Consider the following 113,941-nt stretch of genomic DNA (forward strand, 5'->3'; position numbering starts at 1 on the left):
ACGACTTCTCGACTGTCTCAACCATAGGCCCGGTGAAATTGCACTACGAGTAAAGATGCTCGTTTCGCGCAGCAGGACGGAAAGACCCCGGGACCTTTACTACAGTTTGATATTGGTGTTCGGTTCGGCTTGTGTAGGATAGCTGGGAGACTTTGAAGCAGCCACGCCAGTGGTTGTGGAGTCGTCGTTGAAATACCAGTCTGGTCGTGCTGGATGTCTAACCTGGGTCCGTGATCCGGATCAGGGACAGTGTCTGATGGGTAGTTTAACTGGGGCGGTTGCCTCCCAAAGGGTAACGGAGGCGCCCAAAGGTTCCCTCAGCCTGGTTGGCAATCAGGTGTTGAGTGTAAGTGCACAAGGGAGCTTGACTGTGAGACCGACGGGTCGAGCAGGGACGAAAGTCGGGACTAGTGATCCGGCGGTGGCTTGTGGAAGCGCCGTCGCTCAACGGATAAAAGGTACCCCGGGGATAACAGGCTGATCTTCCCCAAGAGTCCATATCGACGGGATGGTTTGGCACCTCGATGTCGGCTCGTCGCATCCTGGGGCTGGAGTCGGTCCCAAGGGTTGGGCTGTTCGCCCATTAAAGCGGTACGCGAGCTGGGTTTAGAACGTCGTGAGACAGTTCGGTCCCTATCCGCTGTGCGCGTAGGAATATTGAGAAGGGCTGTCCCTAGTACGAGAGGACCGGGACGGACGAACCTCTGGTGTGCCAGTTGTCCTGCCAAGGGCATGGCTGGTTGGCTACGTTCGGGAGGGATAACCGCTGAAAGCATCTAAGCGGGAAGCCTGCTTCGAGATGAGTATTCCCACCTCCTTGAGAGGGTAAGGCTCCCAGTAGACGACTGGGTTGATAGGCCAGATATGGAAGCCGGGCAACCGGTGGAGTTGACTGGTACTAATAGGCCGAGGGCTTGTCCATTGATGCTCGCGTTCACTGTGTTGGTTCTGAAACCACGACCAGGTCGCCCCCATGTGTGGGCGTTTCGGTTGAGAGTTTCATAGTGTTTCGGTGGTCATAGCGTGAGGGAAACGCCCGGTTACATTCCGAACCCGGAAGCTAAGCCTCACAGCGCCGATGGTACTGCAGGGGGGACCCTGTGGGAGAGTAGGACGCCGCCGAACAATCTTTGGGAAAACCCCCGCATCCACGGATGCGGGGGTTTTCTGCGTTGTTCAGAAACTTACTTCTGCCGTCTCCACCGTTCCGCCCTGCCGGCCGGGGGCGCTCTGCCACTGCCAGTAGAGGTTGGTATGGGCGATCACCTGTTCCGGTGCCGGAGCGCCGTACTTCGTCAGGTCCTCCGTGGTGTGGGCGTCGGAGACCAGCGTCGCGTCGTAGCCGCGCACGATCGCCCCGTGCAGCGTCGAGCGGATACAGGCGTCCGTCTGGGCACCCGAGACGAGGAGCCGGCCCACCTTGTGCTCGGCCAGCACGTCCTCCAGGTCGGTGTCCTCGAAGGAGTCCCCGTACTTCTTGTGGATGAGCGGCTCCGCGTCGAGGCGGGTCAGCTCGGGCACGTACCGCCAGCTCTCGCTGCCGTGCTCCAGCTCCTCGCTCGAGTGCTGCACCCAGACGACCGGTGCACCCGCCGTGCGGGCCTTGTCGATCAGGGTGTTGATGTTCGCGATGACGCCGTCGCGGTCGTGGGCGTCCGCCACCACGCCGTTCTGGACGTCGATGACGAGGACAGCGGTGTTCGGCCGATCGGGAAGTGTGGTCATGCGCCCAGCCTAGGAGCGGCCACTGACAGCGGGCACCGGTATTTGAGGTGAGAGATGCCGCGGGGCGTGACTACCGTTGGCTGCATGAACACCCCCACCAGCGGCTACACCGTCCGCGCGATACGACCCGAAGACTGGACGGCCGTACGGCAGCTGCGCCTCGACGCGCTGCGGGACCCGGTCGCCCACCTCGCCTTCCTGGAGACGTACGAGGAGGCCGCGGCCAAGACGGACGCCTTCTGGCAGGACCGGGCGATCGGCTCCGGAGAAGGTTCGTCCGCCGCCCGGCAGATCATCGCCGAGGCCCCGGACGGCACCTGGGCCGGCACCGTCACCGTGCTCGTCGAGGAGGCCGGCACGGAGGACTGGGCCGGCCACCCGGTCGAGCGGCGGCAGGGGCACGTCGTCGGCGTCTTCGTGCGCCCCGAGCACCGCGGGAACGGACTGATCAAGGCGCTGTTCGACGCCGGGGTGGAATGGGCGTGGCAGCGCGGCGCCGAGCGGGTACGGCTGTTCGTCCACGCCGACAACGCGCGGGCACAGAGCGCCTACCGCAAGGTGGGCTTCGTACCGAGCGGACTGGTCGTCGCGTTCACCAAGGACGAAGGGGAGAACGAGAGGGAGTTCGTCCTGGACCGCCGGCCCTAGGCCACCCCTGGACGCCCCCCGGACCGCTCCTGGGGCAGGAGCTCCTGCTGCGGCCAGCGGGAACGGGCCTGTTCCTGGGAGCGGAGCAGGACCAGCGTCGGCAGCCCCTGCCCCGGGCCGGCGGCGAGCAGCGCCGGCAGCTCGGGGAAGGGCGCGACGGCGGCGATGTCGTCCAGGACCACCGTGAGTGGTGGGTCGAGCCGACCGGAGGATGACCGTTCGGCCATGCGCCGGCCGCGCTCGACCACGCTGGAGACGAGGGCCGTCAGGAGCGGCATCGCGCCGGGGTTGCTCCGCGGGTCCTCGATGGATTCACCGACCACATAAAGCGTGCCCCCTTCGTGGACGAAGGAATCCAAGGCGAGCGCATCGGTTCGATGGGGAGTGCATGCCTCGCGAACGTTGACCGTGAAGAGGGCGGACAGAGCCCGGCTGGTCAACTCCTGGGCGATGTCCCGGCGTTCCGGATGCGCGGTCAGAGCCGCCTCCAGCTCGCCGGCGGCGCCCGGCGCGGCCTTGGGGTGGGTGCGCAGGGTGCGTACGGCGTCCTGCACCTGGGTGCCCTGGGACCAGCGGTGGACATGACGGACGGTGCGGTTCTCCAGGGCGGCGGCGTGGAGGTAGCTGCGCAGGAGGGTTATCGCCGTGTCGGCCACCGCCTGGTCGATCCTGGCCGTGGGCCGCACGGGACCGAGGAGGGCGGTGGCCCTGTTCAGCGCCGTCTGGCGGTCCTCGCAGCCGGCCGTGGGCGACCAGTGGAGACGGGCCGGGGTGTCGCAGAGGTGCGTGGGGTCGTAGAGGAGGGCGGGGCCGAGCTTGGCCCTGGCGTCCTTGGTGTCCTGCCACAGTGCCGGGTTCGAGGTGACGACCAGGGCCGGGCCCTCCGCGTCCCGTACGGCCCGGGCCGCGGCCGGCCGGCGGGTCTCCCGGGAGCCGTAGCGCACCGGGCCCTCGTCGCGGGGCGTTTCCGGCGCTTCCCACGCGCCCGCACGCTCCGCGTCCGCGGCGACGGCATCCAGGGCGGCCGGCGCGGACGCCCGTCGCGGTGCCTCCGCCGGTGCCGCGTCCACTGTCTCCACCGCGGCGGCCGGCCGCACCTCCGTCGGCCGTGACTCGGGGATCGGCTCCGGGCGCGGCTCGGGGACCTCATGGGGCTGCTCGGGAACCTCTGCGGGCCGCTGGGCCGCGGCGGGCGTCGGAGCAGTCGTGTGCGCCCTGTTGGTGGCCCGCCGCGTCTTCCCCGCGCGCCAGCGGGTCACCACGCCCAGCGCGAAGACGGTGAGGACGAGCAGGATCATCAGCTGCCCGATGAACAGGCCCCAGAACAGGCCCCAGCCGGACAGCTGGGAGGCCGGGGTGTCCGGCCAGGCACCGGGGACGTCGTGCGGGCGGCCGATGAGATGCCGCATGGCGAGCGGGGTGCGGGTGAACGTGACGCCGTCGGGCCAGGCGCCCTGGGCGAAGAGGGCCGCCAGTCCGGTGGCCGTCCAGACGAGCACGGTCATGCCGAGGAGGAACGCGAGTATGCCGACCAGCAGGCCGTCGGGGATGCCGCCCTGGCCGTCGCGGCGGTCGTCCGGTCTCACCCTGTTCTCTCCCTACGCCACCGTCGATTCCGAGTCGCCGAGGTGCTGCTCCACGAAGGCCGCCGCCCGCTGCTCGGCCTCCAGTTCGGCCGCGTGCAGGGCGTCGTCGTCCGTGAGGTCGCTGGCGGACTCGGTCATCGCGCGGTCGGTGAAGACCAGTGGCCGTTCCGTCTCCGTGACCAGGTGCTTGACCACCTGGACGTTTCCGTTGACGTCCCACACGGCGATGCCGGGCGTCAGCGTCGGAATGATTTCCACCGCCCATCTGGGCAAACCCAGCACCCGGCCGGTGGCCCGGGCCTCGTCCGCCTTCTGGGCGTAGATCGTCCTGGTCGACGCCATCTTGAGGATCGCCGCAGCCTCCTTCGCCGCGGCGCCGTCGACCACGTCGGACAGGTGGTGGACGACCGCCACGAAGGACAGGCCGAGCCGGCGGCCGAACTTCAGCAGGCGCTGGAACAGCTGGGCCACGAAGGGGCTGTTGATGATGTGCCAGGCCTCCTCGACCAGGAAGATGCGCTTCTTCCGGTCGGGGCGGATCCAGGTGTGCTCCAGCCACACGCCGACGATCGCCATGAGGATCGGCATGGCGATGGAGTTGCGGTCGATGTGGGAGAGGTCGAAGACGATCAGCGGCGCGTCCAGGTCGATGCCGACCGTGGTCGGGCCGTCGAACATGCCCCGCAGGTCACCGTCGACCAGCCGGTCCAGCACCAGGGCGACGTCGAGCCCCCAGGCCCGTACGTCGTCTATGGCGACGTTCATCGCCTCCGCCGACTCCGGTTCCGGGTGCCGCAGCTGCTCGACGATGTCGGTCAGGACGGGCTGGCGGTCCAGGATGGTCTCGTTGACGAAGCTGTGTGCGACCTTGAGGGCGAAGCCGGAGCGTTCGTCCAGGCCGTGGCCCATCGCCACCTCGATGATCGTCCGGAGCAGCGCGAGCTGGCCGGTCGTGGTGATCGAGGGGTCCAGGGGGTTGAGCCGGATCCCGTGGTTCAGGGCGGCCGTCGGGTCGAGCCGGATGGGGGTTATCCCCAGCTCCTGCGCGATGAGGTTCCACTCGCCGACCCCGTCCTCGCCCTGCGCGTCCAGGACGACGACCTGCCGGTCCCTGAAGCGCAGCTGGCGCAGTACGTACGTCTTCTCCAGCGCCGACTTGCCGTTGCCGGACTCGCCGAGGACGAGCCAGTGCGGGGCCGGCAGCTGCTGGCCGTAGAGCTGGAACGGGTCGTAGATGTAGCCCTTTCCGGAGTAGACCTCGCGGCCGATGATGACGCCGGAGTCGCCGAGGCCGGGCGCGGCGGTGGGCAGATAGACCGCCTGGGCCTGGCCCGTGGAGGTGCGCACCGGCAGCCGGGTCGTCTCGACCTTCCCGAAGAGGAAGGAGGTGAAGGCCTCGGTGAGGACGGACAGCGGATCCCGCATCGGCGAATCAGCCCCTACCTTCGGATGCCGGTGGCGAAGGGAAGTGTGTTCACGAACGCGCGGTGGTGCTCACGGTCGCACCACTCCAGCTTGAGGTACGACTTGCCCGCGGAGGCTCTTATCGTGCGCTTGTCGCGTGCCAGCGAGTCGGGGGTGCGGGAGGAGACGGTGATGTAGCCGACGAGGTTGACGCCCGCGGCGCCGCTGGCGAGGTCCTCGCCCCGCTGGTCGAGGCGGTTGTGCGCGGCGATGTCCCGGGGGTCCACGGTCCGGTTCATCTTGGCGGCGCGGGAGGCCTCGGCCTCGTCGTTGGTCTTCTCGGTCAGCATGCGTTCGATGGCCACCTCGGTGGGCTCGAGATCCATCGTCACGGCGACCGTCCGGATGACGTCCGGGGTGTGGACGAGGAGCGGGGCGAGGAAGTTGACGCCGACGGGCGTCATCGGCCACTCCTTCACCCAGGCGGTGGCGTGGCACCAGGGGGCGCGGGTGCTGGACTCCCGGGTCTTGGCCTGGAGGTAGGTGGGCTCCATGGCGTCAAGCTCGGCCGGCCAGGCGTTGCGCCGGGTCATCGCCTGGATGTGGTCGATGGGGTGGTCCGGGTCGTACATGGAGTGGATCAGCGAGGCGAGCCGGCCCTGGCCGAGCGGCTGCCGGACGCGGATGTCGGCCTCCTGGAGCCGCGAGCAGATGTCGGTCAGCTCGCGGGCCATGACCACGGCGAGGCCGGCGTCCCGGTCGACCTTGGCGCCGTGCGCGCGGACGGCACGGGCCATCGCGTTGGCCTCGGCGGCCAGGTCGCGGGTGAAGTGCATGCAGGCGACGAGGTAGGCGCGGTGCTGCTCGCTGCTGGTGGACACCATGGACTGGAGCTGCTCGTACGACCCCTGGAGCCAGTCGGGGGAGCGGCTGTCGCCGCGCAGGGCCACGTCCTTGGCGTGGGCGTCCGGGTCGGCGGGCAGCGTACGGGCGAGCATCTGGAGCCGGGTGACGAAGCCGTCGCCGTTGGCCACGTGCTTGAGCAGCGTGCCGAAGCGGTCGACCAGGGCCTCCTGGTCCTCGGAGTCGCGCAGGCCCACGCCGGGGCCCTCGATCTCGATGGCGGCCGTGACGGTCTTCCGGTCGGCGTGCAGCAGTACGGCGATCTCGTCCGGTCCGAAGGGGGCGGCGAGCCAGGTGATGCGCCCGATGCCGGGGGGCGGGCCGACCTCCACCTCCCGTCCGTCGATCCGGGTGCCGGCGTCCATCACACCGGAGCGGTACGTGGCGCCGCGCTTGACGGTGCGCTTGTAGCTGCGGTTGATCTCGAACCACCGGTAGAAGGTGCGGCGCTTGTACGGCACGTAGACCGCGGCGAGCGCGAGCAGGGGGAAGCCCATCAGCAGCACGATCCGCAGGGACAGGTACGGGACGAGGAGTCCGCACATCATGCCGAGGAACGCGCCGGCGATGATCAGCGCGATCTCGCCGGACTCGCGGTTCCGGCCGACGATCGCGTTCGGCCGGGCGCGGCCGATCAGATACGTACGGCGGGGCGTGACCGGATGGGACAGGTGGGACTCGGTCGTCAACGCCCTTCACCTCCCGAGCGGTTGTTGCGGGTGTTGCTTGCGTGCGGGGTGTTGACCGGGCTGGGCGCGCGGGGCGCGGGCGCGGCGGAGGGGACGGCTCCGCCGTTGCCCCCGGCGGGGGTACGGCTGCTGTGGGCGGCGACTCCGCCGCTGGCGGGGTTGGCCGGGCGCGGGGAGCCGGATCCGCCTGCTCCCGCGTTGCTGTCGGCGCGGGAGCTGTGGGTCTTGATGCCCTGGGCGACGAGGGTGGCGGGGGAGCTGATGACCGCCGCGGCCTTGCCCTCGGCGCCCTGCATGATGCGGTTGTTGCGGGAGCCGGCGAGCTCGTCGCCGAAGCCGGGGACGAAGCGGTAGATCATCGCGCTGGCGAAGATGGCGAGCAGGATGATGGCGAGGCCGGAGACGACGGCGGAGAAGGCGTCGGGGCCGTTGTCGCCGGAGAGGGCGCCGGCGAGTCCGAGCACGATCACGATGACCGGTTTGACGAGGATGACGGCGATCATGACGCCGGCCCAGCGGCGGACGTGGCCCCACAGGTTCTTGTCGACCAGGCCCGCGTAGACGACGGTGCCGAGGAGGGCGCCGACGTAGAGGAGGGCGGCGCGGATGACCAGCTCCAGCCAGAGGATGCCGGCGGCGAGGATGCTGACCAGGGAGACGACGATCAGCATGATCGGTCCGCCGCCGATGTCGTTGCCCTTGCCGAGGGCGCCGGAGAAGGTGCCGAAGAACGTGTCGGTCTGGTCGCCGGTGGCTTTCGCGAGGACGTCCGTGACGCCGTCGGTGGCCGAGACGACGGTGTAGAGGATCAGGGGGGTGAAGGCGGAGGCGAGCACGGTGAGCCACAGGAAGCCGACGGCCTCGGAGATGGCGGTGGTGAGGGGGACACCGCGGACGGCTCGCTTGGCGACGGCCAGCAGCCACAGCAGGAGCGTGAGGATCGTGGACGCGGCGAACACGACGGCGTACTGCTGAAGGAACTTGGCATTGGTGAAGTCGACGTTGGCGGTCTCCTTCACGGCCTTGCTGAGCTTTTCCACCGTCCACGCGGCGGCCTCGGCGCATCCCTTCGCCAGCGACGACAGAGGGTCGAGTGTGCCCGCGTCGGGCGTGGTGGCACCACCGGACCCGCTGGAGGTGTTGCCGCGCTCGCAGTACTTCTTGGCCTCCCCGGAGATGACGCCACAGTTGTACTTGCTCTTCGACGGCGAGGGGGACGGGCTGCCCGAAGGGGTGGGTGTGGGCGCGGCGACGGCGCGGGTGGCCAGCAGTACGGCCGTGGTCTGCACGGCTGTCACGACTCCGGCGAGCTTGAGCGCACGGTGCGAGCTACCGGGCATACGTGAACCCTCCGTACTCTTCGGTGGCCTTGCTGATCTCGGCGGAGGTGGCGGCCTTGTCGTCACCGGGCACCGGCGCTGGGCCGTTCTTCTGCGCGTCCGAGGCGATCTTCCAATCACCGTCGGACCACCGCAGATCGAACGTCCAGGTCTTCCAGGACGAGGTGACCGGGTCGGTCGAGGTGTTGCCGGCCATGCCGATGAGCCCCAGGTACCAGACCGCGACCTTGGCCTTGTCGTCCTGGTACTGCCGCACGCTCGTGCCGATCGGGACCACTCTCGATACGAACGTGCTGCCGTTGGGCGGATTGCCCGAGGGGTCGAGGCCCATTCTGGCGAGGAACTCCGCCGAATAGGCCTGGTCCATGGGGGTCTGCAGACGGGACGCCGCGTCGGAGGTGTACAGGAGGTCCAGCAGCGTGTGTCGGCTCTCTTTCCTGAACATGCCGGTGGAGCCCAGCGCTACGGCGTAGTTCGAGGCCGCCGACTGTGCACCCTGCTCGCTGTGGGCGAATCCCGTGGGCACGCCGGTGGACTTGGATTCCACCGGCCTGGTGCCGGTTGCGGTAGTCGCGGCCGCCGTCGGCCGGGTCTGTTTGTTCGTCGTGTTGTCGGACGACGAGTCGTCGCCGCGGTTCGCGAAGGCGATCGCCGCGATGAGGAGGACGACCACGCCGACCACCGTGACCAGGCTCCGGGAGGAGGAGCGGCGGCCGACGCGGCGTGGAGCGCCGCCGTAGGGGTCGCCCTCGGGCAGCCGGGTACGGGTGTGACCCGCGTCGCCGTAGTCGGTGTAGCCCTGCTCGTCTCCGAGACTCATGCCGCCTGCGCCCCCTCACCCTCGTAGGCATACGACGGTAGCCGTGCTGGTTCCCGCGCGGGCGCGGTGTGGTGACTCGACATCAGGGAAACGCAACCTCAGCCGGTGGGCACGACGGGTGGGTGGGGGTGGAGGGGACGGCCGGTTGCCGCGGATGAACGGGCGTCAGACCGCCATGCCGTACACGATGGTGAACAGTGTGCCGAGGGAACCGATGATGAAGACACCGGTGAGACCGGCGATGATGAGGCCCTTGCCCTGTTCCGCGCTGAACGTGTCGCGCAGGGCCGTCGCTCCGATCCGCTGCTTGGCGGCACCCCATACCGCGATGCCGAGGCAGAGGAGGATGGCCACGGCCATGACCACCTCGATCATCACCTTGGCCTCGTTGCCCAGGCTGCCGAAGGGGCCCCAGTCCGGAGCGATCCCGCCGATGATGGTGTTGATGTCTCCCTTGTCGGCCGCAAAGAGCATGTAAGTCACCGCCCCTGGTGGGTAGTTCCGCGAGCGCCCCTGCGGTGTGCAGAGGACAGGCCTCATTGTCGCCGACAACGCCGCCAACGTATGTCGACTTGACGTCATTGACTGGCGGGTTTCGTACGAATGGCGCGTATGGTCACTCTGTGTATCACGGCAGGTCACCGCGGGCAACGAGGTCCGACCGGAACCTGTCGTGTGGTTCTGTCGTTGACCCCCTCTACGGCCATGTCCGTTTTCTGACGGCTGGTCGGGTGAGGTGTCGAGACGATGTTCTCACGGCCCGTCAGGGGGGCGGGGTGCCGGGGCGACGCGGATCGGCCCGCCGTCAGCGGGGCGTGAGGCCGTGCAGGAGCAGGTGGACGTGGGCGTCCAGGCCGGCCAGGGTCTCCTCCGCGTCGAGCGCGCAGCCGGCGATGAGCGCGGCCAGCCCGTGCAGGCTCGCCGCGGCGACGGTGGTGATGCGCTCGGGGTCGCCCTGGACGATCTCGCCCCGCTCCTGGGCGTCCGCGATCATCCGGGTGAAGGAGCCGAGGGACTGGTCCACGGCGGCGGCGAGCTGGGCGGAGCTGTCGGGGTCGTGCTTGCGCGCGAACATCAGCTCCAGGAGCTCGGGGTTCTCGACGGCGAACCCCAGGTAGGCCCGGGCGAGCGCGGTCATCCGCTGCTCGAAGGACTGGTCCGGGCGGTCGGCGGCGCTGCTCAGGGCCTCGTTCAGGCGCTCGTACCCGTCGAGCGCGAGGGCGTCGATCAGGGCCTGCTTGTCCTTGAAGTGCCGGCCCGGGGCGGCGTGGCTCACGCCGATGTCGCGCGCCATCTCGCGCAGCGAGAGGGCGCCCGCGCCCTTCTCGCGCAGCGTGCGCTCGGCGCTTTCGAGCAGGGCGGCGCGCAGGTCCCCGTGGTGGTAGGGGCGGTTCGCGGGTGACGGGGACATGCGGGACATGCGCGCCATCGTATCTCGATGTAGTCGGCGCCAATATAGTTGGCACTGCCACCATTGTTGTCATTGACAGCATTGTTGCCGCTGCCTACATTGGCGTCATGACTGAGACGAGCGAAGCGCGCGGCAAGCGCGCCAAGTGGAACGCGACCCACCTCCCCGACCTGAGCGGCCGCACGGCCGTGATCACCGGTGCCAACAGCGGTATCGGCCTCACCGCCGCCCAGGCGTTGGCCCGGGCCGGTGCGCACGTGGTGCTGGCCGTACGGGACCTCGGGCGGGGCGGCGCCGCGGCGGCGAAGGTGGGCGGCAGCACCGAGGTGCGCCGGCTGGACCTGGCCGACCTGGACTCGGTGCGCGAGTTCGCCGCCGGCTGGGACCGTCCGCTGGACGTACTGATCAACAACGCGGGCGTGATGCTCCTGCCGGAGCAGCGGACGAAGCAGGGCTTCGAGATGCAGTTCGGCACCAACCACCTCGGCCACTTCGCGCTGACCAACCTGCTGCTGCCCTACGTGACCGACCGGGTGGTGACCGTGGCGTCCGCCGCGCACCGCATGGGCGACGGGCGGATCGACTTCGAGGACGTCAATCTGACGCGCGGCTACGGCCCCCAGCGTGCCTACTCCCAGTCCAAGCTGGCGAACCTCCTGTTCACCCTGGAGCTGCAGCGGCGCCTCACCGAGGCCGGATCCGGGGTGCGCGCCCTGGCGGCCCACCCCGGCTGGTCCGCGACCAACCTCCAGGACCACGCCGCCAACCCGGTCGTCCGGGTGCTGATGCGGACCGGCAACCGGTTCCTCGCCCAGGACGACAGGGCCGGCGCCCTGCCCACCCTGTACGCGGCGAGCCAGGACCTGCCCGGAGCGGCCTACGTCGGCCCCGACGGGCTGGGCGAGATGCGCGGTGCCCCCACCCTGGTCGGCCGCAGCGCGGCGGCGAGCGACCCGGAGGCGGCCCGCCGACTGTGGACCCTCTCGGAGGAACTGACGGGCGTGAGGTGGGGACTGCCCACGTCCGTCCGATGACAACCCGTGCCCGGCCGACTCACCGTGCATGAGCCCCAGCGGTGGCGGGAAGGCGGGGATTCACTGGAAAATCTGGGTGAAGCCGGCGCGGGAATCTCACCTTCGTGGGACAGAGTGGGGCCTGATGAAGCGCATCTCACGCAGCTCGGTCACCTCGCGTCCCGCGTTGCTCGGTGCCGTGGTGCTGCTCGCCCTGACCTCGGCCTCCGTGGCCGCCGCCGACGACGGACCGGGGCCGCTCGGGGTCACCGCGGACGCCGCCGTGACCCGGCAGAGCGTCCGGGTGGGCGCGCTCTTCGCCGCGGACCGGGCGGACCGGCTCGCCGGGGGCCACTTCTGTACCGCGTCGGTGGTGCACAGCTCGCGCGGCGACCTGATCGTCACCGCCGCCCACTGCGTGGACGGACCCGACGTCGACCTGGTGTTCGTGCCGGGCTACCGGGACGGGCGGGCACCGTACGGGGTGTGGCGGGTGACGCGGCGCTTCCTTCCCGACGGCTGGGCCGAGGGCCGGGACGAGGACAGCGACCTCGCCTTCGCCACCGTCGCCGGACCGGACGGCCGGCACGTGGAGGACGTGGTCGGCGCCGACCGGTTCGCGACCGGGACGGCCACCGGCGCCACCGCCGTGACCGTCACCGGGTACCCGGACTCCCGGGAGGTGCCCGTCCGGTGCACCAACAAGCCGGCCCCGCACAGCCGTACGCAGCAGCGCATCGACTGCCCCGATCTCACCGGCGGCACCAGCGGCAGCCCCTGGGTCAACGGCGACGGCCAGGTCGTCGGCGTCCTCGGAGGCCACGAGAAGGGCGGCGCCACGGCGGACGTCTCCTACAGCGTGGTCCTCGGCGGCGAGGCGGCGGAGCTGTACCGGGACGCGTCGAACGCCTCCTGATCCGGGCGGCCGCCGGCGGCAGCGTGACTGAGAGAGCGTCACTCCCGGCCGCCCACCTGTGAAATGACGCCACTTCGCGTCCAAATGGCCGTGAACCGCGCGCGCATGGGGGAAAGTTGAAACGTGCGGAAGGTATGGGTGATCGGTGGGGCGGCCGTCGGGCTCGGCATGGGGTTCGTCATGCTGCTCGTCGTCGGGGTGTACATCGTCGCCGGGAACCTCGTCAACGGAGTGACCTCCGGGGGCCGGGGTCTGGCCAAGGGAGCCGTACCGGCCGCCTACAAGCAGCTCGTGCAGCAGTGGGGCAACCTGTGCCCGGCGCTCAGCCCGGCGCTGCTCGCCGCCCAGCTGTACCAGGAGAGCGGTTGGAACCCGACGGTCGTCAGTCCGGCCGACGCGCGCGGCATCGCCCAGTTCATCCCGAGCACCTGGGCGACGCACGGCATCGACGGCAACGGCGACGGCAAGCGCGACATCTGGGACCCGAATGACGCGATTCCGTCGGCCGCCTCGTACGACTGCGAGCTCGCCAAGTACGTGAAGGACGTGCCCGGGAACACCTCCGACAACATGCTCGCCGCCTACAACGCGGGGGCCTACCGCGTCATAAGGGCGGGCGGGGTGCCGGCCATCAGCGAGACGCGGAACTACGTCCAGCGGATCCGCAGCCTGGAGAAGAGCTTCGCCGCCCCGGTCACCCGGCTCGACCCGACCCGGCAGGCCGCCGGCGCCATCGCCTTCGCCCAGGGCAAGCTGGGCACGCCCTATCTGTGGGGCGGCAACGGCACCGCCGACCAGGGTGGACGCTTCGACTGCTCGGGCCTGACCAAGGCCGCCTACGACAAGGTCGGCATCACCCTGCCCCGGGTGGCCAACGACCAGTACAACGCGGGCGCGCACCCCTCACGGGACCAACTGCTCCCCGGTGACCTGGTGTTCTTCTCGGACGACCTCACCGACTCCCGGGCCATCCGGCACGTGGGTATCTACGTCGGCGGCGGGTACATGATCGACGCGCCCAGGTCGGGGGCGGTGATCCGGTTCGACCCGATCGACACCCCCGACTACTTCGGCGCCACACGGGTCACCGAAGATGGCGCAAAAGCGCTCCCCACGACGGTGTGAACCGAGCGTGAACCCACCCCCTGAGCTGCGGAGATGAGTCTCTCTTCGATAACGTCTGAGTGATCATTCAGTGGAGAGTGGAACGTATTGATGGTGGCTGTGCGTTCCTGTTGACGTAGCCGAGCGGACGTCAGTACGGCAGTGCAGCTGAAGCGGGTCTACGAACCACGGGGGCAGGACCGACGCACGCCCGGTGCGTCCGGAATGACGACGAAGGGGCCGCAGCACCATGGCTGTACTCGCCGAATCCGGATCGAACCCCGACGTCGACCTGCTCTACGACATCAATGGCCTGGCCAAGGATGCCCCGCCCTGGTTCGACCGGATCATGGAGTTCGTGGGCGAGTACGGCCTGCTGCTCGCGATGGTGCTGCTGATCATGTGGTGCTGGTGGTCCGTGCGGCGCCGCGGTGGCGAGGAGGCGGCGCCCTCGGTGGCCGCGCTCGTGTGGGCCCCGCTCGCGGCGGGCCTCGCGGTCCTGGTGAACGTGCCGATCCGCGGCTTCGTCGAACGCCCCCGCCCCTTCGTCGACCACCAGGGCCTGGACGTCCTCGTCTCCGGCAAGAGCGACTTCTCCTTCGTCAGCGACCACGCCACGATCACCATGGCCCTCGGCGTCGGACTCTTCGTCGCCAACCGGAGGTTCGGCCTCGCCGGCATCGGACTGGCCCTGCTGGAGGGCTTCTGCCGGGTCTACATGGGCGTGCACTACCCGACGGACGTCGTCGGCGGCTTCGCCCTCGGCACGGCGGTCGTCCTGCTGCTGTCGCCGCTCGCCACGGCACTGCTCACCCCGCTGATGCGGGCCGTGGAGCGTTCGCCGCGCGCCGGCTGGATCGTGCGGCGGCGGCCGGCGGAGCGGGCGCACCGGGACGCCCTGGTTTCTGGCACCCGCACGCCCCTGGAGTCGGAGGAGCGCGACCTCGCGGCGTAGCCGTAGGCTCCCGCGCCTGACCGAGTTCTCCGCCGCGGTGTGCCCGCCACCCACCGCGCCGCTCCAGGTGCCGGCGGCGACAGCGGTGGCCATGGCGCCGTACGACATGAACGCCGGCGACCACGGGCGGGCGGTGGCGCTACAGCCCCTGCGCGTAGGAGAAGAAGCGCTGCGGGTCGTAGCTCTTCTTCACCTTCGCCAGCCGGGTCGCCGCGTCGCCGTAGTACGCCTTGCGCCAGTCCTTGAGCGTCGGGTCCGTGTAGTTCTGGTACGCCGCACCGGAGGCGTACGGCTTCATCGCGCCGTGCGCCGCGGTCAGCCAGGACTGGGCGGTGCCGCCGGACGCGCCCGCGCCCCAGGAGGCGATGTACTGGGCCAGCATCCGGGAGCGGCGGTGGACGAACGCCGTCGCGGTGGGGGAGACCCGGTTGACCGCTCCGCCGAGGGCCGTGAACGCGATGCTTCCCGCGCCGCCGCGCACCGAGGCGATCTGCTTCAGCACGGTCTGGATGCCCGCGGCGGACAGCGAGCGGTCGAAGAAGTCGGAGCGGGCGGCGTAGGTCTCGCGGCCCAGCTTGCCCTGCGGGGAGCGGCCCGGGGTGGAGCCGGGCAGATGGCACTGGGCGTCGGTGGAGAAGGAGGAGCAGCCGGCGTAGATCTCCATCGCCTCCTCGTAGCCGCGGCGGCGCAGGGAGACGGAGGAGGCGTTCGCCCCGGCCTTGTGGGCCAGGCGGTCCACGGCGTTCTGCAGCTCGCCGTAGGTACCGAGGGAGAAGCAGGCCACCGAGACGGTCGGGGTCCGGCCCGGGGAGCAGGCCAGGTGCAGGGAGGACCAGATCTCGTCGGGCTGGGTCGGGCCCCACTCCTGCCAGGCCTTGAGCACCGCGGCCGCCTTCGACCACGGCCACGTCATGTAGGCGGTGACCGCCTGCGGTGCCGCGTGGGTCTTGAAGTGCAGCTCGGTGACGACGCCGAAGTTGCCGTTGCCCGCGCCGCGCAGCGCCCAGAAGAGATCGGAGTGGTGGGTGGCGTCGGCGGTGACCTGGGTGCCGTCGGCCGTGATCAGTGTGGCCTGGGTGAGGCTGTCGCAGGTCAGGCCGTAGGCGCGGGAGGCGACACCGTGGCCGCCGCCGAGCACCAGGCCGGAGACGCCGACGGTGGGGCAGGAGCCCGCGGGTATGGTCACGCCCTTCGCGGCCAGCGCGCGGTAGACGTCGATCAGCTTCGAGCCGGCGCCCACGACCGCCTGCCCGCCGCTGACCCGGATCCGGTTCAGCCTGGAGACGTCGAGGATCAGGCGGTTGTCGCCGGAGGAGTAGCCCGCGTAGGAGTGGCCGCCGTTGCGTATGGACACCCGGATGTCGTGCGCGCGGGCGTAGCTCAGGGTCGTACGGATGTCGGCGGCGTGCGCGACGTAGGCGACCGCGGCGGGCTTCAGGCCGTCGAAGCGGGTGTTGTACAGCTGGTGCGCCGTCTTCCAGGAGGCGTCGCCGGGCCGCAGCAGGGTGCCGTCGAGATCACGGGCGAGGGCCGCCCAGTTCGCGGCGGCGCCTGCGCTGGTGGTCTTCAGGGAGGTAAGAGACGATGAGCCGGGCGACGGCGTGCGGCTGTGCGCCGTCGCGGAGGCGGAGTGGCTCCCGTCCGCACCGCACGCGGTCAGTGCGGTCGTCGCGAGGGCGGCCGCACCGCTCGAGATGAATGTACGCCGTTCCATGTCCGTCGCCTTTCCTCGGCTCTCCTGGAACGAGACGACGGCGCGTGCGGCAGGGTTCCCCCGAACGAGCTAAGAACGTCGAATATGTGTGCGTGCAACCCAAAGGTTGGAACCTCCACGTGCCCTCCCCGTAAGCATTCCGTGACCTCACCGGGCTGACGGCAGGGGTTCACCCGCCGTTCACTTCCGGCCATCGGCGGCTTCACCTGTTCTGCCTAATTTCGGCCGTGCACGGTGCGGAGGGGCGGCAAGACATGCGCCCACCTCACCTCACGACCTCGCACGCCGCCGACAGCGGCGGCTTCAGGAAGGAACACCCGAAAGTGAAGCTTCAGCGCAAGAACCGGCTGCGCGCCCTCTCCCTCGGTGCTGTCGCCGTCTCCGGCGCCCTGGCCCTCACGGCGTGCGGCTCGGACGACAACGGTGACGGTGGCAAGGCGACGGGCAGCTCGAGCGCGGCCGCGAACGCCGGCTCGATCAAGTGTGACGACGCCAAGGGTCAGCTGCTCGCCGACGGCTCCTCCGCGCAGAAGAACGCGATCGACGCCTGGGTCAAGGAGTTCTCCAAGGCCTGTGGCGTCCAGATCAACTACAAGGGTGGCGGCTCCGGCGCCGGTGTGACCGCGTTCACGCAGGGCCAGGTCGCCTTCGCCGGTTCCGACTCCGCGCTGAAGCCGGAAGAGGTCACCGCTTCCAAGAAGGTCTGCAACGGCGGCCAGGGCATCGACCTCCCGATGGTCGGCGGCCCGATCGCCCTCGGTTACAACGTCCCGGGTGTCGACAACCTGGTCCTGGACGCCCCGACCCTTGCGAAGATCTTCGACAGCAAGATCACCAAGTGGAACGACCCGGCGATCGCCAAGCTGAACAAGGGCGTCAAGCTGCCCGACCTCAAGATCCAGGCGTTCCACCGCTCGGACGAGTCCGGCACCACGGACAACTTCACCAAGTACCTGATCGCCACCACCCCGAACAACTGGAAGTACTCCGGCGGCAAGGCCTGGCAGGCCAAGGGCGGCCAGTCCGCTCCGCAGTCCGCGGGTGTGGCCCAGCAGGTCAAGCAGACCTCCGGCGCCATCGGCTACTTCGAGCTGTCCTACGTCAAGGACGGCATCAAGGCCGTCTCCATCGACACCGGTGCCAGCAAGCCGGTCGCGCCGAGCTCCGACAGCGCCACCGCCGACATCGCGGCCGCCAAGGTCGTCGGCACCGGCAAGGACCTGACGCTGCAGCTCGACTACAAGACCAAGGCCGAGGGTGCCTACCCGATCACCCTGGTCACGTACGAGATCGTCTGCGACAAGGGCAACAAGGCGGACACCCTGCCCGCCACCAAGGCCTTCCTTCGCTACATCGCGAGCGAGGACGGTCAGAAGGTCCTCTCGGGCATCGACTACGCGCCCGTCCCCAACGAGATCATCGCCAAGGTCCGCACCACCATCGAGGGCCTGAGCTGACCTGATCCGAGAGTGCGGCCCGGTCCACACGGCCTCCCGAGGACCGGGTCGCACCGTCCGGTGCACCGCCGCCAAGAGTCGTCACCCCCTCAGGGGGCGCACGGCTCAGCAGACCGGAGAACCCGATGGACATATCGACGAAGACGACAGACGCATCTCCCCCCACCCCTCAGCCTTCCGTGGTCGAGCAGAAGCGCGCCGCCCGCGGCGCCACCCGGCCCGGTGACCGGATCTTCCTCGGCCTCACCCGCGGCTCGGGCATCCTGCTGCTTGTGATCATGGCCGCGATCGCGGTCTTCCTCACCTACCGTGCCTCCCTCGCGATCAGCAAGGACCACGGCAACTTCCTGACCACCTTCGAGTGGAACACCAACCTCATCCCGCCGACCTTCGGCATCGCGGTCCTGGCGTTCGGCACGATCGTCTCCTCGGTCGTCGCCATGCTGCTCGCGGTCCCGGTCGCGGTCGCCATCGCGCTGTTCATCACGCACTACGCGCCGCGCCGGCTCGCCGGTCCGGTCGCCTACGTGATCGACCTGCTCGCCGCCGTGCCGTCCATCGTGTACGGCCTGTGGGGCGCGCTGGTGCTCGTCCCGCACATGAACGGCCTCTTCGGCTGGCTCAACGACTTCTTCGGCTGGACCGGCCTGTTCTCCTGGGAGGAGGGCGCCCCGCGTTCGATGCTCACCGTGGGGATCCTGCTCGCGATCATGATCCTGCCGATCATCACCAACGTGAGCCGCGAGGTCTTCCGCCAGGTCCCGCAGATGCACGAGGAGGCGGCCCTGGCTCTCGGCGCCACGCGCTGGGAGGTCGTCCGCATGTCCGTGCTGCCCTTCGGCCGCTCCGGCGTGATCTCGGCCTCGATGCTGGGCCTCGGCCGCGCGCTGGGCGAGACGATGGCCGTGGCCACCGTGCTCTCCCCCTCCTTCGACATCCAGGCCAGCCTGCTCAACCCGGGCGGCGGCACCTTCGCGCAGAACATCGCCAGCAAGTTCAGTGAGGCGACGGAGTTCGGCCGGGACGCGCTCATCGCGTCCGGTCTGGTCCTGTTCGTCATCACCCTGCTGGTCAACGGCGCGGCCCGGCTGATCATCGCCCGCCGTGCGGAGTACTCGGGGGCCAACGCATGAGCACCGCAGCCGTCAGCCACAAGCGTCACAGCACCCTGCGCGGCGCCAGCCTGCCGAAGTGGTCGCCCTGGGCGATCGCCGCCGGCTCGCTCGCCCTCGGCATCGGCATCTCGCTGGCCGCCGGACTGCACAGCAGCGTCCAGTGGGTCCTGATCGCCGCCGTCCTGTTCGTCCTCGGTACGTACGTGATCGCCGCGCGCGTCGAGGGCCGCCGACAGGCCAAGGACCGCATCGCGACCAGCCTCGTCTGGGTGGCCTTCGTGGTCGCCGTGGTGCCGCTGGTCTCCCTGATCTGGGTGACCGTCGCACGCGGTGTGAAGGTCCTCGACGTCTACTTCCTGACCCACTCGATGGGTGTCGTCGCCGACACCGAGCCCGGCGGCGGCATCTACCACGCCATCATCGGCAGCCTGGAGCAGGTCGGCCTCGCCACCCTGATCGGCGCCCCGATCGGCGTGCTCACCGCGATCTACCTGGTGGAGTACGGGCGGGGCAAGCTCGCCAAGGCGGTCACCTTCTTCGTCGACGTCATGACGGGCATCCCGTCGATCGTCGCGGGTCTGTTCATCCTCAGCCTGATGCTCATCTTCCAGATGCAGCCGTTCGGCTTCGCCGGTTCGCTGGCCCTGGCCATCCTGATGATGCCGGTCGTCGTCCGCTCCACCGAGGAGATGCTCAAGCTCGTCCCGAACGAGCTGCGCGAGGCCTCCCTGGCCCTCGGTGTGCCGAAGTGGCGCACGATCCTGAAGGTGGTCCTGCCGACCTCCATCGGCGGCATCACCACCGGCATCATGCTGGCGGTCGCCCGTATCGCCGGTGAGACCGCGCCCGTGCTGCTGCTGGTCTTCGGCAACCCGTTCATCAACAACAACCCCTTCGAGGGTGCGCAGGCGTCGCTGCCGCTGTACATCTACCAGCAGTTCGCGAACAGCGCGGGTAGCGGTGCGGCGTACGACCGTGCGTGGGCGGCCTCGCTCGCGCTGATCGCCTTCGTGATGATCCTCAACCTGCTGGCCCGCGGAATCGCCCGCTGGAAGGCCCCGAAGACCGGTCGCTGACGCGGCCACACAGCGACCGAGCCTGAATTTCTGGAAGTGAAGTAGACATGGCCAAGCGAATCGACGTAAGCGGACTCACCGCCTACTACGGATCCCACAAGGCGATCGAAGACATCTCGATGACTGTCGAGCCGCGTTCGGTGACGGCGTTCATCGGCCCCTCCGGCTGCGGCAAGTCGACGTTCCTGCGCACGCTGAACCGCATGCACGAGGTCACCCCGGGCGGCCGCGTCGAGGGCAAGGTGCTCCTCGACGACGAGGACCTGTACGGCACGGGCATCGACCCGGTGTCGGTGCGCCGCGAGGTCGGCATGGTCTTCCAGCGCCCGAACCCCTTCCCCACGATGTCGATCTTCGACAACGTGGCGGCGGGTCTGCGCCTGAACGGCAACTACAAGAAGAGCGAGCTGAGCGACATCGTCGAGAAGTCGCTCAAGGGCGCGAACCTCTGGAACGAGGTCAAGGACCGCCTGAACAAGCCGGGCTCCGGGCTCTCCGGTGGCCAGCAGCAGCGTCTGTGCATCGCCCGGGCGATCGCGGTCGAGCCGAAGGTGCTGCTGATGGACGAGCCGTGCTCCGCGCTGGACCCGATCTCCACCCTCGCCATCGAGGACCTGATCGGTGAGCTGAAGGAGCGCTTCACGATCGTCATCGTGACGCACAACATGCAGCAGGCGGCGCGTGTCTCGGACCGTACGGCGTTCTTCAACCTGGCCGCCGTCGGGCAGCCGGGCCGGCTGATCGAGATCGACGACACCGAGCGGATCTTCTCCAACCCGTCCGTGCAGGCCACGGAGGACTACATCTCCGGCCGCTTCGGCTGACGGACACCGCGGTCCCGGCCGGTCCGAGGACGCGCGCACGAACCCCTCGCGGTGCTGCATGGCGGTGCCACCGCGAGGACGCAAAAGGGCCCGCCCCCGGTCAACGGGGGCGGGCCCCTGCGTTTCGCCTCCGGCGGGTGCCGCTGCCCTTGCCTTTACGCTCCCCCGTCCGCGCCTCCCGGCCGACCGGTCCTGCCGTGGGCCGGAAGCCGAGCGCCCACCCCCTGTCCCGGTTCCGGCCGGGGGTGGAGGTGGGCGGGGCTGTGCGGAGAGGAGGAGGCGCTACAGGACCGTCAGGTTGATCAGGCCGAAGGCCGCCGCGGCCACCAGGGCCGCCGCCGGCATCGTGATGAACCAGCCGAGGACGATGTTCTTGGCCACGCCCCACCGGACGGCGTTGACCCGCTTCGTCGCGCCGACACCCATGATCGCCGAGGTGATGACATGGGTCGTGGAGATCGGCGCCTTGAAGATGAACGCCGTGGTGAACATGATCGACGCACCGGTCGTCTCCGCGGCGAAACCCTGCGGCGGGTCGAGCTCGATGATCTTGCGGCCGAGGGTCCGCATGATGCGCCAGCCACCCGCGTAGGTGCCCAGCGACAGCATGATCGCGCAGACGATCTTCACCCACACCGGGATCGGGTCGCCGTACGTCTCGTGGCCGGAGATCACCAGCGCCATCACCACGACACCCATCGTCTTCTGGGCGTCCTGGAGGCCGTGGCCGAGCGCCATGCCGGCGGCCGACACGGTCTGCGCGATGCGGAAGCCCCGCTTCGCCTTGTGCGGGTTGGACCGGCGGAACAGCCACATGATCGCCGTCATCACCAGATAGCCGACGATCAGACCGACGACCGGCGACAGGAACATCGGGATGATGACCTTGTCGACGACGCCGTTCCACAGCACCTCCGTGCCGCCCGCGAGGGCCGCGCCCACCAGGCCGCCGAACAGGGCGTGGGAGGACGAGGAGGGCAGGCCGAAGTACCAGGTGATCAGGTTCCAGACGATCGCGCCGACCAGGGCCGCGAAGAGGATGCCCAACCCCGTGGAGCCCTTGGGCGTCTCGATCAGGCCCTCGCTGACGGTCTTGGCGACCCCGGAGCCCAGGAAGGCGCCGGCGAGGTTCATGACGGCGGCCATGGCGAGCGCCGCCCGCGGGGTCAGCGCCCGCGTCGACACCGACGTGGCGATCGCGTTCGCGGAGTCGTGGAAGCCGTTCGTGTACGTGAAGAAGAGCGCGACCGCGATGGTCACGATCAGGGCGAAGGTGTCCATCGACGCCTCAGGACTCCTTGACGGCGATGGTCTCCACCGTGTTCGCCACGTGCTCGAACGCGTCCGCCGCCTCCTCAAGGACGTCCACGATCTGCTTGAGCTTCAGCACCTCGATCGCGTCGTACTTGCCGTTGAAGAGCTGGGCGAGCAGCTTGCGGTGGATCTGGTCCGCCTGGTTCTCCAGCCGGTTGACCTCGATCCAGTACTCGGTGAGGTTGTCCATCGTGCGGAGGTTCGGCATGGCCTCCGCCGTCAGCTCGGCCGCTCGGGCCAGCACCTCGATCTGCTGCTCGACGCCCTTCGGCAGCTCCTCCACGTTGTAGAGGACGACCAGGTCGACGGCCTCCTCCATGAAGTCCATGATGTCGTCGAGCGACCCGGCGAGGGTGTAGATGTCCTCCCGGTCGAACGGCGTGATGAAGGAGGAGTTCAGCTGGTGGAAGATCGCGTGCGTGGCGTCGTCACCTGCGTGTTCCGCTGCCCGCATACGCTCCGCGATCTCGGCCCGGGCGGAGGAGTCCGCCCCGAGCAGTTCCATCAGGAGCTTCGAGCCGGTGACGATGTTGTCCGCGGATGCGGCGAACATGTCGTAGAAGCTCGTCTCCCTGGGGGTCAGACGAAAGCGCACGTGGGGTCCTCGGGGTGCTTCGGTTTCGGTCAGGCTGATGCTAGGCGCATCATCCGGCCACGGCTATCGGGCCGCATCCCAGTGTCGCCCATCGGGCAGAGTGATCAGCACGGGGGCGTACCAAGGGCTCTGTACCCCGCAAAGTTGGTTACCATATACCCACCTGGGGTATGTATCCCGGATTGTGTCCACACCTCGTCCCGAGACGGAGGCCCGCGATGACGACGACCGAGGCCGGCGCCACGCACGGCTACCACAAGCAGAAGGACGAGCACCTCAAGCGGCTGCGCCGGATCGAGGGCCAGATCCGCGGGCTGCAGCGGATGGTCGAGGAGGACACGTACTGCATCGACATACTCACGCAGGTCTCCGCCTCCACCAAGGCCCTGCAGTCCTTCGCGCTGCAACTGCTGGAGGAGCACCTGCGGCACTGCGTGGCCGACGCGGCCCTCAAGGGCGGTGACGAGATCGACGCGAAGGTCGACGAGGCGACGAAGGCGATCGGCCGCCTGCTGCGCACCTGAGCCGGGCGACTCGGGGCCGGCGCCCGGGGGCGGATCCGCTCCGGCGGCTCAGGCCTGCCGCTCCTCGGCCACCCGCAGCACCTCGTCGATGCTCTCCAGGCTGAGCCGGTCCTCGGCCGCCGAGGCCGCGATGATCAGCTCTCCGCACAGCTCGATCTCGGCGAGGGCCACGTGGTCCTGTACCGCCGTACCGCCGACCGGGGCCACCCGCCTCACCTCTCCTCCGCCGTCACCGACTTCCTAGAGTAGGCAGGGCTCCACACACCGCGCATGGCACGGACGGGCTACTTACGGGGTGGTGTCCCGGACTAGTGCGCCGGTTCGTCTCCGGCCGTGCCGCCCGCCGGGCGGTCCGGTCCGCCCGGGGCCCCGTCCGCCGTCCCGTCCCCCGCGATCCGGCCGGCGTAGATGTCCGACCGGCGTGGCAGGCGTACGTCCGCGGGGACGCCGAAGGCGTACAGCAGCGTCGTCGAGGCGACCGCCACGGCGTTCTTCTCCCGGCCGTTGACGAAGCTGAAGCGCTGCCGGAGCTTGCGGATGCGGCCCTGGTCGTCCAGGTAGGCGTCGAACGGCACCCGGGCGGTGGCGAACCCTTTTGCCGCCGCCGCGAGGGCCGCCCTGCCCTCGGCGGAGGCGTACCGCGCCGCCACACCCAGGTCGGCCGTCCCCCGGTAGTGCCGCACCGGTGTGCCGGCGACCTCGGTCCTGCCGAGGTAGGCCGCCGTACGCGTGCCGCGCAGCACCTCGGCCGCCGCGTACGGGTCGGTCGCGCCGCCGGTGACCAGGTTGCCGTCGGACAGGGTCGTCGTCTCCACCCGCACCCACTTGTCGGCCGGTACTCCGGCGCCCCGGTTCTTCATGAACAGGGCGCCCGGGGCCAGGAGCTCGGTGATGGGCCGGTGCTCCGCGGCGCCGGTGGGGTCCTCCGGGAGGACCACGGTGAGCCGGCCGAGCCGGCGCCGGTAGTCGTAGACCCCTCTGCCGCGGATGGTGACGCGGGTGCCGCCGGTCGCCATCTCCATCGAGGTGGTGGCCTTGGAGCTGCCCGCGCCGCGCAGGGTGTCGGCCGCCCGGTGCAGCACGGCCACCGGGTCGTTGCCGCCCTTGACGTCCTCGGCGGCGGCTCCGCTGGGGGAGCAGCCCGTGGCGGCCGTGCCCAGGCCGAGCATGATGCCCACCGCGACGACCGTCCTGCCCGCGTGCCTGTGCTGCCGCCGATCCATGGCCTGCCTACCCCCAGCCGGTACGTCCGTCACGGGCCCCCTGTCGACCGGTTAACGACCGGTAGGGGGTGCCGTCACGCACGGGGCGGGGGCGCGGGGGGAAGGCGTGGGGAGCCCGCGGTGGCGCGAGAGCCGGGCGAGGAGCGGTTGTAGGCCGTGCGCCTCCCCGGTCACGTCCTCGGTAACGTTGTCACCGTGGCAGTCGAAGCGGCACAGGAGGACGGGCCGGAGCCCGCCCGCTCGGGGGAGCAGCACCTCACCACGACGTCGGAGCAGGGCCGCTTCTGTGTCGCCAGATGCAGCTGTGGCTGGCGCGGTCCCGCCCGCCGGGCCCGGAGCCAGGCCCGCACGGACGCCGAGGGGCACGCGGCGGCGCCGTGACGGGGCTCAGCCGCCCCGTCCCAGGTGCTCGGACGGCCGGAGCAGGGCGTCCACCAGGTCCCGGTCGCGGGGCTGGGTGAGCCGGCCGCGGGCCGCCGCCGGGGAGAGCCACAGGATCCGGTCCACCTCGTCGTTCGGGGTGAAGTGGCCGGAAACCGCCTCCGCCGCCCAGTACCGCACCTGTTTCGGGCGGCCGCTGGCCCGGTAGTGCACGGTCGGCAGCTCGCCGCCGGGCTCCGCCGTGTACCCGGTCTCCTCCGCGACCTCGCGCAGGGCGCCCGCGAGCGCATCCTCACCCCGTCTGAGCTTGCCCTTGGGGTGGGACCAGTCGTCGTACTTCGGCCGGTGGACCAGGCAGATCTCCAGGTCGCCGGCGACCGGGGAGCGGCGCCACAGCACGCAGCCCGCCGCCCGGACCAGGGTCTCGTCCACACCGCCTCCTCGGGAGCTCAGGGCACCTTGGCGGTCTGCTTCTGCCAGGCCTGCTGGAACGCGAACCGGGCCGCCTCCACCTCGTGCCGCTGGTCGGCGTGGAGCACACCGAGCGCGTAGGCCGTCGCGGGCGCGATGCGGGGGGTGCGGGCCGCCTGCGCGGCCGCCGCGGCCGCCTCCGAGGCGTCCCGGTGCCGGTTCAGGGCCTGGCCCGCCGTCAGCAGCCGCACCTCGACCGGGAGTTTGCCGCCGTGCAGCACCTCACGGGCGTACCGGTGCAGGCGCAGCAGCAGGCGGACCTGGTGCCAGGGGCCGTCCTGGGGGTGCGGGGCCGGGTCCGGGGACAGCCCGTGGACCAGCGCCTCCGCGTTGTAGGGGTGGCCCGCGGTGACCAGGGGGAGGGCGGTGACGGCGTCCGTGAGGCGTTCCTCCGCGGCGGCGGCGGGCGGCCGCAGGTCCGTGGTGGCCGCGGCGGGGGTGAGAGGCACCTCGCTGGCGAGTACGGCGACCTTGTCGGCGACGGCGTGGAAGCGGCTCGAACCCAGGGCCTGGAGGGCGGTGGAGTGGGCCCGGGTCCGGGCGAGGGTCAGCTGGCGTTCGAGCAGCGCGCCCGCTTTCGCCGCGCCCACCGTGAGGTTGCCGCGCTCCTGGGCCGCGGCCGGGTGGGCCGGGCCGGCGGAGTTCGCCGGCGCCGACGTGGTGGCGACGGTTTGCGCGGGGAACACCGCGGCCCCCGACAGGCGGTGCAGCGCCAGCAGCAGCCGCTCCAGCCGGCCCTCGTAGGCGTGCTCCAGGCCCAGCGTGCCGGACAGCCACGCCAGTTCGGGCCGCATCTCCTCGGACCAGTCGGGGTCGAGGAGCGGGCGGAAGGTGTGCAGGCTGCCGCTGATGCGGCGGGCCGAGCGGCGCAGGGCGCGTGCCGCGTCGACGGACTCCCCCGCGCCGGCCGCGGAGCCGCCGTTCTCCCGGTGCAGGCGCAGCGCGCGGAGGAACTCCGTGGCCTGGGCGCGCAGGTAGCCCGCCAGGGACTCTCCCGTCACCACGCCGGCCGTGGGGTCCGTCGGGTCAAGGTGTTGCTGTGCCACGCCGGCGCCTCCGGGCGTCTATGAGCATCTCCTGGACGTTGCGCAGGGGTTGGCCGTCCGCGTCGGTCGCGTGTCGCGTCCACTCGCCGTCCGGGCCGAGGTGCCAGGAGGCGGTGCCGTCGGACATGCCGGTGTCCAGCAGCCGGTTGAGGGCTGCGCGGTGGCCGGGGTCGACGACCCGGACCAGGGCCTCTATCCGGCGGTCGAGGTTGCGGTGCATCATGTCGGCGCTGCCGATCCACACCTCCGGCTCGCCGCCGTTGCCGAAGGCGAAGACCCGGGAGTGCTCCAGGAAGCGGCCGAGGATCGAGCGGACCCGGATGTTCTCCGACAGGCCGGCGACGCCGGGGCGGACGGCGCAGATGCCGCGCACCCAGACGTCGACCGGGACGCCCGCCTGGGACGCGCGGTAGAGGGCGTCGATGACCGCCTCGTCGACCATCGAGTTGACCTTGATGCGGACGAAGGCCGGGCGGCCCGCACGGTGGTGCTGGGCCTCCTTGTCGATCCGCGCGACCAGCCCGTCCCGCAGGGACTTGGGGGCCACCAGGAGCCTGCGGTACGTCTCGCGGCGCGAGTAGCCGGACAGGCGGTTGAAGAGGTCGGAGAGGTCCGCGCCGACCTGGGGGTCGGCGGTGAGCAGGCCGAGGTCCTCGTACAGACGGGCCGTCTTCGGGTGGTAGTTGCCCGTGCCGACGTGGCTGTAACGGCGCAGGGTCTCGCCCTCCTGGCGGACCACCAGGGAGAGCTTGCAGTGCGTCTTCAGGCCGACCAGGCCGTAGACGACGTGGCAGCCGGCCTCCTCCAGCTTGCGGGCCCACTTGATGTTGGCGTGCTCGTCGAACCGGGCCTTGATCTCGACCAGGACCAGGACCTGCTTGCCGGACTCGGCGGCGTCGATGAGCGCGTCGACTATCGGGGAGTCGCCGGAGGTGCGGTACAGGGTCTGCTTGATCGCGAGGACGTCCGGGTCGGCCGCCGCCTGCTCCAGGAAGGCCTGCACGGAGGTGGAGAAGCTGTCGTACGGGTGGTGCAGCAGCACGTCCCGCGCGCGCAGGGCGGCGAAGATGTCCGGCGCGGACGCCGACTCGACCTCGGCGAGGTCGCGGTGGGTGCCGGCGATGAACTTCGGGTACTTCAGCTCCTGCCGGTCGAGGCTGTGGATGCGGAAGAGGCCGGTGAGGTCCAGCGGGCCGGGCAGCGGGTAGACCTCCGCCTCGGAGATCTTCAGTTCGCGGACCAGCAGGTCCAGCACCTCGCGGTCGACGGACTCCTCGACCTCCAGGCGCACCGGCGGGCCGAAGCGGCGCCGCATGAGCTCCTTCTCCAGGGCCTGCAGGAGGTTCTCGGCGTCGTCCTCCTCGACCTCGAGGTCCTCGTTGCGGGTGAGGCGGAAGGCGTGGTGCTCCAGCACCTCCATGCCCGGGAACAGCTCTTCCAGGTGCGCGGCGATGACGTCCTCGATGGGGACGTAGCGGCCGGGGCTGCTCTCCAGGAAGCGGGACAGCAGCGGCGGCACCTTCACGCGCGCGAAGTGCTTGTGACCGCTCACCGGGTTGCGTACGACGACGGCCAGGTTCAGCGACAGGCCGGAGATGTACGGGAACGGGTGCGCCGGGTCCACCGCCAGGGGGGTCAGGACCGGGAAGATCTGGTGCCGGAAGAGCGTGAAGAGCCGTGCCTGCTCCTTCTCGGTCAGCTCGCTCCAGCGGACCAGGTGGATGCCCTCCTCCGCGAGTGCGGGGGCGACGTCCTCGTGGTAGCAGGCGGCGTGCCGGGCCATCAGCTCGCGGGAGCGGGCCCAGATCATCTCCAGCACCTCGCGCGGCTGGAGGCCGGAGGCGGAGCGGGTGGCGACCCCCGTGGCGATCCGGCGCTTCAGACCGGCCACCCGGACCATGAAGAACTCGTCCAGGTTGCTGGCGAAGATCGCGAGGAAGTTGGCGCGCTCCAGCAGGGGGGTGTCGGGGTCCTCGGCCAGTTCCAGAACGCGCTCGTTGAAGGCGAGCCAGCTGCGCTCCCGGTCGAGGAAGCGCCCCTGCGGCAGGGGCGTGCCGTCGGCCCGCGACTCCTCGTAGGCGTCGAGGTCGGCGTCGAGGTCGGGCTCGAGGTCGGAGACCGCCGCGGACACGGCGTGCTGACGGTGCGCGGCGATGGAGCCCACGGAGGGCTGCGGCTGAACCTCTGCCTGGGTGTCTTGCTGACTCATGAACCCATTCTTCCGCGCGAGGGGCGACACAGGCGCGTCGGAACGTGCGGGCGGGAGCGTCACGGCCCCGTTCGGCGCGGACCCCTCGGGGGGCGGCGAAGGCTCTGGCACGGCGGGCTTCATTGGCCGAGCGTCGCAAGCCTGGCTGAATCGATGGTTACGGAGACATGACGTGCGGGATAGCGCGGGGCGGCTCCCGGGGGTCTTCGTCGCGAAAGCGACGGATTTCGCACCGGAAACGACGATCCCGTACGTCCCTCCCCCCGCGGAGAGACGTACGGGCTCGGGTCGCGGCCGTCTCAGACGGCCCGGCGGCGCAGTACGGCGTACGCCGCGACGGTCGCGAGCACGGCCAGGGCGAGGACCATGCCGGTGGCGGCCAGGTTCAGGGACCGGAATCCGTGCAGCGTGCCGCGCAACGGCTGCCACAGGTCGCGCAGGAAGGACCGCAGGAGCAGGGTGGCGGCCAGGGCGACGCCCAGGGCGGGCAGCGTGCGGCCCAGGGCCAGCCCGGCGAGGACACCGGCGGCGAGGGCGAACAGCACCAGCGCGGGCAGCAGCGGGCCGCGCGGGACGAAGACGCGGTCCCAGCTCCAGTTCGTGACCAGGACGTCCCGGTCGGTGCTCCACACCCGGTCGAAGACCACGGCGAGGACGGCGCTGCCGGTCAGCAGCGGTACGGCGGCCGCGGTGAGCTTCGCCGTGAGCCAGCGGGCCGGGGAGGCGGCCTGGGTCCAGGCCAGCTTCGCGGTGCCGGACTCCAGTTCGCGGGCGATCAGGGCGCCGCCCGCCCAGGCGGCGACCGCGCACGGGGCGTAGGTGAGGACGGTCCCGATCAGGTTCATGACGTTGTTGACGTCGGTGAGGGCGGTGTAGCTGCACCAGCCGCCCGGCCGCCGGCAGGCCCGGTCCCGGGGCGCCCCGGAGAGGTGGACCCAGAGCAGTTCCCCGACGACGAGGACGACGAAGGCGGCCCAGACGAGCAGGGCGGGGTGGTGCAGTCGCAGCAGGGTGCGGCGGACGGCCGGGCGGGTGGGGGCGAGGGCGGTCACGCGGCGGCTCCTACGAGGGTGTCGGTCGACGGGGTCCCGGCCGCCCCGGCCGTCCGCAGGGGGCCGGTCAGCCGGCGCAGCGCCAGGAAGGAGCCGGCCGCCAGCAGCCCCGTGACGGCCAGCAGCAGCGCGGTGGTGGTGAGCTGGAGCGGCCAGTAGTGGGAGACGGGGTGATAGGTGGTGAAGTAGCCGGCCGCCCGGTCGTAGGCGGCACCGCATGCGGCGCTGGTGTCGCAGTCGGGGATCGGCAGATGGGCGCCCGTGGCGGACACCAGGCCCTGGTCGACGACGACGCCGTCCACGTTCGGGTAGCCCCGGTCCAGAGCGCTGGTCAGGGTGACCGCCGGCCACAGGTGGGGCATGAGCAGCGCGGCCGCCCCGGCGATGCCCAGGGTGGCCACCGCGCCGGCGATCAGCGCGGGCAGCGTACGGCGGAGCAGCAGCGCCGCCAGCGTGCCGGCCGCGAGTCCGGCGAGGGCCAGGGCGGCGAGGGTGGGACCGCCGGCGTTGAAGGTGAAGAGGTCGTACCAGCGCTTGGCGGTGTCGACGCGGCCGTCGCTCGCGGCCCAGGCGAGGCGGTGCAGTCGGCACAGCAGGCCGGTGCCGACGGCGACGGCGGCCGCGGGCCATGCCAGCCGGAGCGTCAGCCAGCGGGCCGGTGAGGTGCTCTGCGTCCAGGCCAGCCGGGCCGTGCCGGACTCCAGCTCGCGCCCGATCAGGGCGGCGCCCGCCCAGGCGGCGACCAGGAGGGGCAGTGCGTTCAGGGCGAGGGTGGCGTAGCCGGCGAAGTCCTTGTAGCGCAGGATCGCGTCCTGGTCGTACGCGCAACGGCCGGCGTCGCGGCAGGCGTCGTACTGCCGCCAGCCCTCGGCGGCGGCGTCGGCGAGCGGGCCGCGCAGGGCGAGCAGCAGGGCGGCCAGGGCGATCACCAGGCACGCCCAGACGATCAGGGCGGGGCGGTGCAGGCGCAGCAGCCAGCGGGCCGTGCGGGGCCGGCGGGCGGGGGTGGCCGTCACGCGGCACTCTCCCCGGCCGGGGCCGTGGCCGCGGTCAGCGCGGGGGCCTGGGGGTTGCGCAGGTGGGCGAGGACCAGTTCCTCCAGGGACGGCGTGGAGCGGCGCCAGTCGGCGGGGAGCGGCCCGGCGGGGCGGACCAGCGCGGTGAGCTGGCGGCCGGTCACCCGGGATTCGACCACGGTGTGGTCGTCGAGGCCGGCGGAGTCGGCGGCGCCGCTCACCCGCACATGGGCGGCGAGCAGGTCGTCGATCTCCCCGGCCAGCCGTATCCGGCCGCCGCCGACCAGCAGCAGGTGGTCGCAGGAGTCCTCCAGCTCGGCGACGACGTGCGAGGACATCACGATCGTGGTCCCGTGCCGGGCGGCCTCGGCCATCAGCGTCCCCATCAGCTCGTGCCGGGCCAGCGGGTCGAGGTCGGCCATCGGCTCGTCCAGGAGCAGCAGTTCGGGCCGCTTGCCGAGGGCCAGGGCGAGGGCGACCCGGGTGCGCTGGCCGCCGGAGAGGGCGCGGACGCGGGACCCGGGGTCCAGGTCACCGCCCGCGACGACCTGCTCCGCGAGGGCCGCGTCCCAGCGGCCGGGGTTGAGGTCGGCGCCCATGCGCAGCGTCTCGGCAACGGTGAGCTGCGGGTACAGCGGCTTGTCCTGGGCGATGAAGCCGACCCGGGGGCGGGCCTCGGCCGGGCCGGTGCCGAGCACTCGTACGCGGCCCTCCGTGGGGGGCAGCAGTCCGGCGGCGAGGGCGAGCAGCGTCGACTTGCCGGCGCCGTTGGGCCCGACGACGGCACACACCCGGCCCGCGGGCAGCCGGAAGGCGCAGTCGCGCAGCGCCCAGCCGCCCCGGCGCCCGAAGCGCCTGCCGAGGCCGATGGCCTCGATCGCCGTGTCGCTCATGAAGGTTCTCCCTGGAAGTGCTGTTCGGGTGCCTGACGGAGGGGCGCCGGCGGATGCGGGGCGGGCTCCGCGAAGTGCTGGTCGAGTACGGCGGTGAAGAGTGCGGCCACGTCGTCCCGGTCCAGGCCCGCCGTGGCGGCCCGCGCCGCCCATTCCTCCAGCTCCGCGCGGAGGGGGGAGTCGGCCGCAGCGGCGCCCAGTGAGCGCCGGACGAAGGTGCCGAGCCCGCGCCGCGCCTCCACCAGGCCCTCGCGTTCGAGTTCGCGGTAGGCCTTGAGGACGGTGTTGGGGTTGATCGCGGTGGCCTCGACCACCTCGCGGGCCGTCGGCAGCTTGTCGCCCGGTCGCAGCAGGCCCAGGCGGAGCGCCTGTTTGGTCTGCTGGACGATCTGGACGTACGTGGCGACCCCGCTGTGCCGGTCGATGCGGTACTCGACCACCCGTAGAACCACCCTTTCACTAATTGAGTAGTGAAAGGGTGGTGCAAAAGAGGGGCGGCCGTCAAGCCGGCCGCCCCTGGCCCTCCGGAGGAGGGGGTGTTCGTCAGGTTTCGGTGCGGTACATCAGGTCGGTCTCGTGCACCGTGAACCCCAGCCGCTCGTACACCGACACCGCCGCGGTGTTGTCGGCGTCGACGTAGAGCATCGCGGTCGGCAGCTGCTGGGCCGCCAGATGGCGCAGGCCGATGGTCGTGAGGGCCTTGCCGAGACCGCCGCCCTGCTCGCCGGGCCGCACCCCGAGGACGTACACCTCGCCCAGCCCCTCCTCGGCGTGCACCTTGGTCCAGTGGAAGCCGACCAGCTCCCCGCGCCGCTCGGCGAGGAAGAACCCGGACGGGTCGAACCACGCCTGGCCCTTGCGGTCGTCGAGGTCCCGCTGGGTCAGTGAGCCCTGCTCGGGGTGGTGGGCGAAGGCGGCCGCGTTGACCGCCAGCCAGCCCGCGTCGTCCTTGCCGGGCACGAAGGCGCGCACGGTCACGCCCTCGGGGAGCACCGGGTCGGGCAGCGTCAGGCCGGTCAACGGGCGCCTCATCTGCCGCAGTTCACGGAACAGGGTCAGGCCCAGCACCTGGGCGAGGTGCCGGGCGGCCGCGTGCCCGCCGTGCGCCCACACCCGCAGCCGCTTGCCGGAGGCCGCGAGCAGTGCCGCGCCGAGCGCCCGCCCGTGCCCGTGACCCCGGTGGGCGGGGTGCACGACCAGTTCGGCGGCGGGTGCCTCCACCGGGTCGGTGTCCTCCATCTGTGCGTAGCCGACGAGTTCGCCGTCCACGTCCAGCAGCAGATGCGTGACACCCTCGCGGGCACCGCCGTGCAGCTGGAGCCGGCCCTGCTCGGACACCGGCTGCTGGCCGTCGACCCGGGCGGCCTCGGCGAGCAGGTCGAGCACGGCCTCGGCCCGGTCGGGTGCGAGTGCGTCGCAGGTCTCGATGGAGCGGGAGGGGAAGGCCCGTACGGTGTCGTCGCTGCTCATGCGTACGAGGGTACGGCGCGGCCGGGGCGAAGTCCCGGCACCGCAGCCGGTGCGGGAACAGGCAAAGAATCCGGCAAAGGGAAACCAGGATGTAACCACGAACCCCCTGTCGCGCTACGCGCGTTGACCTTAGGCTGCGCTGCCGGTCCACTCATCACCGCGACCCACAGGGGGGTCCCATGCCAGCCGCACTCCGGCGCAGACGCCGTACCTCGGCGCTCCTCGCGACGACCGCCGCACTCGCCACGGCCGCAGCCCTGGCCGCCGCGATGCCCGCGCAGGCGCACGCCGACAAGGGCGGCCACGGCCACGGCCGTCCGAGCCGCTACCAGGACGTGCAGCTGCTGTCCTTCAACGACCTGCACGGCAACCTCGAGCCCCCGTCGGGCTCCTCCGGCCGGGTCACCGAACTCCAGCCGGACGGCACGACGAAGACCGTCGACGCCGGTGGTGTCGAGTACCTCGCGACGCACCTGCGCACGGCCCGGCAGGGTCACCCGTACTCGATCACCGCGGCCGGCGGCGACATGGTCGGCGCCTCCCCGCTGCTGTCGGGCCTGTTCCACGACGAGCCCACCGTCGAGGCGCTCAACAAGCTGAAGCTGGACGTCACCTCGGTCGGCAACCACGAGTTCGACGAGGGCGCCCGGGAACTGGCCCGCCTGCAGAACGGCGGCTGCCACCCGACGGACGGCTGCTACACGGACCAGCGGTTCGAGGGCGCCGACTACCCGTACCTGGCGGCGAACGTCCTCGACGAGAAGACGAAGCAGCCGATCCTGAAGCCGTACTGGGTCTGGAAGAAGAAGGACGTCAAGATCGGCTTCATCGGCGTCACCCTCGAGGGCACGCCGGACATCGTCTCCGCCGACGGCGTCAAGGGCCTGGCCTTCAAGGACGAGGTCGAGACGATCAACAAGTACGCCAAGGTGCTCCAGCGCCAGGGCGTGCAGTCGATCGTGGCCCTGATCCACGAGGGCGGCTTCCCGGCCTCCGGCGCCTACAACTACGACTGCGACGCCGCGGGCGCGGGCTCCGGCATCTCCGGTCCGATCGTGGACATCGCGAAGAACGTCACGCCGGCCGTCGACGCCCTCGTCACCGGCCACACCCACAACGCCTACGTCTGCGACATCCCGGACCCGTCCGGCCGCCCCCGCATGGTCACGTCGGCCGCCTCCTTCGGCCGCCTCTACACGGACACCACGCTGACCTACGACCGCCGCACCGGGGACATCGCCCGCACGGCCGTGAAGTCCGCGAACCGCGTGGTCACCCGGGACGTCCCCAAGGCGCAGGACATGACGGACCTGATCGCCCGCTGGAACACCCTGGCCGCCCCGATCGGCAACCGCCCCATCGGCTGGATCTCCGGCGACATCGGCAACACCGGAACCGAGTCGCCGATGGGTGACCTGATCGCCGACGCGCAGCTCGCCCACGGCAAGGAGCTGGACCCGAGGACCAGCCTCGCGCTGATGAACCCGGGCGGCGTGCGGGCCGGGCTGACCTATGCGGCCAAGGGCGCCGAGGGCGACGGGGTCGTCACCTACGCCGAGGGCTTCACCGTGCAGCCGTTCGCCAACACCGTGAACCTCCAGGACTTCACCGGCGCGCAGCTCGTCCAGGTCCTCAAGGAGCAGGTCAGCGGGCCCAACGCGGCCGCTCCGAAGATCCTCCAGCCGTCCGCCGGGCTCACCTACACCCTGGACATGACCAAGTCCGGCGCCGACCGCGTGGTCACCGACTCCATCCGCCTGAACGGCGCCCCGGTCGACCCCGCGGCCACCTACCGCGTCGCCACCAACAGCTTCCTCGCGGGCGGCGGCGACGGCTTCCCGACGCTGGGCCACGGCACGAACGACGTGGTCGGCTCCGACGACCTGTCGGCGCTGGAGAAGTACCTGACGGCGAACTCCTCGGCCGGCAGCCCGATCGCTCCTCCCGCCACCGGCCGGATCACCATCGTCCAGTGAGCATCACGCGGTAAAACCTGTGTGAATACCTCCACGGTTCCGAAATACCCCTGAGAATTCTTCTCAGGGGTATTTCATTGAGGTCTCCGCGGAATCGCCCTTTCGCCCATGAGCTTCCACAAGGTCGCCCCGGTGCGGAAGACCCGCAAGCCCGCCCCGGCCCAGGCTGCCGCGCACAAGAAGCACGCGCCTGAGAAGCCCCGGGTCGAGCGTCCGGTGGGCCGCAAGTAGAGGGCCCGGGCAAGGGCCCTTGTCATCCGGCGGTAAACGCAATCCGGGTCCCGGCGAAGAAAGCTGAGGCCTGACCTTGAATCAAGGAGGAGAATTCCATGTCTTTCCACCGGCTCGCCCCCGTGAAGAAGCACCGCAAGCCCGCTCCGGCCCCGAAGCGGCCGGCACCGAAGAAGGCCGCCCGGCCGTGTCCACAGCCGTGGAAAGGAACGACCGATGGTGAGGGAAGCCCGTGCGGCCTTCCGCCGGTTCTGGCCGCTGACCCGCGGCGACCGCCGATGGCTCGCGGTGATCACGGCCTGCGTGGTGGCCGCCGTACTCGCCGAGACCGTGGCGATCCTGCTGTTCGCCGAGCTGACCGACCACGCCCTCGCGGCCGGGTCTCCGTCCGCCTTCTGGGGGCCGGCCGGTGCCTGGCTCGGCGTGGCCGTCCTCGCCGCACTCGCCTCGTCACCGGCCCGAGCGGCGCCGGAGAATCCACCCTGGCCGGGCTCCTCACCCGCTTCTACGACCCCAGCGCCGGGGTGATCACCCTGGACGGCGTCCCGCTCCCGGGCCTCTCCCTGCACTTCCTGCGCGAACAGATCGCCCTGCTGCCCCAGCAGACGCTGATCCTGAACGGCACCATCCGCGAGAACATCGGCTGCGGCCGCCCCGGCGCGACCGACACCGAGATCGAGCAGGCGGCCCGGGACGCGGCGGCCCACGACTTCGTCACCGCGCTCCCCGAGGGCTACGACACCCCCATCGCCCCCGGCACCGCCGTCCTCTCCGGCGGCCAGCTCCAGCGCATCGCCATCGCCCGCGCGATGCTCCGCGGGGCCCCGGTCCTCGTCCTGGACGAGCCCACGGCCGGGCTGGACGCGGTGGCCGCCCGCCAGGTGGTCCGGCCGCTGCGCCGCCTGATGGCGGGCCGTACCACGATCATGATCACGCATGATCTGAGCCTCGCCCCCGACGCCGACCGGATCCTGGTCGTCGAGCACGGCAGGCTCGTGGAGAGCGGCACCCACGAGGAGCTGCTCGCGCGGGGCGGCGCCTACGCGCGGCTGGCTTCCCCCCTGCCGCGGGCCGCCGTCGTGCCGCCCGCCGCCACGCCCCCGGCGCCTCCGGCGCACGAGGACACGTCGATCCTCCGGTGGTGACCCGGGCGACCACCGGCGATCTCCGGCCGTCCGGTCCGTCGTCGCGGTGATCCACCACCGGTGCCCCCCACGTCGGCGTAGCCTTCGTGCATGGCAGTGAGCAAGGTGCGCAAGGCGGCCGCGTCGGTGACCGAGGCCGTGAAACCGTGGAAGCCGGAATCGCGGACGGCGCTCGTACGGCGGGCACGCAAGATCAACCGCGAACTCGCCGAGGTCTACCCCTACGCCCACCCCGAGCTGGACTTCACGAACCCCTTCCAGCTGCTGGTCGCCACCGTGCTGTCGGCGCAGACCACCGACCTGCGGGTCAACCAGACCACCCCGGCGCTGTTCGCGAAGTACCCGACCCCCGAGGACCTGGCCGCCGCCGACCCCGAGGAGGTCGAGGAGATCCTGCGCCCCTGCGGCTTCTTCCGGGCCAAGACCCGGTCGGTCATAGGACTGTCCAAGGCGCTCACCGAGGACTTCGGCGGCGAGGTGCCCGGAAAGCTGGAGGATCTCGTCAAGCTGCCCGGCGTGGGCCGCAAGACCGCCTTCGTCGTGCTCGGCAACGCCTTCGGACGGCCCGGGATCACCGTGGACACCCACTTCCAGCGGCTGGTACGGCGCTGGCGGTGGACCGAGGAGACCGACCCGGACCGGATCGAGAACGCCGTCGGCGCGCTCTTCCCGAAGAGCGACTGGACCGACCTGTCCCACCACGTGATCTGGCACGGCCGCCGCATCTGCCACGCCCGCAAGCCCGCCTGCGGTGCCTGCCCCATCGCCCCGCTCTGCCCCGCCTACGGCGAGGGCGAGACCGACCCGGAGAAGGCGACGAAGCTCCTGAAGTACGAGAAGGGCGGCTTCCCCGGCCAGCGGCTCAACCCCCCGCAGGCCTACCTCGACGCGGGCGGCAGGCCGGCCCCGCCTCTGGGGGCCGCGTGACGGAACGATCCCGGGACCCTCGGGCGTTGGACAGGCGAAGCGACGGGGGTGGCGATGACGAGGGCCAGTGAGACACGGGGCGACGCGGTGACGCTCAGCACGGAGGGACTGCCGGACTGGCTCGGCCCGGTCGCGCGGGCCGCCGAGACGGTCGAACCGCTCCAGCTCAGCCGCTTCCTGCCGCCGGAGAACGGCTCGGGCCGCCAGTCCGCGGTGCTCATCCTGTTCGGCGAGGGCGAGCGGGGTCCCGAGCTGCTGCTCATGGAGCGCGCCGGCTCCCTGCGCTCGCACGCCGGGCAGCCGTCCTTCCCGGGCGGCGCGCTCGACCCCGAGGACGGCGATCCGCACGGCGACGGTCCGCTGCGTGCCGCGCTGCGCGAGGCCGAGGAGGAGACCGGCCTCGACCCGTCCGGGGTGCAGCTCTTCGGCGTGCTGCCCCGGCTGTACATCCCGGTCAGCAGATTCGTCGTGACCTCCGTGCTCGGCTGGTGGCGCGAGCCGAGCCCGGTCGGCGTCGTCGACCCGAACGAGACCGCCCGGGTGTTCACGGTCCCCGTGGCGGATCTCACGGACCCCGCCAACCGCGCCACCACCGTCCACCCCAGCGGACACCGAGGTCCGGCATTCCTGGTCGAATCCGCCCTGGTCTGGGGGTTCACGGCCGGTGTGATCGACCGGCTGCTGCACTACGCGGGCTGGGAGCGCCCCTGGGACCGGGAGAAGCAGGTCCCACTCGACTGGCGCTCATGACAGGGTGTCGTTTGTGAACGTGCTGGACATCCTGTTGCTGGTCGCGGCCGTGTGGTTCGCGGTCGTGGGCTACCGCCAGGGCTTCGTCGTCGGCATCCTGTCGGTGATCGGATTCCTGGGCGGTGGTCTCGTCGCCGTGTACGCGCTGCCCGTCATCTGGGACGCCATGACCGAGAACTCGGAGGTCGGCACCACCGCGGCCGTCGTCGCCGTGATCGTCGTCATCGTCTGCGCCTCGGTCGGCCAGGCCCTGACCACCCACCTCGGCAACAAGCTCCGCCGGCACATCACCTGGTCACCGGCCCGCGCCCTCGACGCCACGGGCGGCGCGCTGGTCAACGTCGTCGCGATGCTGCTGGTCGCCTGGCTGATCGGCTCCGCCCTCGCCGGCACGACGCTGCCGACGCTCGGCAAGGAGGTCCGCGGCTCCAAGGTGCTCCTCGGTGTCTCCCGGGCGCTGCCCGCGCAGGCCGACACCTGGTTCGCGGACTTCTCCTCGGTCCTCGCGCAGAACGGCTTCCCGCAGGTCTTCAGCCCGTTCTCCAACGAGCCCATCAAGGACGTCCAGCCGCCCGACCCGGCCCTCGCGCACAGCGCCGTCCCCACGCGCGCCGAGCGTTCCATCGTCAAGGTCACCGGCACCGCGCAGAGCTGCGGAAAGGTCCTGGAGGGCACCGGGTTCGTCTTCGCCGACCGCCGGGTCATGACCAACGCCCACGTCGTGGGCGGTGTCGACGAGCCGACCGTGCAGATAGGCGGCGAGGGCCGCAAGTACGACGCCAAGGTCGTGCTGTACGACTGGAAGCGCGACATCGCCGTCCTCGACGTACCGGACCTGAAGGCGACCGCCCTGAAGTTCACCCCCCGGGACGCGACCGGCGGTGACGGCGCGATCGTCGCCGGCTTCCCGGAGAACGGCTCCTACGACGTCCGCGCCGCCCGCGTGCGCGGACGCATCACGGCCAACGGCCCGGACATCTACCACCGCGGCACCGTGCGCCGTGACGTCTACTCGCTGTACGCGACCGTCCGTCAGGGCAACTCCGGCGGACCGCTGCTCACGCCCGACGGCAAGGTCTACGGCGTGGTGTTCGCCAAGTCCCTGGACGACGCGGACACCGGGTACGCCCTCACCGCGGACGAGATCCGGGCCGACGCCGACCGGGGAAGGACGGCGAACGAGCAGGTGGGTACGGACAGCTGCGCCCTGTGAACGCCCCCGGAGTCAGGGGCGGGTGATCAGCCGCGGGGGTGACGCAGACGCATCGACACCCACCGCGCCCGGCGGCGCAGGATACGCGGGATCCCCACCCGGAGGTCCGCTTCCGTGAGTTGCGGGGTGCCTCGCTGAGGCGTGCTCAGCCCGCCGGCCGAGCGGCGGTTGCGGGGTGCGTCACTGTAGTCGTGCGTCCAGCCCATACCCCGACGTGTGCCCCCGCCCGAAGGTCGATAACCGCCTCGGCGGCCCCCAATTGGCCTATGCGGCAGGCATGTGGCCGTTCGAGGGACAAGTGTTCAGCAACCGGATGCTCCGCGCATCGATACCGTCACGGAACGGTCATCCGGCGGACCGTCCTGTCACCGGTCCGGCTCGGGATCCTTCAGCCAGTTGACCAGTTCCGTGGAGAACGCCGACGGGTCCTCCTCGTGCGGGAAGTGCCCGAGACCGTCGAACAGCCGCCAGCGGTACGGCGCTTCGACGTACTCGCCCGAACCGGCCGCGCTGCGCACCCGGCTGACGGGGTCCAGGGAGCCGTGCAGATGCAGCGTGGGCACCCGCACCGGCCGCTTCATCCTGCGGTAGAACTGGACGCCGTCCGGGCGCGCCAGGGAGCGCACCAGCCAGCGGTACGGCTCGATCGAGCAGTGGGCCGTGGACGGGATGCACATGGCCCGCCGGTACGTCTCCACCGCCTCGTCCTCCGGCGGCCGCGGCCCGGACCACTCCCGGATCAGACGGCCCACCAGCGCCCCGTCGTCCGCGATGAGTTGACGCTCCGGCAGCCACGGCCGCTGGAAACCCCAGATGTAGGAGTTGGCGGCCGTCTGCCGGGCGTCCCGCAGCATCGCCGCGCGCCAGCGCCGCGGATGCGGCATCGACACCACGGCGAGGCGGCGGACCAGCTTGGGCCGCATCGCGGCCGCCGTCCACGCCAGATATCCGCCGAGGTCGTGCCCGACCAGCGCGGCGTCCGGCTCGCCGAGCGACCGGATCACCCCCGTGACGTCGAGGGCCAGGTTCGCGGGGTCGTACCCGCGGGGCGTGCGGTCGCTGCCGCCGATGCCCCGCAGGTCCATCGCCACCGCCCGGTACCCGGCGTCGGCGAGCGCGACGAGCTGGTGCCGCCAGGTCCACCAGAACTGCGGGAAGCCGTGCAGCAGCAGCACCAGGGGGCCGTCGCCGAGTTCGGCGATGTGGAATCGGGCGCCGTTGGCGGCGACGTCCCGGTGCGTGACCTGCCGGCCGTGGGGCAGATCGATCCGGACGGCCGAGGGGGCGGGTTCGGTCATGACGACGAGCGTGCCACAGCCTCGATGGCGGCGGGGGTCCGCTCCTCGGGCAGCTCCGGGCGCGGGTGCGGCTTGGCGTTCTGCAGGACGCTCGCCGACTCCTTCATCGAGGCCGCCACCTTCTGCGGGCCCTGCTCCTTCTTCGCCTTCTTCGCGAACACCACACCCATGAGTGCGAGCAGGCCGGCGACCAGCACATTGGCCGCGAACGACAGGAGGAAGCAGACGGCCAGGTTCCAGCCGCTCCAGGTGCGGATGCCGTACGCCAGCGCGAAGTTGAGCATCGGCAGGGAGAACACCAGCACGGCGCCCGCCAGCGAGAAGGCTCCGCCGCTCGTCGCGCCGCGCTTCACGTCGCGTTTGAGCTGGGCCTTGGCCAGCGCGATCTCGTCGTGCACCAGCGCCGACAATTCGGTCGTCGCCGAGGCGAACAGCTGGCCGATGCTGCGTTCGGCGCCGACCGGGCTGCCGTCGGGTGCGCTCATCGCGTACTCCCTCTGAGGTCTCTCGTGCCGTCTTGTTTTGTACCGTCTCGTCAGATCATGCCGGACGGTCGCCCTCCTCGCCTGCCCCGCCCGCCACTTCCTGAAGCCCGTGGCGGGCCGCGGCGGCCCTCTCGGCGGCGATCCGCCGGTGCTCGGCGGCCTTGTTCTCGTGGATCTCGGCCATGCGCAGGTGGTACGCCGGGTCGTCCTGCTCGTACACGTCGGGGACGCCGTCGTGGTCGTCGTCGCGCTCCTCCTCCGCGCACAGCCGGCGGTACCGGGCGTTGCGGATCTTCAGCAGCGCCGTCGCGCACACCGCCGCGATCAGCGATCCGCTCAGGACCGCCGCCTTCACCTCGTCGGTGAGGACGGCGTTCGAGGCGAAGGCCAGCTCGCCGATGAGCAGCGAGACGGTGAAGCCGATCCCGGCGAGGGAGGCCACCGCGAACACGTCCGCCCACGCGAGGTCCTCGCTGAGGGAGGCACGGGTGAACCGGGCGGTCAGCCAGGTGCCGCCGAAGATGCCGAGGGTCTTGCCGACGACCAGGCCGAGGACCACGCCCAACGTCTCCGGCCGGATGAACACGTCCAGGAGCGCCCCGTCCGAGACCACCACCCCGGCGCTGAACAGCGCGAACAGCGGCACGCAGAGGCCGGCCGACAGCGGCCGCACCAGGTGCTCGACGTGCTCGCCCGGCGCGTGCTCCTCGCCGTCCCGGGTGGTGCACCGGAGCATCAGGCCCATCGCCACGCCGGCGATGGTCGCGTGCACGCCGCTGTTGTACATCAGCGCCCAGATCACCACGGCGAGCGGGACGTACACCCACCAGCCGCGCACGCCCTTGCGCAGCAGCAGCCAGAAGACCAGCAGGCCCGCGGCGGCCCCGCCGAGCGCGGCGAAGTCCAGCCGGTCGGTGAAGAAGACCGCGATGATCAGGATCGCGAAGAGGTCGTCGACCACCGCGAGGGTGAGCAGGAAGGCGCGCAGGGCGCTGGGCAGTGAGGTGCCGATGACCGCGAGGACGGCGAGCGCGAAGGCGATGTCGGTGGCGGTGGGCACGGCCCAGCCCTGGGTGGAGCCGTGCCCGGCGAGGTTGGTGAGGGTGTAGACGAGCGCGGGTACGGCCATGCCGCACAGCGCGGCCACCACGGGCAGCACCGCCGCCTTCGGGTCGCGCAGGTCCCCGGCGACCAGTTCCCGCTTGAGTTCGATGCCGGCGACGAAGAAGAACACGGCGAGGAGGCCGTCGGCGGCCCAGTGGGCGACGGAAAGGTTCAGGCCGAGCGCGGCGGGGCCGAAGTGGAAGTGACCGACCGCCTCGTAGCTGTGCCGGAGGGCGGGGACGTTCGCCCAGACCAGCGCCGCCACCGCGGCGAGGAGCAGCAGGACACCCCCGACGGTCTCGGTGCGCAGCGCGTCCGCGACGAAGGTCCGCTCGGGCAGCGACAGGCGCCCGAGGACCTTGCGGGGGGAAGCGGGGCTGCGGGGCGCGGTCACGGCGGGACCTCCGGTGGGTGGGCAGGACGGCTCGCATGCCGACCAGACTTCCCGGCGCACCCATGACTTTCTCGGACCTACGACGCTTTTCCCACTTTACCCAACGGGCGGGCGGGCCGCCGTGCCGGTGATCCGTCCGCCGGACGCCGAGGGGGCACCCGGCGCCTTCGCGTCCGGGTGCCCCCTCGGGTCCTCCTGTGCCGGTCAGTCCTCGCTGGACGCCGCCGGGAGCTTGGTCTGGATGAGGTCCATGACCGTGGAGTCGGTCAGCGTGGTGACGTCACCGAGCTGACGGTTCTCGGCCACGTCGCGCAGCAGACGGCGCATGATCTTGCCGGAGCGGGTCTTCGGCAGCTCCGCCACCGGAAGGATCCGCCTGGGCTTGGCGATCGGCCCGAGCGTCGCGCCCACGTGGTCGCGCAGCTCGCCGACGAGCGCCTTGGTCTCCGCGGCCGTGCCCCGCAGGATCACGAAGGCGACGATCGCCTGGCCGGTGGTCTCGTCGGCGGCGCCGACGACGGCCGCCTCGGCGACCGACGGGTGCGAGACGAGCGCCGACTCCACCTCGGTGGTGGAGATGTTGTGCCCGGAGACGAGCATGACGTCGTCGACCCGGCCCAGCAGCCAGATGTCCCCGTCGTCGTCCTTCTTCGCACCGTCACCGGCGAAGTACTTGCCCTCGAAGCGGGACCAGTAGGTGTCGAGGAAACGCTGGTCGTCGCCCCAGATGGTGCGAAGCATCGACGGCCACGGCTCGGTCAGCACCAGGTAGCCACCGCCGCCGTGGGGCACCTCGTGCGCCTCGTCGTCGACCACCGTCGCGCTGATGCCGGGCAGCGGGCGCTGCGCCGAACCGGGCTTGGCCTCGGTGACGCCGGGCAGCGGCGAGATCATCATCGCGCCGGTCTCGGTCTGCCACCAGGTGTCCACGACGGGCGTCCGGTCGGCGCCGATGTGCTTGCGGTACCAGATCCACGCCTCGGGGTTGATGGGCTCGCCGACCGATCCGAGCACCCGCAGGCTGCCGAGGTCGAACTTGGCGGGGATGTCGTCGCCCCACTTCATGAACGTCCGGATCGCGGTGGGCGCGGTGTAGAGGATCGTCACGCCGTACTTCTGCACGATCTCCCAGAACCGCCCCTGGTGCGGGGTGTCCGGCGTGCCCTCGTACATCACCTGCGTCGCGCCGTTGGCCAGCGGGCCGTAGACGATGTAGGAGTGCCCGGTCACCCAGCCGACGTCGGCCGTGCACCAGTACACGTCCGTCTCCGGCTTGAGGTCGAAGACCGCCCAGTGGGTGTACGCCGTCTGGGTGAGGTAGCCGCCGGAGGTGTGCAGGATGCCCTTGGGCTTCCCGGTGGTGCCGGAGGTGTAGAGGATGAACAGCGGGTGCTCCGCCTCGAACGCCTCCGGGGTGTGCTCGGCGGACTGCCGGCCGACGAGCTCGTGCCACCAGGTGTCGCGCTCGCCGTTCCAGGCCACGTCCTGCCCCGTACGGCGCACCACGAGCACGTGCTCGACGTTGCCCGCCTTCGCGACCGCCTCGTCGACGGCCGGCTTCAGCGCGGACGGCTTGCCGCGCCGGTAGCCGCCGTCGGACGTGATGACGACCTTGGCGTCCGCGTCCTGGATGCGGGTCGCGAGCGCGTCCGCCGAGAAGCCGCCGAAGACGACCGAGTGCGCGGCGCCGATGCGGGCCGAGGCCAGCATCGCGATCGCCGTCTCCGGGATCATCGGCATGTAGATGGCGACCCGGTCGCCCTTGCGGACGCCCAGCTCCAGAAGGGCGTTGGCGGCCTTGGAGACCTCGTCCTTCAGCTCCGCGTAGGTGATCGCGCGGCTGTCACCGGGCTCACCCTCGAAGTGGATGGCGACGCGGTCCCCGTGCCCGGCCTCCACATGCCGGTCCACGCAGTTGTACGCGACGTTCAGCTCGCCGTCCTTGAACCACTTGGCGAACGGCGGGTTCGACCAGTCCAGCGTCTCGGTCGGCTCCTTGGCCCAGGTCAGCCGGCGGGCCTGCTCGGCCCAGAAGCCGAGCCTGTCAGCCTTGGCCTGTTCGTACGCCTCCGCGGTGACATTGGCGTGCGCGGCCAGGTCGGCGGGCGGCGCGAACCTGCGTTCTTCCTTGAGCAGGTTGGCCAGGCTCTCGTTGCTCACGACATCTCCCTTTCCAAGGGTGTCCGTTGTGTCCCAGGCCACAGCTCATCAGACGCGGGGGTGCGATGACAAGGGTCGACCGAAAAATTGGTTTAGACCTGTCCGGCGGTGCACCGCTCACGCCGGACTGCGTGCCTCCTTCTCCTGCTCGGCGGCCCCTTCCACGATCCCCTCCACGCCGTGTTCGAAGCCCGCCCCCGCTCCCGGGGCGACCCCTGCCGGAGGGTCCTCCGTGACGCCCTCGAACACCCTGCCCCCTTCCGTTCCCGTCAGCAGATACGCCTGCGCCTCGCCCACGTGGAAGTACATCCCGTGCAGCTCCAGACCGCCGCCGGCCAGCGCCCGGGCGACCGTCGGGTGCGCCCGCAGATGATCCAGCTGCTGGACCACATTGGTCAGGCACAGCTCCTCCACCGCGTCCGCGGTCGCCCGCCCGGCCAGCCGGGGCCGGGCGCGGCGGTCTCCGGCCATCCGCGCGAGGCTCGGCACACCGTGCCGCAGCCAGCGCCGCAGCGGGGTGTCCCCACCGACGGCGCCCCCGCCCGCACTGTCCCCGCCGACAACGCCCTCGCCCGAGCGGACGCCGTCCGAGCCGACACCGCCCGTGCGGCCCGCGTCCGTAGCGCCGGTGCCGGCGCTGTCCCCGTCCGCGGTGCCCGCTCCCGTGGTGCCCGCGTCCGTGTCCCCGTCCGTGGTCTCCGCGGCCAGCAGCGCGTGCATCGCCCCGCAACCGGAGTGTCCGCACACGGTGATGGAGCGCACCCCCAGTACGTCCACCGCGTAATCGATGGCCGCCGCGACCGAGTCGTCGCCGTGCTCCTCGCCCGGCGGCGGCACCAGATTGCCGACGTTGCGGACGACGAACAGATCGCCGGGACCACTGGCGGTGATCATCGACGTGATGAGCCGGGAATCGGCGCAGGTGAGGAAGAGCTGGGAGGGCCGCTGGCCCTCCCGGGCGAGCCGCGCCAGCTCCTTGCGCACCAGCGGCGCGGTGTTCCGCTGGAACGAGCTGATGCCACGGGCCAGTTCCCCCCTCGCCGCGCGCCCTTCCGGCGCGCGGGCACTCTGCGCCCCGGCGACGCAGGACTGATGGTTGCGCCAGGGCGTCCAGGGGCCGCACCGGCAGCCGGCGTGCGTGGCCGGCTCGGCGGTCCGGATTCCCCCGCGCCGGCCCGACAGCTCGGCCGTGCCGCCCCGTGCGGTGTGGGTGTTGCGCCAGTCCTGCAGTGACTCGTACGCCGCGTGGTCCATGAACGACCCGCTCAGTTCCACGACGGCGTGGGCGCCTTGGGGTACGAGATGCAGGGCTCTGCTGAGCCGGGGAACGGCGAGGAACGTCAACTGGCCCCGGACGCGTACGTGATGGACTCCCTTCGTCTCTTCGTGGGTGATGCGGGTGCGGGTGAGTCGGTGCAGGGCGACGGCGACCGCCACGGCGACCCCGAGGAGCACGCCCTCCAGGACGCCGAAGGACACCACGCCGAGGGTGGTCACGACGTAGACCGGCACCTCACGGTGGCGCGTCACCGTGCGGATGTGGTGCAGGGACACCATCTGGATGCCGACGGCCATCACCAGGGCGGCGAGGGAGGCGAGCGGGATCGCCTCCAGGAGTGGGACCATCAGCAGCGCGGCTGCTACTACGAGAACGCCGTGCAGCATCGTGGAGTTCCGGCTGACGGCACCCGCGTTCACATTCGCCGTGCTGCGCACGGCCACCCCCGCGACCGGCAGTCCGCCGAGCGCCCCGGAGAGGATGTTGGCGGCACCCTGGCCCAGCAGTTCCCGGTCCAGGTCGGACCGGCCGACGCGGGACTGGGCGCCGGGCCGCGCCGCGACCAGCTTGTCCACGGCCACCGCGCCGAGCAGCGACTGCACGCTGCACACCAGGGTGGTGGTGAGCACGGCGGCCACGAGGCCGAGCACCGGGCCGTCGGGCAGCCCGGCCAGCGCGTGGCTGCTCCAGGACGGCAGGCCGACCCGGGGCAGGGACAGCCCGGTCAGGGCGGCGGTCCCGGTGGCCCCGGCGACCGCGACGAGTGCGGCCGGCACCTTGCGCAGCCCCCGTCCGACGCGGCCGGGCAGACGCGGCCAAGTCAGCAGCAGGGCCAGCGTCAGCACGCTCACGAACACGGCGGCCGGCTGTACACGGGCCAACTGGGTTGGCAGTGCGCGCAGGTTGGCGAGGACGGAGCTGTCCGGACTGCCGCCGAGGACGATGTGCAGCTGGGCCACGGCGATGGTGATGCCGATGCCGGCGAGCATGCCGTGCACCACGGCCGGGCTGACGGCGAGCGCGCCGCGTGCCACGCGCAGACAGCCGAGGCCGAGCTGGGCGAGACCGGCGAGGACGGTGATGCCGCAGGTGGCCCGCCAGCCGTACTGGAGGATCAGGTCCGCGGTGACGACGGTGAGTCCGGCGGCGGGCCCGCTGACCTGCAGCGGGCAGCCGCCGATCCGGCCGGCGACGATTCCGCCCACGGCGGCGGCGACCAGGCCGGCCTGGAGCGGGGCGCCGGTGGCGAGGGCGATACCGAGGGACAGCGGCAGGGCGATCAGGAAGACCGCGACGGCCGCGGACACGTCGGCGCCCTCGACCGCGAGGCGGTGGCGCCCCGGTGCGGGGTCGGGCGGTGGCGGGGAGTGCTCGGTGTGAGGGGGTGCGCAGGCTGATGACATGTTCCCGTCTCCTCCGGGGCGGCGCGGTCGCGGACTGGTTGGGGCCCCCGTCCATGGGTGGGGCTCGGTCGCGGCCGTGGGTCACGGCGTGCAGCGGCGGGATGGATCAACGCTCGGTAAATGAACCGTAATGCCACGTAAAGACAATGCATAACTTTCCGGGGCAAATGGCGCATTCAGTCACCCAGCCGAGCGAAGTAATCATTTGATCGGCTTGTCGTACTAATTCCTTCTCGGTCCCGTGCGACCTTGGCGGCGCTGTCGGTGCAAGCCCGGCACACGCGCACAAATGACCCATGGTCAGCGTGTGCCTGAGAGAAGGAAGAAGGTGGGCGGAACATGGCCGCCACCCAGAGGATCGCCGTCGGCGCCACGGTCGCCGCGGCCTGTGCCGCGTCGCTCGCCGGCTGCGCGACCGGCTCCAACGCGTCGAAGGAAGGGGTGTCAGGACCGAAGGGGGCGCCCGCGCCCCAGAGTGTGGTCCGGCTGATCGGCGACGGATCCACCGCCTACACCGGTACCCAGCCGCACCTGCCCAGACCCGAACGGCTGAAGCCCGGTCAGAAGCCCCCCCAGTTCGTCGTGTTCTCCTGGGACGGCGCCGGTGAGGACAGCCAGAAGCTGTTCTCGCACTTCCGCAAGGTCGCCAAGGAGAACCACGCGACCATGACGTACTTTCTCAGCGGCGTGTACATGCTCCCCAAGGAGAAGCGGAACCTGTACAAGCCGCCGCAGCACTCACCGGGCAGCTCCGACATCGGCTTCAACGACGAGCAGGGCATCGCCGACACCCTCAAGCAGGTACGACTGGCCTGGCTGGAGGGCAACGAGATCGGCACCCACTTCAACGGCCACTTCTGCGGGCCCGAGGGCGGCGTCGGCACCTGGTCGGTGGACGAGTGGAAGAGCGAGATCGCCCAGGCCAAGCAGTTCGTCAAGAACTGGAAGACCAACACCGGCATGACGCAGGCGGCGGCCCTGCCCTTCGACTACGACAAGGAGCTGATCGGCGCCCGCACCCCCTGCCTCGAAGGGCGGAAGAACTTCACCGAGGCCGCCCGCCGGCTCGGCTTCCGCTACGACTCCAGCGGTGTCGACGACCAGCTCTGGCCCAAGAAGAAGGAGGGGCTGTGGGATCTGTCCATGCAGCTGGTGCCCTTCCCCGGCCACACCTTCGAGCAGCTGACCATGGACTACAACTTCATGGCCAGCCAGTCCGGCACCGAGACCCAGGGCGACCCGGACATGTACGACTACTGGGGCGACCAGATGCGCGACGGCCTGATCAAGGGCTTCTACCGGGCCTATGACGGCAACCGCGCGCCCCTGGTCATCGGCAACCACTTCGAGTCCTGGAACGGCGGCACCTACATGCGCGCCGTCGAGGAGGTCGTACGGGAGGTGTGCAACAAGCCCGACGTGCGCTGCGTGTCCTTCCATCAGCTGGCCGACTGGCTGGACGCCCAGGACCCGGGGACCCTGCAGAAGATGCGCACCCTCAAGGTGGGCGAGGCGCCCCGGCAGGGCTGGGCGTCCTTCCTCTCCGGACGCCCGGCCCCGGCGCCCAAGGGCGTCCCCGGGGCGCCGGCCGTCAGGCAGTAGGCGTCAGACCGCGGCCGCCACGCCCTCGCGGAGCACGAACCCGGGGTCGACCTGCGCCGCCAGGTCGACCCCGGTGCGCTCGTTGCCCCACGCCTCGGCGTTGCGCAGGTGGAAGTGCACCATCTGGCGGGTGTACCGCTCCCAGTCGCGCAGGGCGTACGTGGCGTCGGCGGTGGCGCGCAGGGTCTGCAGGGCGCCGGCGTTGGCCTCCTCCAGGAGGTCGAAGCGGGGCGGGCGGCCCTTCTCCATGGCGCGCACCCAGTCCGAGCGCCCGACCGTCACCAGCAGGTCGTCCCCGACCTCCGCGCGCAGGAAGTCGACGTCGTCCTGCTCCTGGATCTTGTTGCCGACGACCTTCAGGGCGACGCCGAAGTCGCGGGCGTACTCCTTGTACTGGCGGTAGACGGAGACCCCCTTCCGCGTCGGCTCGGCGACGAGGAACGTCATGTCGAACCGGGTGAACATCCCGGAGGCGAAGGAGTCCGAACCCGCGGTCATGTCGACCACCACGTACTCGTCGGGGCCGTCGACGAGGTGGTTCAGGAACAGCTCCACCGCTCCCGTCTTGGAGTGGTAGCAGGCGACCCCCAGGTCGGCTTCGGTGAAGGGGCCGGTGACCATCAGGCGGACGGCCCCGCCGTCGAGCTCCACGGGGCGCGCGCAGGCGTCGTAGATCGGGTTGGGCTCCCGCACCCGGACGAGCCGCGAACCCTCGCCGGGCGGGGTGGTCTTGATCATCGCCGAGGGCGAGGTGATCCGCTGGTTGCTGCCGCGCAGATGCTCCTTGATCTGCGGCAGCCGTTCACCCATCGCGGGCAGCGCGGCCGCCTCCGTCTCGTCGAGACCGAGGGCGGGGCCGAGGTGCTGGTTGATGTCCGCGTCGATCGCGACGACCGGGGCGCCGGCGGCCACGAGATGCCGGACGAAGAGGGAGGAGAGCGTGGTCTTGCCGCTGCCGCCCTTCCCGACGAAAGCAATTTTCATGTTCACCAAGCGTAGTCGGGTGATAGCTCTCGGTCGCAAGGGGGGTGAAGAAGACCACTCCATCGTGGGGTCGGCCGTCGGGGTGCGTACTGTCGTACTCATGAGTACGACAGGCGCGACCGCCGATCCGCTCGCGGCCCTGGGCTCACTGCCCGGCGTGCCCGAATCCGTGGAGTCCGTGCGCAAGGCCGTGGACCGGGTCTACGGGCACCGGATCATGCGGCGCCGCAGCAACGCGATCACCTCCGAGGCGGCCCTGCGCGGGGCCCGCGGTTCGGCCGCCCTGTCCGGCGCCGACTGGGCCCTGGAGGAGGTGCGGCGGCGTACCGACTTCGGTGCCGACGACGAGGCCCGTGTCGTCGGCGCCGCCCTGCGCCTGGGTGCCGAGGCCGGCCAGCTGCTCTCGATCTGGCGGCAGTCCCCGCTCCGGGTCCTGGCCCGGCTGCACCTGGTGGCCGCGGCGGACGGCGACGAGCGGGTGGGCAGGCCCCGCCAGGCCGGCGAGGCGGTGGACGAGCCGCTGATCGAGCTGCCGCTCCCGGACGCCGCCGAGGTCTCCGGCCGCCTCGAGGGGCTCGCCGGCCTGATCATCGCCGGCACGTCCGCGCCCGCCCTGGTCACGGCCGCCGTCGTGCACGGCGAACTGCTCGCGCTGCGCCCCTTCACGTCCCACAACGGCCTGGTGGCGCGCGCGGCCGAGCGGATCGTGCTGATCGGCAGCGGTCTCGACCCGAAGGCCGTCTGCTCGGCCGAGGTGGGGCACGCCGAACTGGGCCGCGCCTCCTACCTGGCCGCACTGGACGGGTACGTCTCCGGCACCCCGGAGGGCATGGCTGCCTGGATCGCCCACTGCGGCAGGGCCGTGGAGCTGGGAGTGCGCGAGTCCACGGCGGTGTGCGAGGCGCTGCAGCGCGGCGCGGCCTGAGAGAACTCCCCGGAAAAGGGTTGCGGCGGTACGAGTCCTCGTACCGCCGCTGGCATGCTCACCGGGTTACCAAGCGTCCTCGATATGTGCCCATCAGGCCGGGGTGCTTTGCCCGTCCCTGGTGCGGCTGGCCCGTAATCGACGGGTCGACGTCGCGTGGGTGCTCGATGTTCATGCGGGGTCCGTGGGCCAAGTGCGTAGTGGTAGGTGATCCTCTCGGATGTCCTCTGGTCTCGCGGGCCTACCTTCTTTGTACCGCGAGCCCGGAGCAAGCGGAACCCCTGCCCGCACATCTTTACTTTCGGGTTCAAACAGGGGCGAAGCGGACGTCCCTCGCTGGGGTGCCCGGGCGTGCGCGGGAGGGGCGGGGGTCAGGCGGTGTTGCGCCGCCGGCTGGCGTACCAGACGAGACCCGCGGTGGCCGCCGCCGCTCCCACGGCCGCCATGGCGACCAGCGCCGGGCGGGGCGGGACCGAGAACCCGGGCAGCCGCTTCTTGAGCGGCACCGGGCGGCGGAACGCCAGCACCGGCCACCCGCGCGCGGTCGCCTCGCGGCGCAGAGACCGGTCCGGGTTCACGGCGTGCGGGTGCCCGACCGCCTGGAGCATCGGCAGGTCGGTCGCGGAGTCGCTGTAGGCGTAGCAGCGGTCCAGGTCGTAGCCCTCCGAGGCGGCCAGCTCCCTGATCGCCTCCGCCTTGGTCGGGCCGTAGGCGTAGTACTCCACCTCACCGGTGAAGCAGCCGTCCTCGCCGACGACCATGCGGGTGGCGACCACCCGGTCCGCACCCAGCAGCTCGCCGATCGGCTCGACGACCTCGGCGCCGGAGGTGGACACGATGACCACGTCCCGCCCGGCCATGTGGTGTTCCTCGATGAGGGAGGCGGCCTCGTCGTAGATGATCGGGTCGATCAGGTCGTGCAGGGTCTCGGCGACGATCTCCCGCACCTGCTGGACGTTCCAGCCGCGGCACAGGGTGGACAGATACTCACGCATACGCTCCATCCCGTCGTGGTCCAGGCCGCCGGCCAGGAAGACGAACTGGGCATATGCGGTACGCAGTGCGGCCCTGCGGTTGATCAGCCCTCCTTGGTAGAAGGACTTGCTGAAGGTGAGCGTGCTCGACTTCGCAATGACCGTCTTGTCCAGGTCAAAGAAGGCTGCGGCGCGGGGCAAGGAGTGGTTTTCCACGCCCCTGAGCATAGGCGCCCACCATTCGGCGTAAGGTGTGGCGCGTGGGTTTGCCTGAGAAGGCTCTCGGGTACACCATGGAAGTCACGGATCGTTCGCGACCGTGCTAACCCGGTCCGACTCCTCCCCCCCCGAGTCGGCCGTGGGGACGACCCCCGCTCTCCCCCCCGGCGGGGGTCGTCGCATGTCCGGGTGGGTTTTCTCGCCTCTCTCCGCTCTGTGCGGAACTCCGCGACCCACGCTGTGGCGCACCGGCCGCGGCTTCCGCATGCCCGTGTTTCGTTACTCACGGTAATCGATGCGCTGCGCTGCGGAACTCGCACAGCGACCCGCACAGGGCTCACCGGTATGGGTGACGGCGATATTCACAGCCCCCCGGTTGTCCACCGTATGGGACCAAGATCCACACGATTTCGCGGATCGCTGCACCGTGATTCCGGCGCACCCCGGCTGTGGCGAGTTCATGGCCGGTTCCGATTGCCGGAGTGCGTTTGGCCGGTTCCTATCGGCCGCTCATATGGAGGCCGCTCGCCGGTTCTTCACATCTTCGGGATTCCCGTGGCCGCAGGGGCTGCGCGGAGCACGCAGCGAAGGGGGAACACACGTGACCGGAATCGTCACCCACGACCCGCCGCCCACCGGCGCGGGCCGGCCGGGACGTCCGCTCATCGTCACCGAGGACGCCGACCTGCTGGACGATCTGCTGCGCCTGTGCGCGGCGGCCGGCGCCACGCCCGAGGTCCACCACGGCGTTCCGGAACACGGCGACGGCTGGGAGGCGGCCCCGCTGGTCCTGGTCGGCGACGACGCCGCCCGCCGCATCCGTGGGGCCGCCCGGCGGCGCGGAGTGGTGCTGGTCGGCCGCGACCAGGACGACTCGGAGGTGTGGAAGCGCGCCGTCGGGATCGGGGCCGACCACGTCCTGATGCTTCCCGACGGAGAGCAATGGCTGGTCGACCGCATCGCGGACGTCGCCGAGGGGGTCGGCCGCCCGGCCCTCACCGTCGGGGTGATCGGCGGGCGGGGCGGGGCCGGCGCGTCCACGCTGGCCTGCGCCCTCGCGGTCACCTCGGCGCGGGAGGGGTTGCGCACCCTGCTCGTGGACGCCGATCCGCTCGGCGGCGGACTCGATGTACTCCTCGGCGGCGAGAGCGCCGACGGGCTGCGCTGGCCCGCCTTCGCCGCCTCCCGGGGTCGGCTCGGCGGCGGCGCCCTGGAGGAATCGCTGCCGGAACTGCACGCCCTGCGCGTACTCAGCTGGGACCGCGGCGACTGCGTCGCCGTTCCGCCCCAGGCGGTGCGCGCGGTTCTCGCCGCCGCCCGGCGGCGCGGCGGGACCGTCGTGGTCGACCTGCCCCGCCGCCTCGACGACGGGGTCGCCGAAGCCCTCGCGCAGCTCGACCTGGCTCTGCTCGTCGTCCCCGCCGAGCTGCGGGGGATCGCGGCCGCCGGGCGGGTCGCGTCCGCCGTCGCCATGGTCGTGCGCGATGTGCGGGTGGCGGTCCGCGGACCGTACGCGCCCGGTCTGGACGACCACGGGGTGGCCCGGCTGCTCGACCTGCCCCTGGCCGGCGAGATCCCGGTCGAACCGGCCCTGTCGCGCCCCGAGGGCGGTGCGAAACCACCCGGTGCCACCGGACGGGGCCCGCTCGCCCGTTTCTGCCTGAACTTCTGGGAGCGGGCCCTGGCCGAGGCGGGAGGGGTCCGATGACGCTCCCCGGGCTCGACCGGGCCGACGGCGCGGCACTGCTCGACGGCGTCCGGCGCCGGCTGGCCGAGAGCGGTGCCGAACCCACCCCCGCGCGGGTGGCGCAGGCCCTCCGCGAGCAGGGCCGGGTGCTGGGCGATGCCGAGGTCCTCGGGGCGGCGAGGCAGCTGAGGAGCGAGCTGGTCGGCGCGGGCCCACTGGAACCGCTGCTCGCCGACCCGGGCGTCACCGACGTCCTGGTGTCCGCACCGGACCGGGTGTGGGTCGACCGCGGGGGCGGCCTGGAGCTGACCCCGGTGACCTTCCCCGATGCGGCGGCCGTACGACGCCTCGCGCAGCGGCTGGCCGCCGTGGCGGGACGCCGGCTGGACGACGCCCGGCCGTGGGCGGACGCCCGGCTTCCCGACGGGACCCGGCTGCACGCGGTGCTGCCGCCGGTCGCCGTCGGCTGCACCTGTCTGTCCCTGCGGGTGGTACGGCCCCGGGCGTTCACCCTGGCGGAGCTGGTGGAGGCGGGCACCGTGCCGCCGGGCGGCGAGGTGATCCTGCGGGCACTGCTGGACGCCCGCCTCTCCTTCCTCGTCAGCGGCGGCACCGGAAGCGGTAAGACGACGCTGCTCAGCGCCCTGCTGGGGCTGGTCGGCCCGGGTGAACGGATCGTGCTCGCCGAGGACTCCGCCGAACTCCGGCCGGATCACCGGCACGTCGTGCGGCTGGAGACCCGTCCCGCGAACCAGGAGGGCGCCGGCCTGGTCACCCTCGAGGACCTCGTCAGGCAGGCATTGCGGATGCGGCCCGACCGGCTGGTCGTCGGAGAGGTGCGCGGCCCGGAGGTCGTGCACCTGCTCGCGGCACTCAACACCGGCCATGAGGGCGGTTGCTGCACGATCCACGCCAACGCCGCCGGGGACGTACCGGCCCGCCTGGAAGCGCTGGCCACGGCCGCCGGGCTCGACCGGGCCGCACTGCACAGCCAGTTGTCGGCCGCCCTCTCCGTGGTGCTGCACCTCGTCCGGGACCGGTCCGGCCGGCGCCGGATCGCCGAGGTGCACGTGCTGGAGCGTGAGGCCGCGGGTCTGGTGCGGACGGTGCCGGCACTGCGCTGGGGCGAGCGGGCCTTCGCCCGGGAGCGCGGCTGGGAGCGGCTGGAGCATCTGCTGGGCATGTCCGGCGGGTTCACGAGCGAGTGAGGACGGGGACGGAAGTGACCGGTGAGATGTCGATGGCGGCGGCGCTGATCTGCCTGGGGACGCTGGCCTGGCTGCTGGGCGAACGGCACTACGGGATGCGGCGGGCGCGGCTGCTGCTGGCCGGCGGGGGGACGGTGGCCACCGGGCCGCCCTCCTGGAGGCGGGCTCTCGGTGAACTGCGGCGGCTGTCCTGCCGTTTCGGGCCCGAGTGGTGGGCGCTCGCGGCCGGGCTGCTGCTCGCGCTGCTCGGTGCGTCGGTGATTCCGGTCGTCGCGGGGGCGGCCGGGGTGCCGGTGCTGCGCCGAGTACGGCTGGGCCGCCGGGCCGCATCCGCCCGGGAGCGCCGGGCGGATGCGGTGATCGCCCTGTGCGGCGCCCTCGCCGGGGAGGTGCGGGCGGGACGGCAGCCCGGTGAGGCACTGCTGCGGTCCGCGCGGGACTCCGGCGGGCTCGGCGAAGCGCGGGCGGCCGTGGTCGCGGCAGCCCGGTTCGGTGGGGATGTGCCCGGGTCTCTGGCCGCGGCGGCCCGGCAGCCGGGCGCCGAGGGGCTTCGCGGGCTCGCCGCGTGCTGGCGGGTGGCCGTGGACCAGGGCGCGGGACTGGCGGCCGGTCTGGACCGGCTGGACGCGGCCCTGCGCGCCGAGCGGGACCAACGTGCCGACCTGCGCGCGCAGTTGTCCGGGGCCCGTGCGACCGCGGTGCTGCTGGCCGCCCTCCCCGCTCTGGGGCTGCTTCTGGGCACTGCCATGGGCGCCGACCCGCTGCACGTCCTCCTGCACACCGGCGCGGGCCTCGGCTGCCTGGTGACCGGCGCGGTGCTGGAGGCGGCCGGGACGTGGTGGGCGATGCGGATCGTGCGAGGAGCGGAAGCGGTGTGAGGGCTCACGCGTGGCGCGGAAGGGATCGGCCCGGTCCTCGCGTGGTGGAGGTGGCCGCGATGTCGGGAAGCGGGCGGGTCGTACGGAAAGGGAGGGTGGAATGAGCGGGGAATTCGTCCACAGGCTGGGGATGGCCGGGGCCGTGGTGCCGGCTGTCGGCTGGGGCCTCCGGCGCTTGGAGATCGCGCGACGGCGACGGCGGGTACGGCGCCGGGTGGCCGACCTGCTGGGCCTCGAAGCGCCGTCGCCCGGAGCGGCGTTCGCGGTGCCGGACAGGCTGCGAAGGTGCCTGCCACTCGTCGGTGCGGCGGGCGGTGCCTGGGTGCTGGTCGGCGGAGTCACCGGGGTGCTGCTGGGGCTCGTGGTGGGCGCGGTGCTGTGGCGGTGGCGCGAGCGCAGAACATCGGCCGGGCGGGCCCAGGAGATCGACACCACCGGGTCCGCGCGCCAACTTCCGCTCGCAGCCGACCTGCTGGCCGCCTGCATCGCGGCCGGTGCCGGTCCGGTGGTCGCCGCCCAGGCGGTGGGGGAGGCCCTCGGCGGCCCGGTCGGCGAAGCACTGGCGCGGGGCGCGGCGGAGGTACGGCTGGGCGGCGAACCAGGCCACTCCTGGCGCCGGTTGGCCGCGCTGCCCGGCGCCATGGCCCTGGCCCGGCTGCTGGAGCGGGCCGACGAGACCGGGCTGCCGGCGGCCGGCCCGGTCGCCCGTCTCGCCTCGGACGCACGCGCGGACTGGGCCCGCGCCGCAACGGTCCGGGCACGCAGGGCGGCCGTGCTGATCTCCGCGCCTGTCGGGCTGTGCTTCCTGCCGGCCTTCATCGCGATCGGCGTCGTGCCTGTCGTGATCGGCCTGGCCGGCGGGGTGATGGGAGGGAGGTAGGCGCACGACGACGAGCGAACGCATGCACATGGATCACCACAGGAAGGACAAAAACAATGCGCCTCACGGGGGTTGGGATGAGCGAGATCATCAGCAGGAAGTTCGGGCGAGCGGCGGCGCGGTTGCGCGGAGCGGGCGGCTGGTGCCGGCGGGACGCCGGGATGGTCACGTCCGAGTACGCGATGGGGATCATCGCGGCCGTCGGCTTCGCGTTGCTGCTCTACGAGGTCGTCACCAGCGGCCAGGTCAGGGCGGAGCTGCAGGCCATCGTGAAGAAGGCGCTCAGTGCGCGGATGTGAGCGGGGGCGGGACCGCGGGTTCGTGACCGCGGAGGCGGCCGTGGTGCTGTCCGTGCTGGTGGCGTTCACGATGGCGCTGGTCTGGGGGCTGCTCGTGGTGGCGGCGCGGATCCAGTGCGTGGACGCGGCTCGCGTGGGTGCCCGGGCCGCCGCCCGCCAGGATCCGGTCGACGTGGTGGTCACGGTGACCCGGGACGCGGCGCCGGACGGGGCGCGGGTCACGGTGGGCCGGGAGGGCGACCGGGTCCGGGTGACGGTGGTGGCCAGGCCGCCGTTGTTCGGCGGGCTGCCTGTCGAGTTGCGCGAGGAGGCCGTGGCACTTGCCGAGGAGACGGTGGGAGCGGCGCGGGAGGGGGAGCGGTGAGAGTTCCTGCGGGGCGCGAGGGCTGCGGGGTGCGCGAGGCTCATGAGGCGGGGCGGTCGGGTCGCCAGGTCTTCGGGCCGCGGCCTGCGAACCGTCGGCCCTCTGGGTATCCGCCCCCTGGGCATCCGCCTTCCGGATATCCGCCCTCGGGACGTGCGCCTTCCGGCCGACAGCCCGCTCAGCGGTGGCCCGCCGGGTTACAGGCCCCCGCTGGGGCGGCCGCCGACCGAGGGTCCGCGACCGTCTGGAGTCTCGGTGCCATCGCCGTGCTGTGCCTGGTGTTCGGTGCCGTGCTCGCCCTGGGACAGGCCGTCGTCGTCCGGCACCGGGCGGCCGGCGGCGCGGATCTGGCGGCGCTCGCGGCGGCGGACCACTGGGCCGAGGGAGGCGCGGAGGCCTGTGCCCGGGCCGAGCGGCTGGCGCTGGCCCAGCGGGTGCGGCTTCTGCGGTGCGCGATCGTGGGCGAGACCTCGGACGTGACGGCGGCCTCGGGAGGAGGACCGTTCACGGCGGAGGTACGGGCGAGAGCGGGGCCGGCGGGGCCCGTACCGGCAGCACTCGTACCGCCCGCGATCAGCGGTTCGGCACCTGCCGCGGATCCGGAGCCTCCAGATCCGGAGCCTCGTGATCGGGGGCCTCTCGGTCCGGGAACTCTCGTTCCGGGGCCTCTCGGTGCCGGGCTTCCCGGTCAGAAGCCCCCTGGTCATGAGCCCCCTGGTCATGAGCCCCCTGGTCAGGAGTTCCGTGAGCGGGAGCTCCGCGGCCCGGAGTTCCGCGGCCCGGGGTCCCCTGGTCCGGAGCGTCCTGAGACGCAGGATCTCGGCGGCCGGCCTCCCGGCTCTCAGCACCCTCACTCAGAGGGCCCTCGCGGCCCGCCCGGCCCTCCTGAGGGTCGTGACCCTCCTTCTCCTCGGGCGCCCCGCGGAGCAGCACCGTGAGGAGCCGGACCGCACCCCTCTTGTGCAGCGGATCGTTGCCGTTGCCGCACTTCGGGGACTGGATGCAGGACGGGCAGCCGGCCTCGCACTCGCAGGAGGCGATGGCCTCCCGGGTGGCGGCGAGCCAGGCACGGGCGGTGTGGAAGGCGCGCTCCGCGAAGCCCGCGCCGCCGGGATGGCCGTCGTAGACGAACACGGTGGGCAGGAGGGTGTCCGGGTGCAGCGGCACCGAGACACCGCCGATGTCCCAGCGGTCGCAGGTCGCGAAGAGGGGCAGCATGCCGATCGAGGCGTGCTCGGCGGCGTGCAGGGAGCCGCCGAGGATCTCCGGGATGATCCGGGCCTCGTCCAGCTGGTCCTCGGTGACCGTCCACCACACCGCGCGGGTGCGCAGCGTGCGGGGAGGGAGGTCGAGTTTGGTCTCGCCCAGCACTTCACCGGTGATGAGGCGCCTGCGCAGGTAGGAGACGACCTGGTTGGTGACCTCGACGGACCCGAAGCACAGGCGGCCGGAGCCCCAGGGGATCTCGGTGTCCGTCTCCAGGATCGAGATCGCGGTGGTGTCGCGGGCGACCGTCGAGTACGGCGGGTCGGCCTGTTCGACGAGGGCCACCGAGTCCTCCAGGTCCAAGGTGCGCACCAGATAGGTGCGGCCCTGGTGCAGGTGGACCGCGCCCTCGTGGACCGTGGAGTGCGCGGCGCCCGCGTCGACGGTGCCGAGCAGGCGGCCGGTGCCGGTCTCGACGACCTGCACCGGGCGGCCGCCGGCGCCGCGGATGTCGGTCAGGTCGGCGGCCCGCTCCCGGCGCGTCCAGTGCCAGGCCTTGGTCCGCCGGCGCAGCAGCTTCGCGGCCTCCAGCTGCGGCAGCACATCCGCGCAGGCGGGGCCGAAGAGGTCCAGGTCCTCCTCGGTCAGCGGGATCTCGGCGGCGGCCGCGCACAGGTGCGGGGCGAGGACGTAGGGGTTGTCGGGGTCGAGGACGGTGGATTCGACCGGCCGGTCGAACAACGCCTCGGGATGGTGGACCAGGAAGGTGTCCAGCGGGTCGTCCCGGGCCACCATGACGGCCAGGGCGCCCTGTCCGGAGCGGCCCGCGCGGCCCGCCTGCTGCCACAGGGAGGCGCGGGTGCCCGGATAACCGGCGATCACCACCGCGTCCAGGCCGGAGACGTCCACGCCCAGCTCCAGGGCGGTGGTGGCCGCGAGACCGAGGAGTTCCCCGGAGTGCAGGGCGCGTTCCAGGGCCCGGCGCTCCTCGGGGAGGTAGCCGCCCCGGTAGGCCGCGACACGCCGGACCAGGGACCGGTCGACCTCGGCCAGTTTCTCCTGGGCGATCACCGAGATCAGCTCGGCGCCGCGCCGGGAGCGGACGAAGGCGACCGAGCGCACGCCCTGCACGGTCAGGTCGGTCAGGAGGTCGGCGGTCTCGGCGGTGGCGGTCCGCCGTACGGGCGCGCCCTTCTCGCCGTGCAGCTCGGTGAGCGGGGGCTCCCAGAGGGCGAAGACGAGCTCACCGCGCGGGGAGGCGTCGTCGGCGACCTCGACCACCGGCAGGCCGGTCAGCCGCCGGGCGGCGACGGCGGGCTCGGCGGCGGTCGCCGAGGCCAGCAGGAAGACCGGCGAGGAGCCGTAGCGGGCGCACAGGCGGCGCAGCCGGCGCAGCACCTGGGCGACGTGCGAGCCGAAGACGCCCCGGTAGGTGTGGCACTCGTCGATGACGACGTACCGGAGCGACTTCAGGAAGGAGGACCAGCGCGGGTGGGACGGGAGTATCCCGCGGTGGAGCATGTCGGGGTTGGTCAGGACGTAGTTGGCGTACTGGCGGACCCACTCGCGTTCCTCGAACGGAGTGTCGCCGTCGTACACGGCTGGGCGAACGGCATTGCCCAAAGGTTGTGAAAGTTCCTTCACCGACCGGCACTGGTCAGCGGCGAGCGCCTTGGTGGGGGACAGGTACAGGGCCGTGGCGCCGCGTCCGTTCGGCGCCTCGGAACCGTCCAGAAGGGTGGAAAGGACGGGGACGAGGTAGGCGAGGGACTTGCCGGAGGCCGTGCCGGTGGCGACGACCACCGATTCGCCGTCCAGGGCGTGCTCGGCGGCCCGGGCCTGATGGGCCCACGGGTGCTCGATGCCGCACGCCTGCACGGCCGCGATCACTTCTGGGCGAATCCGGTCTGGCCAGACGGCATGGCGGCCCGCGCGCGGGGGCAAGTGCTCCGTATGAGTGATGCGCGCAGACCGGCTCGGCCCGGAGGCGAGGCGGTCCAGGACCGTGCCCGGAGACGGGCGGGACGCCGGGTCCGCCGGGGTTCGATCGGATCGGTGATTCTTGGCCATCGGCACCGAGTGTGTCACTGACGTGACGGACAATGGAGTCAAGGCGTCGTGCACGCCTGCCGGTAAGTGATTGAATGCCATCGCGGCTGGCGTTGCGTCCCGGGGGCCGCAAGCCGAGGTGCCCGAGGGGCGACCGCTCGATAGCAAGGTGCTGGAGGATCCGTGGACCTGTCCCTGTCGACCCGTACCGTCGGCGATCGTACGGTCGTCGAGGTCGGTGGCGAAATCGATGTATACACCGCGCCCAAGCTGCGCGAGCAGCTGGTCGAGCTGGTGAACGACGGCAATTTCCATCTTGTCGTCGACATGGAGGGCGTGGACTTCCTCGACTCCACCGGTCTCGGCGTGCTGGTCGGCGGCCTGAAGCGAGTGCGTGCCCACGAGGGCTCGCTGCGCCTGGTCTGCAACCAGGAGCGCATTCTCAAGATCTTCCGTATCACCGGCCTCACCAAGGTGTTCCCGATCCACACCTCGGTCGAGGAAGCGGTGGCGGCCACCGACTGACCCTGGGCCGTTCGCCGGCGTCGGGCTCCGTGAGGGGCCCGGGCGTCGGCCGGTCCCGTCCTGGGCCGCGCAAGACGTGGCGGCCCGGGACACCGAAGTACACAGGGGGTGCGGGTCCTCGGCGGCCCCACCCCCGACCGCACGCCCGTAGCCGCGAGGGGGATGCATGGCCACCGTCGAACTCCGCTTCAGCGCGCTGCCCGAGCACGTCAGGACCGCCCGTCTGGTGGCGGCGGCGGTGGCGCGCAGGGCCGGGGTGGACGAGGCGGTCCTGGACGAGGTCCGGCTCGCCGTCGGCGAGGCCTGCTCCCGTGCCGTGGGACTGCACCGGAGCCACGAGATCACGACTCCGGTGAAGGTGGCGCTGATCGAGGAGGAGAAACAGTTCTCCATCGAGGTCGGCGACGAGGCCCCGCACGCCTCCGCGGGCGGCGACACGCCCGGGGGCGCCCAGGAGAGTGACGTGGAGGCCGAGGAGGACGAGATGGGGCTCGCGGTCATCAGCGGCCTCGTCGACGACGTCGAGGTGACCACCGGGCGCAACGGCGGACTGATCCGTATGACCTGGCCGGCCACACCGCCGGCCGCGGCCGCGCTCTAGCCGCCAGGCACCTCACGACCCCCAGGGCCCTGCTGAGCAGGGCCCTTCGGTGTTTTTCGGCGACATCCGGGAATTCGTGAAGGAATTCACGATCAATAGACCGATAATTGGATCAAGAGCCAATGCGGTCGTCAATGCTTTTGGGGCATTACCGCTTTCGGGTTCCCCGGCGTGACCTCGATCATTTGCTGAAGGGCACGAGAAGGCCGATTCCGTTTACCGTCCCCTGTTTAGATCACTCGCGGGTACCTAGAATCCGTCCACATCTTGAGCTCAGCCCAAGCGTCAAGGAGGACGAATGGCGGGGCTTTCTACCCCTCATCAGTTGGGTCACCCGACAAATCTCGCTGCCGCGGTACTGACCGACGACAACAGGATCATCGTGGCGGTGATCGCGGCGGTCGCCCTGGCCGCGCTCGTGGTCGCGGGGATCCTGGTGCGCCAGGTGCTGGCCGCCGGCGAAGGCACCGACAGCATGAAGCGGATCGCGGAGGCGGTCCAGGAAGGTGCCAAGGCGTACCTCGCCCGGCAGCTGCGCACGCTCGGCGTATTCGCCGTCGTCGTCTTCTTCCTGCTCCTGCTGCTGCCCGCGGACGACTGGAATCAGCGTGCCGGACGGTCGGTGTTCTTCCTGATCGGAGCCGTTTTCTCGGCGGCCACCGGTTATATCGGCATGTGGCTCGCCGTGCGCAGCAATGTGCGTGTCGCCGCCGCGGCCCGGGAAGCCACTCCGGCTCCGGGCGAACCCCAGAAAGATCTCACCACCGTCTCGCACACCGCGATGAAGATCGCATTTCGCACGGGCGGCGTCGTCGGCATGTTCACGGTGGGCCTCGGCCTGCTGGGCGCCTCCTGCGTGGTGCTGGTCTACGCGGCCGACGCGCCGAAGGTGCTGGAGGGTTTCGGCCTCGGCGCCGCCCTGATCGCGATGTTCATGCGGGTGGGCGGCGGCATCTTCACCAAGGCCGCCGACGTCGGCGCCGACCTGGTCGGCAAGGTCGAGCAGGGCATTCCGGAGGACGACCCGCGCAATGCCGCGACCATCGCCGACAACGTGGGCGACAACGTCGGCGACTGCGCGGGCATGGCGGCCGACCTGTTCGAGTCGTACGCCGTCACCCTGGTGGCCGCGCTCATCCTCGGCAAGGCCGCCTTCGGCGACTCCGGTCTGGCCTTCCCGCTGCTGGTGCCCGCCATCGGCGTGATCACGGCGATGATCGGCATCTTCGCGGTGGCCCCCCGGCGCTCCGACCGCAGCGGCATGAGCGCGATCAACCGCGGGTTCTTCATCTCCGCGGTGATCTCCCTCGTGCTGGTGGCGGTCGCGGTCTTCGTCTACCTGCCGTCGTCGTACGCGGACCTCGGCGGCGTCACCGACGCGGCCATCAAGGCCAAGGACGGCGACCCGCGGATCCTCGCGCTGGTCGCGGTGGCCATCGGCATCCTGCTGGCCGCCGTCATCCAGCAGCTGACCGGCTACTTCACCGAGACCAACCGCCGCCCGGTCCGGGACATCGGCAAGACGTCCCTCACGGGCCCGGCGACCGTCATCCTCTCCGGCATCTCGCTGGGCCTGGAGTCGGCCGTCTACACCGCCCTGCTGATCGGGCTCGGGGTGTACGGCGCGTTCCTGCTCGGCGGCACGTCGATCATGCTGGCGCTGTTCGCGGTCGCCCTGGCCGGCACCGGTCTGCTCACCACGGTCGGCGTGATCGTCGCCATGGACACCTTCGGGCCGGTCTCCGACAACGCCCAGGGCATCGCCGAGATGTCCGGTGACGTCGAGGGTGCGGGCGCGCAGGTGCTCACGAACCTGGACGCGGTCGGCAACACGACCAAGGCCATCACCAAGGGCATCGCCATCGCCACCGCCGTACTCGCCGCGTCGGCGCTGTTCGGGTCGTACCGCGACGCGATCACCACCAACGTGCAGGACGTCGGGGTGAAACTGAGCGGACCCGGGGCGCCGCTGAGCCTGTCGCTGGACATCTCGCAGCCCAACAACCTCGTCGGCCTCATCGCGGGCGCCGCGGTCGTCTTCCTCTTCTCCGGACTGGCCATCAACGCCGTGTCCCGCTCGGCGGGTTCGGTGGTCTTCGAGGTGCGGCGGCAGTTCCGTGAGAAGCCCGGGATCATGGACTACAGCGAGACGCCCGAGTACGGCAAGGTCGTCGACATCTGCACCAAGGACGCCCTGCGGGAGCTGGCCACGCCAGGTCTGCTCGCCGTCATGGCACCGATCTTCGTCGGGTTCACGCTCGGCGTCGGCTCGCTGGGCTCCTACCTGGCCGGCGCCATCGGCGCGGGCACGCTGATGGCGGTGTTCCTCGCCAACTCCGGTGGCGCCTGGGACAACGCCAAGAAACTGGTGGAGGACGGCCACCACGGCGGCAAGGGCAGCGAGGCCCACGCCGCCACGGTGATCGGCGACACGGTCGGTGACCCCTTCAAGGACACCGCCGGACCGGCGATCAACCCGCTGCTGAAGGTCATGAACCTGGTGTCGCTGCTCATCGCGCCCGCGGTGATCAAGTTCTCCTACGGCGACGACAAGAACATCGGTGTCCGGATCGGGATCGCGGTCCTCGCGCTCCTGGTGATCGTGGTCTCCGTGTACATCTCCAAGCGGCGCGGCATCGCCGTCGGGGACGACGAGAGCGCCGAGCGGGTCGCCAACACGCCCGACACGGCGGTGGTTTCGTAGGCCGCGACGACACGGCCTGCTCAACGGACGGGCGGGTGGCGCGTACTGACGCGCCGCCCGCCCGTCTCCTTGGTGCGGCTCGTCCGTGGGGCCGCCCACGTGGTGAGCCTTCTCTCTCATGGTGCGAAGAGTCACAAAAGCTGACTTTTACTCCGTCCGGTGGGTGGAGGGTGTCGGTCTGCCGTGTAGATTCCGGGGGCCGAGAGCCATGGAAGGGACCGATCCGGTGAACAAGAAGCTCACGGCCGCGCTGTCCGGCGGTGCGGTACTCGTGGTGGCGCTGTCGGGATGCACCAGCAGCGAAGACAAGGGGCCCGACCCCAAGCTCGTGGCCTGGGCCAAGACGGTGTGCGACCCGCTGCCCGCTCAGCAGTCGAAGATCTCGGAGGCCTTCGACGCCCTCGCGGCGGTGGCCAAGGACGGTCCGCCGAAGGACGTCCAGAAGACCGACTCGAAGGCCTTCCAGGAACTGGCCGACGGCTTCAAGGCCCGTGCCGGCACCCTCATCGACGCCGGAGCGCCCCCCGGGATCGAGGACGGCAAGCGGAAGCAGCAGGACGCCGTCAAGAAGCTCACGGCCCTGTCCGCGGCCTACGCGGACCTGAAGAAGCGGGTCGATGGGCTCGACACCAAGAACCAGACGAAGTTCGCCTCCGGTCTGAGCGACCTCTCGGAGCGGATGAAGGCGGTGTCGGCGCAGTACGACGGCGCGATCACCGCCCTGCAGAGCCTGGAGAAGGGCGATGTCAACGAGGCGGTGACCCAGCAGCGGGGCTGCACGAAGACCTCCGCGTCGCCGTCGGCCGCCAAGGGCTGACCGGGCCGCCACGGGACACAATGGGGGCGTGACTGACTCCGGACTCGCACCCCTGCCCGCCTCCGACCGGCCCGGGGCCGCCGCGCGCCTGCGGGACGCGCTGCTGGCCGCCTCCTTCACCGCCGACGGGCTGCTGGACCTGCTCGGCGCCTCCGCCTACGCGGCGCTGGCCCGCAGCGAGACCGTGCCCGCCCTGCGGGCCACCCGCGGCGACACCCCGCTGGAGACCCTCGTCCGGCTGTTCCTCCTCCAGCAGCCGGTGCCCCACGCGCGCGTGGCGGCCGTGCTGCCCGTCGAGGAGGCCCTGGAGGCCGGCTGGCTGCGCCGAGTGGGCGGCGACGAGCTGGCCGCCACCGTGGACGTACGGCCGTTCGGCGGTCCCGGCGGCGAGGACTGGTTCATCGTCTCCGACCTCGGCTGCGCGGTCGGCGGCGCCGGCGGCATCGGCCAGCGCGACGAGGGTGTCGTCCTGGGCGTCGGCGGCGCGTCCACGACCCTCGCCGGCATCACGGTCCGCACGCCCGTCGGCTCCGCCCTCGACCTCGGCACCGGCTCCGGCATCCAGGCGCTGCACGCCGCCCAGCACGCCACGCGCGTGACGGCGACCGACCTCAACCCGCGCGCACTGCACATGACCGCGCTCACGCTCGCGCTCTCCGGCGCCCCCGCCGCGGAGCTGCGCGAGGGCTCCCTGTTCGAGCCCGTCGCCGGCGACGAGACGTTCGACCTCATCGTCTCCAACCCGCCCTTCGTCATCTCCCCGGGCGCCCGCCTGACCTACCGGGACGGGGGCATGGGCGGGGACGATCTGTGCCGCTCGCTCGTCCAGCAGGCGGGGGAACGGCTGAACGAGGGCGGGTTCGCGCAGTTCCTCGCCAACTGGCAGCACGTGGCGGGGGAGGACTGGCAGGACCGGCTCAGGTCGTGGGTGCCGCGCGGGTGCGACGCCTGGATCGTGCAGCGCGAGGTGCAGGACGTCACGCAGTACGCCGAGCTGTGGCTGCGGGACGCCGGTGACCACCGCGGGGACCCGGCGGAGTACCAGGCGCGCTACGACGCCTGGCTCGACGAGTTCGAGGCGCGCAAGGTGAAGGCGGTCGGCTTCGGCTGGATCACCCTGCGCAGGACCGGGGCCGCCGAACCGAGCATCACGGTGGAGGAGTGGCCGCACCCGGTCGAGCAGCCCCTCGGGGACGCCGTCCGGGCGCACTTCGAGCGGCTCGACTACCTCCGGGAGCACGACGACGCCGCGCTGCTGGCGAGCCACTTCAGCCTCACCGCCGAAGTGGTCCAGGAGCAGGTCGGGCTGCCCGGCGCCGAGGACCCGGAGCACGTGGTGCTCCGGCAGCACCGGGGCATGCGCCGGGCCACGAAGGTGGACACGGTCGGCGCCGGGTTCGCGGGCGTCTGCGACGGCTCGCTGAGCGCGGGCCGGATCCTCGACGCCATCGCCCAGCTCATGGGCGAGGACCCGGTGGTGCTCCGCGACCAGACGCCCGCCCAGATCCGCCTGCTGGTGGAGCAGGGCTTCCTGGAGCCGGTCCGCTGACACCGGGCGCCCCCTGGCGGCCCCGCCCGGATCACCGTCGTATGCCGGTGGCACGGGCCGGGGCGCGCGCCCGCCCGGAGCCCTGACGCGCGGGTGGCGGGAAAAAGGCCGGAAAAATATGTCCGCCGACGGGGCCCCTCCACTCCGGCCAGGCCACGGGTGCCGGTTCGATCTTCCGTTCACCTCGATGTCGCCCGCCGGTCTCCCTGGCGTGGCACCCTCCCCGCGCTGGGCAGAGCCGAGGCGGACGGAAGAGGTGGGCGGGGGATGGAGAGCGCACCGGCGATCTTCGCGGGACTGGTGTTCGCCCTGTTCGGAGGGGGTCTGCTGGCGTGGACCGGAGTTCGTCTGCGCCGCCGCGAGCCGGTGGCCCACGGTGTGAGCCCGGTCGCATCGGCGACCCTCGCGAGCCTGGCCGGCACGGTCACGCTGGCCCTGGGTGTGTACTGCCTGACCCGCCTCTGACGTCGGCGGTCCCGCGGCCGTGACGATGCCGCGGGAGTAAAGGGAGCATCACGCTCCGGACAGGCGCCGGCGGGGTACCCGGCAGTCCGGGCGGCAGGAATGCCGGTAGTCGGGTTACCGTTCGAGTGGCCGTTGTGGGCTTTTCCCGTTTGACACGGGAGCGGGATGTACCGTCACACTCCGCAGCGTCACACGAGCCAGAAGCACGCCGCGACCCCGGGACGAACGCCTGGGGAGGGCAAAGCGTCGACCGGAGAGAAGAGCCAAGTTGTCCCCGACCAGCGAGACCGCAGAGGGCGGCCGCCGACTCGTCATCGTCGAGTCGCCTGCCAAGGCGAAGACGATCAAGGGCTACCTCGGCCCCGGCTACATCGTCGAGGCGAGCGTCGGGCACATCCGGGACCTTCCCAACGGCGCCGCGGAGGTGCCGGAGAAGTACACCGGCGAGGTCCGCCGCCTCGGTGTGGACGTCGACCACGACTTCCAGCCGATCTACGTGGTCAACGCCGACAAGAAGGCCCAGGTCAAGAAGCTCAAGGACCTGCTGAAGGAGTCCGACGAGCTCTTCCTCGCCACCGATGAGGACCGGGAGGGCGAGGCGATCGCCTGGCACCTCCAGGAGGTCCTCAAGCCGAAGATCCCCGTCAAGCGGATGGTCTTCCACGAGATCACCAAGGACGCGATCCGCGAGGCCGTCGCCAATCCGCGCCAGCTCAACCAGAAGCTGGTCGACGCCCAGGAGACCCGCCGCATCCTCGACCGCCTGTACGGCTACGAGGTCTCGCCGGTCCTGTGGAAGAAGGTCATGCCGCGCCTGTCGGCCGGCCGCGTCCAGTCCGTCGCGACCCGGCTCGTCGTCGAGCGGGAGCGCGAGCGCATCGCCTTCCGCTCCGCCGAGTACTGGGACCTGACGGGCACCTTCGCGACCGGCCGCGCGGGCGATTCGTCCGACCCGTCGTCGCTGGTGGCCCGGCTGCAGGCCGTCGACGGCCGGCGCGTCGCGCAGGGCCGCGACTTCGACTCCCTCGGGCAGATCAAGAGCGCGAACACCCTCCACCTCGACGAGGCGAACGCCCGCGCCCTCGCCGCCGCGCTGGAGGACACCCGTTTCTCCGTGCGCGCGGTCGAGTCCAAGCCGTACCGCCGCTCGCCGTACGCCCCGTTCCGTACGACGACGCTCCAGCAGGAGGCGAGCCGCAAGCTCGGCTTCGGCGCGAAGGCGACCATGCAGGTCGCCCAGAAGCTGTACGAGAACGGCTACATCACGTACATGCGTACGGACTCCACGACGCTGAGCGACACCGCCGTGTCGGCCGCCCGCGCCCAGGTCACGCAGCTGTACGGCGCCGACTACCTGCCCCCGCAGCCGCGCACCTACGCCGGGAAGGTCAAGAACGCCCAGGAGGCGCACGAGGCGATCCGCCCCTCGGGTGATCGTTTCCGCACGCCCGCCGAGACCGGTCTGACCGGCGACCAGTTCAGGCTGTACGAGCTGATCTGGAAGCGGACCGTCGCCTCCCAGATGAAGGACGCCACGGGCAACTCCGTGACCGTGAAGATCGGTGGCACCGCCGCCGACGGCCGGGATGTCGAGTTCAGCGCCTCCGGCAAGACGATCACCTTCCACGGCTTCCTCAAGGCGTACGTCGAGGGCGCCGACGACCCGAACGCCGAGCTGGACGACCGCGAGCGCCGGCTGCCGCAGGTCTCCGAGGGTGATGCGCTGTCCGCCGAGCAGATCACGGTCGACGGCCACGCCACCAAGCCCCCGGCCCGCTACACCGAGGCCTCCCTGGTCAAGGAGCTGGAAGAGCGCGAGATCGGCCGCCCGTCGACGTACGCGTCGATCATCGGCACGATCCTCGACCGCGGCTACGTGTTCAAGAAGGGCACGGCCCTCGTGCCGTCCTTCCTGTCCTTCGCCGTCGTCAACCTCCTGGAGAAGCACTTCGGGCGGCTCGTCGACTACGACTTCACCGCCAAGATGGAGGACGACCTCGACCGCATCGCCCGCGGCGAGGCCCAGGCAGTGCCGTGGCTGAAGCGCTTCTACTTCGGCGAGGGGCACAACGGCGTGGGCAGCGCCGCCGAGGCCGGCAACGGCGACGGGGACCACCTGGGTGGCCTCAAGGAGCTGGTGACCGACCTGGGCGCGATCGACGCGCGCGAGGTGTCGTCGTTCCCGGTGGGCAACGACATCGTGCTCCGCGTCGGCCGCTACGGCCCCTACATCGAGCGCGGCGAGAAGGACACCGAGCAGCACCAGCGCGCCGACATCCCGGACGACCTGGCGCCCGACGAGCTGAGCATCGAGCTGGCCGAAGAACTGCTGGCCAAGCCCAGCGGCGACTTCGAGCTGGGCACCGACCCGGCCAGCGGTCACACGATCGTCGCCAAGGACGGCCGTTACGGCCCGTACGTCACCGAGGTGCTCCCCGAGGGCACCCCGAAGACCGGCAAGAACGCGGTCAAGCCGCGCACGGCCTCCCTCTTCAAGTCCATGTCGCTGGACACGGTCACCCTGGACGACGCGCTCAGGCTGATGTCCCTGCCGCGGGTCGTCGGCACGGACGCCGACGGCGTGGAGATCACCGCGCAGAACGGCCGCTACGGCCCGTACCTGAAGAAGGGCACGGACTCGCGCTCGCTGCAGACCGAGGACCAGCTCTTCACGATCACGCTGGAGGAGGCGCAGGCGATCTACGCCCAGCCGAAGCAGCGTGGCCGCGCGGCCGCCAAGCCGCCGCTGAAGGAACTGGGCGAGGACCCGGTCTCCGGAAAGCCGGTCGTGGTGAAGGACGGCCGCTTCGGTCCGTACGTCACCGACGGCGAGACCAACGCGACCCTGCGCTCCGGCGACAGCGTCGAGGAGATCACCCCGGAGCGCGGCTTCGAGCTGCTCGCCGAGAAGCGCGCCAAGGGTCCCGCCAAGAAGACCGCGAAGAAGGCGGCGGCCAAGAAGACCGCCCCGGCGAAGAAGACCGCGGCCAAGAAGACGGCGGCGAAGAAGACGACGACCGCCGCGAAGAAGGCGACCGCCAAGAAGACCACCGCGAAGAAGGCGACGGCTTCCGGCGCGGAGGGCTGACACTCCGTCGGCACCTCCCGCGGACCCGGCGGATCCCCTCCGCGGCTTCGCGAATCGAACGCCCCGGCATCACTTTGGTGTCGGGGCGTGCGCATGCCAGGAGAGGCGAGGTGTGGTGTCCGTGGCTGCGGATAGGCTGAACGCATGACGCGAGCCGAGCAGCCAACGGCCCCCACCACAGCACCGGACGACGCCCTCGTCGCGGACTCCCGCGAGCGCGCCGTCCGTTCCCTGCTGCGACGACCGCAGTTGAGGCGCCTGTGGAGCGCACAGCTGGTGAGTGGTGTCGGTGACACCCTCGCCCTCCTCGTGCTGGTCCTCCTCGCCCTCCAGGCGGCGATCGTCGAAGGCACCTTCGGCGGCGGCTACCGGGGCGTGGCGTTCGCAGTGGCGACGGTCTTCGGGGCGCGTGTCCTCGCCACGCTGCTCTTCGGCGCGGTCCTGCTCGGGCCCCTGACCTCGCTCACCGCCCAGGACGGCCCGCTCGACCGACGCTGGACCATGGTCGGCGCCGACGGCGTGCGCGCCGCGCTGCTGATCGTGGCGCCCCTGTGGATCGACTGGACCCCGGACAACGCGCTCGCGGTCCTGCTCGTCACCGCCTTCGTCGCCGGCATCGCCGAGCGGCTGTGGACGGTGTGCCGGGAGAGCGCGGCCCCCGCGCTGCTGCCCGCCCCGCCCCCGGAGGGCGCCACCGTCCGGCCGCTGCCCGACCACCTGGACGCCCTGCGCCGCCTCGCGCTGCGCACCAGCTTCCTCGCGGTCCCGCTGGCCGCCGCCGCACTGGTCGCCGCCGCCCTGCTGAACAACCTGCTGGGCACCGGCCTGGCCTGGTTCGACCAGCACCAGGCGGCCCTCGGCGCCTATGTGGCGGCCGGCCTGTTCGCCGCCTCCCTGTCCCTGCTGACCTTCCTCGAACTGCCCGGCACGCGCACCCCGCGCCCGCGCTCCCCGCTGGAGGGCCTGCGCCGCCCGCGCACCGGCACCGGCGTCGACAAGGGCCGCACGGGCGCCATCCCGCTGCTCATCCCGGCCTGCGCCGCGGTCGCCGGAGCCATCGCCGCCGCCGTCGCGGTGTGCGTCCTGCACACCAAGGACCTGGGCGGCGGCCCCGTCCTCTACGGCCTGCTGGTGCTGGGCCTGACCGGCGGTGTCGCCGTCGGCATCCGCATGGCCCCCGCCGTGCTGCCCTCGCTCTCTCGCCGCCGGCTGCTGGCCCTCGCGATCGCCTTCACCGGTATCGCGCTGCTCGCCGCCGGGCTGGTCCCGGACGTCACCACCGTGCTGCTCATCGTCACGCTGGCCGGCGTCGCCGCGGGCGTGGCCGCCAACACCGGGCACGCCCTGCTCGACCAGGAGACCGAGGAATACCGCCGGGCGCGCACCACCGAGCACCTGCACGCGGTGGTCCGGGTCTTCATAGCGCTCGGCGCCATCGTCGCGCCCCTGGTCGCGGCGCTGATCGGCCCGCACCGGCTGGAGAACGGCAAGTTCGTCTTCGCCCACGGCGGCGCGGCCTTCACGCTGATGCTGGTCGGCGCGCTGCTGCTGCCGGTGGCCGCGCTGGTGCTCGCCAAGGTCGACGACCGCTCCGGCGTACCGCTGCGCCAGGACCTCAAGGACGCGCTGCTCGGCGGCGACGACCCGGACCAGACACCGGCGACCAACGGTTTCTTCATCGCCCTCGAGGGCGGCGACGGCGCAGGCAAGTCCACCCAGGCCGAGGCGCTCGCCGAGTGGATCCGGGCCAAGGGCCACGAGGTCGTCCTCACCCGCGAGCCCGGGGCCACGCCGGTCGGCAAGCGGCTGCGCTCCATCCTGCTCGACGTGTCCTCGGCAGGCCTGTCGCACCGCGCGGAGGCACTGCTGTACGCGGCGGACCGCGCCGAGCACGTCGACACCGTCGTACGTCCCGCCCTGGAGCGCGGCGCGGTGGTCATCTCCGACCGCTACATCGACTCCTCCGTCGCCTACCAGGGCGCCGGCCGCGATCTGTCGCCGACCGAGATCGCCCGCATCAACCGCTGGGCGACCAACGGGCTCGTCCCGCACCTGACCGTCCTGCTCGACGTCTCCCCGGAGACCGCCCGCGAGCGGTTCACCGAGGCGCCGGACCGGCTGGAGTCGGAGCCCGCGGAGTTCCACGCGCGCGTACGGGCCGGTTTCCTCACGCTGGCCGCCTCGGACCCCGGCCGCTACCTCGTCGTGGACGCGGGCCAGGAACCCGAGTCCGTCACCACGGTGATCCGGCACCGCCTCGACACCGTCCTGCCCCTGTCCGAGGCCGAGATCCAGGCCCGGGAGGAAGCCCGCAGGAAGGCCGAGGAGGAGGCTCGCCGTAAGGCCGAGGAGGAGGCCGCCCGCAAGGCCGAGGAGGAGCGGCTGGAGCGCGAGCGCCAGGAGCAGCTCGCCAAGCTGCGCGCCGAGGAGGAGGAGCGCAAGCGGCGCGAGCTGGAGGAGGCGCAGCGCCGCGAGGCCGAACGGCAGGCGGAGGAGGCCCGGCAGCGGGCCGAGGAAGCACACCGGCGGGCGGAGGAGGAGCGGCAGCGGCTCCTCGCCGAGGAGAAGGCCCGCGCCGAGGAGGAGGCCCGACGCAAGGCGGAGGAGGAGCGCCGGCGCCGGCAGGCCGAGGAAGAGGCACGGCTGCGCGCCGAGGAGGAGGCCCACCAGGCCCGGCTGCGCGCCGAGGAGGACGCCCGGCGTCTGGAGGCGCAGCGCAAGGCCGAGGAGGCACTGCTGCGGGCCGAGGAGGCCCGGCGGCAGGCGGCCGAGGCCGCGGCGGCGGCCGACGTGGCGGCCCGCAGGCCCAGCACCCCCCGGCCGTCCGCGCCGGGCGTGGCCGCGGACGCGGCGACGGTCGCGACGCCGGCCGTGTCGCCGGGCGGGCGCGACGGGAACGGGCCGGAGCGCGCCGTGGACGAGACCACGGTGCTGCGCCCGGTGCGTGAGGAGCGCGACGGCGCCGCCGGCCGTGCCCGGGGTGCGCAGTCCGACGCCGAGGTGACCACCGAGCTGCCGCAGCCGACGGACGCCCCCGGCGCCGCGGACGAGACGGCGGTCCTGCCGCCGGTCCCCCCCGTGGGCGCCGCCGACGAGACGGCCGTGCTGCCGCCCGTCCGGGACGACCGTCCGGGGGGCCGGGTGCCGCCCGGCTACTTCCGGGACGAGCGCTCCGGCGCGGGCCTCGACGGCACCGAGGACCGCACGCGCGAGATGCCGCAGATCGACGCCGACGGCACGCCCCGCCGCCGGCCGCGTTCGGACTGGGCCGAGGAGACCCCGCTGGACGACCTGCCCACGCTGGCGGACGAGCTGCTGGGCTCGTACGGCGAAGGGGAGTACGGGGACGCCGGCGACGAGCAGGGCCGCAAGGGCCGTGGCCGGGGCCGCCGCGGCTGACGCCGGCCGCCGCCGGGCGGGCGCGCCGGGATGTGAGCGCCGAGCGGCGACCGTCGCAGCGGCGACGGTCGCCGCTCGTTCCGCGTCGGGGCCCGGCCGCCGCGCCGCACTGTCGGTGCCGACCCGCACAATGGAGTGCGGAACGCGCAGTGTGACGGAAGGGCGGCGTGACCCATGACCGTGTGGGACGACCTCGTCGGGCAGGAGAAGGTGAGCGCGGTGCTCGGTGCCGCCGCGCGGGACGCCGACGCCCTCGTCACCGCCGCCGCGGCCGGGCGGCCGCTGCCCGAGACGTCCGGGATGACCCACGCCTGGCTGTTCACGGGCCCGCCCGGCGCGGGCCGCAACCAGGCGGCGCGGGCGTTCGCCGCCGCCCTGCAGTGCGTGAGTCCCGACCGCGCCCTGGGTGGTGCCCCCGGCTGCGGCTTCTGCGACGGCTGCCACACCGCCCTGCTCGGCACGCACGCCGACGTCAACTCGGTCGCGGCGGTCGGCGCGGAGATCCTGGTCAAGGACATGCGGGACACGGTCCGCAAGTCGTTCACCGCCCCGGCGAACGGCCGCTGGCAGATCATCCTCGTCGAGGACGCCGAGCGGCTGAACGAGAAGTCGGCCAACGCGGTCCTCAAGGCCGTGGAGGAGCCCGCCCCCCGCACGGTGTGGCTGCTGTGCGCCCCCTCCGTCGAGGACGTCCTGCCGACCATCCGCTCCCGCTGCCGGCACCTGAACCTGCGTACGCCCTCGGTGGACGCGATCGCCGACATGCTCATCCGCCGCGACGGCATCGAACCGGCGGTCGCCACGGCCGCCGCGCGGGCCACCCAGGGCCATGCCGACCGGGCCCGCCGGCTGGCCACCGACCCGGCGGCCCGCGAACGCCGGGCCGCCGTGCTGAAGCTGCCGCTGCGCCTGGACGAGGTCGGCGCCTGTCTGCGGGCCGCGCAGGAGCTGGTCGACGCGGCCGCCGAGGACGCCAAGCAGCTCGCCGAGGAGATGGACGGCAAGGAGGCCGAGGAGCTGAAGACCGCGCTGGGCGCCGCGCAGGGCGGGCGGCTGCCGCGCGGCACGGCGGGCGTGATGAAGGACCTGGAGGACATGCAGAAGCGCCGCAGGACCCGTACGCAGCGCGACAGCCTCGACGTCGCCCTCGGTGACCTCACCGCCTTCTACCGCGATGTCCTCGCCCTCCAGCTCGGCTCCCGCGTGGCCATCGCCAACGCCGACGCCGAGGACGCCCTGGAGCGGCTGGCCCGCGGCAGCACGCCGGAGTCCACCCTCCGCCGTATCGAGGCGATCGCCGGCTGCCGGGACGCCCTCGACCGCAACGTGGCTCCGCTGCTGGCGGTGGAGGCGATGACGATGGCACTGCGGGCGGGCTGAGGGGCCCGGACGCGCGGACGGGACCCCGGGGCCGGGGTGACCGAGGGGGGTGACGGACCGGCGAAGATCTGGAGGATCGCATGGGTGATGGCAGGGGTGCCGGACACGCTCACCGGATCCCCGAGGGTGCCGGAGCTCCGGTCGCGCCCCCGGTGCCGTCCCCCGTGCGAGCCACAAAAAGCACGTACCGCACTCGATCGGTCGCTTAACGTTACGCTCGCCTGATGCACACCTGGCCTTCCGCCCACCGCCGACCACCCCGCCGTACCCGGGGCGCCCGCACCCGGACGACGGCCCGCCTCACCGCCTCCCTCCTCACCGCGGCCGCCCTGCTGATCTCCGCCTGCTCCGCCGGCGGTTCGACCACGTCGGCGGGCGGGACGGTGGAGGCGGCGCTGGCCGCGCTGCCACGTTCGACACCCTCGGCGCTGGCGCCGTACTACTCGCAGACCCTCAAATGGCGCGACTGCGGAGCACCCGGGTTCCAGTGCGCGACGCTCAAGGCCCCGCTGGACTACGACAAGCCCGGTGCGGGCGACATCCGGCTCGCGGTCGCCCGCAAGAAGGCCACCGGAAAGGCCAGACCGATCGGCTCGCTGCTGGTCAACCCCGGCGGCCCGGGCGGCTCGGCCGTCGACTACCTCCAGCAGTACGCGGGCATCGGCTACCCGGCGGACGTCCGCGCCCGCTACGACATGGTCGCGATGGACCCGCGGGGCGTCGCCCGCAGCGAGCCCGTCAAGTGCCTCGGCGGACGCCAGATGGACGCGTACACGCAGACGGACACGACACCCGACGACCAGAAGGAGCGGGACGCCGTCGTCACGGCGGACAAGAAGTTCGCGGAGAGCTGCGGCGCGCACTCGGCGCGGCTGCTCCGGCACGTCTCCACCGTCGAGGCGGCACGGGACATGGACATCCTGCGGGCGGTGCTGGGCGACCCGAAGCTGAACTACGTCGGGGCGTCGTACGGCACCTTCCTCGGGGCGACCTACGCCGGTCTGTTCCCGGAACGGGTCGGCCGCGTGGTCCTGGACGGCGCGATGGATCCGAGCCTCGACGCCCGCAGGCTCAACCTGGACCAGACGGCGGGCTTCGAGACGGCGTTCCAGGCGTTCGCGAAGGACTGCGTCCGGCACACCGACTGCCCGCTCGGCGGCAGGGGCACGACGCCCGCGCAGGTGGGCGAGCACCTCAAGGCGTTCTTCCACAAGCTGGACGCCCACCCCATCCCGGCGGGCGACAAGGACGGCCGCAAGCTCGGTGAGTCGCTGGCCACCAACGGGGTGATCGCGGCGATGTACGACGAGGCGACCTGGGAGCAGTTGCGCGAGGCGCTGAGCCAGGCGATGAGGGACAACGACGGCTCGGGTCTGCTCGCGCTCTCGGACAGCTACTACGAACGGGACGAGAACGGCGGCTACAGCAACCTGATGATGGCCAACGCGGCCGTGAACTGCCTCGACCTGCCGCCGGCCTTCACCGGCCCCGACCAGGTGAGGAAGGCGCTGCCCGCGTTCGACAAGGCGTCCCCGGTCTTCGGTGACGGCCTGGCCTGGGCCTCGCTGAACTGCGCGTACTGGCCGGTGAAGGCCACGGGCGAACCGCACCGGATCGAGGCGAAGGGCGCGGCGCCGATCGTCGTGGTCGGCACCACCCGGGACCCCGCGACCCCCTACCGCTGGGCACAGTCCCTGTCCCGCCAGCTCTCCTCGGCCCGCCTCCTGACCTACGTCGGGGACGGCCACACCGCCTACGGCCGCGGCAGCGCCTGCATCGACACCGCGATCAACACCTATCTGCTGCGCGGAACCCCGCCGGCCGCGGGAAAGCGCTGCTCATAGCCCTGCGGCCCGCCCCGGGGCCCTCCGCCCCGGGGCGGGTACGAAGCACCCCTCGAAACTGTGTAGACTTACCGACGTTGCTGATCGCACCATGGTGCGGACAGCGCGCCGCTTTAGCTCAGATGGCCAGAGCAACGCACTCGTAATGCGTAGGTCTCGGGTTCGAATCCCGAAAGCGGCTCCACTGGAACCCCAGCTCAGAACGATCTGAGCTGGGGTTTTTTGTTCAACGGATGCGACGGCGGCGAAGGGGAGCGCGCCGCGGGGGTGTCGATGGTCTCAGTGGGGCCTGGACTCAGGGGCCGACTACGGCGGCACGAAGAACTCGCCTCTACGCCGGTGGCTGATCTGCGTGTGCCGCAGGATCTCCATGATCGTAGGCATGTCGACGCCCAGTTCGTCACGACGTGCGAGGGGACGTGGCCGGCGTCGAGCATGGCCCGGGTGACGTCATGCGGACTTCCGCGCCCGCGTCGAGCCCGGCGGCGTGCCGCAAAACCGTCTGCGCGAGGAGGTCTCCTTCGATGACGTCGTCGTTGAGGTCGTCGAGGTGGCCCGGTAGGCGCTCACCGCGCCGAAGCCGGTAGCCGGTAGCCGGTAGCCGCATCGAGCTGCGCACAGGCGCGCGAAGTCAGCCATCCGCAGGTCCCGGGGGCGGCCTCGGCGGCCCGCACCTTCCCGTCAGGTCCAGCAGGGAGCCGAGAACGACCGGCAGGATCTCCGCTGTCTCAGACACTGCGGGCCTCGATCCCGCGACGGATTCCCGCTCGCCAGACCTCACCGGTGGTGGTGACGCGAGCTGCAAGTCGACGGTATTCCTGCAGGGCCTTTTCCTGTCCGGCAGGCGCTTCGTGGCGACGCCGAACGATCTGTGGATACCGGTCCCGCCAGTCGAGAAGGGCCTCGATGGCGTCGGCTGATGTGTACCAACACGCAGACCGGACCCGGTGTTCCAGATCAACCGGAAGTCGCAGCGACATCTTTTCGGGAAATCCTCCGTCCTGCGAACCGGGCCATCGACCCGGACCGCGGGCCTCCTCCGGGTAATCCGGCCAGGAGCGGTCCCATCCCCGCGATTGCAGTTCGCGCAGTACGCCCAGAGCTGCCAACCGATCCACAGAGTCCAGGAGTTCACCGCGTTCACGGGCCCTGAACAGTTGAAGACGTCGTGCCGCGCGTACAGCTGCGACCTCGCGGTGACTGAGGCCGGCCAGGTCCAACTGTCTGCTATCTGCAAGCTCCTTGGCCAATCTCCTTTCGTTCTTCAACAACTGATGTAGCTGCACCCGAGTGCCGTACGGCAGGCGCACCGTCACAGGCACAGTTCCCTTTGTGCGCACGACCCTCACTATGGCGTATTTAGCTTGCAACTTACGAGCAGTCAAAAAGCGAACCAGCAGCAGAATTGTTTCAGCGTGCGGGTCAACTCCGTCCGGTACATGATGTGAATGTCGCCGGGTGCTCGACCCTCTGGGTAGTCACCCAATCCGCGGGAAGAGAGGAGAAGGAGATGGGGAGCCCTAACGTCATCTGGGAGCAGGGGACAGTGCTGACCCAGGAGTCCGCGCAGAATCATTTCGATCTGCTGCGTGCCGACCAGGAGGTGAGGCTGCACGAACTGCAGCACGCCCTTTCCACGCAGTACGCGACTGGCTCGTCGGACGAGATCGCAAGCGCTGTTGGCCTGGAATACAGCGCCCAGTTCGAACGCGCGGTACGTGATCGGGAAACTGGTCTGAGTGTGGCGCGGTACACCGCCAGACTTGTGTTCGGCGAGGCGCCGAGCACGGACGATCAGCGGATAGGCCTCATGGCTGCCACCATCGCCACCTACCCGGCAGCAGGAGCCGCCGCTTCGACGGAGGAGACGGTGGCGAGGGCCCTCATTCAGAGGGCCGGGGACGGGGGCTGGCTCGGCGCCGATGAGTACGAGCTCGACCCGAGCGGGGACCTCATTGCTGTCCGCGGCCTCTGGGATGCCTTCAGGAACTGTCTCGGGAGCAGCTGCGGTGGCACCTGCCTAGGGGCGCTGGGAAGCTGCCTCCCGCTGGGTGCCTTGCCCGCGGTGGTCGCCTGCCTGGCAGCCACTTGTGGGCTCTGCGCAGCCAAGTGTGCCGCCTGTGTGGCGTGCGATTGCGGCTGGCTCTGCAGCGTCGTCACCGGATGCTGCCACACGTGACACGGGAGATTGCGACGTGAAAACCGTCATCCACTGGCTGACCGTGCCAGTCGAACAGCAAGCGGGAAGAAATGCGCTGCCGTCGCTGAAATACGATGTTCCCAACGCGATCATCGTCCGTGACAGCGAGATGGCGTACGTCGGGATCATTGACGGAGAGGCTGCCGAGAGGCTCCTCACATATCCGGACGTAGTGATCCTGAGCGAAAAGGAAAAAAAGCTCATCGAGATCGTTCCGGGTATACCCGTGAGCTGGGAAAGCCTCGAAAGGCAGGTCCCTGCACTCGGTGCAGACCACCAGCAAAAGAGCGCGGTCGGCCTGGGTGACGTGATCTCCGCCTTCACGCGCCGGGCGCGCATCCCTGAGTGCGGAAGCTGTGGCCGGCGTCGGAAAGGGCTTAACCGCATCACCGTATGGGGCTGGTGGCGCAACCGGAAGGTATTCCTCCAGCCCGAAGGGTGACCCACACTGAATGGCGCCTCGCTCAGCCAGGGGGAGGCGCCCCCTTACCGTTCGCACGGTAACGAGAAGGAGCGTTAGTGCCATGACCGGTAAAAACGAAGACCAGATCCCCGCTTTTCTGTCTCGAGAGGAAGGGATCGCGCTCAAGGAACAAACAGTAGGTCTCGCTGAGGAAAAGCGCTGGCGTTGGATGGGGTTTTATGCCACACCCCAGGACGCCGTCGTCGTCGCGAACCAAAATCCTCCCCAGCGGGCTGGAGAAGTCATATTTACCGCTGGTTGGGGCCTGGCTCTCTTCTACTAGAGTCCACCCACGGCCGTCCGGCCGGCTGCGGTCTCCGTCGTGGTCTCGATTGACGCCTGCCCCCGGAGCAAGATCGCACAACTCGCCATGCGCAGGTCTCGGGTTCGCATCCCGAAAGAGGCTCCACGAACCCCAGGTCAGGCATCAACTGACCTGGGGTTTCTGTCGTCGGTCCCGGAAGGCTTCGCGTGCGTGCGCGGCGCGTGGGAATGCGGCGGACAAAACCGGAGCAAAGCCACCGTAAAGTGAATCGGTATCAGCTGAACCCGCGGACCTGGGGCAACATCTTGGTGAACAGCGGGCGCCGCGCGGTCAGGTGCGGTGCCGCCGTCGGCCGGATGGAATGAGGGACGTGGTGGAGCCGAGGATCGCCGTCGCCGTGGTGACCATGGGCAACCGGCCCGCCGAGGTCGACGCCCTCCTGGAGTCCGTCGCCAAGCAGGACCTCCCCCCGGTCCGGATCGTGATCGTCGGCAACGGCTGCCGGCTGCCCGAGTTCGCCCGGCGGCTCGGCCTGCCCGGTGAGGTCACCACCATCGACGTGGACGAGAACCTGGGCTGTCCGGGTGGGCGGAACGTCGCCCTGGCCCGGCTGCGGGAGTGCGGGGACGTCGACGTCGTGGTGGAACTGGACGACGACGGGCTGCTCGTCGACCCCGATGTGCTGCGCCGCGTGGCCGAGCTGTACGACGCCGACCCCCGCCTCGGCATCGTCGGCTTCCGTATCGCCGACGAGCACGGCGAGACGCAGCAACGGCACGTGCCCCGGGTGGGGAAGTCCGACCCGCTGCGCGGCGGCCGGGTCACCGGGTTCCTCGGCGGCGGGCACGCCCTGCGCATGACGATGCTGGCCGAGACCGGGGACTGGCCCGCCGAGTTCTTCTTCGCGCACGAGGAGACGGACCTCGCCTGGCGGGCCGCCGACGCCGGCTGGACCATCCTCTACGCACCCGAGCTGCTGCTCCAGCACCCCAAGACCTCTCCGGCCCGGCACGCCATCTACTACCGGGTCAACGCCCGCAACCGCGTCTGGCTCGCCCGGCGTCGGCTGCCCCTGCCGCTCGTCCCCGTGCACCTCGGGGTCTGGACACTGCTCACCCTCGCCCGCACCCGTTCCACCGCGGGACTGAAGGCGTGGTTCGGCGGGTTCGTGGAAGGTCTGCGGGAGCCGGCCGGCGAGCGGCGGCCGATGCGCTGGCGTACGGTCTGGCGGCTGACGCGGCTCGGACGCCCGCCGGTGATCTGAGGCACGCGAGTCCCGCGAATCGGGAACGGGACGGAGCCCCGGTCGTTCACCTCCGCCGACCGGGGCCCCTCTGTGCCCCCGGATCCGGCCTGCGGCGACACTCCCCCGAGCTACGCGACTACGCGCGCGCCGTCGGGCCGGTTCCGATGGACATGATCACATCAGGGGACGCCAACGGATCGCTAACATGTGGCCAACGGTTCGACAGCAGGTCGCGGACCGGTTGGCCGGAAGTCGTCGGGCGGCAGCGGGAACGCGCCGCCGGACGGGCGGTTTTGGAGACCAGGTCGGCGATCGACGGTGGCGGGAAACCGTTGTGGGCAGGCGGAATTCCGCCAGGAACGGTGGGCGGAAGGCCGCCCCGGAGCGTGGCCGGTGCGGGCCGTGCGGGAAGGCAGTGGGCGGCGTGATGCGGCGGTACGAGCTGCGGTTCGGACTGCTGGGACCCCCGGTCCTCTACGACCGACCGCCGTACGAGATCTCGTACGACCCCTCCTCCGGCATGGCGGCGTCCGCCGACGCCCGCGACGAGGGTGTCCGTGCCATCGGCAGCCCCAAGGTGCGCGCCCTTCTCGCCGCCCTGCTGCTGGAGCCCGGACGGGTGGTGTCGGTCGAGTCCCTGAAGGACGCCCTGTGGGGCGGGGCGCCGCCCGTCTCCGCGCAGGCGTCCCTGCACAACCACGTCGCCCGGCTGCGCCGGCTCCTGGACGACCCCGACCGGCTCAGGGCCGTACCGCCGGGGTATCTGCTGCGCGTCGACCACGGCGAGTTGGACGTGCACGTGTTCGACGGCCAGGTCACCGAGGCGCGCGCCGCACACGCGCGGCGCGAGTGGCCGGGCGTGGTCCGGGCCTGCACCGCGGCACTCGCGCTCTGGCGCGGCACCCCGCTCGGCGGGCTCCCCGCCGACTTCGGCGGCTATGCCCTCGTGGAGCGTCTGGAAGAGGCGCGACGGCTCCTGCTGGAGTGGCGCTACGACGCCGAACTGGCCCTGGGCGGCGCCCGGCTGGCCGCACTCGTGCCCGAACTGACGGCCCTCGTCGCCGAGTACCCGCTGCGCGAGGCGTACCACCGGCAGCTGATGCTCGCCCTGCACCGCACCGGCCGGCAGGCCGAGGCCCTGGCCGTCCACCGCGACCTGCGCGCCCGGCTGGTCGAGGAGCTCGGCGTCGAGCCCGGACCGGCGGTCCGGGCGGCACACGCCGAGGTGCTGCGGGAAAGCGATGGGGAACCGCGGCCGGGGGCGGAGCACGGCGACGCCCCGGAGCGTGACCTCGGCACGGCGCCGCAGCAGCGGCCCGCCGCGGGCCGTCCGGACGGGGGCGCCGCGAGGACGTCCTCCGCGACCACGCATCCGGACGGCGCGGCGCGGCAGACCCCGCGTCCCGCCCAACTGCCCCCTACCCCCGCCCACTTCACGGGCCGTGCGGACGTGCGCGGACAACTGCGCCGGGTGCTGACCGAACCGCCCGCACCGGCCCCCGCCGTCGCGGTGATCAGTGGCATGGCGGGCGTCGGCAAGAGCGCGCTGGCCCTGCACGTCGCCCATGAACTGCGCGAACGCTTCACCGACGGCCAGCTCTACGTCAATCTGCACGGCGCCACGCCCGGCATGGCCCCCCTCACCGCCGCGCAGGCTCTCGCGGCCCTGCTGCGGGACGTCGGGACCGAACCCCGGAACATCCCGGAACACCCGGACGCGGCTGCCGCGTTGCTCCGCTCGCTGCTGGCGCCGGCCCGCGTCCTGCTGGTGCTGGACGACGCGGCCAGCGCGGCCCAGGTACGGCCCCTGCTGCCGGCCGGCCCCGGCTGCGCGGTGATCGTCACCAGCCGTTCGCCGCTGACCGCGCTCGACGGCGCCCGGCGCTTCCCGCTCGGCCCGCTCACCGGCGAGGACAGCGCGGCCCTGCTGCGCGCGGTCAGCGGACGCGCGGGGCTGGACGCCGGTCACGCCCTCGTCGAACTGACCGGCCGGCTGCCGCTGGCGCTGCGGGTGGTCGCCGCCCGCCTCGCCGCCCGCCGCGCCCTCACTCCGGACACTCTGGCCAACCAACTGGCCGCCACCGGAGGGCGGCTGCATCACCTGGAGTACGACGACCTGAGCGTCCGCCGCTCCCTGGCCGTCGCCCATGACGCGCTCGCCGCCGCCGACCGCGAGGCGGACCGGGACGCGGCCCTCACCCTGCGGCACATCGGCGCGCTCGACCTGCCGGCCTACGGCGCCCCGCTGATCGCCCGGCTCACCGGCACGGACGAGCGCCGCGCCGAAGCCGCCCTGGACCGCCTGGTCGACGTCGCCCTGCTGGAGGAGACGGCGTACGGCCGCTACGCACCCCACGACCTGGTCCGCGACTTCGCCCGTGAACTGGCGGACACGGAAGCGCGGTCCACCGTCCGGGCCTCCGGCCCCCCGGCATCCCCGGGCCCCCGCCGGACCGTCGGCGCGGTCGGCGGCACGCCCACCCCCGCGGGCCCCGGCTCGGACCCCGCCACGGCACCCGCGTCCCCCGAGCTGTCCGCCCTGCGCTGGTACGCCGCCGTTGCCGAGCGGGTGCTGACGGCGGTCGTGGAGCCGGGGCTCGACCAGGACGACCGGCGTCGGCCGACCTTCGCGCAGACGGCCGGGCACGCCGAGGACCTGGCCGCCGTACCGCCCTTCGAGTCGGCCGAACACGCTCTGGCCTGGGGCGAGGTGGAGCTGGAGAACATCGTCGCCCTGGTGGCGCGGAACGCGGACACGACCGACGTGCGCCGGGCCGCCCAGCTGTCGGCGCTCGTACGGCTGATCCATCCGTACGTGCAGCGCAGCGGACGGGTCGCCGAACTGGAGGTGCTGGGGCGGGCCGCGCTCGGGGCGGCGCGGCGGCTGGGTGACGCGGCCGCCGAGGCGTACGCGCTCGGCGACCTGGCGGGCCTGCACTTCCTGGCCGGCCGGCAGAACGACGCCCTCGCCCTCACCGACCAGGCCCTGGAGATCTGGCGGCGGCTGGGCAGGGCGTCCAGGATCCGGCGCTGTCTGAACAACCGCGGGCTGCTGCTGGAGGGCCTGGGCCGGTTCGCGGAGTCCGAGGAGGCGCTGCGGCAGAGCCTCGCGTACTCGCGGCAGCTGAACGACGCCTACGGCGAGGCCGTCACCCACAGCCATCTCGGCAACCTCCACGAGCACACCGACCCGCGCGCCGCCATCGAGCAGCACCGGCGCTCGCTGGCGATCGGAGACGCGATCGGCGCGGTCGTCGTGCGGCACTCGGCACACTGCAACATCGGCTACGCCCATCTCAGCCTCGGCGAACCGGCCGCGGCCGCCCGGCACTTCGAGGAGAGCCTGCGCATCCTCGGCGGCAACGGCGACTGGCACGGCGAGTCGCAGACCCGGCTCGGCCTGGTCCGCGCGCTGCGCGCACTCAAAGACACGGGGCGGGCGGGCCGCGAGTGCGCCGAGCTGCTGCACCGGGCCGACGCCCGCGCCGACCGCTACATCGGCGGTCTCGCCCGGCACCAGCACGGGCTGCTGCTGCGCGAGCAGGGGCGGCGGGCCGAGGCGCGCGACGTCTGGCGCGCGGCGCTCGCGGCGCTGGACGGGACGGACGAGGAGACGGTGTCGGCGGAACTGCGCACCCTGCTCGCCGACCGGCCGGCGAAGGGTGACGGGCCGACGTAGGGCGACCGGCCGGAGGGCGACGGGGCGGCGAACGGCGACCGGCCGGCGGACCGCCGTACCGTGCTCACTTGGCGTCGGCGTAGCACTCCACCACCGCCGTGGTGAACGGGAACCGCACCGGTGTCTCGCCGAAGGTCAGCCGTCCGGCGAGGTCGGCGGACTCGCGGATGACCCGGACGACCGCGTCGGCCTCCTCGGCCGGGCAGTGCACGATCACCTCGTCGTGCTGGAAGAAGACCAGTTCGGCCTTGAGCCCGGCGCAGGCCCGGCGCAGCGCGGCGAGCAGCAGCAGGGCCCAGTCGGCGGCGCTGCCCTGCACGACGAAGTTCCGCGCGAAGCGGCCCCGCGCGCGGGAGTTCGCGGAGGCGTAGCCGGGGACCCAGCCCTGGGCCTCGGTCTGCGTCTCGGTGTCGTCCTCGCCGACGGGGATGCCTGCCTCCTCCGCCGCGTCCCCGCCCGAGCCGGCCGCGGGCGGGCAGGTCCGGCCCAGCCAGGTGCGCACGAGCCGGCCCTCCTCGCCCGCGCGTGCCGCGTCGTCGACGTAGGCGACGGCTCTGGGGAAGCGGCGGCGCAGCGCGGCCAGGTTCTTCAGGCCGTCTCCGGAGGTCTGGCCGTAGACCGCCCCGAGGACGGCGAGCTTGGCCTGGTTCCGGTCGCCGGAGAAGGCGCGGTCGGAGACGGACTGGTACAGGTCGCTCTCGCGGCCGGCCACCTCCATCAGACCGGGGTCGCGGGAGATCGCGGCCAGGACCCGCGGCTCCATCTGGTCGGCGTCGGCCACCACGAGCCGCCAGCCGGGGTCGGCGACCACGGCCCGGCGGATCACCTTGGGGATCTGCAGGGCGCCGCCCCCGTTGGTCACCCAGCGGCCGGTGACCGTCCCGCCGGCGTGGAACTCGGGCCGGAACCGGCCGTCGCGGACCCAGTCCTGCAGCCAGGACCAGCCGTGCGCCACCCAGATGCGGTACAGCTTCTTGTACTCCAGCAGGGGTGCGACGGCCGGGTGGTCGACGGACTCGAGCTCCCAGCGGCGGGTGGATTTCACCTTGATCCCGGCCTGCGCGAAGGCCTTCGTCACGTCGGCCGGCAGGTCCGGCCGCACCCGGCGGCCGAACGCGGCGGACACCTCGTCCGCCAGCTCGGCCAGGCGGCGCGGTTCGCCCCCGCCCGTGTACCGGTCGCCGAGCAGGCCGTGGAGCAGCTCGCGGTGGACCGGGGCGCTCCACGGCAGACCCGTGTGGTTCAGCTCCGCGGCCACCAGCATCCCGGCGGACTCGGCGGCCGTCAGCAGGCGCATCCGGTCGGGGTGGGCGGCCTGCCCGTGCCGCCGCTGCTGTTCGGCGTAGACGGCGAGGAGGTCCTCGAGGGGCAGACGGGTGCCGGTGGGTTCGAACAGCGGGGACTGGGCGCCCGGTTCGGCCGCGCGCTGCGGCGGGTCGGGCGGTACGGGGCCGCCGCGGAGGCGGGCCAGGGCGGCGGCGGCCGAGCGTGGCTCGCCGTACCTGCCCTCGTGGCCCAGCAGCAGGGTCTCGGCGTCCTCGACGTCGTAGCACCGCTCCACTCGCACCCCCGTGGCGAGCAGACGCGGGTAGACCTCGGGGGTCGACCGCCACACCCAGCGCGACACCTCCGGGCGGCTCCGCACCGCCCCGGCGAGATCGCTCTCCCGCCGCACCGGTCCGGCGGGCAGCCCGTCCGGGCCGAGGGGGGCGACGTCCACGCCACCGTCCTCGGCCGGTGCGAGCGCCCACCGGTCGGTCATGACGCGAGTGTGGCACGCAGCTCTGACAATGAGGCTGACCTGCGGTTTCAGTCCTCCGTGGACGCGGTGGCGGCGGTCGCCGAACCGGCCGCCTCCGCCGCCTCCTTCTTCTGCTCCAGCAGCAGGGTCAGCACCTTGCCGACGTACTCCTCGGTCGCCGCCTTGGTGATGCCGAGGCCGCTGAGGACTCCCGCGCCGTTCTCGTGCTCCAGGAGGGCCAGCAGGATGTGCTCGGTGCCGATGTAGTTGTGACCCAGCCGCAGGGCCTCGCGGAAGGTGAGTTCCAGGACCTTCTTGGCCTCGGGGCCGTAGGGGATCAGGTCCGGGACGTCGTCCGCGGCCGGCGGGAGCGCGGCGGTGGCGGTCTGCCGTACGGCGTCCAGGAGGACGCCCTGCGCGGTGATCGCCTTCGCGGCGAGGCCGTCCGGCTCGGCCAGCAGCCCGAGGGCCAGGTGCTCGGGCCGGCCTTCCGGGGTGCGGGCGGCGACGGCCTCGCTGTGCGCGGCCATGACCACGTTTCGCGCGCGTGGGGTGTAGCGGCTGAAGCCCTGGCTGAGGTCGAGGTCGGCGGACTCCTTCGGTACGAACCGCTTCTGTGCCGCCTGCCGGGTCACGCCCATGCTCCGGCCGATGTCGGTCCAGGACGCGCCGGAGCGGCGGGCCTGGTCGACGAAGTGGCCGATGAGGTGGTCGGCCACGTCTCCGAGGTGATCGGCGGCGATCACCGCGTCCTGGAGCTGTTCGAGGGGCTCGTTGTGGGCCTTCTTGATGGCCTCGATCAGGTCGTCGAGGCGCACGGTCGCCGTGGTGTTCCGGTTGGTCGCCATGTGTCAACCGTAGGTTGCACCCTGCAGACTGTCAACCGATAGTTGACAGTCTGCAGGGTGGCCCGTCCGGCAGGGTGGCCGACCGCCGGCGCTCCGGGCCGCGCCCTGGAAACCGTCGCGGGTGCCCGCTGTGCCGAGAGGTTGTCCACAGCTTGTGGACGGACTCCGCGCACTGTCGGCGGGCCATGGCACGATCGACGGCGTGACCAGCACTGCCAGCACCGTCGAGCGGGCCTTCCGGGCCGCCCTGTACGACGACACCGACACCGGCCTCGACACGGGCGCCTCCCTGCTCGCCGCCGACCCCGCGGCGGACGCCGAACTCGCCCGGCGGGGCGAGGAGTTCACGGCTGCCGCCTGGCAGCGCGGCTGGCAGCCCGCCGACGTGGTCCGGCTGGTGCGGCGCGAGCTGGACGAGACGCACATCGGGCTGGCCGCCGCGCTGATCCGGACGCAGGCCGGCCGGGACCGGCCGCGCGGACGCCGCTGGGCCGCGCAGCTGGAGGCGCTGCCGGAAGGCCCCGCGCGCGGGGCGGACCGCTTCTCGCACGCCACGGCCGTCCTGGAGCTGTACCGCCTGCTGCTGCGCCTGCCCGCCCTGGAGCCGCTGGACGACGAGTCCCGCCGCGCACCCGGCCCCGGCGCCTCCCGCACGCTCACCCGCATCCGCGCGCTGCTCGCCAAGGCCGAGGCGACCGGCTACCCGGAGGAGGCCGAGGCGCTCAGCGCCAAGGCGCAGGAACTGATGGCCCGGCACAGCGTCGACGAGGCCCTGCTCGCCGCGGGGGCGCCCGAGCCGGACACGCCCGGTGCCTGCCGGATCGGTGTCGAGCCGCCGTACGAGCAGGCCAAGGCGGTCCTGCTGGACGCCGTGGCCACCGCGAACCACTGCCGCGCGGTGTGGAACGAACCGCTCGGCTTCTCCACGGTCGTCGGGTTCGAGGCCGACCTGGAGGCGGTCGAGCTGCTCCACACCTCGCTGCTGGTGCAGGCCACGCACGCGATGGCCAGGGCGGAGGCGGCCCAGAGAGCCGGCGGACGGAAGCGGACCAAGACCTTCCGGCAGTCGTTCCTGGCCGCCTACGCCCACCGCGTCGGCGACCGGCTCGCGACCGTCGCCGAGACCCAGGTGACCCGGGATCTGCTGCCGGTGCTGGCCACGCGCGAGGTGGCCGTCACCGGCCGCCTGGAGCGCATGTTCCCCGAGACCACCACGACGCGGATGCGGGGCGTGAGTGACGCGGCGGGCTGGACGGAGGGCACGGCCGCGGCCGACCGGGCCCAGGTCGAGCGCCGGCACCGGCTGCCCTGAGGCCCTCCGCCCGCCTCAGTCCCCGACCTGCTGGAAGGCGCTGACGGAGGCGTCCGGCCCGCTGCCCTTGAGGGCGACGGGGCCGTAGGACCAGGGGAAGCTCCGGGTCGTCGCGGAGCCGGGCAGGGCGATCGTCACCGTCTTGGCCGCCACGCCGTTCTTGTCGCCCTCCTTGCCGCGCACGTAGGCGATGGTGAAGGACGCCGAGTCGCCCTTGGCGAGCTTCAGCTTCTGCGCCTTGGCACCCGCGAGCACGGGCAGCTTCTCCTTGGCGGTGCCGGTTTCCAGCACGGCGCCCGGGAAGTCGTCGAGGGTGCACGGTGTGCTCTGGTTGGTGATGCTGACCGGCACCTCCCCGGCGTCACCGGCGGCCGGGGCGACGCTCGCCGACCCGATCTGCACCGACACCCCGCCGATCTCGCAGGCGGAGCTGTTCTTGTCGGTGCTCTTGCCGCCGCCGTCGTCGCAGGCGGTGAGCAGCAGGGCGGCGGCGAGAGCGGTGACGGTGAGCGGATAAGCGCGCATGAGCGGTCCTCAACGAGATCGTGACGGTGCCATGAGCATCATGGCGCCTGCGCTCGGCCTCCGATCGCGCGCCCCTCCCGAATCACCGCTTCCGGAGCCCCTGCGGCCCGCCGCCGCAGGGGGCTCCCCGGTCACCGGATCACCTTTTCGGGTGCACCGCCAAGGGCGCCGGACGTCACTGCGTGAACGCGGTCGGCAGCCCCGACGGCAGCTTGCCGCCCTCGGCCCTGCTGTACGTCTCCTGGCCGAGCTTGCCCGACCAGGTGACCTTCATGGTCTTGGCGCCGACCTGGTCGACCATGCCGGTGACCCGGTCCTTGCTGCCGTCGGCGCAGGTCAGGTGGATCATCCGCATGCCCGCCTCACTGCCCGCGGTCCCGCTGCACACGGTCCCGCCGGTCGCGAAGACGCCGGCCTGCTTCCCGGTGATCACCAGTGCCACGACCTTGCCGCCCGCCGTGGTGATCCAGCTGCCCTGCAGCTCGTCGGAGGCACCGGTCACGGCGGAGGAGCCCGACGGCGACGCAACCGCGGAGGCGCCGGACGAGGAGGGGGACGGTGAGCCGTTCCCCGAGTCGCCGCCGCTGCACGCCGTCAGCGTCAGCGCGCCCGCCACTGCCGCGGCCAGGGCCGCGCTCCGCACTCGCGCACTCGCAGAAGTCACCGGAAAGCTCCCATGCTGTAGCGGGCGGTCGCCCTCGGCCGGACGGCCCGCAGCAAGTTACCAGCAGCCGCCCGCGGGCCTCCGGGAGGCGGGTACCGGACCCGTTCCCCGCCGAGGTCCGAGCCGGAGCCCGCAGCCGCGCACATGGGTAGGGATTCTCCTACGCTTGACCGGTAGGGAATGGCCTACCTATCGTGGGTGCATGCACATCACCCACGCCTCCTTCGTCACCCTTCCCGTCGCCGACCAGGACCGGGCCCTGCGCTTCTACCGGGACGTCCTCGGCTTCGAGGTCACCGCCGACGTCCTGATGCCGCCGGGGCGGTGGCTTCAAGTCGCGCCCCGGGGTGCGCAGACCGTCTTCACGCTCTCGGGGCCGGGGATGGGGGATTTCGAGCCCGGCTCGGCCCGGGGGATCATGTTGGTGACGACCGATGTCGACGCCGCCTGCGCCCGGCTCGCCGAGGCGGGCACCGAGGTGCAGGGTCCGGACGACCACCCCTGGGGGCGGATGGCCGCCTTCCGGGACCCGGACGGCAACGGTCTGATGCTGCTCACGGAGGCTCACCAGTAGAAAGGCCGGACATGCCCGCAGCCGGGGTCCGAGAGGCCGCCGCGGAGGACCGCGTCTTCGCCGCGCTCGCGAACGCCACCCGCCGCGAGGTCCTGCGCCTGCTGCGCGAACGCGGACCGCAGCCCGTGCAGGCGCTGGCCGACCACTTCGACATGCGCCGCCCCAGCCTCTCGGAACACCTCAAAGTGCTCCGGGAGGCCGGCCTCGTCTCCGAACAGCGTTCCGGCAGGCAGCGCATCTACCGCCTGGAGGCGGCGCCGCTCGCCGAGGTGCAGGACTGGCTCCATCCGTACGAGCGGTTCTGGCGGGAGCGGCTGAAGGGCCTCGGCGATCTGCTGGACCGCATGCCCGACGATGACCAGCCATGAGCACACCGTTCGAGGGTGACGAGGACGACACGGGTGACGCGGGTGGCCTCACCACGATCCATGTCGACCAGTTCTTCCCGCACCCGCCCGCCAAGGTCTGGCGCGCCCTGACCGACCCCGGACTGCTCGCTCGCTGGCAGATGCCGGGCGCCGAGGGCTTCCGGCTCGAGGTGGGCCACGAGTACCGGATGACGTCCGTCCCGCGTCCCAACTCCCGCTTCTCCGGTGTCGTCCGGGTGCGGGTGCTCGCCTACGACACCGAGCGGATGCTGTCCCTCCGGTGGACCGACGCCGATCCGGCCAATCCCGCGGACTGGACCATCACCTGGACCCTGGAACAGGAAGGGCGCGGTACGCGTCTCTTCCTAGTGCACGAGGGGTTCGATCCGGACGACCCGGCGCAGCTGATGGCGCGGAAGATCATGAACGGGGGCTGGAGAGGGCATGTCATGCCTGCTCTTGGGCAGGTGCTGGGGCAGCCCGGGTAAAGCGCTCGTCAAAGCTGTAACCGCGGCACCACTGCGCGTGCACGTGCATCTGCTCATGCAACTGCACGTGAACGGGGTTATGATCCGGTTCAGTTGACTACAGCATCTATGGCCACAACAGCCAACGCACCACCGGGGAGCGACCTGTGGACCGCGACGTTGACGGCGTTTACGGGGGGTACGACGTGCACAACGGCATGGCTGCCACGCAGCTGGACGGAGTGGCCTGGCAGAAGAGCAGGCACAGCAACTCGCAAGGATCCTGTGTGGAGTTCGCGCGGCTGCCGGGTGGTGAGGTCGCCGTACGCAACTCGCGTTTCCCGGACGGACCGGCGCTCGTCTACACGCGTGCGGAGATCGAGGCCATGCTCCTCGGCGTCAAGGACGGCGAGTTCGATCATCTGATCGTGAGCTGACCGGCCGGTGCGCGCCGCTCCCCGGTGGCAACGATGTCGGTGCCGCCGGGAACCGGGTTTACGCGCGTAGAACCGGCACGTCGGAGCGCTCGGCGGGATGTCACCGGGCCGGCAGGAGCCGGAACATCGCCCAGACGACCTTGCCGTGGAGCGTGCCCGCGAGCGGGTGCCAGCCCCAGCCGTCGGCGAAGGAGTCGACCAGGAACAGTCCCCGTCCCGACTCGGCCGAGAAGTCGTCCGAGTCGCGCGGAACCGGGGTCTCGTGGCTCGGGTCGCGCACCGCGCACACCAGCCGCTCGGTCCAGCGCATCAGATGCAGCCGCACGGACGGGTTGCGCTCGTCCCCGCGGTCCTGTTCGGCCGGCGTCGCGTGGCGCAGCGCGTTGGTGACGAGTTCGGAGACGACGAGGCATATGTCGTCGAAGCGGTCGCCGACGTCCCACTGGTCGAGAGTGCCCCGGGTGAAGCGCCGGGCCTCGCGCACCGCCTCGTAACGGGCGGGCAGGGCGCAGGAGGCGGCATCGGACACGGCCGTGGGGTCCAGAGGCGGAAGGCCCTGCCGTAACGGCTTGAGCATGGTCGATCCATTCGTTCCCATGCGAGGCACTCCCGGGAATTCGCGGTCGTTGCGATGCAGCGGTGGCGCGGCACCATGGTTTCGGAAGCGCAGAGCAGATGCAAGGGCAGATGCACGTGCACGCGACCGAAATGGTCATGCCCGTACCGCTTCTTGGCCATTTTTTCTGCCATCTTCCCGCAGACCTCCGCCAGTGGTCCGGACCTCTTCCCGATAGCGAGGGGGCAGAAACGGCCGCACTCTCTCCGTTTCCGTAACCGGACGAGTACTGCTCGAAGTGTTTTAGTGGCAGACTGCGGCCCTTGAAGACGGTTGGGGAGGCTGGCGAACGTGAGCGCGGGAGAGCCCGGATCGGTGGTGCGGCGGATGCTGCTCGGCTCGCAACTCAGGCGACTGCGTGAAGCACGGGGGATCACGCGTGAGGCCGCGGGTTACTCGATCCGCGCGTCCGAGTCGAAGATCAGCCGGATGGAGCTGGGCCGGGTGAGCTTCAAGACCAGAGACGTGGAAGACCTGCTGACGCTGTACGGCATCACCGACGAGGCCGAGCGCGAGTCTCTGCTCTCCCTCGCCCGGGAGGCCAACGTGGCGGGCTGGTGGCACAGTTACACCGACGTCCTGCCCACCTGGTTCCCCACCTACGTGGGCCTGGAGGGCGCCGCCTCCCTGCTCCGCGCCTACGAGGTGCAGTTCGTGCACGGCCTGCTGCAGACCGAGGAGTACGCCCGCGCCGTGGTCCGGCGCGGCATGAAGGGCGCGAGCGCCGCCGACGTGGAGCGGCGGGTCGCACTGCGCCTGGAGCGGCAGAAGTACCTGCTCTCCGACAACGCCCCCGAGTTCCACATCGTCCTGGACGAGGCCGCCCTGCGCCGCCCCTACGGCGACCGCGAGGTGATGCGGGGCCAGCTCCAGCACCTGATCGACCTGTCCGAGCGGCCCAACGTACGGCTGCAGGTCATGCCGTTCGGCTTCGGCGGGCACTCCGGCGAGAGCGGCGCCTTCACCATCCTCAGCTTCCCCGACGCCGACCTGTCCGACGTGGTCTACGTGGAGCAGCTGACCAGCGCCCTCTACCTGGACAAGCGTGAGGACGTCGCCCAGTACGAGCAGGCGCTCAAGGAGCTGCAGCAGGACAGCCCGGGCCCGGACGAGAGCCGGGACCTGCTCCGGGGCCTGCGGCAGTTGTCCTGAGGGGCCGCTTGTCTTACGAGGTCACTCTCAACTCCCTTTGGTCACAAGTAGGATGACGTGTGATCAGACATGGCGTAGATCTGGTGTCCGCTAGCGATTGAGGGATCACATGTCGTCCTACTTCACCGACCTGGCCCAGCAGTACATCGACGGCGAGTGGCGTCCGGGCAGCGGGTCCTGGGACGTGATCGACTTCAACCCGTACGACGACGAGAAGCTGGCCTCGATCACGGTGGCCACCGTCGACGAGGTGGACCAGGCCTACCGGGCCGCCGCCCGCGCCCAGAAGCAGTGGGCCGCGACCAACCCCTACACGCGGCGCGCGGTCTTCGAGCGTGCGCTCAGACTGATCGAGGACCGCGAGCAGGAGATAGCCGACCTGATCATCGCGGAACTGGGCGGCACGCGTGTGAAGGCCGGCTTCGAACTGCACCTCGCCAAGGAGTTCCTGCGCGAGTCGATCCACCTCGCGCTGCGCCCCGAGGGCAGGCTCCTGCCCTCCCCGACGGACGGCAAGGAGAACCGTGTCTACCGGGTGCCGGTCGGCGTGGTGGGCGTGATCAGCCCCTTCAACTTCCCCTTCCTGCTGTCGCTGAAGTCGGTCGCCCCGGCCCTCGCGCTCGGCAACGGCGTGGTCCTCAAGCCGCACCAGAACACCCCGATCGCCGGCGGCACCCTGCTCGCGAAGATCTTCGAGGAGGCCGGGCTGCCCGGCGGCCTGCTCAACGTCGTCGTCACCGACATAGCCGAGATCGGCGACGCGTTCATCGAGCACCCCGTCCCGAAGGTCATCTCCTTCACCGGCTCCGACAAGGTCGGCCGGCACGTGGCCACCGTCTGCGCCCGGAACTTCAAGCGCGCGGTGCTCGAACTCGGCGGGAACAGCGCGCTGGTGGTGCTGGACGACGCCGACATCGACTACGCGGTGGACGCGGCGGTCTTCAGCCGCTTCGTGCACCAGGGCCAGGTCTGCATGGCCGCCAACCGGGTCCTCGTGGACGCCTCCGTGGCCGACGAGTTCACCGAGAAGTTCGTCGCCAAGGTCAGGACGCTCAAGGTCGGCGACCCGCGCGACCCGGAGACCGTCATCGGCCCGGTGATCAACTCGGCGCAGGCGAACGCCGTCTCGGGCACGGTCCGGCAGGCGATCGCCGAGGGTGCCACGGCCCTCGTGCACGGCTCCACGACCGACAACCTGGTCGAGCCCAGTGTGCTCACCGGTCTGCCCGCCGACTCCGCGCTGCTGCGGCAGGAGGTCTTCGGGCCGGTCGTCTTCCTCGTCCCGTTCGACGGCGAGGAGGAGGCGGTCCGGATCGTCAACGACACCCCGTACGGCCTGAGCGGTGCCGTCCACACGGGCGACATCGAACGCGGTGTCGCCTTCGCCAAGCAGATCGACACCGGCATGTTCCACGTGAACGACGGCACGGTCCACGACGAACCGCTCGTCCCCTTCGGCGGTGAGAAGCACTCGGGCATCGGCCGCCTCAACGGCGAGACCACGCTGGAGGCCTTCACCACCGTCAAGTGGATCTCCGTCCAGCACGGCCGCAGCGGCTTCCCGTTCTGACCCGCCCCTCCCGGCCTCCGGCCTTTTCGCGGACCCGGGCCATTGAGGACAGCAGCTGACCGCAATGGCCCGTAGCGTCGTCGGTGTCGGGGAGAACGGCCCCGGCGCACCGATTCCACGAAAGGCGGCGGGTCATGGTCACTCACGTGCCGGCGGAGGCGCAGGGCGACGAGCGGGGAGCGCTCCTCGCATTCATCGAGGAACAGCGCGGCGGCATCCGCCGGGCCCTGCTCGGGCTGACGGACGAGCAGGCCCGCACCCGCCCCAGCGCCAGCGAGCTCTCGCTCGGCGGCCTGCTCAAGCACGTCGCCGAGGTGGAGCAGAGCTGGCTCGCCCGGGCCAGGCAGGAGCCGCCCGCGGTACGCCGTGACGAGACGAACTGGCACGAGACGTTCCAGCTGGTCGGCGACGAGACGGTGGCCTCGCAACTGGCGTACTGGGAGCAGGTGGCCGCCGACACGGAGAAGTACATCCGCTCCGCGCCGAGCCTCGACGACACCTTCCCGCTGCCGCCGGACCCCTGGTTCCCGCCGGAGGGCCGTGTCTCGCTGCGCTGGCTCTGCCTGCACCTGATCCGCGAGACGGCCCGGCACGCCGGTCACGCCGACATCATCCGCGAGTCCCTGGACGGGAAGACCGCGTTCGAGCTGGTGGCCCTGGAGCAGGCCGGCTAGCCCCGCGGCCATAACCTGGACGGCATGTCAGCGATCCGTCTCCTCGTGCTCGGCGCGGTCCGGCAGCACGGGCGGGCCCACGGCTACCAGGTGCGGGGCGACCTGGAGTACTGGGGCGCGCACGAGTGGTCCAACGCCAAACCGGGCTCGATCTACCACGCGCTCAAGCAGCTGGCCAAGCAGGGACTGCTGCACGCGCACGAGATCGCGCCGTCCACGGCCGGCGGGCCGCCGCGCACGGAGTACGAGCTGACGGAGCGGGGCACCGAGGAGTACTTCGCCCTGCTGCGCGAGGCGCTGGTCTCCTACGACCAGCGCGGTGACGTCAAGACGGCGGCCCTCGGCTTCATGGTGGACCTGCCGAGGGCCGAGGCGGTGGCGCTGCTGAAGGAGCGCACCCGCCGGATCGAGGCGTGGCGCTCCTCGGTCACGGAGCACTACGTGCCCGCCGAGGGGCCCGAACGGCTCGGCCACATCGGCGAGATCATGAGCATGTGGGTCCACACGGCCGACTCCGAGGCCGAGTGGACCCGCGGCCTCGTCGACCGTCTGGAGAACGGTGCCCACACGTTCGCGGGCGAGGGCGAACCGTTCGTCGGCGTGCTGGCCGAGGGCCAGGAGAACCCGTACGCGACGGGCGAGCGGCACCCGGAGGACGACCGCTGATCCGGCGCGGCCGCCGGCTCCTAGTGGTGGAAGCTCGTGGCCGCCCCCTTGTCCCGGGTCTGCGGGTGCTGCTGCCGGCGCAGCTCCGGCAGCAGCCGGCTCAGGTCGTCCAGGAACATGTCGGCCAGGTCGTGGGAGAAACCGTTGCGGCACACGATCCGCAGCACGGACAGATCCTCGCGGTTGGCCGGGAAGGTGTACGCGGGCACCAGCCAGCCGCTCTCGCGCATGCGCCGGGACACGTCGAAGACGTCGTACGCCGAGACGTCGTCGGCCGTGGTGAGCGCGAACACCGGCAGCTCGTCGCCGCGGGTGAGGAGCCGGAAGTCGCCGAGCGCCGCGATCCGGTCGGCCAGCGAGGTCGCCACGTCCCGCGTCGACTGCTGGACCGCCCGGTAGCCCTCCCGCCCCAGCCGCAGGAACGTGTAGTACTGCGCCACCACCTGGGCGCCGGGCCGGGAGAAGTTCAGCGCGAAGGTCGGCATGTCCCCGCCCAGGTAGTTGACCCGGAAGACCAGCTCGTCGGGGAGCGCCTCCTTGTCCCGCCACAGCGCCCAGCCGACACCCGGGTACACCAGCCCGTACTTGTGCCCGGAGGTGTTGATCGACGCCACCCGCGGCAGGCGGAAGTCCCAGACCAGGTCCTCGTCGAGGAACGGAGCCACCATGCCGCCCGAGGCCCCGTCGACGTGCACGGGGACGTCCAGGCCGGTGCGCTCCTGAAGGGCGTCCAGGGCGGCGCACAGCTCGGCGATCGGCTCGTAGGAGCCGTCGAAGGTCGAGCCGAGGATGCCCACGACCCCGATGGTGTTCTCGTCGCACAGCTCCACGGCGGCCTGCGGGTCGAGGTGGTAGCGGTCGCCGTCCATCGGGACCAGCCGGGCCTCCACCTCCCAGAAGTTGCAGAACTTCTCCCAGCACACCTGGACGTTGATGCCCATGATCAGATTGGGCCGCGCCCCCGGGTACCGGTCGGCGTTCCGCTTCGCCCAGCGCCGCTTGAGGGCCATTCCGGCGAGCATGCACGCCTCGCTCGAACCGGTCGTGGAGCAGCCCACCGCCGCCGACGGGTCCGGCGCGTTCCACAGATCGGCGAGCATCGCCACGCAGCGCCGCTCCAGTTCGGCCGTGCGCGGGTACTCGTCCTTGTCGATCATGTTCTTGTCCCGGCACTCCGCCATCAGCACCCCGGCCTGCGGCTCCATCCAGGTGGTGACGAAGGTGGCCAGGTTCAGCCGGGAGTTGCCGTCCAGCATCAGCTCGTCGTGCACCAGCTGGTAGGCGGTGGACGGGGGGAGCGGGGTGTCCGGCAGCCGGTGCGTGGGCGGGGCCTCGGTCATGCCGGCGACGGGGTTGGCCTCCCCGAAGAACGGGTTGACCGACACCGTCCGCTGCTCGTGCTTCTCGGGACCTTTGTGCAGGGCCATGGACGTGCCTCCAGAAGAGATGGGAGTCAGCGGATCGAGGTGCCGTCCGCCCGCAGCTGCATCTGCGGGCGCCCCGTCACCAGCAGCCAGGCCGGCAGCGAGGCGATGCACAGCAGGGCGATGATGGCGGGCGAGGCGACCAGGACGGCCGCGGTGAACAGGCTCACCCAGCCCTGCCGGGTGATCGCCAGAAGGATGCCCAGGACGCCCGTCGCCACGCCCAGCGAGGGATGTACGGCGGGGACGAGCGCGTGGGCGCACAGGCCCAGGGCGGTGCCGATGAAGACGGCCGGGAAGATCCGGCCGCCGCGGAAGCCGCAGGACGCGGCGACCAGCAGGGCGGCCAGCTTCACCACCGTCATGGTGGCGAACTGGCCCGCCGACCAGCCGTCCGGGTTCGCCGCGAGCACCCCGACCTCCGACAGCCCCTTGAACAGGGTCAGATGACCGCCCACGGCCGCCAGGGCGCCGAGGACCACCCCGCCCGCCGGGAGCATGAGCATCGGATGCCGCAACCGCTGGAAGGCCGCGTGGACGTACGGGAAGGCGCGGACGGCGCACATGCCGAGCAGCGCGGCCACCGGGGCGATCACCAGCGCGGCCAGCACGTCCTTGGCGTTCGGGTGGCCCAGGGGCGGGAGCCCCAGGTCGAAGGTCGGATGGGCCACCAGGGTGGTCGTGATCGCCCCGAACGCGCCGGCCGTCAGCGGCGCGAACAGGTTGTCCCACAGCAGGCCGGGCATCGGTTTCCCGGCCAGCGCCTCGGAGATCACCAGCGCCGCCGCCACCGGTGTGCCGAACAGCGCCCCGATCGTCGCGGCCTCGGCGAGCACCGGCCACAGGGCGCCCGGTCTCCGTGGCAGGAAGCGCGTCCCGAGCCAGGCCACGAGTCCCACGTTGACGGCGATGATCGGGTTCTCCGGGCCCAGGCTCGGTCCGCCGGCCAGCATCAGCCCGGCCGCCAGCACCAGGCCCGGCAGCACGTACAGCGGCAGGACCGGGGCGTTCAGACCGGTCGTGGCCGGGTCCGGACCGGCGTGACCGGGCACCTTCCAGACCACCAGACCGACGGCGGCGCCGGTCGCCACCAGCATGACGAACATCCACAGCACCGAGTACGGACCCACGCCCAGCGCCTTCGGCAGCGGCCCCCACAGCACGCGCTGCAACTGCTCGGCGGCCGAGCTGACGCCGACGAAGGTGAGACTGGCGAGCACGCCGACGACGGCGGCGGGCAGGATGGACGGCAGCAGCGCCCGCGCCGGTGCCGCCGGGCGGGTCGAGGGAGCCTGCTTCTCGGTCTCCTGAGCCACGGGCTCACCATAAGCGGACATAACACACCCAACATCCCGAGCGGAATCCGGCTTGCACCTCACGTGACGTCAGGCCTCAGCGTGGAGGCGTACCGACGACAAGGAGCGGAAAGTGAGCTACTCCGTGGGACAGGTCGCGGGGTTCGCCGGGGTCACGGTGCGCACCCTGCACCACTACGACGAGATCGGTCTGCTCGTGCCCAGCGAGCGCACGTACGCCGGCCACCGGCGCTACAACGACGCCGACCTCGACCGGCTCCAGCAGATCCTGTTCTTCCGGGAACTCGGCTTCCCGCTCGACGAGGTCGCGGCCCTGCTCGACGACCCGGACACGGACCCGCGCGCGCACCTGCGCCGCCAGCACGAACTGCTGACCGCCCGGATCGAGAAGCTGCAGAAGATGGCCGCGGCCGTGGAGCACGCCATGGAGGCACGCACGATGGGCATCAACCTCACACCGGAGGAGCGGTTCGAGGTCTTCGGCGACTTCGACCCGGACGAGCACGCCGCCGAGGCCGAGAAACGCTGGGGCGGCACCGAGGCCTACCGGCAGTCGCGACGCCGGACCGCCCGGTACACCAAGGAGGACTGGAAGCGGATCAACGAGGAGATGGGCGCGATCCACGGCCGCATGGCGGACCTGCTCGCCGAGGGCGTGCCCGCCGACTCCGCGGCGGCCATGGACGTCGCCGAGGAGCACCGCCGGTTCATCACGGGCGCGTACTACGACTGCCCGCACGAGATGCACGCGTGCCTGGGGGAGATGTACGTGGCCGACGAGCGTTTCACCGCGACGTACGAGGCCGTCCGGAGCGGTCTCGCCGTGTACCTGCGGGACGCGATCGTGGCGAACACCGCCCGGCACACCGCGTCCTGACGTCCCGGCCCGGGGTCACTCCCGGGCCAGGACCACCGCCGTGCCGTAGGCGCACACCTCGGTGCCGACGTCCGCGGCCTCCGTCACGTCGAACCGGAACATCAGCACCCCGTTGGCGCCACGCGCGCGTGCCTGCTCCACCAGCCGTTCCATGGCCTGGTTGCGGGTCTGCACGAGCGTCTTGGTGAGGCCCTTCAGCTCCCCGCCGATCATCGACTTCAGCCCGGCGCCGATCTGGCTCCCGATGTGCCGGGAGCGCACGGTGAGGCCGAAGACCTCGCCGAGCACCTGCTGCACCCGGTGCCCGGGCACGTCGTTCGTCGTCACGACCAGCACGTCCGGCTGGGGCCCCTGGCCGCCGCCGTAGTCATCGAGTCCCATGGCTCACAGCTTTGTGCCAGTCCGCCCACAGTGCATCCTGGAGACACCGGTGGAACCTGGGTCGGACACATCGCGTTGATAGCTTTGTGCGGCCCACATGGATGCCGCAGCCGCCTCACCCCCTCAGGAGCCCGGACCCGTGATGACACTCGCCCTAGGCCCGAGCTGGCTGGATCCCAACTATCTGCTCGACACGTACAGCATCTGGGGCCTGCTGCTCATCGTCTTCGCCGAGTCCGGACTGCTCATCGGGTTCTTCCTGCCGGGTGACTCGCTCCTGTTCACCTGCGGCCTGCTGATCACCTCGGACCAGCTGGACTTCCCGCTGTGGGGGGCGATCGCCCTGATCTGCCTCGCCGCGGTCCTGGGCGACCAGGCGGGCTACATGTTCGGCAAGAAGGTCGGCCCGTCCCTGTTCAACCGGCCCGACTCCCGCCTGTTCAAGCAGGAGAACGTCACCAAGGCGCACGAGTTCTTCGAGAAGTACGGCCCGAAGTCCCTGATCCTGGCCCGCTTCGTGCCGATCGTGCGGACGTTCACGCCGATCATCGCCGGCGTCAGCGGCATGAAGTACCGCTCGTTCCTGACCTTCAACGTCATCGGCGGCGTCCTGTGGGGCGCGGGCGTCACCCTCCTCGGCTCCTGGCTGGGCAACATCCCCTTCGTCAACAAGAACATCGAGGCGATCCTCATCCTGATCGTCCTCGTCTCCGTCGTCCCGATCGCGATCGAGTTCCTGCGCGCACGCGGCAAGAACAAGAAGCCCGAGCAGGCGGAGCCGGCCGCGGCGCGGGCCCCGTACCGGCCGCAGCAGCCGGCGTACCAGCAGCCCGCTCCGCACCAGCAGGCCCCCGCCATGGACGACGCCACGACCCAGCTGCGCCGCATCGAGCAGGAACAGCCGTACCAGCAGCCGTACCGGCAGGACCCGCAGCAGCACTGGAACCAGGGCTCCGGCGACCAGGGCTACACCGACCAGGGCTACGGCGATCAGGGCTACGGCGACCAGTACTACGACCCGCAGCAGTACCCCCAGCAGCAGCCCTACCCGCAGCAGCAGTACCCCGAGCAGCAGTACCCGCAGCAGGGGAACGGCCAGAGCCCGTACCCGTACGACCACCGCAACCACTGACGGGGGCCGGGCGGCGCCCTAGAACCCCCTCGTCCGCTTCGCGGCCCGGCGCTTCCCGGAGGAGCCGACCCGCAGGAACAGCCGCGAGATCTCCGACCCCAGGTTGACCCCGATGGCGATGGCCATGGCCAGTGACGCGGCCTTGGCCAGCGACACGAGCCCCTTGTCCACCTCGTTCTGCGCGATGGACAGCAGCCCGAAGTAGGTCGCCGAACCGGGCAGCAGGGGCCCGATCGCCGCCGTCGTGTACGGCAGCGCGGACGCGAACCGGTACCGCGACAGCAGCTGCCCGAACAGACCCACGAGCCCCGCCGCCACGGCCGTGGACGCCACCGGTGAGATGTCGCTGACGACGTGCATGGCGCCGTACACCGACCACGCCACCCCGCCGCTGAGGGTCACCCACAGCACGGTGGACCGCTCCTGCTGGAGCAGCACCGCGAAGGTCAGCGACAGGACCATCGACGCCGCGATCTGCACCAGCGGCCGGTCGGAGCTGCCGAGCGCCGCGTCCGGGTTCAGCTGGCCGCCGACCTTCACCCCGAAGTACAGGACCACCAGCACCCCGGCGACGATGCCGACGAAGAAGTACATGACCTCCAGCAGGCGCGCGGACGCGGTGATGTAGAAGCCCGTCAGACCGTCCTGCACGCCCGCCACCAGCGCCCGCCCCGGCAGCAGCGCGAAGAGCCCACCGGTGACCACCGCGGACGCCTTCAGGTCCACATCGGCCAGCGCGAACGCCACACCGATCGCCGCGGGCGGCATCGCGGCCACCGTGAACTGGTAGAACTCGGGCAGCCCGCGCCCCGCGCACAGCCACGCCAGCCGGTCGCCGAGCATCGCGCCCAGCGCCGCCGCCACGAAGACGATCAGGTCACCGCCGACCAGCACAGAGGCCGCGCCGGCCAGCAGCCCGCCGGCCAGCGTCAGCGCCCAGCCGGGGTAGGGATGCCGGTTCCGGCGGATCTCCGCCAGGCGCCGGTAGGCCTCCTCCAGCGAGACATGGGTCTCCGGGTCGGTCAGATCGTCCACCAGCCGGAACACCGCCGCCAGCCGCGTGTAGTCGGTGCCCCGGCGCCGCACCGTGCGGGACGCCGTCACCGGGTCCTCCACCAGCGACGGCTGGTGCGAGATCGACAGCAGCGTGAAGGTGACGTTCGGCTCGCAGCGGTCGAGGCCGTAGGACCGGCACACCGCGAACATCGCGGCCTCCACGTCCTCGGCGCCCTCGCCGCCCGCCAGCAGCAGCTCGCCGATACGCAGGGTCAGGTCGAGCACGCGCGGGACGGCCGGACCGCCCTCCTCCACGCGCTGTACGTGTTCCGGCGCGGGACGCTCGGTCACCGGCATGCGCAGCATCGTGCGCATCCGGTCCTGCCACGGCGCGTCCTTGACCAGGCTGACCATCGGCACGCCGGTGGCCGGCGTGAACGCGGCCGGGGCCCCGCTGGCGCTGTAGGTCCGCGGCGTGCTGAACGCCGACCCCTCCGGTTCCGCGCTCGGCGGCTGCGGCGTCTCCAGCCCTCGGGGCACGGTGAACTCGGAGGTCGTCTCCGGCTCACCGCCTGCTGTCCTCGGCACGTCGAGACCCACCGGAATGGCGAACTCGGACGTGATCTCCGGGTCGTACCGCGCCTCGTCGGACCGGGGCTTGCGGTCCTCCGCCTCCATCACCTCGCACCGCTCCCTGAACGACACCTTCCGTAGGCCTCAGTATGCGCATGAGCACGCAGACGGGCCGCGTCACCCCACTCAGGGTGCCGCGGCCCGTCGCGGACAAACCGGCCGGTCAGTGGCCGCCCTGCTCCTTGAAGCGCTTGTACGACCGCTCGATCTCCACCTCGGCGTCCGTACGGCCCACCCAGTTGGCGCCCTCGACGGACTTGCCGGGCTCCAGGTCCTTGTACACCTCGAAGAAGTGCTGGATCTCCAGGCGGTCGAACTCCGACACGTGGTGGATGTCGCGCAGGTGCTCCACCCGCGGGTCGGTCGAGGGGACGCACAGCAGCTTGTCGTCGCCGCCCGCCTCGTCCGTCATCCGGAACATGCCGATCGCACGGCACTTGATGAGGCAGCCCGGGAAGGTCGGCTCATCCAGGATGACCAGCGCGTCCAGCGGGTCGCCGTCCTCGCCGAGGGTGTTCTCGACGAAGCCGTAGTCGGCCGGGTAGGCGGTCGAGGTGAAGAGACGGCGGTCCAGGCGGATCCGACCGGTCTCGTGGTCCACCTCGTACTTGTTGCGCGAACCCTTCGGGATCTCGATCGTGACGTCGAACTCCACCGGTGGCTCCTCCATGATCAACACATAGTTCTGGTGATTAAGTGTCCCTCACGCAGGTGTGTGATCGCGAAAGGGGCTGGTGGTCGTGCCAGAGCTGAGGCCTTGGCGAGCCGCGGGACCGCAGGTGAGGCGGATCGCGAGCGCCGTACGACCGCGGCTGGCGCGGGCCGCGGCCGCCGCGGGGCCGCGGGTCGCGCGGCTGGCGAAGGCCGTCCGTCCGCGGCCGGCGCCCCGTCCGAGGACGGCCAGGACCTGGCAGTACACCGCGGGCGCCGCCACCGCCGGCCTGGCACTGGCCGCCGGCGTGGTGACCGTGGCCGGCCCCTGGGACGCCAACGGTCAGCGTACGGCCGAGCGGGAACGGGCCGCCGCCCTTGAGCGGTCAGGTGGCACAGATCACGGCCGCTCCGGCACCGCGGCGGGCGGACCCCGCCCGGCTCCGAGCGCCGCACCCGTCCTGACCGGCCTGGGCGGCACCGACGGCGCCGTCGGCACCACGAACGACGCCGCCGGCGGAAAACCCTTCGCCGACGTCCTCGGGCCCCTCCTGGACGCCCCCGCCCTGGGCGGCACCCGCACGGCCGCCGTCGTCGACGTGACCACCGGCAAGCGCCTCTACGCCACCGACGCCGGCAAGGCCCTCACCCCCGCCTCCACCACCAAGATCGCCACCGCCGTCGCCGCCCTGTCCGCCCTCGGTCCCGACCACCGACTCACCACCCGCGCCGCCCTCGAACCCGACACCGGCGAACTCGTCCTGGTCGGCGGCGGCGACCCCACCCTCACCGCCCGCGCGAAGTCCGACGGCTGGGCGAGCCTGCGCACCCTGGCCACCGGCACCGCGAAGGCACTCCGCGCGCGCGGCATCGGCGAGGTCACCCTGTCGTACGACACGACGCTCTACTCCGGGCCCGCCCAGCACCCCATCGGCGTCAACGAGAACCTCGCCCCCGTCAGCGCCCTCATCGCCGACGAGGGCCGCACCGACGACTCCGTCAGCGGACCGGCGACTCGCGTGACCGACCCCGCGAAGGACGCGGCGGGCAAGTTCGCCGGCTTCCTCGCCGACGCCGGCATCAAGACCACGTCCCCCGGCACCTCCAAGGCCACCACCCGCGCCCAGACCCTCGCCACCGTCTCCTCGCCCCCGCTGGCAGCCCTGGTCGAACGCATGCTGACCAACAGCGACAACGACATCGCCGAGGCGCTCGCCCGCCAGACCGCGCTCACCAGCGGCGAGCCCGCAGGCTTCGCCGGCGGCGCCAAGGCGGTCTCCGCCCGGCTGACCAAACTGGGCCTGCCGATGTCCGGGGCCTCCTTCCACGACGGCAGCGGACTCGACCGCAACGACAAGCTGACCGCCGAACTGCTCACCGCCCTCCTGGTCGAGGCCGGTAACCCCGAGCGCCCCGGCCTGCGCCCCGTCCTCACCGGTCTCCCCGTCGCGGGCTTCACCGGCACCCTCGCCCGCCGCTACACCGACGGCGCGTCCGGCGTCGTACGCGCCAAGACCGGCACCCTGACCGGCGTGAACACCCTCGCGGGCACCGTCGTCGACACCGACGGCCACCTCCTCGCCTTCGCCTTCCTGGCCTCCGGCACGACGAACCCCCTGGAGGCCCAGGCGGCCCTCGACACCACGGCCACGGCCCTGGCGGCCTGCGGCTGCCGATGACGGCGGCCGGCCCCGTGCCACCGCCCGGCGACCGGGCCGCCCACCCCCGGCGGTCCTCACGGTCTGCCCCAAGCCGTGACGCTCACGTACGGTTGACGGCATGACTGGCTTCGGCGGCACCGCATCTTCCGGGATGGTCGACTGGAACCTCGCGGTGGCAACCGCGACACGGCTCGTACGACCGGGCCCCGACGTCAGCCGTGACGAGGCGAGGGCCGTCGTCGCGGAGCTGCGCCGGCACGCGAAGGCCTCGGAGGAGCACGTCCGCGGCTTCACCCGGATGACCACCGAGGAGACCCACGACACCCCCGTCCTCGTCGTCGACCGGCCCGGCTGGGTCCGCGCCAACGTCGCCGGCTTCCGCGAGATCCTCAAACCCCTCCTGGAGAAGATGCAGGAGCGGCGCGCGGGCAGCCCCGGCAGTGCGGTCCTCGGCGCGGTCGGCGGCAAGGTCACCGGCGTCGAACTCGGCATGCTGCTGTCGTTCCTGTCCTCCCGGGTCCTCGGCCAGTACGAGACCTTCGCCCCCGCCGGCCGCGACCTCCCCGCCGGTGAGAACGGCGGCGGCCGGCTCCTCCTCGTCGCCCCCAACATCGTCCACGTCGAACGCGAACTCGACGTGGAGCCGCACGACTTCCGGCTGTGGGTGTGCCTGCACGAGGAGACCCACCGCACCCAGTTCACCGCCGTGCCCTGGCTGCGCGACCACCTCGAGGGCGAAATCCAGTCGTTTCTCGCGGAGACCGACGTCGACCCGATGACCTTCCTGGAGCGCATCCGGGAGGCCGCCCAGTCCCTCGCCGGCGGCCGCCCCGAGGGCGAGGAGGAGGACGGCGGCCGTTCCTTCGTGGAATTGGTGCAGACCCCCGCCCAGCGCGAGATCCTCGGCCGTCTCACCGCCGTGATGTCCCTGCTGGAGGGTCACGCCGACTACGTCATGGACGGCGTCGGCCCCAGCGTCGTACCGACCGTCGCGGAGATCCGCGAGAAGTTCCAGCAGCGCCGCGCCAAGGGCGCCTCCCGCCTGGACCAGGCGCTGCGCAAACTGCTCGGCCTGGACGCCAAGCTCAAGCAGTACCGGGACGGCGAGCGCTTCGTCCGCGCGGTCGTCGGGGACGTCGGCATCGACGGTTTCAACCGCGTGTGGACCTCCCCGAACACCCTGCCCACCAAGGCGGAGATCGCCAAACCGGCGGACTGGATCGCGCGGGTGCACCGCAGGGCCGAGTCGTGAACGCCGTGGAGGAGTCGTGACACGAATCCGGCCGACGGCAGACGGACGCCCCTCCAATCACCCGTCCGAGGGACCGTGGGCCATGCGTAGGCGTGCAATGCTCGGGGAACGGCCCGGCTCTGTCACCATCTACACACTCTGAGTGACAGAGCTCGGTCTCGCCCCCCGAAAACTTCATGAAGGGAACCGGACATGGGTCCCCATCCTGCGGTCGCGGCGATACGCCTGGCGGTTCGCCGCGTACTCCACGACCTCCTCAACGACCTGCAGACCCCCGGCGCGCACCCGGACCGACCGGCCGAGCGGCCCCCCTCCCCGCTCGTGCTCGTCGCGTGCTCCGGCGGCGCCGACTCCATGGCGCTCGCCTCCGCCCTCGCCTTCGAGGCCCCCAGGCTCGGCATCCGAGCGGGCGGTGTCACCGTCGACCACGGCCTCCAGCCCGGATCCGACCTCCGCGCCGACGAAGTGGTCCTGCGCCTGCGTGGACTCGGCCTCGACCCCGTCGAGTCCGTCGCCGTGACCGTCGGCCGCGACGGAGGGCCCGAGGCCGCCGCCCGCGACGCCCGCTACGCCGCCCTGGACGCGCTGGCCGAACGCCACGGCGCCGCGGCCGTCCTGCTCGGCCACACCCGGGACGACCAGGCCGAGACCGTCCTGCTGGGCCTCGCCCGCGGCTCCGGCATCCGCTCCCTGTCCGGGATGGCCGCGGTCTCGGGGGCCGGCGGCCGTTACCGGCGGCCCTTCCTGCACGTCGACCGCCAGACCGCCCGCAAGGCCTGCATGGTCCAGTCCCTGCCCGTCTGGGACGACCCGCACAACGCCGACCCGGCCTACACCCGCTCCCGGCTCCGGCACGAAGGCCTGCCCGCCCTGGAGAAAGCTCTCGGCAAGGGTGTCGTCGAGGCGCTCGCCCGCACCGCCCAGCTCTCCCGCGACGACGCCGACGCCCTCGACAGCTGGGCCAGTCAGGCCGAGTCCTCCGTACGGGACGCCGGCGGGCTGCTGGAGTGCGCGAAGCTCTACGCCCTGCCGCCCGCCGTACGCCGCCGCATCCTGCGCCGGGCCGCCATCGAGGCAGGTGCGCCGGCCGGTTCGCTGTTCGCCCGGCACATCGAGGAAGTCGACCGTCTGATCACCGGCTGGCGCGGCCAGGGAGCCATCAATCTCCCGGGCAAAGTCGTGGCCCAGCGGCAGGGTGGCAGACTGGTGATTCGGCAGGGCTGAATCCCGACCTCCCGGAGCGATCCTCCGGCGGCCGGTCCGGGCAGCCGGAGGCCGTAAGTGCGGGACGACCGAAAGTGATGCGGGTGGACGCGAAAGACATGGGTGCCGACCTCCAGCAGGTGCTCATCACCAAGGAAGAGATCGACGCGAAGCTGGCCGAGCTGGCCGCGAAGATCGACGCGGAGTACGCGGGCAAGGATCTGCTCATCGTCGGCGTCCTCAAGGGCGCGGTGATGGTCATGGCCGACCTCGCCCGAGCGCTGTCCGCCCCCGTCACGATGGACTGGATGGCCGTGTCCTCCTACGGCGCGGGCACCCAGTCCTCCGGTGTGGTCCGCATCCTCAAGGACCTCGACACCGACATCAAGGGCAGGCACGTCCTGATCGTCGAGGACATCATCGACTCCGGCCTGACCCTGTCCTGGCTGCTCAACAACCTCGGCTCCCGCGAGCCCGCCTCCCTGAAGGTGTGCACGCTGCTGCGCAAGCCGGACGCCGCCAAGGTCGCCATCGACGTGGAGTGGGTCGGCTTCGACATCCCCAACGAGTTCGTCGTCGGCTACGGCCTCGACTACGCCGAGAAGTACCGCAACCTGCCGTTCGTCGGTACGCTCGCGCCGCACGTCTACGGCGGCTGACCCCGGAGCGGGCCCCGGGCTGAGCCAGTCGGCCCAAGCCCGGTGGGACGATCGGGAACCCCGGCGGGGCCCGCGCCGTTGAAGCATGCAGAGACGGGTTTCCCGGCCCTCGAAACGGCTTCGTGCGGCTTCGGGCAACAATGCTGGGGTACCGTCAGAAGAACTGTCTTATCAAACTCACTATGGCAGGAGGGACGGGGCGACACCGCTCCGTATGGATGGACGTGAAGCGATACTTCCGTGGGCCGGTCATGTGGATCGTGCTGGCCGTCCTTGCCGTGGTCGTGTTGATGCAGGTCGTCGGCTCGTCCGGCGGCTACAAGACGGTGGACACCGGTCAGGTCGTCGCGGCGATCAATGACAACAGGGTCCAGTCGGCCAAGCTGACCACAGGCGACGAACAGACCATCAAGGTCAATCTCAAGGACGGCCAGAAGGTCGACGGCAGCTCGAAGATTGAGGCGAGCTACATCGGCGACCAGGGCGTGACCATCGCCAGCCAGCTGCAGACCAAGTACCAGGACAAGCAGATCCCGGACGGCTACACCGTCTCGCCGTCGAAGCAGAACCCGTTCGTCGGCGTCCTGCTCTCCCTGCTGCCCTTCGTCCTGATCGTCGTCGTCTTCCTGTTCCTGATGAACCAGATGCAGGGCGGCGGCTCCCGGGTCATGAACTTCGGGAAGTCCAAGGCCAAGCTCATCACCAAGGACACCCCCAAGACGACCTTCTCCGACGTCGCCGGCTGCGACGAGGCCGTCGAGGAGCTCCAGGAGATCAAGGAGTTCCTCCAGGAGCCGGCCAAGTTCCAGGCCGTCGGTGCCAAGATCCCCAAGGGCGTGCTCCTCTACGGCCGCCCGGGTACCGGCAAGACGCTCCTCGCGCGCGCCGTCGCCGGCGAGGCGGGCGTCCCCTTCTATTCGATCTCCGGTTCCGACTTCGTCGAGATGTTCGTCGGTGTCGGTGCCTCCCGGGTCCGTGACCTGTTCGAGCAGGCCAAGGCGAACGCCCCGGCCATTGTCTTCGTCGACGAGATCGACGCGGTCGGCCGCCACCGCGGCGCCGGCCTCGGCGGCGGTCACGACGAGCGCGAGCAGACGCTGAACCAGCTGCTCGTCGAGATGGACGGGTTCGACGTCAAGGGCGGCGTCATTCTCATCGCCGCCACCAACCGCCCGGACATCCTCGACCCGGCGCTGCTGCGCCCCGGCCGCTTCGACCGCCAGATCGCGGTCGACCCGCCGGACCTGCAGGGCCGCCTGGAGATCCTCAAGGTCCACCAGAAGGGCAAGCCGGTCGCGCCCGACGTCGACCTGGCCGCCGTCGCCCGCCGCACGCCCGGCATGACCGGCGCCGACCTGGCCAACGTCCTCAACGAGGCCGCCCTGCTCACCGCCCGCGGTGACCAGAAGCTGGTCGACAACAAGGCGCTGGACGAGGCGATCGACCGCGTGGTCGCGGGCCCGCAGAAGCGGACCCGGATCATGTCGGACAAGGAGAAGAAGATCACCGCGTACCACGAGGGCGGTCACGCCCTGGTCGCGGCGGCCTCGCCGAACTCCGACCCGGTCCACAAGATCACGATCCTGTCCCGCGGCCGTGCCCTCGGTTACACGATGGTCCTGCCCGACGAGGACAAGTACTCGACCACCCGCAACGAGATGCTCGACCAGCTCGCCTACATGCTGGGCGGCCGGGCGGCGGAGGAACTGGTCTTCCACGACCCGACCACCGGCGCCGCCAACGACATCGAGAAGGCCACCAACCTGGCCCGCGCGATGGTCACGCAGTACGGCATGACCGAGCGGCTCGGAGCGATCAAGTTCGGCGGCGACAACAGCGAGCCCTTCCTCGGCCGTGAGATGGCTCACCAGCGCGACTACTCCGAGGAAGTCGCCGCGCTGGTCGACGAAGAGGTCAAGAAGCTCATCGAGACGGCGCACAACGAGGCCTGGGAGATCCTGGTCGAGAACCGCGACGTGCTCGACCAGCTCGTCCTTCACCTGCTGGAGAAGGAGACCCTGGGCAAGGAGGAGATCGCCGAGATCTTCGCCACGATCCACAAGCGCCCGCCGCGGCCCGCGTGGACCGGCTCCTCCCGCCGCACCCCGTCCACCCGCCCGCCGGTGCTCTCCCCCAAGGAGCTGGCACTGACCAACGGTGCGAACGGCGCGACGGCCTCGATCAGCACGGCCAAGTCCACCGCCTCGGAGTCCGCCCCGGTCACGGAGCAGACCCCGGAGGACCGCCCCGAGAGCTGAGGCACCCGGCCGACGGGCCCGGAATGAATGCCGCGCCCCCCAGGTTTTAGCCTGGGGGGCGCGGCATTTGTATGTCCGCGGCAAGACGTACAGGAACGAGGCATCAGATGACCGACCCCGTGACGCTGGCCGGCGACGGCTTCATCGGCGAGTTCGACGAGAAGCGGGCCGAGAACGCCGTACGCGAACTCCTCATCGCGGTGGGTGAGGACCCCGACCGCGAGGGCCTGAAGGAGACTCCGGCACGGGTGGCGCGTGCGTACCGGGAACTGCTCGCGGGACTGTGGCAGGAGCCTGAGGACGTTCTGACGACGACCTTCGATCTGGGGCACGACGAGATGGTCCTGGTGAAGGACATCGAGATCGTTTCCCTCTGCGAGCACCACCTGCTGCCGTTCCACGGCGTGGCGCACGTCGGGTACATCCCGGCCGAGACGGGCAAGATCACCGGCCTGTCCAAGCTGGCCCGGCTGGTCGAGGTGTTCGCCCGCCGCCCGCAGGTGCAGGAGCGGCTCACCACCCAGATCGCGGACTCGCTCATGAGGATCCTGGAGGCGCGCGGCGCGATCGTCGTCATCGAGGCCGAGCACATGTGCATGTCGGTGCGCGGCATCCGCAAGCCCGGCGCCAAGACCACCACGTCGGCGGTGCGCGGCCAGCTGCGGGACGCCACGACCCGCGCCGAGGCGATGAGCCTGATACTGGCGCGCTGAGCTCCGTGACCGGAGGCGGCGGTCAGGCCACCGGCTCCGCGCCCGGGTGGTTCTGGTCGTCGTCCTCCGGGAGCTTGCAGACCCGCTCCAGGAACAGGGCGGCCACTATCACGCCGAGTGCGGACAGGACCGAGAAGCCGGCGTAGATGGCCTGGTCGCGGCGGGCGGGGAGGTCGAGGAGTTCCAGGAGGAACACGCCCGTGCCGGCGTACATGCCGGCGACGAGGGCGGCGACCAGGGCGCTGGCCTGGCCGAAGACAGCCGCGCGGGCGGCCATCAGGGGGTCGACGCCCTTCGCTCCGGGACGGCGCTCGCGCTGGGCCCGCAGACGGGCGCGCAGCGAGAGCGCGGTCGCGAGCAGGACGACGGCGATCAGCGCCAGGACGATCGGCGCGGCCAGGGGGACGCTTGGGAGTGTCCCGATCGAGTTCCAGAGGCGGGCGCCCGCCCAGGACAGGATGCCGGCCACGAAAAACACACCGACCAGCACCCTGATGCGCAGCTCTCTCACGGTGTCCCTTCAGCTCCCCCGGACCGTCCCGGATCGTTGGTCGTCTTGACCTTAACGACTACTCGGGCAGTCGGAGTTCCAGGTCCGCGCGTGCCTCCACGCCTTCGCGGGTCACGGCCGCGAGCAGGGTGGCCACGGTGCCGCGGCCGGGCAGCTGCGCCTGCGGGTCCACGTCGTGCCAGGGGGCGAGGACGAAGGCCCGCTCGTGGGCGCGCGGGTGGGGCAGGGTGAGGTGCGGGTCGTCCGAGGTGACGTCGGCGTAGGAAACGATGTCGACGTCCAGGGTGCGCGGGCCCCAGCGTTCGTCGCGGACGCGGTTGAAGGCCTCCTCGACGGCATGCGCACGCTCCAGCAGCGAGGCGGGGGGCAGGGTGGTCTTGAGGACCACGACCGCGTTGAAGTACGACGGCTGGCTGCCGGGCTCGACGCCCCACGGCTCGGTCTCGTAGACCGGGGAGACGGCCTTCACACGGACGCCGGGGGTGTCCTCCAGGGCGTCGACGGCGCCCTGGAGGGTCTCCAGGCGGTTGCCGAGGTTGGAGCCGATGGAGATCACGGCCCATTTCGGGTTCTGCAGGGTCGTGTCGGCGGCGTCCACCCGCTCGACGACCGAGGCGGGCACCGGCTGGACGGTCGGGTCGCTGTGACCCTGAAGGAAGGATCGGGTCATACTCGGCTCCGGGTGATGGTGACGGTCACGTCGTCGAAGGGGACGGTGATCGGCGCGTCCGGCTTGTGGACGCAGACCTCGATCTCCTGGACCCCTTCGTGCTTCAGGCAGGTCTGGGCGATCCGCTCGGCGAGCGTCTCGATGAGGTTCACCGGCTCGCCCTCGACCACGGCCACGACCTCCTCGGCCACGATGCCGTAGTGCACGGTCTTCGCCAGGTCGTCGTCGGCCGCGGCCGGCCGGGTGTCCAGGCCGAGGACGAGGTCGACGATGAAGGTCTGGCCCTCCTCGCGCTCCTTGGGGAACACACCGTGGTGCCCGCGGGCCTTGAGGCCGCGCAGCGCGACACGATCCACGCGAATCACTCCTGCAATCGTCGGGAACGACCGGGTCGTACCGCGTGCGGGCGGCACACCGGTCACAGACGAATCTACCTGCGGGCACCGACAGAGCCGGGCCACGGCGGCGTGGGCTCGGGCCGGGACCGCAGGGTTCACCCCGTGTTTCCCCCGGGGAACCCGGACGCGTCATGGGGTGGTAGCCGCTCATACCCGGGGGTAGGTGATTCCAACCACTTCTTGGTCCCTGCGGGCCCTTCCGGTGCCTCCGCGGGGTGTGCCGGCGTGTTCAGGCGAGGGTGCCGTCGTCCGGGTCGGTGCCGTTCACGCCGCTGTCCCCGTCGTCCGAGTCATCGGTCTCGGCGAGGACGGGGGAGGCGTGGTGCGACCAGAGTTTCCAGCCGGAGGGCGAGCGCCGGAACACGTTGGTGGCGACGACGAGCTGGCCGACCAGGGGTCCCAGTTCCGCCCCCTCCTCAGGGGCGGGGCCGCCGCTGAGGATGTTCTCGGTGCAGGTCACGAGGGCGGTGTCGCCGGTCACGGAGACGTGCACGTCGGTGAGGAAGAACTGGATGTAGTCGGTGTTGGCCATGATCAGGGCGTACGACCTGAGGACCTCGCCGCGGCCGGTGAGCACCGGCCAGCCCGGGTGGACGCAGGAGATCACGCCGGTGTCCGCGGGGTCGTGGTACTCCTCGTCGACGCCCAGGTCGGCGGGGGTGAGCCAGAGCGAGGAGACCTCCTCGAAATCGCCGCGTTCGAGCGCCTCGTAGAAGGCGGTGTTGGCGGCCTCGACCTGCTCGACGTCGGTGTGGGGGGCGCTCACCGGCTTCCTTCCGCCCCGCGCCCGCTGTCCGCGCTCCGCGCCGGTCCGACGGTGCGCGCCCCTTCGA

At 71.5% G+C, this 113,941-nt stretch carries 102 protein-coding genes, 1 tRNA gene, 2 rRNA genes and 5 pseudogenes (2 of these 110 running past the window's edge); 62 read left to right on the plus strand and 48 right to left on the minus strand.

What is annotated here, in order from left to right; translation table 11 throughout:
- Together BLW57_RS21145 and rrf are read left to right on the plus strand one after the other, a co-directional pair.
- Window positions 1-922, plus strand: a 23S ribosomal RNA gene (locus tag BLW57_RS21145); it begins 2,199 nt to the left of the window's first position.
- An 86-nt stretch (window positions 923-1,008) separates the two neighbouring features.
- Window positions 1,009-1,125 (plus strand): 5S ribosomal RNA (rrf, locus tag BLW57_RS21150).
- A gap of 51 nt (window positions 1,126-1,176) precedes the next feature.
- Here the strand turns inward: rrf and BLW57_RS21155 are convergent.
- Window positions 1,177-1,725 carry a cysteine hydrolase family protein gene (locus tag BLW57_RS21155; protein WP_093476541.1) on the minus strand — a complete coding sequence of 183 codons (549 nt, stop codon included), beginning with the start codon at window positions 1,723-1,725 and terminating at the stop codon, window positions 1,177-1,179.
- A gap of 84 nt (window positions 1,726-1,809) precedes the next feature.
- Between BLW57_RS21155 and BLW57_RS21160 the strand changes: the two genes are divergently transcribed.
- Window positions 1,810-2,373 carry a GNAT family N-acetyltransferase gene (locus BLW57_RS21160; RefSeq protein WP_093476542.1) on the plus strand — a complete coding sequence of 188 codons (564 nt, stop codon included), beginning with the start codon at window positions 1,810-1,812 and terminating at the stop codon, window positions 2,371-2,373.
- Here the strand turns inward: BLW57_RS21160 and BLW57_RS21165 are convergent.
- From BLW57_RS21165 to BLW57_RS21195, 7 genes are all read right to left on the minus strand, one after another.
- Window positions 2,370-3,959, minus strand: a complete 1,590-nt coding sequence (locus tag BLW57_RS21165) for a type IV secretory system conjugative DNA transfer family protein (protein WP_093476544.1) — start codon at window positions 3,957-3,959, stop codon at window positions 2,370-2,372. The two genes, BLW57_RS21160 and BLW57_RS21165, sit on opposite strands and share 4 nt — an antisense overlap.
- A gap of 12 nt (window positions 3,960-3,971) precedes the next feature.
- Window positions 3,972-5,384, minus strand: a complete 1,413-nt coding sequence (locus tag BLW57_RS21170; protein WP_093476546.1) for an ATP-binding protein — start codon at window positions 5,382-5,384, stop codon at window positions 3,972-3,974.
- Between the two features lie 14 nt (window positions 5,385-5,398).
- On the minus strand, window positions 5,399-6,955 hold the full coding sequence (locus tag BLW57_RS21175; protein ID WP_093476547.1) for an SCO6880 family protein: 1,557 nt from the start codon (window positions 6,953-6,955) through the stop codon (window positions 5,399-5,401).
- Window positions 6,952-8,295 (minus strand): hypothetical protein, encoded by a 1,344-nt coding sequence (locus BLW57_RS21180; protein ID WP_093476549.1) that lies wholly within the window; start codon window positions 8,293-8,295, stop codon window positions 6,952-6,954. Before BLW57_RS21180 ends, BLW57_RS21175 begins: the two co-directional genes overlap by 4 nt.
- Window positions 8,285-9,115, minus strand: coding sequence for a DUF8175 domain-containg protein (locus BLW57_RS21185; protein WP_093476551.1), 831 nt, complete (start codon window positions 9,113-9,115; stop codon window positions 8,285-8,287). The genes BLW57_RS21180 and BLW57_RS21185 overlap by 11 nt, the downstream gene beginning before the upstream one ends.
- 165 nt (window positions 9,116-9,280) lie before the next feature.
- Entirely contained in the window at window positions 9,281-9,589 is a 309-nt protein-coding gene (locus BLW57_RS21190; RefSeq protein WP_014673544.1) for a hypothetical protein, read from the minus strand.
- A gap of 331 nt (window positions 9,590-9,920) precedes the next feature.
- Entirely contained in the window at window positions 9,921-10,535 is a 615-nt protein-coding gene (locus tag BLW57_RS21195; protein ID WP_371127802.1) for a TetR/AcrR family transcriptional regulator, read from the minus strand.
- A 98-nt stretch (window positions 10,536-10,633) separates the two neighbouring features.
- Between BLW57_RS21195 and BLW57_RS21200 the strand changes: the two genes are divergently transcribed.
- From BLW57_RS21200 to BLW57_RS21215, 4 genes are all read left to right on the plus strand, one after another.
- Window positions 10,634-11,560, plus strand: coding sequence for an oxidoreductase (locus tag BLW57_RS21200; RefSeq protein WP_093476553.1), 927 nt, complete (start codon window positions 10,634-10,636; stop codon window positions 11,558-11,560).
- Between the two features lie 124 nt (window positions 11,561-11,684).
- Window positions 11,685-12,455: a trypsin-like serine peptidase gene (locus BLW57_RS21205; protein ID WP_093476554.1), complete on the plus strand. Its 771-nt coding sequence runs from the start codon at window positions 11,685-11,687 to the stop codon at window positions 12,453-12,455.
- Between the two features lie 123 nt (window positions 12,456-12,578).
- Complete coding sequence (locus tag BLW57_RS21210) at window positions 12,579-13,580, plus strand: C40 family peptidase (protein ID WP_093476555.1); 1,002 nt, start codon at window positions 12,579-12,581, stop codon at window positions 13,578-13,580.
- Window positions 13,581-13,809: 229 nt separating this feature from the next.
- The gene (locus BLW57_RS21215) at window positions 13,810-14,514 is read left to right on the plus strand and encodes a phosphatase PAP2 family protein (protein ID WP_093476556.1); all 705 of its coding nucleotides are present in this window, start codon (window positions 13,810-13,812) and stop codon (window positions 14,512-14,514) included.
- A 139-nt stretch (window positions 14,515-14,653) separates the two neighbouring features.
- On the opposite strand, the gene BLW57_RS21220 is transcribed toward BLW57_RS21215, so the two are convergent.
- Window positions 14,654-16,228, minus strand: coding sequence for an FAD-binding oxidoreductase (locus BLW57_RS21220; protein WP_093476558.1), 1,575 nt, complete (start codon window positions 16,226-16,228; stop codon window positions 14,654-14,656).
- A 323-nt stretch (window positions 16,229-16,551) separates the two neighbouring features.
- Between BLW57_RS21220 and pstS the strand changes: the two genes are divergently transcribed.
- The 4 genes from pstS (at window position 16,552) to pstB (ending at window position 20,700) form a co-directional block, all read left to right on the plus strand.
- Window positions 16,552-17,685 (plus strand): phosphate ABC transporter substrate-binding protein PstS, encoded by a 1,134-nt coding sequence (pstS, locus tag BLW57_RS21225; RefSeq protein ID WP_093480805.1) that lies wholly within the window; start codon window positions 16,552-16,554, stop codon window positions 17,683-17,685.
- Between the two features lie 125 nt (window positions 17,686-17,810).
- Window positions 17,811-18,818 (plus strand): phosphate ABC transporter permease subunit PstC, encoded by a 1,008-nt coding sequence (gene pstC / locus BLW57_RS21230; RefSeq protein ID WP_093476559.1) that lies wholly within the window; start codon window positions 17,811-17,813, stop codon window positions 18,816-18,818.
- Window positions 18,815-19,876, plus strand: a complete 1,062-nt coding sequence (gene pstA, locus BLW57_RS21235; RefSeq protein ID WP_093476561.1) for a phosphate ABC transporter permease PstA — start codon at window positions 18,815-18,817, stop codon at window positions 19,874-19,876. The genes pstC and pstA overlap by 4 nt, the downstream gene beginning before the upstream one ends.
- A gap of 47 nt (window positions 19,877-19,923) precedes the next feature.
- Window positions 19,924-20,700 carry a phosphate ABC transporter ATP-binding protein PstB gene (gene pstB / locus BLW57_RS21240; RefSeq protein ID WP_093476562.1) on the plus strand — a complete coding sequence of 259 codons (777 nt, stop codon included), beginning with the start codon at window positions 19,924-19,926 and terminating at the stop codon, window positions 20,698-20,700.
- A gap of 282 nt (window positions 20,701-20,982) precedes the next feature.
- Here pstB and BLW57_RS21245 read toward each other — a convergent pair whose 3' ends face one another.
- Window positions 20,983-21,981: an inorganic phosphate transporter gene (locus BLW57_RS21245; RefSeq protein ID WP_093476564.1), complete on the minus strand. Its 999-nt coding sequence runs from the start codon at window positions 21,979-21,981 to the stop codon at window positions 20,983-20,985.
- A 7-nt stretch (window positions 21,982-21,988) separates the two neighbouring features.
- Window positions 21,989-22,609, minus strand: coding sequence for a DUF47 domain-containing protein (locus BLW57_RS21250; protein WP_093476565.1), 621 nt, complete (start codon window positions 22,607-22,609; stop codon window positions 21,989-21,991).
- A 218-nt stretch (window positions 22,610-22,827) separates the two neighbouring features.
- On the opposite strand from BLW57_RS21250, the gene BLW57_RS21255 reads away from it, so the two are divergent.
- Window positions 22,828-23,133, plus strand: coding sequence for a metal-sensitive transcriptional regulator (locus tag BLW57_RS21255; protein WP_073901267.1), 306 nt, complete (start codon window positions 22,828-22,830; stop codon window positions 23,131-23,133).
- A gap of 48 nt (window positions 23,134-23,181) precedes the next feature.
- Here the strand turns inward: BLW57_RS21255 and BLW57_RS41465 are convergent, their stop codons facing one another.
- Both BLW57_RS41465 and BLW57_RS21260 read right to left on the minus strand, forming a co-directional pair.
- Window positions 23,182-23,349: a hypothetical protein gene (locus BLW57_RS41465; protein WP_176985672.1), complete on the minus strand. Its 168-nt coding sequence runs from the start codon at window positions 23,347-23,349 to the stop codon at window positions 23,182-23,184.
- A gap of 92 nt (window positions 23,350-23,441) precedes the next feature.
- Complete coding sequence (locus tag BLW57_RS21260; RefSeq protein WP_093476566.1) at window positions 23,442-24,356, minus strand: SCO4651 family lipoprotein; 915 nt, start codon at window positions 24,354-24,356, stop codon at window positions 23,442-23,444.
- A 195-nt stretch (window positions 24,357-24,551) separates the two neighbouring features.
- Between BLW57_RS21260 and BLW57_RS21265 the strand changes: the two genes are divergently transcribed.
- Window positions 24,552-24,737, plus strand: coding sequence for a hypothetical protein (locus tag BLW57_RS21265; protein ID WP_093480806.1), 186 nt, complete (start codon window positions 24,552-24,554; stop codon window positions 24,735-24,737).
- Window positions 24,738-24,743: 6 nt separating this feature from the next.
- Here BLW57_RS21265 and BLW57_RS21270 read toward each other — a convergent pair whose 3' ends face one another.
- From BLW57_RS21270 to mshD, 8 genes are all read right to left on the minus strand, one after another.
- Window positions 24,744-25,169, minus strand: a complete 426-nt coding sequence (locus tag BLW57_RS21270; RefSeq protein ID WP_093476568.1) for an NUDIX hydrolase — start codon at window positions 25,167-25,169, stop codon at window positions 24,744-24,746.
- Window positions 25,170-25,186: 17 nt separating this feature from the next.
- Window positions 25,187-26,254, minus strand: coding sequence for a CHAD domain-containing protein (locus BLW57_RS21275; protein ID WP_093476569.1), 1,068 nt, complete (start codon window positions 26,252-26,254; stop codon window positions 25,187-25,189).
- Window positions 26,235-28,586: an RNA degradosome polyphosphate kinase gene (locus BLW57_RS21280; RefSeq protein ID WP_093476571.1), complete on the minus strand. Its 2,352-nt coding sequence runs from the start codon at window positions 28,584-28,586 to the stop codon at window positions 26,235-26,237. Before BLW57_RS21280 ends, BLW57_RS21275 begins: the two co-directional genes overlap by 20 nt.
- A 176-nt stretch (window positions 28,587-28,762) precedes the next feature.
- On the minus strand, window positions 28,763-29,515 hold the full coding sequence (locus BLW57_RS21285) for a hypothetical protein (RefSeq protein ID WP_093476573.1): 753 nt from the start codon (window positions 29,513-29,515) through the stop codon (window positions 28,763-28,765).
- Window positions 29,512-30,531 carry a hypothetical protein gene (locus BLW57_RS21290; protein WP_093476574.1) on the minus strand — a complete coding sequence of 340 codons (1,020 nt, stop codon included), beginning with the start codon at window positions 30,529-30,531 and terminating at the stop codon, window positions 29,512-29,514. Before BLW57_RS21290 ends, BLW57_RS21285 begins: the two co-directional genes overlap by 4 nt.
- Complete coding sequence (locus BLW57_RS21295) at window positions 30,528-31,424, minus strand: ABC transporter ATP-binding protein (RefSeq protein ID WP_093476576.1); 897 nt, start codon at window positions 31,422-31,424, stop codon at window positions 30,528-30,530. The genes BLW57_RS21290 and BLW57_RS21295 overlap by 4 nt, the downstream gene beginning before the upstream one ends.
- Window positions 31,421-31,864 (minus strand): GntR family transcriptional regulator, encoded by a 444-nt coding sequence (locus BLW57_RS21300; protein ID WP_093476577.1) that lies wholly within the window; start codon window positions 31,862-31,864, stop codon window positions 31,421-31,423. Before BLW57_RS21300 ends, BLW57_RS21295 begins: the two co-directional genes overlap by 4 nt.
- Window positions 31,865-31,967: 103 nt before the next feature.
- Window positions 31,968-32,894, minus strand: a complete 927-nt coding sequence (mshD, locus tag BLW57_RS21305; protein WP_093476579.1) for a mycothiol synthase — start codon at window positions 32,892-32,894, stop codon at window positions 31,968-31,970.
- 179 nt (window positions 32,895-33,073) lie between these two features.
- On the opposite strand from mshD, the gene BLW57_RS21310 reads away from it, so the two are divergent.
- The 7 genes and pseudogenes from BLW57_RS21310 to BLW57_RS21330 all read left to right on the plus strand — a co-directional run bounded on the left by BLW57_RS21310 (window position 33,074) and on the right by BLW57_RS21330 (window position 39,136).
- Window positions 33,074-34,870, plus strand: coding sequence for a bifunctional metallophosphatase/5'-nucleotidase (locus BLW57_RS21310; protein ID WP_093476580.1), 1,797 nt, complete (start codon window positions 33,074-33,076; stop codon window positions 34,868-34,870).
- A 108-nt stretch (window positions 34,871-34,978) separates the two neighbouring features.
- A complete protein-coding gene (locus BLW57_RS42415) occupies window positions 34,979-35,101 on the plus strand; it encodes a hypothetical protein (RefSeq protein WP_256339550.1) in 123 nt (40 codons plus the stop codon).
- 216 nt (window positions 35,102-35,317) lie between these two features.
- Complete coding sequence (locus BLW57_RS42420) at window positions 35,318-35,629, plus strand: hypothetical protein (RefSeq protein ID WP_256339882.1); 312 nt, start codon at window positions 35,318-35,320, stop codon at window positions 35,627-35,629.
- Window positions 35,548-36,246 (plus strand): annotated as a pseudogene (locus BLW57_RS21315) (ABC transporter ATP-binding protein); the annotation flags it as partial. The gene BLW57_RS42420 and the pseudogene BLW57_RS21315, both read left to right, overlap by 82 nt.
- A gap of 90 nt (window positions 36,247-36,336) precedes the next feature.
- Window positions 36,337-37,173, plus strand: a complete 837-nt coding sequence (gene nth, locus BLW57_RS21320; RefSeq protein WP_093476582.1) for an endonuclease III — start codon at window positions 36,337-36,339, stop codon at window positions 37,171-37,173.
- Window positions 37,174-37,227: 54 nt separating this feature from the next.
- The gene (locus BLW57_RS21325; RefSeq protein ID WP_093476583.1) at window positions 37,228-37,923 is read left to right on the plus strand and encodes an NUDIX hydrolase; all 696 of its coding nucleotides are present in this window, start codon (window positions 37,228-37,230) and stop codon (window positions 37,921-37,923) included.
- 13 nt (window positions 37,924-37,936) lie between these two features.
- Entirely contained in the window at window positions 37,937-39,136 is a 1,200-nt protein-coding gene (locus BLW57_RS21330) for a MarP family serine protease (RefSeq protein ID WP_093476585.1), read from the plus strand.
- Between the two features lie 26 nt (window positions 39,137-39,162).
- Here BLW57_RS21330 and BLW57_RS42425 read toward each other — a convergent pair whose 3' ends face one another.
- The 6 genes from BLW57_RS42425 to BLW57_RS21360 form a co-directional block, all read right to left on the minus strand.
- A complete protein-coding gene (locus BLW57_RS42425; RefSeq protein ID WP_093476586.1) occupies window positions 39,163-39,342 on the minus strand; it encodes a hypothetical protein in 180 nt (59 codons plus the stop codon).
- A gap of 159 nt (window positions 39,343-39,501) precedes the next feature.
- Window positions 39,502-40,434 carry an alpha/beta fold hydrolase gene (locus tag BLW57_RS21340; protein ID WP_093476587.1) on the minus strand — a complete coding sequence of 311 codons (933 nt, stop codon included), beginning with the start codon at window positions 40,432-40,434 and terminating at the stop codon, window positions 39,502-39,504.
- Entirely contained in the window at window positions 40,431-40,919 is a 489-nt protein-coding gene (locus BLW57_RS21345; protein WP_093476589.1) for a phage holin family protein, read from the minus strand. The genes BLW57_RS21340 and BLW57_RS21345 overlap by 4 nt, the downstream gene beginning before the upstream one ends.
- Window positions 40,920-40,974: 55 nt before the next feature.
- On the minus strand, window positions 40,975-42,417 hold the full coding sequence (nhaA, locus tag BLW57_RS21350) for a Na+/H+ antiporter NhaA (protein WP_093476590.1): 1,443 nt from the start codon (window positions 42,415-42,417) through the stop codon (window positions 40,975-40,977).
- 204 nt (window positions 42,418-42,621) lie between these two features.
- Window positions 42,622-44,577, minus strand: a complete 1,956-nt coding sequence (gene acs, locus BLW57_RS21355) for an acetate--CoA ligase (RefSeq protein WP_093476592.1) — start codon at window positions 44,575-44,577, stop codon at window positions 42,622-42,624.
- A gap of 117 nt (window positions 44,578-44,694) precedes the next feature.
- The gene (locus BLW57_RS21360) at window positions 44,695-47,259 is read right to left on the minus strand and encodes a bifunctional SulP family inorganic anion transporter/carbonic anhydrase (protein WP_093476593.1); all 2,565 of its coding nucleotides are present in this window, start codon (window positions 47,257-47,259) and stop codon (window positions 44,695-44,697) included.
- Window positions 47,260-47,598: 339 nt separating this feature from the next.
- Between BLW57_RS21360 and BLW57_RS21365 the strand changes: the two genes are divergently transcribed.
- On the plus strand, window positions 47,599-48,861 hold the full coding sequence (locus BLW57_RS21365) for a polysaccharide deacetylase family protein (RefSeq protein WP_093476595.1): 1,263 nt from the start codon (window positions 47,599-47,601) through the stop codon (window positions 48,859-48,861).
- A 3-nt stretch (window positions 48,862-48,864) separates the two neighbouring features.
- Here BLW57_RS21365 and BLW57_RS21370 read toward each other — a convergent pair whose 3' ends face one another.
- Window positions 48,865-49,845, minus strand: a complete 981-nt coding sequence (locus tag BLW57_RS21370) for an ATP-binding protein (RefSeq protein WP_176985673.1) — start codon at window positions 49,843-49,845, stop codon at window positions 48,865-48,867.
- Window positions 49,846-49,945: 100 nt separating this feature from the next.
- On the opposite strand from BLW57_RS21370, the gene BLW57_RS21375 reads away from it, so the two are divergent.
- Window positions 49,946-50,770 (plus strand): Fic family protein, encoded by an 825-nt coding sequence (locus tag BLW57_RS21375; RefSeq protein WP_093476598.1) that lies wholly within the window; start codon window positions 49,946-49,948, stop codon window positions 50,768-50,770.
- A 371-nt stretch (window positions 50,771-51,141) separates the two neighbouring features.
- Here the strand turns inward: BLW57_RS21375 and BLW57_RS21380 are convergent, their stop codons facing one another.
- Window positions 51,142-51,972: an HAD family hydrolase gene (locus tag BLW57_RS21380; protein ID WP_093476599.1), complete on the minus strand. Its 831-nt coding sequence runs from the start codon at window positions 51,970-51,972 to the stop codon at window positions 51,142-51,144.
- 592 nt (window positions 51,973-52,564) lie between these two features.
- Here BLW57_RS21380 and ssd point away from each other — a divergent pair.
- The 7 genes and pseudogenes from ssd to BLW57_RS42435 all read left to right on the plus strand — a co-directional run.
- Window positions 52,565-53,671, plus strand: coding sequence for a septum site-determining protein Ssd (gene ssd, locus BLW57_RS21385; RefSeq protein ID WP_093476601.1), 1,107 nt, complete (start codon window positions 52,565-52,567; stop codon window positions 53,669-53,671).
- On the plus strand, window positions 53,668-54,858 hold the full coding sequence (locus tag BLW57_RS21390; protein WP_093476602.1) for a TadA family conjugal transfer-associated ATPase: 1,191 nt from the start codon (window positions 53,668-53,670) through the stop codon (window positions 54,856-54,858). The genes ssd and BLW57_RS21390 overlap by 4 nt, the downstream gene beginning before the upstream one ends.
- Window positions 54,859-54,890: 32 nt before the next feature.
- Window positions 54,891-55,736 carry a type II secretion system F family protein gene (locus BLW57_RS21395; protein WP_371127864.1) on the plus strand — a complete coding sequence of 282 codons (846 nt, stop codon included), beginning with the start codon at window positions 54,891-54,893 and terminating at the stop codon, window positions 55,734-55,736.
- Between the two features lie 100 nt (window positions 55,737-55,836).
- Window positions 55,837-56,616: a type II secretion system F family protein gene (locus BLW57_RS21400; protein WP_093476605.1), complete on the plus strand. Its 780-nt coding sequence runs from the start codon at window positions 55,837-55,839 to the stop codon at window positions 56,614-56,616.
- A gap of 77 nt (window positions 56,617-56,693) precedes the next feature.
- On the plus strand, window positions 56,694-56,915 hold the full coding sequence (locus tag BLW57_RS42430; protein WP_256339551.1) for a DUF4244 domain-containing protein: 222 nt from the start codon (window positions 56,694-56,696) through the stop codon (window positions 56,913-56,915).
- A gap of 22 nt (window positions 56,916-56,937) precedes the next feature.
- Complete coding sequence (locus BLW57_RS21410) at window positions 56,938-57,279, plus strand: TadE family type IV pilus minor pilin (RefSeq protein ID WP_093480808.1); 342 nt, start codon at window positions 56,938-56,940, stop codon at window positions 57,277-57,279.
- A 215-nt stretch (window positions 57,280-57,494) separates the two neighbouring features.
- Window positions 57,495-57,851, plus strand: a pseudogene (locus BLW57_RS42435) (Rv3654c family TadE-like protein); the annotation flags it as partial.
- A gap of 325 nt (window positions 57,852-58,176) precedes the next feature.
- Here BLW57_RS42435 and BLW57_RS21420 read toward each other — a convergent pair.
- Window positions 58,177-60,636, minus strand: a pseudogene (locus BLW57_RS21420) (DEAD/DEAH box helicase); the annotation flags it as partial.
- Between the two features lie 81 nt (window positions 60,637-60,717).
- On the opposite strand from BLW57_RS21420, the gene bldG reads away from it, so the two are divergent.
- The 11 genes from bldG (at window position 60,718) to BLW57_RS21475 (ending at window position 77,090) form a co-directional block, all read left to right on the plus strand.
- On the plus strand, window positions 60,718-61,059 hold the full coding sequence (gene bldG / locus BLW57_RS21425; protein ID WP_010986038.1) for an anti-sigma factor antagonist BldG: 342 nt from the start codon (window positions 60,718-60,720) through the stop codon (window positions 61,057-61,059).
- A 166-nt stretch (window positions 61,060-61,225) separates the two neighbouring features.
- The gene (locus tag BLW57_RS21430; RefSeq protein ID WP_093476607.1) at window positions 61,226-61,660 is read left to right on the plus strand and encodes an ATP-binding protein; all 435 of its coding nucleotides are present in this window, start codon (window positions 61,226-61,228) and stop codon (window positions 61,658-61,660) included.
- A gap of 298 nt (window positions 61,661-61,958) precedes the next feature.
- Entirely contained in the window at window positions 61,959-64,364 is a 2,406-nt protein-coding gene (locus tag BLW57_RS21435; RefSeq protein WP_093476608.1) for a sodium-translocating pyrophosphatase, read from the plus strand.
- Window positions 64,365-64,590: 226 nt separating this feature from the next.
- On the plus strand, window positions 64,591-65,181 hold the full coding sequence (locus BLW57_RS21440; protein ID WP_306822931.1) for a small secreted protein: 591 nt from the start codon (window positions 64,591-64,593) through the stop codon (window positions 65,179-65,181).
- A 28-nt stretch (window positions 65,182-65,209) separates the two neighbouring features.
- Window positions 65,210-66,730: a N5-glutamine methyltransferase family protein gene (locus BLW57_RS21445; protein WP_093476611.1), complete on the plus strand. Its 1,521-nt coding sequence runs from the start codon at window positions 65,210-65,212 to the stop codon at window positions 66,728-66,730.
- A gap of 267 nt (window positions 66,731-66,997) precedes the next feature.
- The gene (locus BLW57_RS41475) at window positions 66,998-67,195 is read left to right on the plus strand and encodes a hypothetical protein (protein ID WP_176985674.1); all 198 of its coding nucleotides are present in this window, start codon (window positions 66,998-67,000) and stop codon (window positions 67,193-67,195) included.
- A gap of 268 nt (window positions 67,196-67,463) precedes the next feature.
- The gene (gene topA, locus BLW57_RS21455; RefSeq protein ID WP_093476613.1) at window positions 67,464-70,283 is read left to right on the plus strand and encodes a type I DNA topoisomerase; all 2,820 of its coding nucleotides are present in this window, start codon (window positions 67,464-67,466) and stop codon (window positions 70,281-70,283) included.
- A 144-nt stretch (window positions 70,284-70,427) separates the two neighbouring features.
- On the plus strand, window positions 70,428-73,682 hold the full coding sequence (gene tmk, locus BLW57_RS21460) for a dTMP kinase (protein WP_093476614.1): 3,255 nt from the start codon (window positions 70,428-70,430) through the stop codon (window positions 73,680-73,682).
- Between the two features lie 174 nt (window positions 73,683-73,856).
- Window positions 73,857-75,062, plus strand: a complete 1,206-nt coding sequence (locus BLW57_RS21465; RefSeq protein ID WP_093476616.1) for a DNA polymerase III subunit delta' — start codon at window positions 73,857-73,859, stop codon at window positions 75,060-75,062.
- Window positions 75,063-75,286: 224 nt separating this feature from the next.
- A complete protein-coding gene (locus BLW57_RS21470; protein WP_093476617.1) occupies window positions 75,287-76,906 on the plus strand; it encodes an alpha/beta hydrolase in 1,620 nt (539 codons plus the stop codon).
- Window positions 76,907-77,013: 107 nt separating this feature from the next.
- Window positions 77,014-77,090: transfer RNA gene (locus BLW57_RS21475), tRNA-Thr, on the plus strand.
- 42 nt (window positions 77,091-77,132) lie between these two features.
- On the opposite strand, the pseudogene BLW57_RS42440 reads toward BLW57_RS21475, so the two are convergent.
- From BLW57_RS42440 to BLW57_RS40955, 3 genes and pseudogenes are all read right to left on the minus strand, one after another.
- A pseudogene (locus BLW57_RS42440) lies at window positions 77,133-77,308 on the minus strand (integrase); the annotation flags it as partial.
- 43 nt (window positions 77,309-77,351) lie between these two features.
- Window positions 77,352-77,639, minus strand: a pseudogene (locus BLW57_RS42445) (ATP-binding protein); the annotation flags it as partial.
- Window positions 77,635-78,222: a hypothetical protein gene (locus BLW57_RS40955; protein WP_143051615.1), complete on the minus strand. Its 588-nt coding sequence runs from the start codon at window positions 78,220-78,222 to the stop codon at window positions 77,635-77,637. The pseudogene BLW57_RS42445 and the gene BLW57_RS40955, both read right to left, overlap by 5 nt.
- 230 nt (window positions 78,223-78,452) lie before the next feature.
- On the opposite strand from BLW57_RS40955, the gene BLW57_RS21490 reads away from it, so the two are divergent.
- From BLW57_RS21490 to BLW57_RS21505, 5 genes are all read left to right on the plus strand, one after another.
- Window positions 78,453-79,085 (plus strand): hypothetical protein, encoded by a 633-nt coding sequence (locus BLW57_RS21490; RefSeq protein ID WP_143051616.1) that lies wholly within the window; start codon window positions 78,453-78,455, stop codon window positions 79,083-79,085.
- 16 nt (window positions 79,086-79,101) lie between these two features.
- On the plus strand, window positions 79,102-79,548 hold the full coding sequence (locus BLW57_RS21495) for a hypothetical protein (protein ID WP_093476622.1): 447 nt from the start codon (window positions 79,102-79,104) through the stop codon (window positions 79,546-79,548).
- Between the two features lie 82 nt (window positions 79,549-79,630).
- Window positions 79,631-79,852, plus strand: a complete 222-nt coding sequence (locus tag BLW57_RS40960) for a hypothetical protein (protein WP_143051617.1) — start codon at window positions 79,631-79,633, stop codon at window positions 79,850-79,852.
- A 352-nt stretch (window positions 79,853-80,204) separates the two neighbouring features.
- A complete protein-coding gene (locus BLW57_RS21500) occupies window positions 80,205-81,098 on the plus strand; it encodes a glycosyltransferase family 2 protein (protein ID WP_093476624.1) in 894 nt (297 codons plus the stop codon).
- Between the two features lie 409 nt (window positions 81,099-81,507).
- A complete protein-coding gene (locus BLW57_RS21505; RefSeq protein WP_093480809.1) occupies window positions 81,508-84,759 on the plus strand; it encodes an AfsR/SARP family transcriptional regulator in 3,252 nt (1,083 codons plus the stop codon).
- A gap of 64 nt (window positions 84,760-84,823) precedes the next feature.
- Here the strand turns inward: BLW57_RS21505 and BLW57_RS21510 are convergent, their stop codons facing one another.
- On the minus strand, window positions 84,824-86,521 hold the full coding sequence (locus BLW57_RS21510; RefSeq protein ID WP_093476625.1) for a bifunctional 3'-5' exonuclease/DNA polymerase: 1,698 nt from the start codon (window positions 86,519-86,521) through the stop codon (window positions 84,824-84,826).
- Window positions 86,522-86,568: 47 nt separating this feature from the next.
- Entirely contained in the window at window positions 86,569-87,348 is a 780-nt protein-coding gene (locus BLW57_RS21515; RefSeq protein ID WP_093476627.1) for a Clp protease N-terminal domain-containing protein, read from the minus strand.
- 202 nt (window positions 87,349-87,550) lie between these two features.
- Between BLW57_RS21515 and BLW57_RS21520 the strand changes: the two genes are divergently transcribed.
- The gene (locus tag BLW57_RS21520; protein WP_176985675.1) at window positions 87,551-88,660 is read left to right on the plus strand and encodes a DUF2786 domain-containing protein; all 1,110 of its coding nucleotides are present in this window, start codon (window positions 87,551-87,553) and stop codon (window positions 88,658-88,660) included.
- 15 nt (window positions 88,661-88,675) lie between these two features.
- Here BLW57_RS21520 and BLW57_RS21525 read toward each other — a convergent pair whose 3' ends face one another.
- Entirely contained in the window at window positions 88,676-89,185 is a 510-nt protein-coding gene (locus BLW57_RS21525; RefSeq protein WP_093476628.1) for a DUF4232 domain-containing protein, read from the minus strand.
- A 175-nt stretch (window positions 89,186-89,360) separates the two neighbouring features.
- On the minus strand, window positions 89,361-89,849 hold the full coding sequence (locus tag BLW57_RS21530) for a hypothetical protein (RefSeq protein ID WP_256339553.1): 489 nt from the start codon (window positions 89,847-89,849) through the stop codon (window positions 89,361-89,363).
- 202 nt (window positions 89,850-90,051) lie between these two features.
- Between BLW57_RS21530 and BLW57_RS21535 the strand changes: the two genes are divergently transcribed.
- The 4 genes from BLW57_RS21535 (at window position 90,052) to BLW57_RS21550 (ending at window position 91,695) form a co-directional block, all read left to right on the plus strand.
- Complete coding sequence (locus tag BLW57_RS21535; RefSeq protein ID WP_093476631.1) at window positions 90,052-90,423, plus strand: VOC family protein; 372 nt, start codon at window positions 90,052-90,054, stop codon at window positions 90,421-90,423.
- A gap of 11 nt (window positions 90,424-90,434) precedes the next feature.
- Window positions 90,435-90,791 carry an ArsR/SmtB family transcription factor gene (locus tag BLW57_RS21540; RefSeq protein ID WP_093476633.1) on the plus strand — a complete coding sequence of 119 codons (357 nt, stop codon included), beginning with the start codon at window positions 90,435-90,437 and terminating at the stop codon, window positions 90,789-90,791.
- Complete coding sequence (locus tag BLW57_RS21545) at window positions 90,788-91,279, plus strand: SRPBCC family protein (protein WP_093476634.1); 492 nt, start codon at window positions 90,788-90,790, stop codon at window positions 91,277-91,279. Before BLW57_RS21540 ends, BLW57_RS21545 begins: the two co-directional genes overlap by 4 nt.
- Before the next feature lie 146 nt (window positions 91,280-91,425).
- Window positions 91,426-91,695 (plus strand): DUF397 domain-containing protein, encoded by a 270-nt coding sequence (locus BLW57_RS21550; protein ID WP_093476636.1) that lies wholly within the window; start codon window positions 91,426-91,428, stop codon window positions 91,693-91,695.
- Window positions 91,696-91,795: 100 nt separating this feature from the next.
- Here BLW57_RS21550 and BLW57_RS21555 read toward each other — a convergent pair whose 3' ends face one another.
- Window positions 91,796-92,272, minus strand: a complete 477-nt coding sequence (locus BLW57_RS21555) for an ATP-binding protein (protein ID WP_093476637.1) — start codon at window positions 92,270-92,272, stop codon at window positions 91,796-91,798.
- Window positions 92,273-92,638: 366 nt separating this feature from the next.
- Between BLW57_RS21555 and BLW57_RS21565 the strand changes: the two genes are divergently transcribed.
- From BLW57_RS21565 to BLW57_RS21580, 4 genes are all read left to right on the plus strand, one after another.
- Entirely contained in the window at window positions 92,639-93,463 is an 825-nt protein-coding gene (locus tag BLW57_RS21565) for a helix-turn-helix domain-containing protein (protein ID WP_093480811.1), read from the plus strand.
- A 109-nt stretch (window positions 93,464-93,572) separates the two neighbouring features.
- On the plus strand, window positions 93,573-95,033 hold the full coding sequence (locus BLW57_RS21570; RefSeq protein ID WP_093476639.1) for an aldehyde dehydrogenase family protein: 1,461 nt from the start codon (window positions 93,573-93,575) through the stop codon (window positions 95,031-95,033).
- A gap of 134 nt (window positions 95,034-95,167) precedes the next feature.
- Window positions 95,168-95,707, plus strand: coding sequence for a DinB family protein (locus BLW57_RS21575; protein ID WP_073901129.1), 540 nt, complete (start codon window positions 95,168-95,170; stop codon window positions 95,705-95,707).
- A 24-nt stretch (window positions 95,708-95,731) separates the two neighbouring features.
- A complete protein-coding gene (locus BLW57_RS21580; protein WP_093476640.1) occupies window positions 95,732-96,373 on the plus strand; it encodes a PadR family transcriptional regulator in 642 nt (213 codons plus the stop codon).
- A 20-nt stretch (window positions 96,374-96,393) separates the two neighbouring features.
- On the opposite strand, the gene BLW57_RS21585 is transcribed toward BLW57_RS21580, so the two are convergent.
- Entirely contained in the window at window positions 96,394-97,800 is a 1,407-nt protein-coding gene (locus BLW57_RS21585; protein ID WP_093476642.1) for a glutamate decarboxylase, read from the minus strand.
- Window positions 97,801-97,826: 26 nt separating this feature from the next.
- On the minus strand, window positions 97,827-99,113 hold the full coding sequence (locus tag BLW57_RS21590; RefSeq protein ID WP_093476643.1) for an ion channel protein: 1,287 nt from the start codon (window positions 99,111-99,113) through the stop codon (window positions 97,827-97,829).
- A gap of 112 nt (window positions 99,114-99,225) precedes the next feature.
- Between BLW57_RS21590 and BLW57_RS21595 the strand changes: the two genes are divergently transcribed.
- Window positions 99,226-99,990, plus strand: a complete 765-nt coding sequence (locus tag BLW57_RS21595) for a MerR family transcriptional regulator (protein ID WP_093476645.1) — start codon at window positions 99,226-99,228, stop codon at window positions 99,988-99,990.
- Window positions 99,991-100,005: 15 nt separating this feature from the next.
- Here the strand turns inward: BLW57_RS21595 and BLW57_RS21600 are convergent, their stop codons facing one another.
- Window positions 100,006-100,371, minus strand: a complete 366-nt coding sequence (locus tag BLW57_RS21600; RefSeq protein WP_093476646.1) for a YbjQ family protein — start codon at window positions 100,369-100,371, stop codon at window positions 100,006-100,008.
- 139 nt (window positions 100,372-100,510) lie between these two features.
- Here BLW57_RS21600 and BLW57_RS21605 point away from each other — a divergent pair, with 139 nt between their 5' ends.
- Complete coding sequence (locus tag BLW57_RS21605) at window positions 100,511-101,503, plus strand: VTT domain-containing protein (RefSeq protein WP_093476648.1); 993 nt, start codon at window positions 100,511-100,513, stop codon at window positions 101,501-101,503.
- A gap of 18 nt (window positions 101,504-101,521) precedes the next feature.
- Here BLW57_RS21605 and BLW57_RS21610 read toward each other — a convergent pair whose 3' ends face one another.
- A complete protein-coding gene (locus BLW57_RS21610; RefSeq protein ID WP_093476649.1) occupies window positions 101,522-103,180 on the minus strand; it encodes a threonine/serine exporter family protein in 1,659 nt (552 codons plus the stop codon).
- 115 nt (window positions 103,181-103,295) lie between these two features.
- The gene (locus BLW57_RS21615; RefSeq protein ID WP_073901115.1) at window positions 103,296-103,787 is read right to left on the minus strand and encodes an inorganic diphosphatase; all 492 of its coding nucleotides are present in this window, start codon (window positions 103,785-103,787) and stop codon (window positions 103,296-103,298) included.
- 124 nt (window positions 103,788-103,911) lie between these two features.
- Here BLW57_RS21615 and dacB point away from each other — a divergent pair, with 124 nt between their 5' ends.
- The 6 genes from dacB (at window position 103,912) to folE (ending at window position 111,529) form a co-directional block, all read left to right on the plus strand.
- Complete coding sequence (gene dacB / locus BLW57_RS21620) at window positions 103,912-105,462, plus strand: D-alanyl-D-alanine carboxypeptidase/D-alanyl-D-alanine endopeptidase (RefSeq protein WP_093476651.1); 1,551 nt, start codon at window positions 103,912-103,914, stop codon at window positions 105,460-105,462.
- A gap of 100 nt (window positions 105,463-105,562) precedes the next feature.
- Window positions 105,563-106,696, plus strand: coding sequence for a zinc-dependent metalloprotease (locus tag BLW57_RS21625; protein ID WP_093476652.1), 1,134 nt, complete (start codon window positions 105,563-105,565; stop codon window positions 106,694-106,696).
- 192 nt (window positions 106,697-106,888) lie between these two features.
- The gene (gene tilS, locus BLW57_RS21630; RefSeq protein ID WP_093476654.1) at window positions 106,889-107,920 is read left to right on the plus strand and encodes a tRNA lysidine(34) synthetase TilS; all 1,032 of its coding nucleotides are present in this window, start codon (window positions 106,889-106,891) and stop codon (window positions 107,918-107,920) included.
- Between the two features lie 77 nt (window positions 107,921-107,997).
- A complete protein-coding gene (hpt, locus tag BLW57_RS21635; protein ID WP_093476655.1) occupies window positions 107,998-108,558 on the plus strand; it encodes a hypoxanthine phosphoribosyltransferase in 561 nt (186 codons plus the stop codon).
- 218 nt (window positions 108,559-108,776) lie between these two features.
- Window positions 108,777-110,816 carry an ATP-dependent zinc metalloprotease FtsH gene (gene ftsH / locus BLW57_RS21640; RefSeq protein WP_176985676.1) on the plus strand — a complete coding sequence of 680 codons (2,040 nt, stop codon included), beginning with the start codon at window positions 108,777-108,779 and terminating at the stop codon, window positions 110,814-110,816.
- A 107-nt stretch (window positions 110,817-110,923) separates the two neighbouring features.
- Window positions 110,924-111,529 carry a GTP cyclohydrolase I FolE gene (folE, locus tag BLW57_RS21645; protein WP_093476657.1) on the plus strand — a complete coding sequence of 202 codons (606 nt, stop codon included), beginning with the start codon at window positions 110,924-110,926 and terminating at the stop codon, window positions 111,527-111,529.
- Window positions 111,530-111,551: 22 nt separating this feature from the next.
- Here the strand turns inward: folE and BLW57_RS21650 are convergent, their stop codons facing one another.
- The 5 genes from BLW57_RS21650 to folP form a co-directional block, all read right to left on the minus strand.
- On the minus strand, window positions 111,552-112,040 hold the full coding sequence (locus BLW57_RS21650) for a DUF3180 domain-containing protein (RefSeq protein WP_093476658.1): 489 nt from the start codon (window positions 112,038-112,040) through the stop codon (window positions 111,552-111,554).
- A gap of 58 nt (window positions 112,041-112,098) precedes the next feature.
- On the minus strand, window positions 112,099-112,710 hold the full coding sequence (gene folK / locus BLW57_RS21655) for a 2-amino-4-hydroxy-6-hydroxymethyldihydropteridine diphosphokinase (protein ID WP_093476660.1): 612 nt from the start codon (window positions 112,708-112,710) through the stop codon (window positions 112,099-112,101).
- Complete coding sequence (gene folB / locus BLW57_RS21660) at window positions 112,707-113,066, minus strand: dihydroneopterin aldolase (RefSeq protein ID WP_093476661.1); 360 nt, start codon at window positions 113,064-113,066, stop codon at window positions 112,707-112,709. Before folB ends, folK begins: the two co-directional genes overlap by 4 nt.
- A 271-nt stretch (window positions 113,067-113,337) precedes the next feature.
- Window positions 113,338-113,874: a nuclear transport factor 2 family protein gene (locus BLW57_RS21665; protein ID WP_093476663.1), complete on the minus strand. Its 537-nt coding sequence runs from the start codon at window positions 113,872-113,874 to the stop codon at window positions 113,338-113,340.
- On the minus strand, window positions 113,871-113,941 hold the final stretch of the coding sequence (gene folP / locus BLW57_RS21670; protein WP_093476664.1) for a dihydropteroate synthase. It continues 844 nt past the right edge of the window; 71 of the gene's 915 nt are visible here — the last part of the coding sequence; its start codon lies beyond the right edge, outside the window; its stop codon occupies window positions 113,871-113,873. The genes BLW57_RS21665 and folP overlap by 4 nt, the downstream gene beginning before the upstream one ends.

It is taken from the genome of Streptomyces sp. 1222.5 (genome assembly GCF_900105245.1).
Classification (GTDB): Bacteria; Actinomycetota; Actinomycetes; order Streptomycetales; family Streptomycetaceae; genus Streptomyces; species Streptomyces albidocamelliae.

Coding starts and splice junctions, on each gene's coding strand:
- BLW57_RS21190 (WP_014673544.1), bottom strand. CDS start 9,589: ATGCTCTTTGCGGCCGACAAGGGAGACATCAACACCATCATCGGCGGG.
- BLW57_RS21280 (WP_093476571.1), bottom strand. CDS start 28,586: ATGAAGCCCGCCGTGCCAGAGCCTTCGCCGCCCCCCGAGGGGTCCGCG.
- BLW57_RS21555 (WP_093476637.1), bottom strand. CDS start 92,272: ATGCTCAAGCCGTTACGGCAGGGCCTTCCGCCTCTGGACCCCACGGCC.
- BLW57_RS21345 (WP_093476589.1), bottom strand. CDS start 40,919: ATGAGCGCACCCGACGGCAGCCCGGTCGGCGCCGAACGCAGCATCGGC.
- BLW57_RS21545 (WP_093476634.1), top strand. CDS start 90,788: ATGAGCACACCGTTCGAGGGTGACGAGGACGACACGGGTGACGCGGGT.
- BLW57_RS42430 (WP_256339551.1), top strand. CDS start 56,694: ATGAGCGAGATCATCAGCAGGAAGTTCGGGCGAGCGGCGGCGCGGTTG.
- folE (WP_093476657.1), top strand. CDS start 110,924: ATGACCGACCCCGTGACGCTGGCCGGCGACGGCTTCATCGGCGAGTTC.
- BLW57_RS21170 (WP_093476546.1), bottom strand. CDS start 5,384: ATGCGGGATCCGCTGTCCGTCCTCACCGAGGCCTTCACCTCCTTCCTC.
- mshD (WP_093476579.1), bottom strand. CDS start 32,894: ATGAGCAGCGACGACACCGTACGGGCCTTCCCCTCCCGCTCCATCGAG.
- BLW57_RS21525 (WP_093476628.1), bottom strand. CDS start 89,185: ATGCGCGCTTATCCGCTCACCGTCACCGCTCTCGCCGCCGCCCTGCTG.
- BLW57_RS21570 (WP_093476639.1), top strand. CDS start 93,573: ATGTCGTCCTACTTCACCGACCTGGCCCAGCAGTACATCGACGGCGAG.
- nth (WP_093476582.1), top strand. CDS start 36,337: ATGGCAGTGAGCAAGGTGCGCAAGGCGGCCGCGTCGGTGACCGAGGCC.
- BLW57_RS21245 (WP_093476564.1), bottom strand. CDS start 21,981: ATGGACACCTTCGCCCTGATCGTGACCATCGCGGTCGCGCTCTTCTTC.
- BLW57_RS21205 (WP_093476554.1), top strand. CDS start 11,685: ATGAAGCGCATCTCACGCAGCTCGGTCACCTCGCGTCCCGCGTTGCTC.
- BLW57_RS21370 (WP_176985673.1), bottom strand. CDS start 49,845: ATGAAAATTGCTTTCGTCGGGAAGGGCGGCAGCGGCAAGACCACGCTC.
- BLW57_RS21255 (WP_073901267.1), top strand. CDS start 22,828: ATGACGACGACCGAGGCCGGCGCCACGCACGGCTACCACAAGCAGAAG.
- BLW57_RS21185 (WP_093476551.1), bottom strand. CDS start 9,115: ATGAGTCTCGGAGACGAGCAGGGCTACACCGACTACGGCGACGCGGGT.
- hpt (WP_093476655.1), top strand. CDS start 107,998: ATGCGGGTGGACGCGAAAGACATGGGTGCCGACCTCCAGCAGGTGCTC.
- BLW57_RS21470 (WP_093476617.1), top strand. CDS start 75,287: ATGCACACCTGGCCTTCCGCCCACCGCCGACCACCCCGCCGTACCCGG.
- BLW57_RS21585 (WP_093476642.1), bottom strand. CDS start 97,800: ATGGCCCTGCACAAAGGTCCCGAGAAGCACGAGCAGCGGACGGTGTCG.
- BLW57_RS21600 (WP_093476646.1), bottom strand. CDS start 100,371: ATGGGACTCGATGACTACGGCGGCGGCCAGGGGCCCCAGCCGGACGTG.
- BLW57_RS21195 (WP_371127802.1), bottom strand. CDS start 10,535: ATGTCCCGCATGTCCCCGTCACCCGCGAACCGCCCCTACCACCACGGG.
- ftsH (WP_176985676.1), top strand. CDS start 108,777: ATGGACGTGAAGCGATACTTCCGTGGGCCGGTCATGTGGATCGTGCTG.
- BLW57_RS40960 (WP_143051617.1), top strand. CDS start 79,631: ATGACCGGTAAAAACGAAGACCAGATCCCCGCTTTTCTGTCTCGAGAG.
- pstB (WP_093476562.1), top strand. CDS start 19,924: ATGGCCAAGCGAATCGACGTAAGCGGACTCACCGCCTACTACGGATCC.
- BLW57_RS21505 (WP_093480809.1), top strand. CDS start 81,508: ATGCGGCGGTACGAGCTGCGGTTCGGACTGCTGGGACCCCCGGTCCTC.
- BLW57_RS21395 (WP_371127864.1), top strand. CDS start 54,891: ATGGCGGCGGCGCTGATCTGCCTGGGGACGCTGGCCTGGCTGCTGGGC.
- BLW57_RS21390 (WP_093476602.1), top strand. CDS start 53,668: ATGACGCTCCCCGGGCTCGACCGGGCCGACGGCGCGGCACTGCTCGAC.
- pstC (WP_093476559.1), top strand. CDS start 17,811: ATGGACATATCGACGAAGACGACAGACGCATCTCCCCCCACCCCTCAG.
- BLW57_RS42420 (WP_256339882.1), top strand. CDS start 35,318: ATGGTGAGGGAAGCCCGTGCGGCCTTCCGCCGGTTCTGGCCGCTGACC.
- BLW57_RS21180 (WP_093476549.1), bottom strand. CDS start 8,295: ATGCCCGGTAGCTCGCACCGTGCGCTCAAGCTCGCCGGAGTCGTGACA.
- BLW57_RS21340 (WP_093476587.1), bottom strand. CDS start 40,434: ATGACCGAACCCGCCCCCTCGGCCGTCCGGATCGATCTGCCCCACGGC.
- BLW57_RS21310 (WP_093476580.1), top strand. CDS start 33,074: ATGCCAGCCGCACTCCGGCGCAGACGCCGTACCTCGGCGCTCCTCGCG.
- tilS (WP_093476654.1), top strand. CDS start 106,889: ATGGGTCCCCATCCTGCGGTCGCGGCGATACGCCTGGCGGTTCGCCGC.
- BLW57_RS21260 (WP_093476566.1), bottom strand. CDS start 24,356: ATGGATCGGCGGCAGCACAGGCACGCGGGCAGGACGGTCGTCGCGGTG.
- BLW57_RS21430 (WP_093476607.1), top strand. CDS start 61,226: ATGGCCACCGTCGAACTCCGCTTCAGCGCGCTGCCCGAGCACGTCAGG.
- folK (WP_093476660.1), bottom strand. CDS start 112,710: ATGACCCGATCCTTCCTTCAGGGTCACAGCGACCCGACCGTCCAGCCG.
- BLW57_RS21400 (WP_093476605.1), top strand. CDS start 55,837: ATGAGCGGGGAATTCGTCCACAGGCTGGGGATGGCCGGGGCCGTGGTG.
- BLW57_RS21435 (WP_093476608.1), top strand. CDS start 61,959: ATGGCGGGGCTTTCTACCCCTCATCAGTTGGGTCACCCGACAAATCTC.
- BLW57_RS42415 (WP_256339550.1), top strand. CDS start 34,979: ATGAGCTTCCACAAGGTCGCCCCGGTGCGGAAGACCCGCAAGCCCGCC.
- BLW57_RS21515 (WP_093476627.1), bottom strand. CDS start 87,348: ATGGCGACCAACCGGAACACCACGGCGACCGTGCGCCTCGACGACCTG.
- BLW57_RS21575 (WP_073901129.1), top strand. CDS start 95,168: ATGGTCACTCACGTGCCGGCGGAGGCGCAGGGCGACGAGCGGGGAGCG.
- BLW57_RS42425 (WP_093476586.1), bottom strand. CDS start 39,342: ATGGGCTGGACGCACGACTACAGTGACGCACCCCGCAACCGCCGCTCG.
- BLW57_RS21360 (WP_093476593.1), bottom strand. CDS start 47,259: ATGTCATCAGCCTGCGCACCCCCTCACACCGAGCACTCCCCGCCACCG.
- BLW57_RS21465 (WP_093476616.1), top strand. CDS start 73,857: ATGACCGTGTGGGACGACCTCGTCGGGCAGGAGAAGGTGAGCGCGGTG.
- tmk (WP_093476614.1), top strand. CDS start 70,428: ATGACGCGAGCCGAGCAGCCAACGGCCCCCACCACAGCACCGGACGAC.
- BLW57_RS21155 (WP_093476541.1), bottom strand. CDS start 1,725: ATGACCACACTTCCCGATCGGCCGAACACCGCTGTCCTCGTCATCGAC.
- BLW57_RS21580 (WP_093476640.1), top strand. CDS start 95,732: ATGTCAGCGATCCGTCTCCTCGTGCTCGGCGCGGTCCGGCAGCACGGG.
- BLW57_RS21215 (WP_093476556.1), top strand. CDS start 13,810: ATGGCTGTACTCGCCGAATCCGGATCGAACCCCGACGTCGACCTGCTC.
- BLW57_RS21565 (WP_093480811.1), top strand. CDS start 92,639: ATGCTGCTCGGCTCGCAACTCAGGCGACTGCGTGAAGCACGGGGGATC.
- pstA (WP_093476561.1), top strand. CDS start 18,815: ATGAGCACCGCAGCCGTCAGCCACAAGCGTCACAGCACCCTGCGCGGC.
- BLW57_RS21220 (WP_093476558.1), bottom strand. CDS start 16,228: ATGGAACGGCGTACATTCATCTCGAGCGGTGCGGCCGCCCTCGCGACG.
- BLW57_RS21540 (WP_093476633.1), top strand. CDS start 90,435: ATGCCCGCAGCCGGGGTCCGAGAGGCCGCCGCGGAGGACCGCGTCTTC.
- BLW57_RS41475 (WP_176985674.1), top strand. CDS start 66,998: ATGGAGAGCGCACCGGCGATCTTCGCGGGACTGGTGTTCGCCCTGTTC.
- BLW57_RS21380 (WP_093476599.1), bottom strand. CDS start 51,972: ATGCTCAGGGGCGTGGAAAACCACTCCTTGCCCCGCGCCGCAGCCTTC.
- BLW57_RS21625 (WP_093476652.1), top strand. CDS start 105,563: ATGACTGGCTTCGGCGGCACCGCATCTTCCGGGATGGTCGACTGGAAC.
- BLW57_RS21295 (WP_093476576.1), bottom strand. CDS start 31,424: ATGAGCGACACGGCGATCGAGGCCATCGGCCTCGGCAGGCGCTTCGGG.
- BLW57_RS21365 (WP_093476595.1), top strand. CDS start 47,599: ATGGCCGCCACCCAGAGGATCGCCGTCGGCGCCACGGTCGCCGCGGCC.
- BLW57_RS21375 (WP_093476598.1), top strand. CDS start 49,946: ATGAGTACGACAGGCGCGACCGCCGATCCGCTCGCGGCCCTGGGCTCA.
- BLW57_RS21160 (WP_093476542.1), top strand. CDS start 1,810: ATGAACACCCCCACCAGCGGCTACACCGTCCGCGCGATACGACCCGAA.
- BLW57_RS21510 (WP_093476625.1), bottom strand. CDS start 86,521: ATGACCGACCGGTGGGCGCTCGCACCGGCCGAGGACGGTGGCGTGGAC.
- BLW57_RS21200 (WP_093476553.1), top strand. CDS start 10,634: ATGACTGAGACGAGCGAAGCGCGCGGCAAGCGCGCCAAGTGGAACGCG.
- BLW57_RS21325 (WP_093476583.1), top strand. CDS start 37,228: ATGACGAGGGCCAGTGAGACACGGGGCGACGCGGTGACGCTCAGCACG.
- BLW57_RS21535 (WP_093476631.1), top strand. CDS start 90,052: ATGCACATCACCCACGCCTCCTTCGTCACCCTTCCCGTCGCCGACCAG.